The 98769-nt window shown below is 41.7% G+C and carries 95 protein-coding genes, 1 tRNA gene, 1 pseudogene and 1 riboswitch (1 of these 98 running past the window's edge); of the genes and pseudogenes, 41 read left to right on the top strand and 56 right to left on the bottom strand.

What is annotated here, in order from left to right; translation table 11 throughout:
- Position 1: 1 nt before the first annotated feature.
- Positions 2-74 (bottom strand) — tRNA-Gly (locus ACHUFI_RS13235).
- A gap of 180 nt (positions 75-254) precedes the next feature.
- Positions 255-800, bottom strand: a complete 546-nt coding sequence (gene orn / locus ACHUFI_RS13230) for an oligoribonuclease (protein ID WP_394249816.1) — start codon at positions 798-800, stop codon at positions 255-257.
- Between the two features lie 140 nt (positions 801-940).
- Between orn and rsgA the strand changes: the two genes are divergently transcribed.
- From rsgA to ACHUFI_RS13210, 4 genes are all read left to right on the top strand, one after another.
- Positions 941-1996 carry a small ribosomal subunit biogenesis GTPase RsgA gene (rsgA, locus tag ACHUFI_RS13225; protein WP_394249814.1) on the top strand — a complete coding sequence of 352 codons (1056 nt, stop codon included), beginning with the start codon at positions 941-943 and terminating at the stop codon, positions 1994-1996.
- Between the two features lie 110 nt (positions 1997-2106).
- Positions 2107-3015, top strand: coding sequence for an archaetidylserine decarboxylase (asd, locus tag ACHUFI_RS13220; RefSeq protein WP_394249812.1), 909 nt, complete (start codon positions 2107-2109; stop codon positions 3013-3015).
- Positions 3016-3232: 217 nt separating this feature from the next.
- A complete protein-coding gene (locus ACHUFI_RS13215) occupies positions 3233-4648 on the top strand; it encodes an SLC13 family permease (protein ID WP_394249810.1) in 1416 nt (471 codons plus the stop codon).
- Positions 4649-4753: 105 nt separating this feature from the next.
- Positions 4754-5641, top strand: coding sequence for a DMT family transporter (locus ACHUFI_RS13210; protein ID WP_394249808.1), 888 nt, complete (start codon positions 4754-4756; stop codon positions 5639-5641).
- Between the two features lie 25 nt (positions 5642-5666).
- Here ACHUFI_RS13210 and epmA read toward each other — a convergent pair whose 3' ends face one another.
- Positions 5667-6638 (bottom strand): elongation factor P--(R)-beta-lysine ligase, encoded by a 972-nt coding sequence (epmA, locus tag ACHUFI_RS13205; RefSeq protein ID WP_394249806.1) that lies wholly within the window; start codon positions 6636-6638, stop codon positions 5667-5669.
- A gap of 407 nt (positions 6639-7045) precedes the next feature.
- Between epmA and frdA the strand changes: the two genes are divergently transcribed.
- The 4 genes from frdA to frdD are packed head-to-tail and all read left to right on the top strand — an operon-like array spanning position 7046 to position 10441.
- A complete protein-coding gene (frdA, locus tag ACHUFI_RS13200; RefSeq protein WP_394249804.1) occupies positions 7046-8878 on the top strand; it encodes a fumarate reductase (quinol) flavoprotein subunit in 1833 nt (610 codons plus the stop codon).
- Positions 8878-9657: a succinate dehydrogenase/fumarate reductase iron-sulfur subunit gene (locus tag ACHUFI_RS13195; protein WP_105025751.1), complete on the top strand. Its 780-nt coding sequence runs from the start codon at positions 8878-8880 to the stop codon at positions 9655-9657. The genes frdA and ACHUFI_RS13195 overlap by 1 nt, the downstream gene beginning before the upstream one ends.
- Before the next feature lies 1 nt (position 9658).
- Entirely contained in the window at positions 9659-10042 is a 384-nt protein-coding gene (frdC, locus tag ACHUFI_RS13190) for a fumarate reductase subunit FrdC (RefSeq protein WP_008219063.1), read from the top strand.
- Between the two features lie 12 nt (positions 10043-10054).
- Entirely contained in the window at positions 10055-10441 is a 387-nt protein-coding gene (frdD, locus tag ACHUFI_RS13185; protein ID WP_004741337.1) for a fumarate reductase subunit FrdD, read from the top strand.
- A gap of 156 nt (positions 10442-10597) precedes the next feature.
- Here the strand turns inward: frdD and efp are convergent, their stop codons facing one another.
- The gene (gene efp / locus ACHUFI_RS13180) at positions 10598-11164 is read right to left on the bottom strand and encodes an elongation factor P (protein ID WP_137358732.1); all 567 of its coding nucleotides are present in this window, start codon (positions 11162-11164) and stop codon (positions 10598-10600) included.
- A 33-nt stretch (positions 11165-11197) separates the two neighbouring features.
- Here efp and epmB point away from each other — a divergent pair, with 33 nt between their 5' ends.
- The 3 genes from epmB to ACHUFI_RS13165 all read left to right on the top strand — a co-directional run bounded on the left by epmB (position 11198) and on the right by ACHUFI_RS13165 (position 13337).
- On the top strand, positions 11198-12220 hold the full coding sequence (gene epmB / locus ACHUFI_RS13175; RefSeq protein WP_394249801.1) for an EF-P beta-lysylation protein EpmB: 1023 nt from the start codon (positions 11198-11200) through the stop codon (positions 12218-12220).
- Between the two features lie 9 nt (positions 12221-12229).
- Positions 12230-12745 carry a type II secretion system protein gene (locus tag ACHUFI_RS13170; RefSeq protein WP_394249799.1) on the top strand — a complete coding sequence of 172 codons (516 nt, stop codon included), beginning with the start codon at positions 12230-12232 and terminating at the stop codon, positions 12743-12745.
- Positions 12746-12848: 103 nt separating this feature from the next.
- Positions 12849-13337, top strand: coding sequence for an MgtC/SapB family protein (locus ACHUFI_RS13165; RefSeq protein WP_394249797.1), 489 nt, complete (start codon positions 12849-12851; stop codon positions 13335-13337).
- A 1-nt stretch (position 13338) separates the two neighbouring features.
- Here the strand turns inward: ACHUFI_RS13165 and ACHUFI_RS13160 are convergent.
- The 4 genes and pseudogenes from ACHUFI_RS13160 to ACHUFI_RS13145 form a co-directional block, all read right to left on the bottom strand.
- Positions 13339-14860, bottom strand: a pseudogene (locus ACHUFI_RS13160) (sensor domain-containing diguanylate cyclase).
- Between the two features lie 151 nt (positions 14861-15011).
- Positions 15012-15569 (bottom strand): VC2662 family protein, encoded by a 558-nt coding sequence (locus ACHUFI_RS13155; protein WP_394249795.1) that lies wholly within the window; start codon positions 15567-15569, stop codon positions 15012-15014.
- Positions 15570-15871: 302 nt separating this feature from the next.
- A complete protein-coding gene (gene groL, locus ACHUFI_RS13150) occupies positions 15872-17518 on the bottom strand; it encodes a chaperonin GroEL (RefSeq protein WP_394249793.1) in 1647 nt (548 codons plus the stop codon).
- 54 nt (positions 17519-17572) lie between these two features.
- Positions 17573-17863: a co-chaperone GroES gene (locus ACHUFI_RS13145; protein ID WP_137358739.1), complete on the bottom strand. Its 291-nt coding sequence runs from the start codon at positions 17861-17863 to the stop codon at positions 17573-17575.
- Positions 17864-18095: 232 nt separating this feature from the next.
- Between ACHUFI_RS13145 and ACHUFI_RS13140 the strand changes: the two genes are divergently transcribed.
- On the top strand, positions 18096-19433 hold the full coding sequence (locus ACHUFI_RS13140; RefSeq protein WP_394249791.1) for an MATE family efflux transporter: 1338 nt from the start codon (positions 18096-18098) through the stop codon (positions 19431-19433).
- A gap of 69 nt (positions 19434-19502) precedes the next feature.
- On the opposite strand, the gene gpmM is transcribed toward ACHUFI_RS13140, so the two are convergent.
- The 23 genes from gpmM to ACHUFI_RS13025 form a co-directional block, all read right to left on the bottom strand.
- Entirely contained in the window at positions 19503-21035 is a 1533-nt protein-coding gene (gene gpmM, locus ACHUFI_RS13135) for a 2,3-bisphosphoglycerate-independent phosphoglycerate mutase (RefSeq protein WP_394249789.1), read from the bottom strand.
- A 225-nt stretch (positions 21036-21260) separates the two neighbouring features.
- Positions 21261-23195: a polysaccharide biosynthesis protein gene (locus ACHUFI_RS13130; protein ID WP_394249787.1), complete on the bottom strand. Its 1935-nt coding sequence runs from the start codon at positions 23193-23195 to the stop codon at positions 21261-21263.
- A 222-nt stretch (positions 23196-23417) separates the two neighbouring features.
- Positions 23418-24593 (bottom strand): DegT/DnrJ/EryC1/StrS family aminotransferase, encoded by a 1176-nt coding sequence (locus ACHUFI_RS13125; protein ID WP_394249785.1) that lies wholly within the window; start codon positions 24591-24593, stop codon positions 23418-23420.
- Between the two features lie 4 nt (positions 24594-24597).
- A complete protein-coding gene (locus tag ACHUFI_RS13120) occupies positions 24598-25182 on the bottom strand; it encodes a sugar transferase (RefSeq protein ID WP_394249783.1) in 585 nt (194 codons plus the stop codon).
- 12 nt (positions 25183-25194) lie between these two features.
- Positions 25195-26028, bottom strand: a complete 834-nt coding sequence (locus tag ACHUFI_RS13115; RefSeq protein WP_394249781.1) for a glycosyltransferase — start codon at positions 26026-26028, stop codon at positions 25195-25197.
- A complete protein-coding gene (locus ACHUFI_RS13110) occupies positions 26025-27230 on the bottom strand; it encodes a glycosyltransferase family 4 protein (protein WP_394249779.1) in 1206 nt (401 codons plus the stop codon). The genes ACHUFI_RS13115 and ACHUFI_RS13110 overlap by 4 nt, the downstream gene beginning before the upstream one ends.
- Positions 27223-27675 (bottom strand): acyltransferase, encoded by a 453-nt coding sequence (locus tag ACHUFI_RS13105; protein ID WP_394249777.1) that lies wholly within the window; start codon positions 27673-27675, stop codon positions 27223-27225. The genes ACHUFI_RS13110 and ACHUFI_RS13105 overlap by 8 nt, the downstream gene beginning before the upstream one ends.
- Positions 27668-28912, bottom strand: a complete 1245-nt coding sequence (locus ACHUFI_RS13100; RefSeq protein ID WP_394249775.1) for a hypothetical protein — start codon at positions 28910-28912, stop codon at positions 27668-27670. Before ACHUFI_RS13100 ends, ACHUFI_RS13105 begins: the two co-directional genes overlap by 8 nt.
- Positions 28899-30038 (bottom strand): glycosyltransferase, encoded by a 1140-nt coding sequence (locus tag ACHUFI_RS13095; RefSeq protein ID WP_394249773.1) that lies wholly within the window; start codon positions 30036-30038, stop codon positions 28899-28901. Before ACHUFI_RS13095 ends, ACHUFI_RS13100 begins: the two co-directional genes overlap by 14 nt.
- Positions 30016-31275: a lipopolysaccharide biosynthesis protein gene (locus ACHUFI_RS13090; RefSeq protein ID WP_394249834.1), complete on the bottom strand. Its 1260-nt coding sequence runs from the start codon at positions 31273-31275 to the stop codon at positions 30016-30018. The genes ACHUFI_RS13095 and ACHUFI_RS13090 overlap by 23 nt, the downstream gene beginning before the upstream one ends.
- A complete protein-coding gene (gene wecB, locus ACHUFI_RS13085; RefSeq protein WP_394249771.1) occupies positions 31259-32359 on the bottom strand; it encodes a non-hydrolyzing UDP-N-acetylglucosamine 2-epimerase in 1101 nt (366 codons plus the stop codon). Before wecB ends, ACHUFI_RS13090 begins: the two co-directional genes overlap by 17 nt.
- Positions 32360-32364: 5 nt before the next feature.
- Positions 32365-33432, bottom strand: a complete 1068-nt coding sequence (locus tag ACHUFI_RS13080) for a DegT/DnrJ/EryC1/StrS family aminotransferase (protein WP_394249769.1) — start codon at positions 33430-33432, stop codon at positions 32365-32367.
- A gap of 4 nt (positions 33433-33436) precedes the next feature.
- On the bottom strand, positions 33437-34018 hold the full coding sequence (locus tag ACHUFI_RS13075; RefSeq protein WP_394249767.1) for an acyltransferase: 582 nt from the start codon (positions 34016-34018) through the stop codon (positions 33437-33439).
- Between the two features lies 1 nt (position 34019).
- Positions 34020-34970 (bottom strand): Gfo/Idh/MocA family oxidoreductase, encoded by a 951-nt coding sequence (locus ACHUFI_RS13070; RefSeq protein ID WP_394249766.1) that lies wholly within the window; start codon positions 34968-34970, stop codon positions 34020-34022.
- Positions 34971-34992: 22 nt separating this feature from the next.
- On the bottom strand, positions 34993-36267 hold the full coding sequence (gene tviB, locus ACHUFI_RS13065; protein ID WP_394249764.1) for a Vi polysaccharide biosynthesis UDP-N-acetylglucosamine C-6 dehydrogenase TviB: 1275 nt from the start codon (positions 36265-36267) through the stop codon (positions 34993-34995).
- Positions 36268-36282: 15 nt separating this feature from the next.
- Positions 36283-37323: a Gfo/Idh/MocA family protein gene (locus ACHUFI_RS13060; RefSeq protein WP_394249762.1), complete on the bottom strand. Its 1041-nt coding sequence runs from the start codon at positions 37321-37323 to the stop codon at positions 36283-36285.
- 104 nt (positions 37324-37427) lie between these two features.
- Positions 37428-39596, bottom strand: coding sequence for a polysaccharide biosynthesis tyrosine autokinase (locus ACHUFI_RS13055; RefSeq protein WP_394249760.1), 2169 nt, complete (start codon positions 39594-39596; stop codon positions 37428-37430).
- Between the two features lie 85 nt (positions 39597-39681).
- Positions 39682-40122, bottom strand: a complete 441-nt coding sequence (locus ACHUFI_RS13050; RefSeq protein ID WP_394249758.1) for an arsenate reductase/protein-tyrosine-phosphatase family protein — start codon at positions 40120-40122, stop codon at positions 39682-39684.
- A gap of 66 nt (positions 40123-40188) precedes the next feature.
- Entirely contained in the window at positions 40189-41325 is a 1137-nt protein-coding gene (locus ACHUFI_RS13045; RefSeq protein WP_394249756.1) for a polysaccharide export protein, read from the bottom strand.
- A 582-nt stretch (positions 41326-41907) separates the two neighbouring features.
- Positions 41908-44172 carry a YjbH domain-containing protein gene (locus ACHUFI_RS13040; RefSeq protein ID WP_394249754.1) on the bottom strand — a complete coding sequence of 755 codons (2265 nt, stop codon included), beginning with the start codon at positions 44170-44172 and terminating at the stop codon, positions 41908-41910.
- Positions 44172-45026 (bottom strand): capsule biosynthesis GfcC family protein, encoded by an 855-nt coding sequence (locus ACHUFI_RS13035; protein WP_394249752.1) that lies wholly within the window; start codon positions 45024-45026, stop codon positions 44172-44174. Before ACHUFI_RS13035 ends, ACHUFI_RS13040 begins: the two co-directional genes overlap by 1 nt.
- An 18-nt stretch (positions 45027-45044) precedes the next feature.
- The gene (locus ACHUFI_RS13030) at positions 45045-45719 is read right to left on the bottom strand and encodes a YjbF family lipoprotein (protein ID WP_394249750.1); all 675 of its coding nucleotides are present in this window, start codon (positions 45717-45719) and stop codon (positions 45045-45047) included.
- 103 nt (positions 45720-45822) lie between these two features.
- On the bottom strand, positions 45823-46065 hold the full coding sequence (locus ACHUFI_RS13025) for a hypothetical protein (RefSeq protein ID WP_394249748.1): 243 nt from the start codon (positions 46063-46065) through the stop codon (positions 45823-45825).
- A gap of 352 nt (positions 46066-46417) precedes the next feature.
- Between ACHUFI_RS13025 and ACHUFI_RS13020 the strand changes: the two genes are divergently transcribed.
- The 5 genes from ACHUFI_RS13020 to ACHUFI_RS13000 all read left to right on the top strand — a co-directional run bounded on the left by ACHUFI_RS13020 (position 46418) and on the right by ACHUFI_RS13000 (position 50624).
- A complete protein-coding gene (locus tag ACHUFI_RS13020) occupies positions 46418-46852 on the top strand; it encodes a rhodanese-like domain-containing protein (RefSeq protein WP_137358771.1) in 435 nt (144 codons plus the stop codon).
- A gap of 102 nt (positions 46853-46954) precedes the next feature.
- Positions 46955-47422 carry a protein-export chaperone SecB gene (gene secB / locus ACHUFI_RS13015; RefSeq protein ID WP_394249746.1) on the top strand — a complete coding sequence of 156 codons (468 nt, stop codon included), beginning with the start codon at positions 46955-46957 and terminating at the stop codon, positions 47420-47422.
- 125 nt (positions 47423-47547) lie between these two features.
- On the top strand, positions 47548-48576 hold the full coding sequence (gene gpsA, locus ACHUFI_RS13010) for an NAD(P)H-dependent glycerol-3-phosphate dehydrogenase (RefSeq protein ID WP_394249744.1): 1029 nt from the start codon (positions 47548-47550) through the stop codon (positions 48574-48576).
- A 55-nt stretch (positions 48577-48631) separates the two neighbouring features.
- Positions 48632-49453, top strand: coding sequence for a serine O-acetyltransferase (gene cysE / locus ACHUFI_RS13005; protein WP_394249742.1), 822 nt, complete (start codon positions 48632-48634; stop codon positions 49451-49453).
- 43 nt (positions 49454-49496) lie between these two features.
- A complete protein-coding gene (locus tag ACHUFI_RS13000; RefSeq protein ID WP_394249740.1) occupies positions 49497-50624 on the top strand; it encodes a murein hydrolase activator EnvC family protein in 1128 nt (375 codons plus the stop codon).
- Positions 50625-50628: 4 nt separating this feature from the next.
- On the opposite strand, the gene ACHUFI_RS12995 is transcribed toward ACHUFI_RS13000, so the two are convergent.
- Together ACHUFI_RS12995 and ACHUFI_RS12990 are read right to left on the bottom strand one after the other, a co-directional pair.
- On the bottom strand, positions 50629-51273 hold the full coding sequence (locus ACHUFI_RS12995; protein ID WP_394249738.1) for a TetR/AcrR family transcriptional regulator: 645 nt from the start codon (positions 51271-51273) through the stop codon (positions 50629-50631).
- A 106-nt stretch (positions 51274-51379) separates the two neighbouring features.
- Positions 51380-52543 carry a nucleotide sugar dehydrogenase gene (locus ACHUFI_RS12990; RefSeq protein WP_394249736.1) on the bottom strand — a complete coding sequence of 388 codons (1164 nt, stop codon included), beginning with the start codon at positions 52541-52543 and terminating at the stop codon, positions 51380-51382.
- 141 nt (positions 52544-52684) lie between these two features.
- Here ACHUFI_RS12990 and rfaD point away from each other — a divergent pair, with 141 nt between their 5' ends.
- From rfaD to ACHUFI_RS12945, 9 genes are all read left to right on the top strand, one after another.
- On the top strand, positions 52685-53626 hold the full coding sequence (gene rfaD, locus ACHUFI_RS12985) for an ADP-glyceromanno-heptose 6-epimerase (RefSeq protein ID WP_394249734.1): 942 nt from the start codon (positions 52685-52687) through the stop codon (positions 53624-53626).
- Positions 53627-53695: 69 nt separating this feature from the next.
- A complete protein-coding gene (gene lpxM / locus ACHUFI_RS12980; protein ID WP_394249732.1) occupies positions 53696-54688 on the top strand; it encodes a lauroyl-Kdo(2)-lipid IV(A) myristoyltransferase in 993 nt (330 codons plus the stop codon).
- A complete protein-coding gene (gene waaF / locus ACHUFI_RS12975; protein WP_394249730.1) occupies positions 54685-55743 on the top strand; it encodes a lipopolysaccharide heptosyltransferase II in 1059 nt (352 codons plus the stop codon). The genes lpxM and waaF overlap by 4 nt, the downstream gene beginning before the upstream one ends.
- Positions 55737-56984: a lipid IV(A) 3-deoxy-D-manno-octulosonic acid transferase gene (gene waaA / locus ACHUFI_RS12970; RefSeq protein WP_394249728.1), complete on the top strand. Its 1248-nt coding sequence runs from the start codon at positions 55737-55739 to the stop codon at positions 56982-56984. The genes waaF and waaA overlap by 7 nt, the downstream gene beginning before the upstream one ends.
- Positions 56984-58720 carry an SLC13 family permease gene (locus tag ACHUFI_RS12965; RefSeq protein WP_394249726.1) on the top strand — a complete coding sequence of 579 codons (1737 nt, stop codon included), beginning with the start codon at positions 56984-56986 and terminating at the stop codon, positions 58718-58720. The genes waaA and ACHUFI_RS12965 overlap by 1 nt, the downstream gene beginning before the upstream one ends.
- Positions 58721-58748: 28 nt before the next feature.
- Positions 58749-59663: a sulfate adenylyltransferase subunit CysD gene (gene cysD, locus ACHUFI_RS12960; RefSeq protein WP_394249724.1), complete on the top strand. Its 915-nt coding sequence runs from the start codon at positions 58749-58751 to the stop codon at positions 59661-59663.
- A gap of 2 nt (positions 59664-59665) precedes the next feature.
- Positions 59666-60295 (top strand): adenylyl-sulfate kinase, encoded by a 630-nt coding sequence (gene cysC / locus ACHUFI_RS12955; RefSeq protein WP_394249722.1) that lies wholly within the window; start codon positions 59666-59668, stop codon positions 60293-60295.
- Positions 60296-60307: 12 nt separating this feature from the next.
- On the top strand, positions 60308-61723 hold the full coding sequence (gene cysN / locus ACHUFI_RS12950; protein ID WP_394249720.1) for a sulfate adenylyltransferase subunit CysN: 1416 nt from the start codon (positions 60308-60310) through the stop codon (positions 61721-61723).
- Positions 61724-61928: 205 nt separating this feature from the next.
- Positions 61929-62933: a polysialyltransferase family glycosyltransferase gene (locus ACHUFI_RS12945; RefSeq protein WP_394249718.1), complete on the top strand. Its 1005-nt coding sequence runs from the start codon at positions 61929-61931 to the stop codon at positions 62931-62933.
- Between the two features lie 49 nt (positions 62934-62982).
- Here the strand turns inward: ACHUFI_RS12945 and pseI (ACHUFI_RS12940) are convergent, their stop codons facing one another.
- Genes pseI (ACHUFI_RS12940) through pseB form a run of 5 tightly spaced genes read right to left on the bottom strand, consistent with a single transcriptional unit; the run spans position 62983 to position 68435 of the window.
- The gene (pseI, locus tag ACHUFI_RS12940) at positions 62983-64032 is read right to left on the bottom strand and encodes a pseudaminic acid synthase (protein ID WP_394249716.1); all 1050 of its coding nucleotides are present in this window, start codon (positions 64030-64032) and stop codon (positions 62983-62985) included.
- Positions 64033-64038: 6 nt separating this feature from the next.
- The gene (gene pseG, locus ACHUFI_RS12935; protein ID WP_394249714.1) at positions 64039-65541 is read right to left on the bottom strand and encodes a UDP-2,4-diacetamido-2,4,6-trideoxy-beta-L-altropyranose hydrolase; all 1503 of its coding nucleotides are present in this window, start codon (positions 65539-65541) and stop codon (positions 64039-64041) included.
- A 16-nt stretch (positions 65542-65557) separates the two neighbouring features.
- Positions 65558-66250 (bottom strand): pseudaminic acid cytidylyltransferase, encoded by a 693-nt coding sequence (pseF, locus tag ACHUFI_RS12930; protein ID WP_394249712.1) that lies wholly within the window; start codon positions 66248-66250, stop codon positions 65558-65560.
- Entirely contained in the window at positions 66250-67413 is a 1164-nt protein-coding gene (pseC, locus tag ACHUFI_RS12925; protein WP_394249710.1) for a UDP-4-amino-4,6-dideoxy-N-acetyl-beta-L-altrosamine transaminase, read from the bottom strand. The genes pseF (ACHUFI_RS12930) and pseC overlap by 1 nt, the downstream gene beginning before the upstream one ends.
- An 8-nt stretch (positions 67414-67421) precedes the next feature.
- Positions 67422-68435, bottom strand: a complete 1014-nt coding sequence (pseB, locus tag ACHUFI_RS12920) for a UDP-N-acetylglucosamine 4,6-dehydratase (inverting) (protein WP_394249708.1) — start codon at positions 68433-68435, stop codon at positions 67422-67424.
- Between the two features lie 191 nt (positions 68436-68626).
- Here pseB and ACHUFI_RS12915 point away from each other — a divergent pair, with 191 nt between their 5' ends.
- The 5 genes from ACHUFI_RS12915 to pseG (ACHUFI_RS12895) all read left to right on the top strand — a co-directional run bounded on the left by ACHUFI_RS12915 (position 68627) and on the right by pseG (ACHUFI_RS12895) (position 73752).
- A complete protein-coding gene (locus tag ACHUFI_RS12915; protein WP_394249706.1) occupies positions 68627-69619 on the top strand; it encodes a hypothetical protein in 993 nt (330 codons plus the stop codon).
- 181 nt (positions 69620-69800) lie between these two features.
- Complete coding sequence (locus ACHUFI_RS12910; RefSeq protein WP_394249704.1) at positions 69801-70580, top strand: phosphoadenylyl-sulfate reductase; 780 nt, start codon at positions 69801-69803, stop codon at positions 70578-70580.
- Between the two features lie 259 nt (positions 70581-70839).
- Positions 70840-71862 carry a pseudaminic acid synthase gene (gene pseI, locus ACHUFI_RS12905; RefSeq protein ID WP_394249702.1) on the top strand — a complete coding sequence of 341 codons (1023 nt, stop codon included), beginning with the start codon at positions 70840-70842 and terminating at the stop codon, positions 71860-71862.
- 107 nt (positions 71863-71969) lie between these two features.
- On the top strand, positions 71970-72659 hold the full coding sequence (gene pseF, locus ACHUFI_RS12900) for a pseudaminic acid cytidylyltransferase (protein ID WP_394249700.1): 690 nt from the start codon (positions 71970-71972) through the stop codon (positions 72657-72659).
- Between the two features lie 10 nt (positions 72660-72669).
- On the top strand, positions 72670-73752 hold the full coding sequence (pseG, locus tag ACHUFI_RS12895) for a UDP-2,4-diacetamido-2,4,6-trideoxy-beta-L-altropyranose hydrolase (RefSeq protein ID WP_394249698.1): 1083 nt from the start codon (positions 72670-72672) through the stop codon (positions 73750-73752).
- A gap of 88 nt (positions 73753-73840) precedes the next feature.
- Here pseG (ACHUFI_RS12895) and ACHUFI_RS12890 read toward each other — a convergent pair whose 3' ends face one another.
- From ACHUFI_RS12890 to ACHUFI_RS12860, 7 genes are all read right to left on the bottom strand, one after another.
- The gene (locus ACHUFI_RS12890) at positions 73841-74071 is read right to left on the bottom strand and encodes an acyl carrier protein (protein WP_394249696.1); all 231 of its coding nucleotides are present in this window, start codon (positions 74069-74071) and stop codon (positions 73841-73843) included.
- 15 nt (positions 74072-74086) lie between these two features.
- Entirely contained in the window at positions 74087-75010 is a 924-nt protein-coding gene (locus ACHUFI_RS12885; protein ID WP_394249694.1) for a ketoacyl-ACP synthase III, read from the bottom strand.
- On the bottom strand, positions 75010-75594 hold the full coding sequence (locus tag ACHUFI_RS12880) for a hypothetical protein (protein ID WP_394249692.1): 585 nt from the start codon (positions 75592-75594) through the stop codon (positions 75010-75012). The genes ACHUFI_RS12885 and ACHUFI_RS12880 overlap by 1 nt, the downstream gene beginning before the upstream one ends.
- A 15-nt stretch (positions 75595-75609) precedes the next feature.
- Positions 75610-76278: a NeuD/PglB/VioB family sugar acetyltransferase gene (locus ACHUFI_RS12875; RefSeq protein WP_394249690.1), complete on the bottom strand. Its 669-nt coding sequence runs from the start codon at positions 76276-76278 to the stop codon at positions 75610-75612.
- Between the two features lie 148 nt (positions 76279-76426).
- Positions 76427-78262: a DUF3413 domain-containing protein gene (locus ACHUFI_RS12870; RefSeq protein WP_394249688.1), complete on the bottom strand. Its 1836-nt coding sequence runs from the start codon at positions 78260-78262 to the stop codon at positions 76427-76429.
- Between the two features lie 30 nt (positions 78263-78292).
- Positions 78293-79009, bottom strand: coding sequence for a 3-deoxy-D-manno-octulosonic acid kinase (locus ACHUFI_RS12865; protein ID WP_394249686.1), 717 nt, complete (start codon positions 79007-79009; stop codon positions 78293-78295).
- An 8-nt stretch (positions 79010-79017) separates the two neighbouring features.
- Positions 79018-79404 (bottom strand): diacylglycerol kinase, encoded by a 387-nt coding sequence (locus ACHUFI_RS12860; protein ID WP_394249684.1) that lies wholly within the window; start codon positions 79402-79404, stop codon positions 79018-79020.
- A gap of 102 nt (positions 79405-79506) precedes the next feature.
- Here ACHUFI_RS12860 and ACHUFI_RS12855 point away from each other — a divergent pair, with 102 nt between their 5' ends.
- Positions 79507-80550, top strand: coding sequence for a glycosyltransferase family 9 protein (locus tag ACHUFI_RS12855; RefSeq protein WP_394249682.1), 1044 nt, complete (start codon positions 79507-79509; stop codon positions 80548-80550).
- A 4-nt stretch (positions 80551-80554) separates the two neighbouring features.
- Positions 80555-81343: a glycosyltransferase family 2 protein gene (locus ACHUFI_RS12850; RefSeq protein ID WP_394249680.1), complete on the top strand. Its 789-nt coding sequence runs from the start codon at positions 80555-80557 to the stop codon at positions 81341-81343.
- Here ACHUFI_RS12850 and ACHUFI_RS12845 read toward each other — a convergent pair.
- Positions 81312-82346, bottom strand: a complete 1035-nt coding sequence (locus ACHUFI_RS12845; RefSeq protein ID WP_394249678.1) for a glycosyltransferase family 9 protein — start codon at positions 82344-82346, stop codon at positions 81312-81314. The two genes, ACHUFI_RS12850 and ACHUFI_RS12845, sit on opposite strands and share 32 nt — an antisense overlap.
- Positions 82347-82452: 106 nt before the next feature.
- Between ACHUFI_RS12845 and coaD the strand changes: the two genes are divergently transcribed.
- A complete protein-coding gene (gene coaD, locus ACHUFI_RS12840; RefSeq protein ID WP_394249676.1) occupies positions 82453-82947 on the top strand; it encodes a pantetheine-phosphate adenylyltransferase in 495 nt (164 codons plus the stop codon).
- 45 nt (positions 82948-82992) lie between these two features.
- On the opposite strand, the gene ACHUFI_RS12835 is transcribed toward coaD, so the two are convergent.
- The 6 genes from ACHUFI_RS12835 to radC form a co-directional block, all read right to left on the bottom strand.
- Positions 82993-84975, bottom strand: coding sequence for an LTA synthase family protein (locus ACHUFI_RS12835; RefSeq protein WP_394249674.1), 1983 nt, complete (start codon positions 84973-84975; stop codon positions 82993-82995).
- Between the two features lie 101 nt (positions 84976-85076).
- On the bottom strand, positions 85077-85886 hold the full coding sequence (gene mutM / locus ACHUFI_RS12830) for a bifunctional DNA-formamidopyrimidine glycosylase/DNA-(apurinic or apyrimidinic site) lyase (protein WP_394249672.1): 810 nt from the start codon (positions 85884-85886) through the stop codon (positions 85077-85079).
- A 58-nt stretch (positions 85887-85944) separates the two neighbouring features.
- Positions 85945-86409, bottom strand: a complete 465-nt coding sequence (locus ACHUFI_RS12825; protein WP_394249670.1) for a hypothetical protein — start codon at positions 86407-86409, stop codon at positions 85945-85947.
- A 159-nt stretch (positions 86410-86568) separates the two neighbouring features.
- Entirely contained in the window at positions 86569-86736 is a 168-nt protein-coding gene (rpmG, locus tag ACHUFI_RS12820) for a 50S ribosomal protein L33 (RefSeq protein WP_002535344.1), read from the bottom strand.
- Between the two features lie 13 nt (positions 86737-86749).
- The gene (rpmB, locus tag ACHUFI_RS12815; protein ID WP_004728407.1) at positions 86750-86986 is read right to left on the bottom strand and encodes a 50S ribosomal protein L28; all 237 of its coding nucleotides are present in this window, start codon (positions 86984-86986) and stop codon (positions 86750-86752) included.
- 295 nt (positions 86987-87281) lie between these two features.
- Positions 87282-87956 (bottom strand): RadC family protein, encoded by a 675-nt coding sequence (gene radC, locus ACHUFI_RS12810; RefSeq protein WP_394249668.1) that lies wholly within the window; start codon positions 87954-87956, stop codon positions 87282-87284.
- A gap of 201 nt (positions 87957-88157) precedes the next feature.
- Here radC and coaBC point away from each other — a divergent pair, with 201 nt between their 5' ends.
- From coaBC to ACHUFI_RS12795, 3 genes are all read left to right on the top strand, one after another.
- Entirely contained in the window at positions 88158-89402 is a 1245-nt protein-coding gene (coaBC, locus tag ACHUFI_RS12805) for a bifunctional phosphopantothenoylcysteine decarboxylase/phosphopantothenate--cysteine ligase CoaBC (RefSeq protein WP_394249666.1), read from the top strand.
- Between the two features lie 164 nt (positions 89403-89566).
- The gene (slmA, locus tag ACHUFI_RS12800; protein ID WP_394249664.1) at positions 89567-90157 is read left to right on the top strand and encodes a nucleoid occlusion factor SlmA; all 591 of its coding nucleotides are present in this window, start codon (positions 89567-89569) and stop codon (positions 90155-90157) included.
- Between the two features lie 21 nt (positions 90158-90178).
- Positions 90179-91132 carry a Kdo(2)-lipid IV(A) acyltransferase gene (locus ACHUFI_RS12795; protein WP_394249662.1) on the top strand — a complete coding sequence of 318 codons (954 nt, stop codon included), beginning with the start codon at positions 90179-90181 and terminating at the stop codon, positions 91130-91132.
- 55 nt (positions 91133-91187) lie between these two features.
- On the opposite strand, the gene pyrE is transcribed toward ACHUFI_RS12795, so the two are convergent.
- Complete coding sequence (gene pyrE, locus ACHUFI_RS12790; RefSeq protein WP_394249660.1) at positions 91188-91829, bottom strand: orotate phosphoribosyltransferase; 642 nt, start codon at positions 91827-91829, stop codon at positions 91188-91190.
- A 215-nt stretch (positions 91830-92044) separates the two neighbouring features.
- Positions 92045-92761 (bottom strand): ribonuclease PH, encoded by a 717-nt coding sequence (rph, locus tag ACHUFI_RS12785; RefSeq protein ID WP_394249832.1) that lies wholly within the window; start codon positions 92759-92761, stop codon positions 92045-92047.
- Between the two features lie 197 nt (positions 92762-92958).
- Between rph and ACHUFI_RS12780 the strand changes: the two genes are divergently transcribed.
- Positions 92959-93825: a YicC/YloC family endoribonuclease gene (locus ACHUFI_RS12780; protein ID WP_394249658.1), complete on the top strand. Its 867-nt coding sequence runs from the start codon at positions 92959-92961 to the stop codon at positions 93823-93825.
- 53 nt (positions 93826-93878) lie between these two features.
- On the opposite strand, the gene ACHUFI_RS12775 is transcribed toward ACHUFI_RS12780, so the two are convergent.
- On the bottom strand, positions 93879-94304 hold the full coding sequence (locus tag ACHUFI_RS12775; RefSeq protein WP_394249656.1) for a phosphate-starvation-inducible protein PsiE: 426 nt from the start codon (positions 94302-94304) through the stop codon (positions 93879-93881).
- A gap of 121 nt (positions 94305-94425) precedes the next feature.
- Complete coding sequence (locus ACHUFI_RS12770; protein ID WP_394249654.1) at positions 94426-95796, bottom strand: NCS2 family permease; 1371 nt, start codon at positions 95794-95796, stop codon at positions 94426-94428.
- 57 nt (positions 95797-95853) lie between these two features.
- Positions 95854-95953, bottom strand: a riboswitch (purine riboswitch).
- Positions 95954-96247: 294 nt separating this feature from the next.
- On the opposite strand from ACHUFI_RS12770, the gene gmk reads away from it, so the two are divergent.
- From gmk to spoT, 3 genes are all read left to right on the top strand, one after another.
- Positions 96248-96871: a guanylate kinase gene (gmk, locus tag ACHUFI_RS12765; protein ID WP_394249652.1), complete on the top strand. Its 624-nt coding sequence runs from the start codon at positions 96248-96250 to the stop codon at positions 96869-96871.
- Between the two features lie 116 nt (positions 96872-96987).
- Positions 96988-97260: a DNA-directed RNA polymerase subunit omega gene (gene rpoZ, locus ACHUFI_RS12760; RefSeq protein WP_137358809.1), complete on the top strand. Its 273-nt coding sequence runs from the start codon at positions 96988-96990 to the stop codon at positions 97258-97260.
- 39 nt (positions 97261-97299) lie between these two features.
- On the top strand, positions 97300-98769 hold the 5' portion of the coding sequence (gene spoT, locus ACHUFI_RS12755) for a bifunctional GTP diphosphokinase/guanosine-3',5'-bis pyrophosphate 3'-pyrophosphohydrolase (protein WP_394249650.1). The gene runs 651 nt beyond the window's last position; only the first 1470 of its 2121 coding nucleotides appear in the window; its start codon is at positions 97300-97302; its stop codon lies off the right edge, out of view.

Here is a 98769-nt window from a genome sequence, read left to right as displayed (position 1 = left end):
GAGCGACACACGAGGTTCGAACTCGTGACCTCAACCTTGGCAAGGTTGCGCTCTACCAGCTGAGCTAGTGTCGCATTCTGAATCGTCTTTCGTCGTTCAGGGCTGCGAATTATAAGAGCATTTTTTTGTGATGCAAGTCCTTCACTCAAAAAAAAATGTTTTTTTTCTCATTTGCTGAAAAAGCACACAAAAAAATACTCAAGGCCGCTAAATTTTGGATCTATATGAGGAAAATCAGGAATTTCTATATGAAGTTAGATCGTAATAATGGTTTCACGGTAATACTTCAATTCAGCAATAGATTCACGAATATCATCTAACGCCAAGTGAGTACCTTGCTTAGAAAAACCATCTAAAATTTCAGGTTTCCAACGGCGAGTCAGCTCTTTGAGCGTACTTACATCAATACAGCGGTAATGGAAATACTCATCTAGGTGAGGCATGTGCTTCACAAGGAAACGACGGTCTTGCCCGATACTGTTCCCACAAATTGGAGACTTACCCGCTGGAACCCATTTCTTTAAGAATTCAATAGTTTGGTTAACCGCTTCTTGCTCTGAAACTGAACTTTCCTTTACACGTTTAACTAGACCACTACCGGTATGAGTTGTCGTACACCACTCATCCATTTTGTCCAACTCTGAGTCTGGTTGGTGGATAGCCAATACTGGTCCTTCAGCTAAGATATTTAACTGGCTATCAGTGACGATAGACGCAATTTCAATGATTTTATGAGTTTCAGGATTTAGACCTGTCATCTCAAGATCGACCCAAATTAGGTTCTGATCGCTAAAGGACATAAAGAGGTTGCCTATTTGTTTACGTGTAAAAGAGGTACTATACCCAAATAACTATGCTCAAACTAGTTTTACAGTCGCTGAAAAGTGCAGCGTTTGAGTTCCCAGTCACTATTAAGTTTAGATGTGTTAAGTAGAAAACCGTGGCAAAAAAGAAAAAACTGACCAAAGGTCAAGTACGACGCGTACGCAGCAACCAGAAAAAGCGACTCAAGAAAGAAGATTCCATCCAATGGGATGAAAACATGCTTGGGGCAACCAAAACCGGGCTGGTTATCACTCGCTTTGGTCAACATGCTGACATTGAAGACTTAGAGACTCAGGAAATCCATCGCTGTAACTTACGTCGTGGTATCGAAAGTTTAGTATCAGGCGACAAAGTTATTTGGCGTGCAGGCTTGGAATCAATGGCAGGTATTTCTGGTGTTGTTGAAGCCGTTGAACCAAGAAGCTCTATTCTTACTCGACCTGATTACTATGACGGCCTAAAACCGGTTGCCGCCAACGTCGACCAAATGGTGATTGTTTCTGCGGTTCTGCCAGAGCTATCACTCAATATTATCGACCGTTACCTAATTGCCTCTGAGACATTGAGTATTGCTCCGTTAGTGGTACTCAATAAAGTAGACTTATTGAGCGAACAACAGCTAGAAGAATACCAACAAACCCTCAAAGAATACGAGAAGATTGGTTATAAAGTCATGTTCGTCAGTAAAGAGTCAGGATATGGCATTAAAGAATTAGAAGCTGAACTTAAAGATCGTATCAATATCTTTGTGGGTCAGTCTGGCGTGGGTAAGTCGAGCCTAGTGAACGCATTAATGCCAACGTTAGATATTGAAGAAGGCGCGGTCTCAGAGAACTCAGGTCTTGGTCAGCATACTACGACGGCTGCTCGCCTTTACCATTTCCCATCAGGCGGTGATTTAATTGACTCCCCAGGAGTTCGTGAGTTTGGTTTATGGCACTTAGAGCCAGAAGCCATCACCGAAGCTTTTGTAGAATTTAAGCCGTTCCTTGGTGGCTGTAAGTTCCGAGATTGTAAACACAATGACGATCCAGGTTGCCTACTTCGTGAAGCGGTAGAAGACGGGAATATCAGTAAGCTACGTTTCGATAACTATCATAGAATCATCGAAAGCATGGCTGGCAACAAAGATAATCGTCAGTATTCACGCAGCAAAAAAGCCGATCTTTAGTCGCTATTTTTGTGAACAAATATGGGCATTTGCTGACAACAGGCGCGAATTTCAGTAACATCTCGCGCCCTAAACAGTGAATCAATTAGTTAGCATTGGAAAAGTAAACAATGGATAAGATTAAAGTTGGACTACAGTACTGGATCCCTCAGCACGGATTAACTCGTCTAGTCGGTAAAATTGCTTCTGCAAAGGCAGGTGGTTTAACTACAGCTATCATCAACTGGTTCATCAAGCAGTACAAAGTGAACATGGATGAAGCGCTACACAGCGATCCAAAACACTTCAAGACGTTTAACGAGTTTTTTGTTCGTGAGCTAAAAGAAGGCATGCGCCCTATCTCGGAAGGTGAATCAGTCATTGTTCATCCTGCTGATGCTCGCGTTAGCCAGTTTGGTCCAATTACTGATGGCCAACTAATCCAAGCAAAAGGCCACAACTACTCGGCTCAAGAGCTACTTGGTGGAGACGCTAACCTAGCAGAAGAATTTAAAGATGGTGAATTTGCCACTTTGTACCTTTCACCAAGTGACTACCACCGCGTACACATGCCTTGCGATGGTACATTACGTCAGATGATCTACGTTCCTGGTGATCTTTTTTCGGTAAATCCACTCACCGCAGAAAACGTGCCAAACTTATTTGCTCGTAACGAACGCGTTGTATGTATTTTTGATACTGAATTCGGCCCAATGGCACAAGTCCTTGTTGGTGCAACTATTGTTGGTAGCATCGAGCAAGTATGGGCTGGCACGGTGACTCCGCCACGCGGTAACACGGTTTACAAGTGGGACTACCCAGCAGAAGGTAACCATTCGGTTGTTCTGAAGAAAGGCGAAGAGATGGGTCGCTTTAAGCTCGGCTCTACCGTAATCAACCTATTCGCGAAAGATGCGATCAAGTTCGATGAGTCAATGATGAATGGTGAAAAAACCGTTCTAGGCACGCCTTACGCTCATACCAACGCAGCTGAGTCTGCAGAGACAACTGAAACACCAGAAAGCCAAAGCGAAGTATAGCCTTCCATTACAGTTTCGAATCTAATCAATAAGGCGAGTTAGAAATAACTCGCCTTTCCTTTTTCTGGCGTGAAATAGCGCTTTGAAATATTGACCAAAAGCAAAGCTACTGCCGAAACACTGAACAAGTTTGCGAAACTTCAACTCGCCTCCAAGTACTCAGTTATCAGATAACTTACTCTATTCGTGAATAATTTACTTATAGGACCTATCTACCATGCCAAAGTTGAATGCCAACATTTTGGTGAAGTTACTGATCTGTTTTTCCATTCCTCTAGGTGTGTTATTCATGCCTATCGATGCAATTCCTATTGATGATCTCACTCTTATTCAGCATCGATTATTAGCCATCTTCTTACTGGCCGCTTTACTTTGGGTACTAGAGCCCGTTCCCGTATTCGCCACTTCCATCCTCATCATTGCTCTGCAGCTAGTGATGATATCGGATAAAGGCTTGCACTTATTTAGAACACCACCAGCAGGACATGAGTTAGGCGAACTAATGAATTACACCGATATTTTCGGCGCCTTTTCCTCACCTATCATCATACTGTTCATGGGGGGCTTTGCCTTGGCGATTGCGGCCTCCAAGTATGAGTTGGATAACAATTTGGCTCGAGTGCTTCTTAAGCCATTCGGTACTCAACCTAGATTCATCATGTTAGGTTTAATGCTGATCACTGCCGTGTTCTCCATGTTCATGTCCAATACCGCCACGACGGTTATGATGCTCGCGTTACTTGGCCCTATCGTTGCTTCCGCACCTCGTGGAGATATAGGTATTAAGGCATTAGTGCTTTGTATTCCTATCGCCGCCAATACTGGCGGTATTGCGACACCTATCGGCACACCACCCAACGCCATAGCTCTGCAATACCTTACCGGTGAAAACAGCATCGACTTCTTATCTTGGATGATGATGGGGCTTCCATTTGTCGTCATTCAACTCACTATCGCTTGGTTCCTACTGCAAAAGTTCTTTCCGTCACAGCAAGATAATATGAAGCTAAAACTTGATGGGGAATTTAAGAAAAGCTGGCGTGCGATTGTGGTGTATGTCACCTTCGCGGCCACCATCCTGCTATGGATGACCACCAAATTGCACGGTATGAACACCTATGTGGTTTCAATCATCCCGTTAGCGGTGTTTACGCTAACCGGTATCATGGGCAAGGAAGAGCTCAAACTGATCAACTGGGATGTGCTATGGCTTGTCGCCGGGGGTATCGCGATCGGAATCGGGCTGGATAAAACAGGGCTAGCCGCAGCATTAGCACACGCGATTGATTATGAATCCCTTTCACCTGCAGCCGTCGTCATCACTCTCTCAATTGTGTGTTGGCTAATGGCGAACTTTATGTCAAATACCGCTACTGCTAACTTACTCATGCCAATCGCTGCCGCTATTGGGGCTTCGATGGAAAGTTTAGCCGCGATTGGAGGCTTGCAAGGATTACTCGTCGTGGTCGCGTTCTCAGCTTCTCTTGGCATGATTCTACCGGTATCGACCCCACCAAACTCACTGGCTTATTCAACCGGCCTTATCGAAAGTAAAGACATGGCGAAAATGGGGATTATCCTCGGCTTAATAGGATTAGGTATCGTCTACCTCGCATTATTCCTCTTCGTCTAGTGACGATTCACTTTATCCCCTCTCATTCATTACTTTGTAATTAGAGGGGATTAGTGCATATTAAATCCCTACTTCCTTAATACCTGTCTACATGGATGTTTTTCAATGGGATTTGAATGGCTTGCCTTAGCGGCGGCATTTCTTTGGGCGATAGCGAGCCTAATGTCGGTCAAACCAGCTCAGCACTTGGGATCTTTCGCGTATAGCCGTTGGCGAATGGGCTGCACTGCGGTCATGTTATCGAGCATGGCTTGGTTTACTGGTGGGTGGAGCTCCGTTGAAGCAAGCTTAGTTACGCCTATGATGCTGTCAGGCTTGATTGGCATCTTTATTGGTGATACCGCCTTATTCGCTTGCTTGAACCGTATGGGGCCGCGCCAAGCGGGCTTACTGTTCTCTTGTCACGCGGTATTCTCAGCAATTCTCGGTTACTTCCTGTTTAGCGAAAGCATGACTTCTGGCGAGCTGATTGGCTCGGCATTGGTATTTAGTGGCGTGTTAACCGCAATCTTTTTTGGTCGTAAAGGCCAATCCAAAAATCAACTTGAAGCCATTAAAGGCACGGTTTGGATTGGCGTTGCACTAGGAATCACCGCTGCTATTTGCCAAGCTCTTGGAGGCATCATTGCAAAGCCTGTGATGCAAACCAATATCGATCCAGTCGCCGCTTCTGCGATTCGAATGATCACCGCCTTTGTTGCTCATTCACTGTTTCGCTTAACCGGAGCCAAACTCTCCCGGGCTATTAAACCAATGAATGGTCAAATGTTCGCTATTACTGCGGTAAATGGCTTTCTCGCCATGGCGGTAGGAATGACGCTGATCTTATACGCACTACAGGAAGGCAATGTCGGCATGGTTGCTTTGTTATCGTCTACCACACCTATCATGTTGCTGCCTATACTTTGGTTTTACACCAAACAAAGGCCCAATGCTTACGCTTGGATTGGTGCCATTGTGGCTGTGATTGGCACCGGAATCCTAGTCAGTTAACAGAAGTAAATTAAACGCTGAAGTTTTAAGAACGCGGGAATGGAAAAGCAGTCACCTCATCGATGTGCTCATAACCTAATGCCAGCATGATCAGACGGTCGATACCTAAAGCGACACCAGCGCAATCTGGTAGCCCTGCTTTTAACGCCTCAATCAAATGATGATCAATCGGTTGAGGCGATAACCCCATCTCAATGCGTTTGGCATTGTCATCTTCAAAGCGCTTGAGCTGCTCTTGTGGGTTATCCAACTCATGAAAGCCGTTTGCCAATTCGATGCCTTTGAAGTACACCTCAAAACGGTCAGCCACTCGTGGATCATTCGGGTTAATCTTAGCTAATGCCGCCTGTGAAGCTGGGAAGTCATAAACAAATGCTGGTACTGTCTGGCCGATCTTTTCTTCGACACCCACGCTAAACAGTAATTGCAGTAAGGTATCACGGTCTTCTTCAGGGTCGGCAATATCACTAAGTCCAAGCTTCGCTGCCGCTTGTTTTAGGGTATCCATAATGTCCTCAAGCGGACACACACCCAGCACGTCAATAAAAGCTTGCTGGTAAGTCATGCGCTCGGCTTCGCCCGACTTCAAGGTTTGCTGTAGCAGCAAATCCATCTCATCCATCAAATCGTGATGATTAAACCCAACGCGATACCACTCCAGCATCGTGAATTCAGGGTTGTGGTAACGGCCGTTCTCTTCGTTACGAAACGACTTACAAATTTGATAAATACAGCCACTCCCTGCCGCCAATAAACGTTTCATGTGGAACTCAGGACTCGTCATAAAAAAGAGTGGCTGCCCACCAGCGTAACCAGGGCCAACAAATTCAGTTTTAAAAGTATGCAAATGCACATCCGTCACTGTCGCGTGACTCATTGCAGGGGTATCTACTTCAAGAACACTTCGCTCAGAAAAGAATTGACGAATTTGTTTAATAATTTCAGCACGTTGCTTTAACTGTTCGATTGTCGCAGCTGGCTGCCAGGTCGCTTGCATGATTTGATTCCACCTTACCGATTACTAAGCGAAGGAAATTACCACCTTTCTATGAATTTGTAAGCATCATATTGAGCCAAGTGAAACGAGAAAATAACGTTCTACAATACAATTTACGACATTTATTCCACAGGAATATTGATAACAAAAATCATACTCAACAAGCCGTTAACACTGGCCCGATACATAAATCTCAGCGAACAATTCATTGCCGTGATTGTAGTCACATAACCTATATTTTTTATGCCTCCATATGCATTACCGGAGCAAAAACCTAAATAAATCAATTTTTCAAATATCGACCTCTCCTACACTAAACCTACCACTTAAGGCTTATATCGACATTTATCAATACTGGCCTTTGATAATAACAAGCGGAATACTCCGCATCACACTGGAGGATAACTGTGAAGACAATTACCACAGATATCGCAGTCATCGGCGCAGGCGGCGCTGGTCTTCGTACTGCAATTGCAGCAGCTGAAGCTAATCCTGAATTAGAAGTAGCACTGATTTCTAAAGTTTACCCAATGCGTTCGCACACGGTAGCAGCAGAAGGCGGTTCAGCAGCGGTAATTAAAGACGAAGATAGCCTAGACAACCACTTCAACGATACCGTTGGCGGTGGCGACTGGCTATGTGAACAGGATGTTGTTGAATACTTTGTTGAAAACGCGACTCGCGAAATGATCCAAATGGAACAATGGGGCTGCCCATGGAGTCGTAAAGAAAACGGTGAAGTAAACGTACGCCGATTCGGCGGTATGAAGGTAGAAAGAACGTGGTTCGCAGCCGATAAAACTGGCTTCCACATGCTTCATACACTGTTCCAGACTTCGATGAAGTACGACCAAATCAAACGATTTGACGAGTACTTTGTGGTGGATTTGATCGTTGAAGAAGGCGAAGTACAAGGCCTTATCGCGATTCATATGTCTGAAGGTGAGCTTGTTACCATCAAAGCAAAATCGGTTGTTCTAGCAACGGGTGGCGCAGGTCGTGTTTACCACTGTAATACTAACGGCGGCATCGTAACGGGCGACGGTATGGCAATGGCTTATCGCCACGGTGTGCCACTACGTGACATGGAGTTCGTTCAATACCATCCAACAGGCCTACCGGGCACGGGCATCTTGATGACCGAAGGTTGTCGTGGTGAAGGCGGTATCATCGTCAACAAGAACGGCTACCGTTACCTACAAGATTACGGCATGGGCCCTGAAACGCCAGTGGGCGAGCCGAAAAACAAATACATGGAACTGGGTCCACGCGACAAAGTTTCCCAAGCATTCTGGCATGAGCAGCAGAAAGGCAACACCATCAAGCACCCTCTTGGTGATGTAGTACACCTTGACCTTCGCCACCTTGGTGAAGAGTACCTGCAAGAGCGCTTACCGTTCATCTGTGAGCTAGCAAAAGCGTACGTGAACGTAGATCCTGCAAAAGAGCCAATCCCAATCCGCCCGACTGTTCACTACACCATGGGTGGTATTGAAACTAACGGTACTTGTGAAACTCGCATCAAAGGCCTATTTGCGGTTGGTGAGTGTGCGTCAGTTGGCCTACACGGGGCAAATCGCCTAGGTTCGAACTCTCTGGCTGAGTTTGTGGTATTTGGCCGCGTTGCCGGTGAAGAAGCGGTGAAACGCGCCGCAGAGTTCAAAGGCTGGAATGAAGCGTCTATCGCTAAGCAGGTAAAAGCGGTTGAAGATCGCATCGCTGCGCTGATGAACCAAGAAGGCGACGAGAACTGGGCTGATATCCGTACTGAAATGGGTCACACCATGGAAGCGGGTTGTGGTATCTACCGTCAAGAAGACTTGATGCAGGAGACCATCAACAAGATCACGGAACTGAAAACGCGCTACAAGAAGATCAGCATTAAAGACAAAGGCAAAGTGTTCAACACTGACCTACTTTACGCTATCGAAGTCGGTTACGGCCTTGAAGTCGCAGAAGCAATGGTTCACTCAGCTATCCTTCGTAAAGAGTCTCGCGGTGCACACCAACGTCTAGACGACAACTGCACAGAACGTGATGACGTGAACTTCCTAAAACACTCACTCTCTTTCTTCAATGAAGATGCAGCACCAACCATCGATTACAGCGACGTTAAGATCACCAAGTCTCAACCTAAAGCTCGTCTATACGGTGAAGCAGCAGAGAAAGCCGCTGCCGCTGAAAAAGCTGCAGAAGCGAATGCTAAGAAAGATGAGAAGAGCGAAGAGGAGCAAGCATAATGTCAGCGAACCGTATCCAAAAAGTAGACATTCTGCGCTACGACCCAGAGAAAGATGCAGAACCTTACATGCAGACTTTCGAAGTCCCATTCGATGAAACCATGTCAGTACTTGATGCGATTGGTTACATCAAAGACCACCAAGACAAAGACCTTTCATACCGTTGGTCTTGTCGCATGGCGATCTGTGGTTCTTGCGGCATCATGGTTGATGGCGTGCCTAAACTGGCGTGTAAGAGCTTCTTACGTGACTACCCAAACGGCCTGACTATCGAGCCTTTAGCTAACTTCCCAATCGAAAAAGATTTGATTGTCGACATGACGCCGTTCATCGAGCGCCTTGAAGCGATCAAGCCTTACATCATTGGTAACGATCGTAAGCCTGAAGATGGCACTAACCTGCAAACACCAGAGCAGATGGCGAAATACAAACAGTTCGCTGGCTGCATCAACTGCGGTCTTTGTTACGCAGCGTGTCCTCAATTCGGTTTGAACCCTGAGTTCATCGGCCCTGCAGCATTGACTCTTGCTCACCGTTACAACTTAGATAGCCGTGACAACGGTAAAGATGAGCGTATGAAGCTTATCAATGGTGAAAATGGCGCTTGGGGCTGTACGTTTGTTGGTTACTGTTCTGAAGTATGTCCGAAGAAAGTAGACCCAGCAGCGGCGGTTAACCAAGGTAAAGTTGAGTCTTCAATGGACTTCGTTATCTCGATGTTCAAACCTGACGGTACATCTGTTAGCAAGAACCAAGTAAAAACTGCAGAGGAGGCATAAGATGAGCAATCGTAAGCCTTATGTTCGTGAGATGAAGAGAACGTGGTGGAGCAACCATCCGTTCTACCGCTTCTACATGCTACGTGAAGCAACTGTACTGCCTTTGATTCTGTTCACTGTATTCCTAACCTTTGGTTTGGGTGCACTAGTGAAAGGCCCTGAAGCGTGGGCTGGTTGGTTGAGCTTTATGGCTAACCCTATCATTGTCGGTATTAATATCGTGGCTCTGCTAGGCAGCTTAATGCACGCTCAAACCTTCTTCAGCATGATGCCTCAAGTGATGCCAATCCGCCTGAAAGGTAAATTGGTTGATAAAAGAATCATCGTACTGACTCAGTGGGCAGCGGTGGCTTTTATTTCTTTAATCGTTCTTGTTGTGGTGTAAGGAGCTTTCGTTATGAACACAAACTACAAAGTTAAGCCTGTTAACCACAATCCTCAACGCTCTGATGAGCCAATCTGGTGGGGTCTATTCGGCGCTGGCGGTACTTGGTTCGCGATGATCACGCCAATCACGATTCTAGTGCTAGGTATCTTAGTGCCAATGGGCATCATCGATGCTGAAGCTATGAGTTACGAACGTGTGTCTGAGTTCGCCACCAGCATTATCGGTGCGCTATTTATCATCGGTACGCTGGCACTGCCAATGTGGCACGCTATGCACCGTCTTCACCACGGCATGCACGACCTAAAATTCCACGTCGGCGTTGCAGGTAAAGTGGGCTGCTACTTCTTTGCAGGCCTAATCAGCGCATTGTCTGTTATTTTCATCTTTATGATTTAACAGCAAACCGATTTCACTAATTTAAAGGTCAGTCTCGCACTGGCCTTTTTCTTTTCTAAAACAAAATCATAGATAACAAAAAAGGCCACCGCAGTGACCTTCTCTTCATTCGAATGATATTGTTGGAATACCCATTCGATTATGTAATCGCATGGATTACTTTACACGACCAACGTATTCGCCAGTACGAGTATCAACTTTCACAACTTCACCGATAGCGATGAATAGAGGAACACGAACTACCGCGCCTGTTGCTAGAGTCGCTGGTTTACCACCAGTACCTTGAGTATCACCTTTCAGACCTGGATCTGTATCAGTAACTTCAATCTCAACAAAGTTTGGCGGAGTTACAGTGATAGGGTTATCATTCCACAACGTTAGAGTACAAACGTCATTTTCAACTAACCATTTTGAAGTTTCGCCGACTGCTTTTGCATCTGCCGCGATTTGCTCAAAAGTTTCGTTGTTCATGAAGTGGAAGAATTCACCGTCTGAGTATAGGTAACCCAGTTCAACGTCTACTACATCTGCAAGTTCTACAGTGTCGCCAGACTTGAATGTTTTCTCTAACACTTTGCCTGACAGCAGTTTACGAAGTTTTACGCGGTTGAACGCTTGGCCTTTACCTGGCTTAACGTATTCATTTTCGATAATTGAGCAAGGCTCGTTATCCATCATGAATTTTAAACCGCCTTTGAATTCATTGGTGCTTACTGACGCCATGATTTCCTCTTACACATCTTTGAGTTGATTTCAATGCCGCATATCATAACCCGAAAAGTCGAATCTGTTGAGCAAAACTGGCTCAAACAACTATCGAATGCGATCTCTGACCCGAGAACGCTACTCGAAACATTAGAAATCGACACTTCAGATTGGGTTGATGGCTTTGCCGCTCGAGACCTATTTGCTCAACGAGTGCCTCAAAGCTTTGTCGATAGAATGGAAAAAGGCAACCCGCACGACCCTCTGCTGCGCCAAGTGCTACCGATCAGTGAAGAGTTTGAAATCCATCAGGGTTACTCTTCCGATCCGCTCGAAGAACAAAATAATGCGATTCCTGGATTACTGCACAAGTATAAAAGTCGCGCATTGATGATCGTGAAAGGAGGCTGTGCAATTAACTGTCGTTACTGCTTCCGTCGTCATTTTCCCTACCAAAATAACAAAGGCTCAAAAGCGGTGTGGCAGCAAAGCCTCGACTATGTAGCCAACAACCCAGAAATTAACGAGATCATTTGGTCAGGCGGCGACCCATTAATGGCTAAAGATAGCGAGCTACAATGGTTACTCGCTGCGATTGAAGAGCTCCCTCATATCAAAACACTGCGAATTCACAGCCGATTGCCCGTCGTGATTCCAGCACGCATCACGACTGAACTTTGCCAGATGCTGCAGCAAAGCCACCTCAAAATCGTCTTTGTTAGCCACATCAATCACGCCAATGAAATCAACAACGAGCTTGCACAGGCTTTTGAAAAGTTGGTAAAAGCACGAGTTACCCTGCTCAACCAAAGTGTTTTGTTAAAAGGTGTGAATAATTCGGTTTCTGCACAAACTAAATTGAGTGAAGCCCTTTTCTCTATTGGGATTCTTCCCTACTATTTGCACGTTTTAGATAAGGTGCAAGGTGCGGCGCATTTTTACGTCAGTGATGATGAAGCACGAGCACTCATAAAAGGGCTCATTGAAAACGTTTCTGGCTACCTTGTGCCTAAGCTGACTCGTGAAATTGGTGGCCGTAACAGTAAAACACCACTCGACCTACACTTAGAATAATAATGAAAAATGACTAATTCAGTTCATCGTAACAAACAAAAAGCTCCAGGATTTACCCTGATCGAATTCGTCATTGTGATCGTTATTCTAGGGATCTTATCCGTAACGGCCTATTCCAAGTTCCTCAATTTACAAACTGACTCACGCCTCGCGGCTTTAAACGGTTTAAGAGGCGGAATGGTAAGTGCGAGTAATATGACTCATGGCAAAGCGGCCAGTTTAGGCATTGAAAATGCGGTGAGCGGCGCGATTACTATTGAGGGTGACAACATCGAAATTGCTTATGGCTACCCAGTCGCGATGAACGATCAAGCTTGGGCATTGTTACTCGAGACATCGACGCGAGATGCGGCCTCGGATGATGGAGTCGCAGATTGGTACTTTACTAATGAAGCCGACGATGACGGCATCATCATCTATGCTTCCGGCAGTAAAAGGCTTGTGTCTGACGAATGTTACTTAGAATATACGCAAGCAACCGAAACAACCCTTCCCAGCTTCATCATTACGAGCACAGGCTGTTAATTGCCCCATTCGTCATCATTACTTTTAATGGTGACGATAGTTAATTTTCGTTCGCCTTCTTACCATCCCGTACGCATACTCCCCTTTTTTGGAGATGCCTACGATGTTCATAGCCCCTTACCTCAACATTGACCCTTTCAGCTGGCCGGCATTGATGGCATGCGCGCTTAATGGCGTGTTAATTGGCGTAGAAAGGCAAACTCGAGGCAAACCCGTTGGAATTAGGACGTCCATCCTCATCATTTCAGGGACGTATCTATTTATGACAATGGCGATCAGCCTATCCCCAAATACCCTGGATCAAGCTCGTGTTCTTGGACAGATCATTACAGGGGTCGGGTTTCTTGGCGCAGGTGTGATGATGACACTCAATGGTAAGATTCATGGCGTTACCTCTGCCGCCATCATTTGGATGTTAGCCGCATTGGGGATGATGATAGGACTTGGCCACTTATCGCAGTCCGTCATTATTACGCTATTGGCTCTCGCCGTTCTTTTAGGCGTGGACCGAGTGGAAAACAGCTTTCAAAGCTTACGTCGTGGCGTACATAAAAAGTGGAAATTGAAAGCTGAGCACCATGAAAAAGGCTGAGCTACCCTCTTTCATACATCGCAATTGACACTTGGTTTTTCCCTGCGGTTTTAGCGTGGTAAAGCTGCTCGTCAGAAGCTCGGATACTTTGGTTTTTCCATAGATGTGACAAGCTGTCGAAGCGATATAGAGAGTAAAGCGTTGCCCCCCCCCGAGACCGACACTTCAATTCGGTCTCCACTGTCACAGCGATAGCTTTGTAAACTGATGTCTTTTTGAACTCGTTCAAAGATCGAAGTCAGTAACTCTGGGGAGTCACCACAAATCGCGACGACAAACTCTTCCCCACCAAAACGGGCGACGATATCTTGTTGTCGCACGCTGCTCAGCATTAGTTTTGCAATATGGCAAATGACTTCGTCTCCAATCTCATGGCCAAACTCATCATTAATATGCTTAAAGTCATCAATATCAAACACACCAATGCCAACAATAGGCGACTCATTCTGATTCAATAGTTGCGCCTCAAAGCCTCGTCGGTTAAGAAGCCCAGTCATAGGATCCATCATCGCTAAGTCGTGTAAACGTTGATTCTCTTGCTTAGCGTAATATCGCCAAAGAACGAGCGTTAAGCACAAATACATTATCAATACACTCATCAACTGCATTTGATCATGCTCTAACACATGCCAAAGGTGTTCTCGCTTAGGTTCATCCACATTTAAAAACAACCCCGTAGCGACACCGTTCAGTTTGATTGGGTAAGAATGCGTATACGCCATAATGCCGTATTTGTTCTTCCCTTTCGTTGAATCGATATGATAAGCCGTCTTCCTGTCAGAAACTAAATCGCTGACATAACCGTCAACACCCAACACCCCTTTAAAGTCGCCGTTGACATATATCCCTTTCGTTAGCGTCACGACCCGCTTCCCAGTTAAGTAATCACTGTATTCTCCGGTATACACCACTTGGTCTTGGCGCTGGGTCAATCCATAACGCACCGTATTAATCCAATACGGGCGATTCATCACCACTGAGTCAAACGTATCGCCGCGAATATACTGAGCAAAATCGGACGGTGACGAGATAATAAACTTATCTTTTGAGATGAAGTAAATTGCTGAAATTGTCTCGATAGTATTCGAAAAATAAGCCATAGAGGGTGCGATAAACAATCGCTTATTCGCTTCAATGTTTAATGTACTATCGGTATTGCACATTTCGGTCGGGCCCGAAAACATGAAATCGAATCTAGCCTCCCCTTGCTCTTTGTTAACAAAGTAACAAGTTTGCTCCTCGATGTGCCGAGAATGAGAGAATGCATAAGTTTCATTATGAAGGGGGTATAACGCAGTAATGTTGTACTCAAGCGCGTTGATAATTTGAGTCAAGTCTCCAAGCGCATTGCTCACATACTGGTGTTCTGACCAATATTCATTTTTTGACTCATCCGCTGAATCCACCAAAAGTAAGCTTAAAAAAACAAAGAAGAGGGCACTTAATCCTAAAAGTGCTTGTTTAAAATTAAAAATGTTATTTTTGGGCACTACGACATCACAGCGATTAAGTTTGCCGTACATTGTACCAGTTATTATTTTATGGTCTAGCGTTCTGATGAACCGTTATGAGGAATTAAGTGCATATTGTGAGGTTGACTAGATTTAGAAAAAGCACATAAAAAAGCCCAAGTCCTATAACTTGGGCTTCACTTTTTTCTGCACTGAACTGAAGCTATTTAGCAAAGTTAACGATTGGGAAGCAAGGGAAGAAACCGTTGTCTGCACAGTTAATCAAACCAATCTGCACACCTTCAATTTTTGCGGTTTTGTTGAAGATACCCACTTGCACCGTTGACTCAGAAGAAATGTTCGCAGCACCGACATCCACCATAGTGTCGCCTTCTGAGTAGTTTACAAAGCTCACATTCGCGCCGTTAACATCATTAGTAATGTTCACCGCACCCAAGTTAACACCCGTAGTTAAACCAGTATTCCAGTTAAAGAAACCAAGTGATGCACCTTTCATTTCTTGATTTACTTTAGATGCACCAAAAATACCAAAGTTCACACCTGTAGTACGTTGCGTTTCTGACATACCCACGATAGCTAAGTCCAAACCAGACACTTCGTCAACTTGACCATGTAAAGCCGCTACACGGACACCAGCAACTTTGCTTGCTTGCGGAGCATTGAAATCGTTGATTGAAGAGAACATGACGGGGGCACTTGCGAATACAGCAGGCGAAGCGACAGCTGCAGAAATAGCTAGAACTGAAAGAAGTTTTTTCATTGGGAGTCTCCACTGACTTTAGTTGTGCGCGCTAGCCAAATTGCGACTAATCACTCACTATTATTTTCCATTAATAATCAATTACCCGTGTTAATTCCACGTCATAACTGTCATTTGACTATAAGAGCTAAGATGGGATAGCGCAACAAGTGGACTATGCTTAATGAAAAATAACTGAACCCAATGCTGTAAAGTAATGCTTCCTTCCACTTTTCCACTCATTTCACAAACAAAAAAGCCAAGGCAATACCTTGGCTTTCTTTACAAGCGTCTAAGTGATACCACTTAGAAAGCCAATATGATTACATCATACCGCCCATGCCACCCATACCACCCATGCCGCCCATATCAGGCATTGCAGGCGCTGCTTCTTGAGGCTTGTCTGTCACCATCGCTTCTGTTGTGATCATAAGACCAGCAACTGATGCAGCGAACTGTAGTGCAGAACGAGTAACCTTAGTTGGATCTAGGATACCCATAGCAATCATGTCGCCGTATTCACCCGTTGCCGCGTTGTAACCGTAGTTACCTTCGCCAGCGCGAACGTTGTTAGCAACAACAGACTCTTCATCACCTGCGTTCTTAGTGATTTGACGAATTGGCGCTTCCATCGCACGTAGTGCAACACGGATACCAACGTTTTGCTCTTCGTTGTCGCCTTCAAGGTTAGCCACTTTAGATGCAGCGCGGATAAGTGCAACACCACCACCAGCAACCACACCTTCTTCAACTGCAGCGCGAGTTGCGTGAAGTGCGTCTTCAACGCGATCTTTCTTCTCTTTCATCTCAACTTCAGTCGCAGCACCCACTTTGATTACTGCAACACCGCCCGCTAGCTTAGCTACGCGCTCTTGAAGTTTCTCTTTGTCGTAGTCAGACGTTGCGTCTTCGATTTGCTGACGAATTTGAGCAACACGGCCTTGGATCATCACTTCTTCACCCGCACCATCGATGATGGTTGAGTTTTCTTTAGTGATAGTTACACGCTTAGCTTGACCTAGGTCTTCTAGCGTTACTTTCTCAAGGTCTAGACCGATTTCTTCAGAAATCACAGTACCGCCAGTCAGGATAGCGATGTCTTGAAGCATTGCTTTACGACGGTCACCGAAACCAGGCGCTTTAACAGCAGCCACTTTCACGATACCACGCATGTTGTTCACAACTAGAGTCGCTAGTGCTTCACCTTCTACATCTTCAGCGATGATTAGAAGTGGACGAGATGCCTTAGCAACCGCTTCTAGAGTCGGAAGAAGTTCACGGATGTTTGAAACTTTCTTGTCGATTAGAAGGATGAATGGGCTTTCTAGATCAACAGAACCGGCTTCTTGGTTGTTGATGAAGTAAGGAGATAGGTAACCGCGGTCGAACTGCATACCTTCAACTACGTCTAGCTCATCTTGTAGAGCCTGACCTTCTTCAACTGTGATAACGCCATCACGACCTACTTTTTCCATCGCTTCAGCAATGATGTTACCCACTGTTGAATCAGAGTTTGCAGAGATAGTACCTACTTGCGCAATCGCTTTAGTATCTGCACATGGAACTGAAAGACCTTTTAGCTCTTCAACTGCTGCGATAACCGCTTTGTCGATGCCGCGTTTAAGATCCATTGGGTTCATGCCAGCAGCAACCGCTTTTAGACCTTCAGTGATGATAGCTTGAGCAAGTACTGTCGCTGTCGTTGTACCGTCGCCCGCCGCGTCATTCGCTTGCGAAGCCACTTCTTTAACCATTTGTGCACCCATGTTTTGGAACTTATCTTCAAGTTCAATTTCACGTGCAACAGAAACACCATCTTTAGTGATAGTTGGTGCGCCAAATGATTTATCTAGTACTACGTTACGGCCTTTAGGACCTAACGTTACTTTTACTGCGTCAGCCAGAACGTTTACACCTTCTAGCATTTTAATACGTGCGTCGTTACCAAATTTAACGTCTTTAGCAGCCATCTTTATTTCCTTTAAAATTCTTTAATTCAAATAAGTTCAATGTATTGGCGCGGATTACTCAACGATCGCCATGATGTCGTTTTCAGACATGATTAGAACTTCTTTACCGTCGATTTTTTCAGATTTAGTGCCGTAGCCTTCTGCAAAAATAACAGTGTCGCCAACCTTAACGTCTAGCGCTTGAACGCTACCGTTTTCTAGAATGCGGCCTTTACCTACCGCTAGAACCGTACCACGAGTCGATTTCTCTGCAGCAGAGCCTGTTAGAACGATGCCACCAGCTGACTTAGATTCAACTTCTTGGCGTTCAACGATAACTCGGTCGTGTAATGGACGGATATTCATTGGTCGTCTCTCCTGATAATTTCCATTTAATTTGATATGTGCCGATATTGGCATGTGATTACTCAGTATGTTGGGGACAAGCGCCTCGATCCCAAGGGGGATAAGCCGAAAAAGTGTGATTAATTTAACGAAAAGTGACTTCAAGCTGAGTACTTAGGTTCTAGGAGCTAAGCAGTGCTTCCTGTATCCTACGTTTTTAATCTCACAGGTGACGATATGCAGGCTTCATCTTATGCGCGATAAACACGGATTGCTCTCAGCGCCTATCCCTGAGACATTGCGAACCATGACTATCCCGATGATTTTCGGCATGGTCGCGATCCTGATGTTTAATCTGATTGATACCTTCTTTATTTCTCTGCTCGGTACTCAAGCGCTCGCCGCTATCAGTTTTACGTTTCCTGTAACCTTCGCAGTCAACTGCATCACAATGGGTATCGGTATGGGGATTTCTACCTGTATTGGTCGTCTTCTTGGACAAGGCAATTCAGAGAATGCTGCAAGATTCACAAGCCATGCTCTTCTGCTAGCGGTGGCTTTGGTGACACTCGCCTCAACGGTTGGTCTTTATACCATCCCTAATCTATTCGGCCTGTTAGGTGCAAAGCCTGAGCTTATTCCTCTGATTGAGCAATACATGCAAGTGTGGTACTTAACCATCCCTTTGCTTGTGATCCCGATGGCTGGCAACAGCGCTATTCGAGCAAGTGGGGATACCAAAACCCCGGCAAAAATAATGATGCTCGCTGGTGTCATTAATGGTGTATTAGATCCTTTACTTATTTTTGGTATCGGGCCATTTCCAGAGCTCGGGATTCAGGGTGCCGCAATCGCCAGTGCATTGAGTTGGCTAGGCGCGCTATGCGGTTCACTTTATGTATTAATAAAACGAGAGAAACTTCTCGCACTGCCTCGATTTGGCGAAATCATTAATGATTGGCGAACCATCCTATCGATTGGAACGCCTGCCGCACTTTCTAATGCGATGAACCCTATTGCCGGCGCCATCATTATGATGATGCTCGCGAAACACGGAACCGAAGCCGTGGCGGCTTATGGTGCCGCTCAGCGTATAGAGTCCATCCTAATATTGGTGTTAATGGCACTTACATCAGCCTTAACTCCATTCATGGCACAAAATTTTGGGGCGAATAAGCCAGAGCGCAGCTTCCAAGGTCTGTTTTTAAGTATGCGCTTCTCTATCCTATTCCAAGCGTTGATTTTCTTAATGATGGTGCCATTAAGCATTCCACTGGCAGCCCTATTCTCCCAAGAACAAACCGTAAAAGATTTACTCTGGCATTACTTGCTAGTCGTGCCTTTTAGCTACGGCTTCCAAGGCGTTGTCATGATGTTGGTCAGTGGACTAAACGCCATGCATAAGCCGCTTCAAGCCTTTCAATGGAGCTTCATGCGCTTGTTTGTTTTCACGCTACCTTCAGCTTGGCTGGGCTCTTACCTCTATGATATTGAAGGGTTATTTTTTGGTATCGCATTAGGGAATATCGTTGGTGGGCTTTCAGGTTACCTATATGCCATTAAAACTCGTAACCGACTTATCGCAACCTAAAAAAAGCCCGCATTATTCAATGCGGGCTTTTCTAATATTGCTGTCTAGTGATTCTCCACTAGATTCACATTACTTAACAAGCACATCACCTGACATCTCTGCAGGGATCTCCATACCTGTTAGAGAAAGCATCGTTGGTGCTAGGTCTGAAAGCTTACCACCCTCTTTAAACTCTACTTCTTTGCTTCCCACGTAGATCAGTGGAACAGGTAGGTTCGTATGCGCAGTGTGGATACCACCCGTTTCTGGGTTAACCATCATTTCAGCGTTACCATGGTCAGCTGTGATCAACAGTTGGCCATCAACTTCTTTGATTGCATCCACAACTTTACCGATGCACTCGTCTAGCGCTTCACTTGCTTTAACTGCAGCTTCATAAACACCAGTGTGGCCTACCATGTCACAGTTAGGGTAGTTACAAACGATAGCGTCGTATTTGCCACCTTTAATTGCTGCGACTAACTTGTCAGTAAGCTCTGGTGCGCTCATTTCTGGTTGTAGGTCGTAAGTTGCAACTTTAGGAGAAGCCACTAGTTGACGTTCTTCGCCTTCAAACTCGTCTTCTTTACCGCCATTGAAGAAGAAAGTTACGTGCGCGTATTTTTCTGTTTCAGAAATACGTAGCTGAGTCTTACCTTCTTTCGATAACCACTCACCGTAAGTATTTTCTAGAGATGCCGGTGGGAAAGCGATTGATAGAGGGATATCTGCTGCGTATTGAGTCAGCATTACAAAGTCGATAGCTGGGAATACATTACGCTCGAAACCTGAAAAATCAGTCACGAAAGTACGAGTGATTTGACGAGCGCGGTCAGCACGGTAGTTCATGAAAATAACTGCATCGCCATCTACGATAGCTGCAGACTCTTCACCTTCAGCTTTGATCTCAGTCGCTTTAACGAACTCATCGTTTTCGTCACGGGCATAAGCCGCTTCTAGGCCAGCAACCGCAGTATCGAATGTGAATTCAGCCTTTGCTTCTGTCAGTAGCTCGTATGCTGTTTGTACACGATCCCAGTTGTTATCACGGTCCATTGCGTAGTAACGACCAACTAGTGATGCCACACGGCCTTTGCCTAGTTTAGCGAATAGATCTTGGAAACGTTGCAGCGAGTTTTCTGCACTACGTGGCGGCGTATCACGTCCGTCTAAGAAGCAGTGTAGGTAGATTTTCTCAGCACCACGTTCAGCGGCCATTTCTACAGCTGCGTAGATGTGATCTTCGTGAGAGTGCACGCCACCTGGAGACATAAGTCCCATGATGTGTACTGCTTTCTCTGCTTTTACCGCTTTATCAATTGCATTCACTAGTGCTTCAGTTTGAGAAAACTCACCATCAGCGATTGATTTAGTGATACGAGTAAGGTCTTGATATACCACTCTACCAGCACCGATATTAGTATGGCCAACTTCAGAGTTACCCATTTGACCGTCTGGTAGACCTACATCCATGCCAGAAGCAGAGATTAAAGTGTTAGGTTGGTTAGCAATTAGGCCATCTAAAACTGGCGTATTTGCGTTTGCGATAGCGTTGTCTTGGTTGTCTTCACGGTAACCGTAACCGTCAAGAATCACTAGAGCCATTGGCTTCTTAGCTGACATAGGACTGACCTCGTTCAATTCAAAATAATCGGTATAGAAACAAATTAGCGTAATTTTACTACAGTTTGTAGTCAAAACTGTAGCGGAAGATCAAGAAAGGAGGCCGGCAGGAGGATCAGAGCTGAAAAAAAGCTTCTTTTGAAGGCTAAGTATTCCCGTTTTATGTATTTATTTACAGACCAAAAGACAACGAAAAAGGCCAGCAACTAAGTTGCCGGCCTTCCATTAATTCTCTACAACTTGCAGTGCTGAGCTAGAAGCATTCCAAACTAGATCACCAATACCGTCAGTAGGCTTAAACCCTGTTGGTGCATCCAACAACAGTTGACGAATCGTTTCATGTTCTAAGTTATGGCAAGCAAAATCTAAAGATTCAAGTAGATTGTCATACTCATCAATAGGTAAAAATACTTCATGAGCTGTCATAATTCGTTCATGAGCAGTGCGCTGAACATTATCCCCTATCAACAGCTCTTCATATAGTTTCTCCCCCGGGCGAAGGCCAGAGAATTGAATTTCAATGTCACCATGAGGATTCTGTTCATTTTTAACAGACAAACCAGAAAGATTAATCAAATTCTCTGCAAGATCAGTAATTTTAACTGATTCGCCCATATCAAGAACAAATACGTCACCGCCTTTGCCCATCGCACCGGCTTGAATAACAAGTTGAGCAGCTTCAGGTATGGTCATGAAGAAACGAGTAATATCGGGATGAGTTACCGTTAAAGGGCCACCTGCTTTAATCTGTTTTTTAAAGAGTGGTATAACAGAACCAGAAGAGCCAAGAACATTGCCAAAACGAACCATGCAGAAACGGGTACCATTTTCTTTCTGATTCTCATGTTCAGCCAAGGCTTGCAAACCCAGTTCAGCCATGCGCTTAGTTGTACCCATGACATTTGTTGGACGAACAGCTTTGTCTGTCGAAATTAGCACAAAAGATTCGACGCCCGCTTCAATTGCCGCTTTCGCAGTGTAGTAAGTGCCGTAAACATTGTTTCGCACACCCTCTACAACATTATACTCAACGAGAGGGACGTGCTTATACGCTGCAGCGTGATAAACAGTCTCAACCTTAAAAGACTTCATTGCCGTAAGAAGACGATGCGAACGTTGAACTGATCCCAAAAGAGGGACAATGTCTACATCAAGATCTTTGGATTCTTTTATTAAAGAAAGTTCGCGATCAATTTGATATAAGCCAAATTCAGATAGTTCAAACAGAACAAGTTTCTTTGGTCCTTGCTTTAAGATCTGACGACATAGTTCTGAGCCAATCGAACCGCCAGCACCAGTTACCATAACAACTTTATCTTTAATGTTAGCTTCCATTAGAACTTGCTGAGGAGCGACTGCATCACGACCAAGCAAATCTTCAATTGGTACGTCGGTCAATTCATCAATTTTTGCCTTACCCGATACAATATCAGCCATATCAGGCACAGTTTGAATTTCAACGGGAAGTGGGGCTAACAAGTCTAGAATTTGTTTACGGCGAGCGCGAGATGCACTTGGTATCGCAAGCAAAATTTTAGAAACATCATGCTTCTCAATCAAAGCTTCTGCTTTAGATAAATCAACAACGGGCAACCCAAGGATCATTGTATTTGTTAGAGTTTTATCTTCATCGATAAACGCCCGAATACGATAATTTTCAGAAGCACGAAGTGCAACTGCGAGCTGACGACCACCAGAACCAGCACCATATATTAGTACTTCTTTGCAAGAGTCCTTTGATGGTGATGTTGTTGCTACGAGATTACGGACAACAAGGCGAGAACCACCACACAAAAGAGCTAGATAGGCACCATATATGATTGGCACTGTTCTAGGGATTGGTTCCTGTAGATAATAAGCAAAAACCGCTAACGCGATCGCTGACAGTACAGCCCCAGCAGTCACTACGAACAAAGCTTGAAAAGTCAGATATCTCAGGATAGCTCGATACAGTCCAATTTGGGTAAAAATCAAAACTGTAGATACTACTGTTAAGCCAATCAGTAATAAATTATCACTATCGCTAAGTAGCTTTACATCACCCAACCTTGTCCACAGAGCAATATGTAAAGCAAACAAAATAAGCAATGTGTCAATAATGACACTGATGACTCGTTTATGTAAGCGAGACAACTGCCAGATAAAGTTAAGACGTTGCATAAAATATTCTTATTTATTTAAAAGACTCAGAAATCTTGTAGAAACATCATTAATAGACAGAAAAATCAAACAATCTTTCAGGTGTACTTTTTATAATCATGATGAACAAAAGCCTCAATAGTGTCAAATTGGATCTATTAAGGCTTTTAAAAGAGCTAAATTAATGTGTTTCCTATTTATCAACTAGCTTTACAATTGCTGAATAATAATAGGAAAATTTAACTATCTTTGAGCGTCCAGCAAAACTTCACGAATAACCGTACATGTTTCGCTTAGTTCTTGTTCTGTTAAGGTTGGGTGTACAAGAAACATTAAACTTGTGTCCCCTAAAATTACAGCATTACTCAAAGGCTTCTCTGGCCTCCAAGGTGTATTGTCAAACGCTTTTTCGAGGTACACTTCAGAGCAACTGCCTTGGAAAGCAGGTACACCACGCTCTACAATAGTCTCTACTATGCGATCTCGTGTCCACCCGTCAGCAAGGTTTTGAGGTTCTATAAACAGATAATGCTTATACTCAGCATGTTCACTATATTCTGGAACTTGAACTCTACGAACAACGTTAAGATCTGCCACTGATTCATCGATTCTTACAGCATTCTCTCGACGCTTAGCTGTCCACTCTAGCATTCGATTCAATTGAATACGACCAATAGCAGCTTGCATTTCAGTCATACGCCAATTTGTACCAAAAGATTCATGTAACCAACGGAAACCTGGTGGGTGTTCACGATTGTAGATGGCATCAAAACTCTTACCATGATCTTTGTACGACCACATAGTAGACCACAATGCTTTATCATTGGTTGTCACCATGCCGCCTTCACCACCTGTTGTCATGATCTTATCTTGACAAAAAGACCATGCGCCAATGTGGCCAATAGTACCAACACTACGACCTTTGTATTTCGCGCCGTGTGCTTGAGCACAATCTTCAATCACGTAAAAACCATACTGTTCTGACAGCGCCATAATTGCATCCATCTCTGCTGGCATACCTGCAAGATGCACCACAATTACTGCTTTTGTTTTTGGTGTTAGTATTGCTTTTATCGATTCTGCCGTAATCGCTTGGCTGTTTAGGTCCACATCCGCAAATACAGGGGCAGCTCCTGATGTAACAATTGAAGAAGCGGAAGCAAGGAACGTTCTTGGAGTGGTAATTACCTCGTCACCCTCACCAACGCCTAAGGCTTTTAACGCCACGTCGAGTGCTAGAGTGCCGTTGCCAAGGGCAATCGCGTATTCACAACCAGCCCATGTCGCGAACTCTTTTTCAAACTCACGACATTCGTTACCTGTCCAGTAGTTTACTTTGTTTGACAGTAGGACATTGCTCACTGCATCAGCTTCTTCTTGAGTAAAAGAAGGCCATGGAGAAAATGGAGTACTTAACATAAAACTACCTTTTAACTGTCTTGATAATTAGTTTTAAATCATGAATGATCGAGTTATCTAAAAAATACTGATAGTTAATTTCAACCTTATCCGGCCAAATAACTTCGTCGTTATATTTTTTAGGGTTATCAACGGAGTCTAAGATCTCTTCTTCGTTAGCATATTTAATTGATGCCGGGCCGGTAATTCCTGGCCGGAGTTCCAATATTTGACGATATTTCCCTTCAAGTTTATCAGCATACCCCGGAACATCAGGGCGAGGTCCCACAAAACTCATATCGCCAATAAGGACATTGTATAATTGAGGTAGCTCATCTATCTTGTACTTCCGCAGAAAAGCTCCTATTGGAGTTATTCTTTTCTTTTGAAGGCTAGTTATTGCCATTGTTGAATCGACACCAATTTTAGTATCAACCATAGTCTTGACTTTATAAACGTTAAAAATACGGCCTTTCCGGCCAATTCTGCGTTGAGAGTAAATTCCAAAACTCTTAGTTGATAAGCTAGCAACTATAAAGGCTACCAGTAAGATAGGGAAAGCAATTAACAAAAGAAAAAATGATAGTATTAAGTCAAACGTTCTCTTCATTATACAACCCACCTATTTAATAACTGCATTTCTTACCCAATTATAAAATGGAGTAATTGTAACGACAAAACACAACATCGCCAGTGCACAATGCCGAATGCCTCCTCCTAAATCAAAAATAACTCTAAAGCGATCCAACATATCCGAGTAAGCCTTCTTTACATCAGTTCTTCTTAGCGAGGTATCTTCCGAAAAATCGAAAACATATAATGGCTTAGATATATTCCCGAATACTCTATCTCTCTTGAAAAAACTTAGCCATAACAACGTATCCTCATTCCTAAGAGAAAAAAGTGGGTAATATATACCTTCATTAAAAACATCGCGACGAATAGCAACAGTTGGATGAGACACTGAGTTTCTGTAAAGAAACATCTTTTTTATATCACTATGTTTTGTTGGGTAGCGTATTATTTCTGCGTCACAACAACGTGATAAACATGCATCCAAAGACCCGAGGCCTGTATCCAATTGATACATCGCACTACCAAAGATATCGACTTTTGGGTTAGCCAAAGAGTAGTTCACAATTTCTTGTAGTCTATTTGGCAAGGATATATCATCAGCGTCCATTCGCACAAATATATCACCAGAAAAAGTTTTAATAATGTTATTCAGTCCAAATGCTAAGCCATTATTAATATCAGAATAAACAACTCTAACCCGTTCATCAGATATTTCTTCAAAATAGTCTAATAAATCTAACTTTGACACTCCATCAGAGTATATTATAAACTCAAAATTGCCGTATGTTTGGTTTAATATTGACTCTACAGCTCTTTTCAATTGTACAGAATTTACGCCATCATATACTGACATCGCAATGGACAACGTGACTTGATTCATTCTAACAGTCCTTCATAAATGAGTTTGAGCTTTGCTTCTTCTGTCTCCCAGTTATATGCTTCCACAGCAGCCCGTCGCCCGTTAGCACCCAACTCACCTCTCAAACTAGGATTACATGCCAGCTTATTGATAGCGTGGGCATAACTATGTGGATCATTCCTATCACAAACTAAACCGCAATTGATAGCCCTAACTTTTGAACTCATTTCTGGTAATTCATTACAAACAAATGGTTTACCAGCCATGATGCTCTCAAAAAACTTATTCGGTAAGGCATCATAAGCGGGGCTGTGCAAAATATTAGGAATTGTCAATATATCACTAGACATCAGATACTCTTTTACTTTGCTAGGTTGAACAGAACTACCAAAGACAACCTTATCTGTAAGGTTTAATTCGCTGACCAATAACTCTAGTTTTTTCCATGCTTTTTCGTGACCAACACCATAAACAGCTAGGACAATATCATCGTTCCAATGCATACAAGAGTTTATAAGATCACCGAGCCCTCTATCTAAGTTTACACTCCCTAGGTATAGAACAATACACGTTGAGCTTGAAATATTATGTTCTTCTCTTATTTTATTACTATAAGATAGGTCATGTAATAGTGGAGTATTATATATGTAATTAATATTTTCAGGTAAAACATGAGACCTAAAGCTTAAATCTGACTTCAGTCGAGATGCGACTGTTATAACAGAATCCGAATACTTTGGAAGTTTTCGTTCAAGAAAACCCCATAAAGACCTAAGCTTATAATGAACCGAGTCTTTCACTTGAATCATTGAAAATATATCATGACAATCAAATATTATTTTTTTCTTTTTAAACTTAGCAACCACTCCACCAAGAAATAACGCATCGATATCATGAAGGTGATAAAGATCGCATTTTACTTTGTTAATTTCAAAAACAAACTTCATCATTCCGGAAAAAAGCCAGATGAAATTAACAACCTTATCTAGTAGCTTATTATTGACGGAATCTCTTCTCGTTAGTTTTACGCTTCTAACTTCTAGATTTCCTGAGTTATCATCAATAAGTAAATTAGAATCACTTTCATATATTGAATCTTCAGGTCTTTGAGAGCAAATGACTGTAACAGAGTATCCAAATTTCAAAAGACTAGAAACTTGTTTAAATACCCTTCTGTCATTCCAAAAATCGGTAGTAACTACCACACATATACTTTTATTCATGAATTATCGCTGCTTTGCTAATAGCTAACTTCTTACTTGGAACATCTTTAGAAACAAGAGCTCCAGCCCCTACAATAGCATTTTCCCCTATAGTAACACCTGGTAATATAATTGCATTCGCTCCAATGAAAGCTCCCTTTTTTATAATTACTGGTGCGACAGATGCAGAGCCTCTTTGAGAGTTTTCTTTATGGCCTATAATAGAAACTCGAAAAGAAATAGTAACATCACGTTCGATGCTGACCAGTTCAGGTACTGTATCGTCTATATAACATTCAACTCCAATAAAAACACCCTTGTCAATTTTTACACCACTTAACTTAAAAAATAATAATCTTACCTTGGGAAAAATAGAATTCCTTGCTATCTTAGAACATAGCTTTATATATAGTTTTTTTAGTTTTGATTTGTGGTTATTTCTAACATAGTCAAAATAATCAATCAAATTTACCCCCCCTATAATTACTTATATTGTTCGCCAAAGACAACATAACCCAAACAACAGGAAAGTTGATAATACTGCTAATACTAATACCAGTGGAAAATACGACTGGTATTACAGATGAGAATGTCAAGAACAAGACTCCGCTGTTACTTGATACGCCTTCAAACACAAATTTATTAAAAAAATAAAAACCTAAATATATATATATATATATTTGACAAATGATTGATATTGCACCGAAATTAGCCCCCAACTCAATCAACCAATTATGAGGGCTGCATATACCTCCGTTCGCATATGCTGAAGACCCAAAACAGGTGAGCTCGAATGCCATTGGACCAGAGCCTAGGTAATAACTATTAACCAGTATGTCAAAGCCCAGTCGAGCCAATTCAAACCTGATTAGATCTGCAGAATCAGCAGCAGTGATCTGATTAAAAAGAACTTCAATCATTCCATATGATACAACGAAAGAAAAACTAAGTAAGAAAACAAACATAGAATAAAACAAAATTTTTCTTAGTTTAAATGAAAATCGATTTGACAATGATAAGTTAATGAACCTGATAGAAAAAAGAAAAATTGGCAAGAAAACCATTGCTGAGTTAATTCGACTACCTGTGCTCAAAACAATATAAATAGAAGTAATGTATAATATACAATAGAAAACTTTAAATAATAGTTTATTCTCAAAAAAAGCTCGAGCAAAAAAAAGCGCCGCACCTATTGAAGTGATAGACGCATAGTTATTTTCATTATAAAATGTACCAGTTGGAATACTTGGATCCGAGTAATAAAATGAATAATCATAATGCCTAGAATTCGGCAAATGCAATCCTGTAAGGTTTTCAAACAATCCAATTAATAATGAAAAAAAGAAAAGAAAAGATAACCATCTCAACATACGAGTGTAATTAATCTCTGTCACAGAAAGAAAATAGACTGTCAAGAAGTTTGTTAAGAATATAATATAATAGCTAAGTTGGGATATATCCTTTATAGTAAAAATACTTACTAAAGAGGCCCATATTAATATAAAGAAAATTGCCCAATTTATTCCATTACCAACAACTAAATACCCTGTTCTAAGTAAGATTAGAATTGATACCGCCACGTAAATCAATAACAAAATACTAACCGGAGCTAGAAATCCTGGTAAAATTGAAGTGTTAACAAAACCAAATACTAGTAGTAGTATCGAGAAATAGTCATTTAGTTTTTTTCTATTTAAAATCATAAACTTCTTTGTACCATGAAATTAGTAACCTAGCCACCACACAATCCGAAAATTTGCTTTCAGCGTCTTGCCTAATTTCTTGAGGAATGTATTTTCTATTTAATAAATCTTTATGAATCCGAACTAATCCAGTAGCTATTGATTCTGGATTGCTTTCAACTAAAATCCCATTTTTATCATTAATTATATCCCTAACTCCCAAAGAGTCACAACTAATAATGGGGATACCGTGAGCCAATGCTTCAATGTATATCATACCAAAAGTTTCATAGTGGCTAGTGTGTAGAAGCAAATCTGACTGTTCAAATTTCTTAAATGTTTCAGTCCGACTTAACTGACCACAAAGATTCACTTGCTCTTGTAAACCTAATGCAGCTATCCTCGACTTCAATTTACCGTATAATGGTCCATCACCGATAATATCTACATTCAATGCACCCATTCCCATCATTTTTATAGCATCAAGAATAATCAATGGGTTTTTATTCGAATCTAAACTTCCCACAAAGAGAACATTTAATGACTTTCGCTCATTCAACTCTTTTAGCTTACGCCCTTCAAACTTAAATAGATTGGGAATTACTCGTGCTTTAACATTAGTTTTAAAAAAAATATCCTTCGCCAAATTATGACTAACTGCGACTACTGAATTAGCGTTACTATAAGTATTCTTAATATCCAATTTTTTCTTATGGTCGCCAGTTAGCTTTCTAATCTGGCTACTATGTTCAGTAACTACATAGCCAATACCAAACTCCTTTTTAATCCACAAGGCTAAGTCTCCGGCCAAAAAAGAGTGTAAATGAACTACATCAGGTAAACCGAACTCTTTCCTATAGCTTTCAAATAATTTTTTTCCAAAGTGTAAAATTAGTTTTTTATTAATTGGCCGAACACTAGGTAATTGAGAGTAAAAATGTGGTATTCCGTGATAATCATTATAACCATTACCGATGAGTTCGAGTTTCTTTTGAGCAAGTATCAATTTTGGTGAAATCAACGATACTGAAAGAAATGCAACCTCTAAACCAGCTTCTTTTAAGGCAACTCCTTGCTCTAGAAAAAATGAGCCAGATAAAGGTTGATATGAATTAGAAAACCAACTAGGTATAATTAAAACTTTCACAATTAGAGTAATTCCTTGAAAAGAGCAACGCTAAAGTAATATAAACCAATAAAAGCAAGCTCATGCTATATGAAAAAAAAGATAATGTTTCAACTATTTCACCTCGAGCAAAGTATATTGATGATGCAGCAGTAATAAAATAAGAACAAGAAAAGTAAAAAGAAACTTTTTGCTTATTAATAATTAAAAATACACTTGAAATAGGACTACTAACAAAGTTAAAATATAGCCATGGTGTAAGTGATATTGCTATCTCACCCGCAACCCTCCATTCAACACCAAATATTAATACAAAGAAATCCACTGCATACGAATATATTAATAGAAATGGCACTATCCCTAACAATGCTAAAAAAACAACACTTTTACAGAGTATTGGGTATACCTTTTTTCTTTCGACTCTACTTACTTCTGAGAAAAAAACTTGCCCTAAAACAGCATTAACCAATTGAATAGGGCCTTGTAGTATTCTTAATGAAAGAGAATATTGACCTAGCAATGCATTACCAAAACCATTTGCTATAAGATAATTAACGGATAAATTTCGTCCTGAGTCAATCAATGATGCGGGAGCCGTATACAGAGGTATACTCTTGTATTCAAAAAGTGCTTTTGTCATACGTTTCAATTTGGTAACTCTACAGAATTTGAAATTACCAAATTTAAATATATTAGTCTTAAAAATCAAATCAAAAACTAATATAGATAAATATGAAAAAGTCAAAGCTAGTAATAAGCCAACATCAAAATGTGAAAACAAAAACTGGAAAGATACGAGCACAATTGACAGTATTATTTTCAATTTAGCTAACGCTTTATAGTTCTTCTGTCTCATCAATGAATAATTAATGACTTGATACATTGAATAACAAAATGTGAATACTGGAAGTAAATACACTCCCTCTTTTCCAATTAACTCACTTATGTTATGGCTAAAAACAACACAAAGAAACAGTATAACAAGCAATGACAATGTCGACAGAAATAAACACAGATTCTTCACTCTATTTGACACTATATCACTTTGAGGCAGCACAATCGCAGTTTCTAAGCGCCCCATAGTTAACATAGACAAAAATGTTGCCATTGCTAGATAATTGGCAACCAAACCAAACTGTTCTGGTGTATAAATTCTAGTTAAAATTGGCATGATTAATAGAGGAACTAATTGTGAAAGCACTGTTCCTGACATTAATATACCAATTTTACTCCAAATCAACTTAATATTGCTTAGCATTCGAATCAATCAGTAGCCTATCTAAGATAATACGGCCAGTGTTACCATCTCCATACAAAGCACTCCAAACGTCAGGTTTTCTCAAATTGTGATACGCATTAACAATTTCGCTTTTATTACTACCTACCAAAGTATTCCAACCACTATCCACAGTCTCAACCCATTCAGTTTCCTCTCTCATTGTAATGCAAGGAACTTGGAATATGTATGCTTCTTTTTGTACACCTCCTGAATCAGTAATGATGCAACTAGCATTTTTTTCAAGAGCTATCATATCCAACATTGGTACAGGTGGTAATATTTTAACGTTATCTAACAAATAAACTAATCCATATTCCTCAATCTTCTTGTTAGTTCGAGGGTGTAAAGGAAGTATAACCGTGGTATCTTTAGCAAGAACTGATAACGATTCTAAAATAGACTGTAGTTTTTCTTTTGAATCAGTATTCTCTTGTCTATGACAAGTAACAAGAACAAACTCACCCTTACATAACCCTTCATCTTCAACTATGCATGATCTAATATCGGAGAGGTTACTATAAAATAAAGATGCGTCATTCATTATATCCCCACAGTTTATTACATTTGAAGTAATACCTTCCTTAGCCAAATTATCACAAGCCAATTGCGTTGGGGCAAAACAAATATCAGATACATGATCAGTAAGTACACGATTAACTTCTTCAGGCATAGCTCGATTGAAAGAACGTAGACCCGCTTCAATGTGTGCAACTCGAATGCCCAATTTACTTGCAGCGATCGCACCACTTAAAGTCGAATTAGTATCTCCGTAAAGTACAACAAAATCAGGTGACTCTTTTATCAAAATATCTTCAATACCCTTAATCATCTCCCCTGTTGCATGGCCATGGCTTTTTCCACCTACACCAAGATAATAATCAGGTTTTGGGATATTCAATTCATCAAAAAAAACCTCAGACATATTGACATCATAATGCTGTCCTGTATGAATAATTATTTCTTGTATCCTAGCACCCGAAGAGTTTAATTCTCTGATATTTCTTGATAAGACTGCTGCTTTTACAAACTGAGGTCTTGCCCCAATTACCGTTACAATTTTCATAATACCTACTTTAAATAACCATGCATTGGCAAACTACAAACTTCTTTAGATAACTTATTAGCAACTGGAAAGTCATTGGCTGAATAGTTAAGATAATGAAAAGCCGGTTGAGCATGCATGCAGGTAGCATAATAGATCATCACAGGGATATTTTTCGCTCTGAACTCTTCAATTATTTTTTCTCTTTGTTCAGCCTTAACTGTATACTGAGCCCAAGAGGATGTGTATCCATGAGGAAGTTCAGGCAATACTAAACTTTTGGGTAAAGTTTGACTATAATTAAGTGCCGCTCTATTTCTATTGTCTAATTCTATTGGAAACTCTTTCAATTTTTCCAACAAAATTGCAGCTTGAATAGTATCAAGGCGACTGTTCACACCTATTCTTATATTATTGTATTTGTCACTTCCTTGTCCATGAACCCTTAGTGACCTTAACTGTTCAGCATATTCGTCGTTGTCCGTAAATATAGCACCACCATCACCATAACACCCGAGAGGTTTAGCCGGGAAAAAGCTTGTTGTTGCTATATCTCCAAACGAGCCTGCTTTTCTACCGTTAATGGAACCACCAAAGCCTTGCGCAGCATCTTCAATAAGCTTTAAATTATATTTTTCTGCAATTCTTTCTATTTCTGGATAATTCGCTGGTAAACCAAATAAATCGACAGCTATGATGGCTTTTGGCTTCAAATCACCACGAGAAATTGTTTCTTTAATCCGAAGCTCAAGATCAATTGGGCAAATGTTAAAAGTCTTTTCATCGGAGTCAACAAAAACCGGAGTTGCGTTAGCAAACGCGATTGTTTCAGCAGTAGCAAAAAATGTAAACGTAGGACAAAATACCGCATCACCGTCTTCTATACCAAGAGCCATCATTGATAATGTAAGTGCGTCAGTACCATTTGCACAAGTGATACAGTGTTTAACGCCAACATAATCCGCAAGCCTTTCTTCCAATTCGAAAACTTCGGGGCCCATAATATACTTACCATGTTGAAGCACGGCATGGATACGAGTATCTATTCTTTCTTTTAGGTGATTATACTGTGCTTCTAAATCAATAAAATGCATTTTCTTACTCTGAAATTAAACTTAACTGCTCGCCTTGCAAGCAATACTTTTGTTGTGTATGTGGACAAGTTATTTCACCGTCACCTTTTAATGGTAAATCTAGCTTTTCTCCATAGGCACTCATCCAACCAATTTGTTTTGCAGGAACACCGACCATTAATGCAAATGGCTTGACGTCTTTATTTACGACTGTGCCGGCACCAATGAATGCATACTCACCAATAGTAATACCGCAAACAATCGTACAATTAGCACCAAGAGTAGCACCTTTCCTAATAACTGTGTCGAGGTATTCATTCTTTCGTTCAATTAAAGATCGTGGATTATACACATTGGTAAAGACCATACTTGGTCCGCAAAATACGCCTTCTTCTAAGTGTACGTTATCATACACAGATACATTATTTTGGATTTTACATTTATCACCAATGGTAACTTTATTGCCAATAAATACATTTTGACCTAAAGATACGCTCTCACCAACTTTGGCTCCGCTACAGACATGAGCCCAATGCCACACTCGGCTATCCACGCCTATTTGAGCACCTTCGTCAACGATAGCCGTATCATGTTTAAAATAACTCATATTAGAACTTTCCTAACTTCTGTAGTAATGGATGTTGATTACTAGAATCCGTTACTATTCTTTCAACTCTGATCTTTTCAACAGTCTCTATAGCGACCCTATTTTCTTCTAAACCGTAGCCATTCCCTGCAAGAATATTTTGATAGCTTTGAGTGTGTAAATCAGTAAAGCCCCCCGAAAACTCCAACTCCTCACCTTCAATGTCTATGCTTCGATAGGTCTTCTTCTCTCCTTGAATAGCATTATCAGGCAAGTTATTTTCATCTATAGAGAGAAACCATTTCACTCTAGCTTTTTCATAAACAAGATAGCCGGCAACTGTCTTTTCATCACGGTAATGGACTTCACTATCTTTAATATCACCAAAAACAAAGTGAAGCATATCAAAAAAATGAACACCTACATTGGTTGCTACACCACCTGATTTGTGGTCAAAACCTTTCCAAGATTTGAGGTACCATTTACCACGTGATGTCATGTAGGTTAAATCGACATCAAATACTTTCTCTTTTGGAGATCGAGCTACCTTTTCTTGTAAGGCAATAATTGATGGATGCAAACGAAGTTGAAGTATAGAGTTTACTTTTGCTCCATATTTATTTTCATACTCTTTAAGAATATCGATTTCTGAAGCAGTTAGAACTAGTGGCTTCTCACAAATAACATCAATGCCATTTTTCAAAGCAAACTTCATTTGTGGCGCATGAAGATAATTTGGGGTACAAATTGAAATATAATCTAACTTATTACCCTTTAATGCTTCATCTTCAACAAAAGCAGCAAAGTCTTCAAACTCCGTAAAGAATTCTGCATTGGGGAAATGCATATCCATAATACCAACAGAGTCTGCGATATCCATGGCAACAGCCAAATTATTATTCGTATCTTTAATTGCTTTTAAATGTCTAGGAGCAATGTAACCAGCGGTACCTATTAGTGCAAACTGCCTCATGATGAAATATTCCTACTATAAATTAAAGGCGGATGTCAGCTTCAGTGTGATGCAATACATGTTTAACGTCGTATACAATATGTTCCGGCTTACATAAACCTCGAATAGCATTTATTCCCATACTTTTTGTTTCACTATGATCAACTGCCAGTATTACAGCATCATATTTCCCGCTTTCTAACGTATCAGTGAGCTCAATACCATACTCATGCATGACTTCCTCTTTAGACGCCCAGCTATCATGTACGTCAACAGTCATATTGAAGTCCTTTAGCTCCTTCACAATGTCAATAATTTTAGTATTACGCACATCTGGGCAATCACCTTTAAACGTAAAGCCTAAAATAAGCACTTTTGCCTCATCAATATGAATTTTTTTACTGGCCAATTTTTTCACTAATTGTGTAGCTACATACTCACCCATCCCATCATTAATACGACGACCAGCAAGAATCACTTCTGGTCGATAGCCAACCTCTTGGGCTTTGTGGGTAAGGTAATAAGGGTCAACACTAATACAATGACCACCAACAAGACCTGGTTTGAATGGTAGAAAATTCCATTTTGTTCCAGCAGCTTTTAAAACTTCTTCGGTATCAATTCCAAGCTTATTAAAGATTTTTGCAAACTCATTAATGATTGCAATATTTAAATCTCGTTGTGTATTTTCAATAACTTTTGCTGCTTCTGCTACTTTGATAGACGAAGCTTTATGTGTACCAGCATCGACAATCGATGAATAAACAGAGTCTACATAATCTGCAATCTCAGTTGTAGAACCTGAAGTGATCTTCATAATCGTTGTTAGACGATTTACTTTATCACCTGGATTGATCCGTTCAGGGCTATAGCCAGCAAAAAAATCTTTATTGAAAATCAAGCCAGATAGTTTTTCAATAATCGGAATACATACTTCTTCTGTAGCACCTGGGTATACCGTAGACTCAAATACAACAACATCTCCTTTAGAAACCACTTTAGCTAGTGCTTCTGATGCCTTTTTCAAAGGAGTCAGATCCGGAGTATTATCATCTGTTATAGGAGTAGGAACTGTCACCACATAAAAATTGCAATTTTTTATATCACTTAATTCACACGTATAAGATAGGTGTTTTGCTGACTCTAATTCTTCATCAGTACATTCCAACGTTGAATCCGTTCCATTGGTCAGTTCTAAAACTCGTGGTGCATTAATATCAAAACCTATCGTATTGTACTTTTTCCCAAATTCTACAGCTAATGGTAGCCCTACATACCCAAGCCCAATAATACCAATATTTAGATTTTCTAACGTCATTTTATTTTCTCAATTTTATAAATTCAATGGTAAGCCAATTTCTTTATTATCACGTGCAGAGCGATAAGTGCTGATCAATAACTCAAGTGACTTAAGGCCTTCCCTACCATCAGTTTCAGGTTCAGCCTTACCACGTAAAACATCGGCAACATTTTGGAAATAAGGAGGATGACCAAAACCATAAACGGAAGTTGTTTGATAATTAGCATTTTCAATCTCAGTATCATAGTCTTTCTCTTCAGAGAAATTCCATTCTTGAATTTCATTAACCGCAACCCCACCTATGCGCGCTGTACCTTTTTCGCCTAAAATAGTAATCGAGCCTTCTAGGTTTTGAGGGTATGTACACATAGTCACAGCCATAGAGCCTAAAGCCCCATTACGCCATTTGATATTTACTACTCCAGTATCTTCCACATCAATATCTCGATGAGTTGACGTCATTGCATGAATTTTTTCAACGGGACCAATCAACCAATGCATCAAGTCTACATAATGTGTAGCTTGATTCATAAAGGCCCCTCCATCCATATCCCAAGTACCAGACCATAATGCACGATCATAGTACTCCTGAGGGCGAGTCCAAAATACATTCAAATGCACCATATGAATTTTACCAAAGCGTTTCTCTGAAACTGCTCGCTTTAAAAGCTGCAAAGTTGAGTTGCGTCTATTTTGTTTAACAACAAACAAACGTACGTTTGCCTCGTCGCAAGCTCTAACCATATCTAAACCATCTTGCCATTTAGTTGCCATTGGTTTTTCAGTAATCACGTGAATCTTAGCCTGCGCAGCTTTTATAGTCTGTGATGCATGAATACCGCTAGGAGTGCACAGTGTAACTACATCTAAATCGATACTTTGTAATAAATCATCAAGAGATGAATACCCTGGTACTTGGTACTTTGCAATGTGTTCCGATAGTACATTGGGATTATTGTCACACACTGCAACTAACTCATATTCATCAGACAATTGCTGTATAGAACCAAAGTGGTTTTTAGAAATTCGGCCACACCCGACCACAGCAATACGTATTTTTCTTTTGTTTATCATTGGAGTGCCATTCCTTTAACTTAAAAAAATATCTCAGTGCTCTTGGAGCACTGAGACATTTTTGTTGAGTTGATACAATATATTTCGTCTATTCTTTGTTAAATCTATTTTTTATCACTTGAATATGCATAGTTATAATAACCGTAACCATATGAGCTTGACGCTTTCTTTTCAATTGCATTAAAGATAACTCCTTTAACCTCAATACCAGACTGTTCAAACCTATTACGGGCTATTTCTATCTCTTTTATAGTATTTTGTCCAAAGCGCGCAACCATCAAGGTAGTGCCAGCAAATGCACCAACAATACCAGGGTCTGTAACCGCTAACACTGGCGGTGTATCAACAATCACTAAGTCATATTCTTTTGACGCCCACTCCATAAGCTCAGCAAATCGCGGATGCATCAGCAACTCTGAAGGGTTTGGGGGTACTTGACCACGAGTAATAACTTCTAAGTTTTTTACTGGAGTAGATTTAATTGATTGCGAAAACTCACACTTATTACTTAATAAATCAGAAAGGCCATTATCCCATTTGAGACCAAAGCTGTGCTGCAAATATCCTTTGCGCATATCTGCATCAATTAATAATACCTTCTGTCCTGTCTTTGCTGCCACAGCAGCAAAGTTTGTAGAAATAAAAGACTTTCCAATACCTGGTGCAGGCCCCGATATCATTAATATATTATTCTTCGCTTCAAGCATTGCGAAATGAAGACTGGTACGTAACCCACGAAGTGCCTCAATAGATAGATCTGCCGGGTTAGACTCAGCGAGCAAAGCTTGTGTTCCCTCACTCAACCTTCTCTTGGATTTAAATCTATTTGTTAACTCCATTTGCAAATCTGACTTTGGAACTGCAGCATAGACAGCTAATCCTATTTGCTCAATCTGTTCTGGAGACTCAACGCCTTTATGTAAGGTAACCCTAATTAACACATATATAACACTAAGCATAAAACCAATAACAGATGCCATTAGTACAATGATCAATTTCTTTGGCTTCACTGGTTTTGTATAGATTTGAGCATAATCTAAAATCCGAACATTACCTATTGTTCCAGCCTTTATGATACTTAGTTCTTGAACCTTGTTTAATAACTGGATGTATATTTGTTGATTAACCTCAACATCCCGAGTCATCCTCAAGACTTCTCTCTGTGTTTTAGGGAGTTTTTGAACTTGCTTATTTAGTCTTTCTTTTTCCTTTAACAAAGTTTCACGTTTATCCAATAAGGACTTATATGCTGGATGATCTTTAGTAAATCTCTGACTAATTTCACTTTCTTTAAAGGTTAAATCATTTAACTGAGCCTCTAAACCAACCATGACTTTTAGGGTAGATTGAGCTTCAAGTCCTAAATCTATGGATTCATTCTCTTGTCTAAAGTTATTTAGAACATCTTCATACTCTGTTAATTTATTTTTAACTCCTGGTAAATGACCTTGTAGAAAAACCAAACTATTTTCAGCTTCTGCAGAGTTTCTCTTTACATTTTGAAGAAAATAGTTTTGAACAACACTGTTTAATATTTCCTCGACTTCCTTACTATCTTCACCTTCATAACTGAGTTTTAGTATGCCGGTTTTTTTTCCTTGTTCAAAAACAGAAAGGAACCCTTTGAGCTTTTCAATTGCTTCGAAACGACTAATAGTATCTACGTAAAAATCAAATCCTTCACGAGCATGCAGTTCAGATACAAAGATCTTATAACCATCTACAACTAACAATTCACCGACACGACCTTCAGAAACAATAACATCGTCCCTAACAAGACCATATACTCCAGTTGACTCACTTAAAGTACGAATAGAGTGTTTATCATTGTTGTATTTTTCAGGCACCTGAAACCTGTCAATTTGTATGCTATTATTATGACCTCGAAGTCTAGCAATACCTTTACCAATAATAGGGAAGTATCCAGGTGATACAATTGTAGTTAAGTTAAACTTATCTACTGTATCACCAAGAATCATTCTTGACTTTATAATTTCAACTTCTGTTGTGGATGAGGATTCCTTAGAAAAGACCTCTCCCATATCTCCCAACATAGAAGATATCCCACCACTACTTTTTTCTTCAATTTGAATTAATGCATCAGCTTTATAAATCGGTGTAGAAATTAGGGCAAACGCAACACCACCTACAAGAGAAATTGCGGTTGAAATAACAATCAGCCATTTGGCATCAATCAATGACCCAAATAGCTTTCCTAAATCAATTTCATCTGATTTTTCAATTTGTGATGAGAAAGGTTGTTTTATTGTCATCGAGTTATTATTTCCTGAAACTAGTACTATTTTTATCGAGTGGTTTATTCTAAATAAACAGCCTTAACCCATGCCATCGGCTAACTTACAGTTTTTTCGCCCAAGCTTGCGCTGCTTCATCAATCAATATATAAGCGTGTTCAAAAGCTTCTCGGCTTTGGCGGTAAGGGTCGGGGATATCTTGTTGACCAATCCATTGTCCGAACAACATAGTCTTTCCTCTGGCTTCTGGAGAAATTTCAGTTAGCGCCTCCATATGCCCTTTTTCCATCACTAAGATCAGATCGTATTGTGCGCAAAGCTGTGAAGTGACTTGCTGTGATTGATGACCTTCCAAATCAACACTATTTTCCGCCGCAACAAGAATAGCTGTTTCATCTGCGGATTTACCAATCAAATGGCTTTTTTCAGCAGCGATACCTGCTGATGCTACTTGCTTATGTGGTATTAATTTTTGTAACACTCGCTCTCCGGTAGGGGAGCGACAAATATTACCAACACAAACTACAAGAATTTTATCAAACATAAATTACTATAAACCATATAAACTGGGCCACATAAGCATGTGGCCCTATATTCAACCTATCTTGACTTAAGGCCAGTTACGAATACGTAAAACACCTTCTGTCAACTCGTTGAAGCCAGTGATAGTAGGAACTAACTGTCCAATCACACGATTCCAACGACTGATCGGTGCAACAGTCACATAAACAATATCATAGGGTTTAAGATCAAACTCTGTTCCGATAACTAGGGCAGATGCATCATCCATATTCAATTGGTAGATATCAGCCATACGTTGAGATTTGTCATCTGAAGTACGAATGACGAATACGCCCGTAGCATCCGCAGAAAACTGGTTAATGCCACCAACATGTCCAAGAGCTTCAGTTAAACTCATACCAGCACGATCAATTTTGAGCAATCTAGGCTCATTGACTTCACCCATTACAAACACTTTTTGATTATCATTACGCGGTACATGAACAATATCTCCGGCTTGTAATAATCTGTTTTGAGTTAAATCACCGCGTTGCATTAATCCATATAAAGAAACATTCTCTTCAATACCATTGCGCGTCAACGATACGTTTCTCCAATCTGCATTCTCAGAAAGTCCACCAGATCGGTTTACGGCATCAAGCAGTGTCAGAGGAATATTGGTAATTGCTTGTTGTCCAGGACTCGACACTTCTCCCGTAATATATGTCTTTTTTGAACGAAAGGCTGCAACACTAACATCTACTTGCGGACTTTCAATATATTGTGCTAGACGTTTTGTTATATCCGTACGAATTTCACGAACACTTTTCCCTGCAACTTCTACTGTACCAATATAAGGGTAGAAAATGGTACCATCGGCATGTACCCAGTTACCCGCTTCAGAAGCACTACGATAAGAGCCTGCAGGAATAGTCAGCTCAGGATGGTCCCAAATTGTGATATTAAGGATATCACCAACACCCACCTTATACTCATATTTTGCAATTTCAATATCTAGTTCTGGGTTAGCTTGAGATATAGACTTAGTTTGACTCTTATAACTAGACACCGTTTGAGCGGTTAGAGGGTAAAGGTTAACAACATCTGAAATATCCGCAGATAGTTGTTCCTCAGATGGAAGGATCACATTCTTATCATCGGTGGTAAGGTGCGTGCCTGGAGTAGTACAGCCAACTAATAAAGCGGGCAATAACGCAAGAAGGAGACGATTTTTCTTAATCTTCATGTTAACCAAATCATTGTTGAGAAAATGTAATCACGTCCAAGTGATACAAGATAGATGACCTTACCATTGGCAATGGCTTAAACGGAGGGTGAAAGGAGTGATATTTTGATATCGGTTCCATTTTAAATCACTGTTGGGCACGCTACCGCCCGTTGATATACGCGACATCACACTGCGTAGTTGTCTGTGCACCAGAAGCGGTCCTTGAACAGTAAAAGAAAAGCCAATGGTGATTTTATAAAGCACGCATCAAAAACATGCTCAAATTTAATCCGTATGTATTATCCACAGTTTGTCTGTATTATCAACCTTGTTGAATGGTTAGGCGCTTGGAAAAATAAGAATAAAGTTGCACACCTAAGAGCAGTAGCGGGATTCGAGTAAACGAGTGGCGAAAAGACAAAAGAGTAGATTCGAGATGCGGGTGTCGAGTAAACGAAAAGATAAAAGGGCAGTGACGGGATGCGAAAAAGCACAGGCTCTTCACATCCCGCGTCTCGTATACTCTAACCTATTCTTGAACTCATCGCATCTCGAATCCCGCTTACTCGTATCTGCTCTTAAGTTATTCGTATCTTCGCTTTATTCCACCTTACTTGGCCTTTGGAACCATGGCGATCTTGCGTCGGTTTGTTCAAACAGACTGTACTGTTTGTTTAATACCTGTCCGCCGTCACGAGTTAAAGGTTGCCATGTAAATTGAGTTCGGTTTGAACTTGGTTTCACGGTTAACAGATCAAATGGAATCGATACATAAAAGCCTTTTGTGTAGCTGCCTTCACCAAAGTCTTCTTCACTTAAGTCGGTTAAGCTTACAAACGCGCCAGCAATTACGCCGCTCTTGAACTGTTTTGAGAAATCAATTCGGGTGCCTACATCGCCAGCTAAGAACTTACCGTAGCCAACTTTAAATAACGTATCGCTCAAAAACTCCCACTGAGGCATATAGTAACCAGTCACGAAACCTGTGGTGCCTTTATCAATAACTCGATATGAACGACTCGGGTCCGTTGGGTGTGCCTGCCACTCTTCATCAAAAGTATCAAACCAGCTGTCTGGGTCACGTTGGCTAATCGCTGTTACATCGGCACCAATAGCCCAGTTACTATTATATGGACGGTAAAGTACTTCACCACCGACACCAGCGAACATGCTCTCTAGGTAACCCGCATAAGCTTGGCTGTAAATACCGCTACCGTAATCTTCAAACCAAGTTAGTTGCAAACGGTCTAAACGAACTGGCTCTTCTACATATTCACGGAAAAGTGTTCTCACCCTTGCGGTTTGATCAGTACCGTCTTCTGGAACTGTGTAGTTAAACTTGTCGTAGTTGTCGATAAGGTTGATATACAGAGAACCTGACAGCTCAATATTTTTATTCGCCCAGAAAGAGGCGTTGGTATACAAACCCAAAGCATACAGGTAAAAATCTTCAGCAGAACCGAAAGATTGGGCTAGGTTTGGAGACACTGAAACATCAAAACGCTCTCGTGCATCGTGGTAATCCACAGCTGAAGTCGCTGCAACATCTCTATTCTGAATCGAGTCTTTGATATCAGCATCTAAATAAGAGTAGCTGGCAGATTTTTTAAACTGCTGTGCATTAATATCCGTTTGTGAAAGCTCGCCAGCATTGCTGGTTTCAACAATTTGGTACGTATTGATGTAATCAGGAATGTGATTAGCAATCACTGTAGAACCACGCTCAAGTGCTACTTCGCGGTCGCGGTATTTAACCTGTTCACCTTTCACCACCAGCGTATTGTCATCAACCAGAACCTGCGCTTGCTCATAGCCTGCAATGGTATCTAACTGTTCTGTTAGTTTAGCTAAATCAACCTCATCCATATTGCTCGCTTCAGTAGGGCGAAGCTCTGCGGCTTCCGTATCACGCCAAATTGAGGTTATTTCATTGAAGTTAGTGGTTAAGTCAAAGCCCATGGTTAAGGTATCCCCACGCTCATAACTCACTTTCGCTGTAGCCCAATCGTTAAAGCGATAAACCGCACCTACATTCCAAGGTGTATGCTGTGTCATAACTACCGCGCCGTTTGTAACTGGGTAGTCTTGAGAGTAATCATTGCTATCATACTCTAGCTTTAGCGTAAGAGGTCTGTATGGAGTTTGATATTCTAGTCCACCATAAATGGAAGCATTTCCCCTGAACCATCGCTCAAAGTCGACCATACCACCATTACCTTTGGTATCTGATGGTCGATCACAGAATTTATCACTAGCTTTACAGAATGGATTGGTAAAATTACCACTGGTGCCCATATAGCCCCAACCCATGCCTAAAGTAACATCCAGTGGGCCGAACCTTTTGTTAGCAGCAACGAACTCACCATCAAACAATCCCGTACCACCAAAGTCACGCACGCCTACAGATAGTTCCGGCAAGTAATAGCTCTCTTCTATCACGCGGAGTTTGAAATCAATACCTTTATCTGTATGCTTATTACAGCCGCTAAAATTATCTGCCGAACAGTTTGGATCCCCTGCATTACCACCACTGTATAGAACATCCTGTGTTTGCGTATATCGAATGGTGGTTTCCAGCCAAGGCATCAATTGTAGGCTTACAGCATAAAAATAGTATTCATTATTAAATGACGCACTTAAGTTGAATTCACCCTCAGGAGCCATACGAGCAGTTGGCATTTGCATTAATCCGACACCGCCAAAGTCCATTTGTGAATGTTTAAAAATCGGCTCATCAAAACTAGAAACATCTACTTCAGAAGGTTGTTGTTCTTGCGCCGTAGCAGAAAAGCTACTGATAGCTATTAAAACACCAGTAATAGAACCTGCAAGAAGAGTTAATGGAAATGATTGATTAGCCGACATTACAAATTAACCTTATGACGTAGAAGTTCGATAATATTTTGATTTAAACCTGAAAAATCAGACGGTAGTGAATCAAAAGCAATAAATAGAGTCGCACCGGGTGCAAAATAAGCTTGTTTACTATTCCAGTAGGCGTAACTTACTTCATCAACATGGCCATCTGGCTGAATAACAAATGCTGTGCTCTTATCTGCGATCTCTAACAGTTCACCTTTTGGTAGTGAAGATAAGTAGTTATCTAACTGGCCATGTTCAATTAACTTAAGTTTGTGTGCTTGTTTTACAGCCCCAATCAAAGTTAGATCTGTTGGTCTTTGGGTTAGATATAACTCGAAGTGCTGCGAGAAGTGCTGCGATTGGTTTGGCTTGCCTGATTCCAGCGCCTTCCCTTTTGAAAGCGGTATATCTTTTAAAAGTAAGAGCGGATTTTTCTCTGGCTGTGAGATCACTACGTTTCTGTCTAAATCAACAAAGTAACGCGCTTGATAATCAAAGGACTCTAACTGTGCAATCACAGACTTTACTTGCGGTTCTTGAAGTGCCAATTGATTCAACTGTTCAATCACTTGTACTTTTAAAGTATCAACGTGCTGTTGTGCATTGAGGTCAAACAATTGTGCTGATAGTGGAAAATAACCTAACGCACCATTAGCATTTGCATCATTCAATACCTGCTCTAAACGAATGGGCTGTGAGTAATTAAGGGTAACTCCCTGAACTGGTAGTTCCACAGTAAGTTGTAGTTCTTGAGCTTCTGGCTCTAAAGAAAGGGCTTGTGCAACGCTTGAGAAGAATAACGAAGTGAAAAGCGAAACTAAAGCTGTACGCTTACCCAATTTCAATAATGATTTCATTCTGCTTATCACCACCGATTAGTTTGCTTGATATGGTTTGAGTAAAGTTAGCTCGAGACGAGTCATATCAGGGCCAAGGTACTGGACGGTTTTCACTACCCTGCCTTGGTCATCGACCCAATATTCATTTTTAATTTCCTGACCTAATGCAGGAAAAGCCACTTGCTCGACAAACTTATATGTCTCGAACGTAGCTAATGGTGTTTGAATGGTTTCTTGATTCACGTAAGTACGGACGGTGTTAGCGCTGTAGCCAAAGCGATAATTCGGCTGCCAATCATATGTTGATTGCCATTTTTGAGTTTTAGGAGCCTCAGATACATCAAAGTTTGGTACCACAATACTCATTGGATTCATCGATAACCCAGAAAGATTTTCATATGGAAGCAGTAAAGTTTGAACTACGCGACCGTTTTCGGTTACGAACAAAGCGTTATCAGACGACATCCACTTTAATTGTTCTGCTCCAGTTTCAGGGTTTTGACCTACAAAAGCCAACACCATAAATATCTTTCCCTGATCATTTATTTCCGCATACATACTGGCATAAGGAAGTTCTTGAATGTACTCAGCCGTAGTTGCCACATCGGCATCACCAAACATAGCTTCATCGAAAGTAGTGTTAAGATCTTGAAAATTCTGAGAACAGCCCGCCATCAGCAAGCCTAAAGAGGCGATAAGAGGTTTAATCATTTTTATCTTGTGCTTCCTAGCTATATCACTTACGTACAGCAAGTATAAAAAAACCACTTTATGCTTGCACATAAAATGGTTTTTAGATTACTCAACCAACAAATTAGTTAGTTGTTGTAGTTGTTGTTGCACCGCTGTCGTTACCAGCTACTGCTACTGCACCAGCTACCGCCACTGCACCAACAGCTACAGCCGTAGTTGCAGCTGTACCCGCCGCAGCACCAGCTGCTGCACCACCGGCTGCACCGCCAGTCGAAGCTGCGCCAGCTGTTGCTGATTCTGCTGCTGCAAGTGCAGCGCCTGAGAAGCTAACAGCTAGTGCTGCCGCTAAAGCAATCTTTTTCATAGAGTTCCCTATTTATATAAACGTTTATACTAGGGCAAAAATAACTTGCCCCAACAAGTTGTTCAGCTTAAACAACTAATTATCAATGATAGAGGCTGTCATACATTAAGTAAATGCATAATTGTTAACCAGACTTAAAGATTCAACTAATTTCACATCTAAATGCTTATCTACACACCTGATATAGTATCAGCCTATTACAACAACTTATCAGCGAGTGATACTAACGTCACCCGACATTAAACTTTCTGGGGAAGTTTTGATTTATGCACAATGCCGTTTCATGAATTGCCAAACCTAGCTATACTTCGGGCTGATTATTTTTAGCCCTAAAATGGTAAGAGCGCAGGATATGCAAGAATACGTAGCATTTTTTCAAGAGAACATGATTCTCGCCGTTGTTTGGATCGGCCTTGTTGTAGCGATCATTATGAATATCGTTAAGACATCAACGGCGGCATACAAAGAAATCACAGCGGCCCAAACTACACAGTTACTAAACCGAGAAAACGGCGTAGTAGTTGATATCCGAACTAAAGATGAGTTTAAGAAAGGTCATATTACTGACGCAGTTCACATTTTACCTTCAGATATCAAGGCAAATAACTTTGGTAGCCTTGAAAGCCGTAAAGCTGACCCAATCATTGTGGTATGTAAAACTGGTCAAACAGCTCAAGCAAGTGCGAACTTACTAGCTAAAGCTGGTTTTGAAAATGTCAGTCTTCTAAAAAGCGGCCTTGTCGCTTGGAGTGAAGCAAACATGCCACTGGTCAAAGGCAAAAAGTAGAGTCGGCAATCGGCTACGCTTAAACTTGGCCCGCATAGAATATCAAGATTTGGTTGCTTTAACTTAACCAAATCTAAAGCAATAATTTTTAAGGAATAAAAAATGGCTGAAGCAGCACCACAAGAAGCACAACAAAACTTCGCAATCCAACGCATCTTCCTAAAAGACGTATCTTTTGAAGCGCCAAACTCGCCAGACATGTTCCAAAAAGAGTGGAACCCAGATGTAAAACTGGATCTAGACACTCAAAGCCGTGAGCTAGGTGAAGGTGTATATGAAGTTATCCTTCGCTTAACCGTGACAGTGAAAAACGCGGAAGAGAACGCGTTCCTTTGTGAAGTTCAACAAGGTGGTATTTTCTCTGCCACAGAAATGGAAGCGGGTCAACTTGCGCACTGTCTAGGTGCTTTCTGTCCTAACATTCTATTCCCATACGCTCGCGAAACTATCTCTAGCCTAGTAGTTAAAGGTACGTTCCCACAATTAAACCTTGCGCCAGTTAACTTTGATGCACTGTTCATGAACTACCTACAAAATCAAGCTCAAAAAGCAGAAGGCGAGCAAGCTTAATTAGGTAGCTTAAAAGTAGAACATTAAATGCACATTGCATCTTTTTATATGGATGCCATGTGCATTTTTTATTTATACTCACTTTCTTTTAAGTCGTTTATTCAATACTCCTATCAGGAAAACATATGACTAAAGCAAACAACACCTACGGTAAAGAAATTGCAATGACCGTCATCGGCGCTGGTTCTTACGGCACTTCATTAGCAATTTCACTCGCACGTAATGGCGCTAATATTGTTCTATGGGGACATGACCCAAAGCACATGGAACGCCTGCAATCAGATCGTGCAAACCATGAGTTTTTGCCAAACATCGACTTTCCAGAAAGCCTGATTATTGAAGATGACCTAGAAAAAGCGGTTCAATCCACTCGCGATATTTTGGTGGTCGTGCCGAGCCATGTTTTTGGTACGGTTCTGAGCAGCCTAAAGCCTCACTTATCTGAACACTCTCGTATTTGCTGGGCAACTAAAGGACTTGAACCAGAAACTGGTCGTTTATTAAAAGATGTCGCACACGAAACACTTGGCGAACAACATTCGCTTGCTGTGCTGTCGGGTCCCACTTTTGCTAAAGAGCTCGCAATGGGTATGCCGACGGCTATCTCTGTCGCCTCCCCTGATGAACAGTTTGTCCAAGATTTACAAGAAAAGATCCACTGTAGTAAAACGTTCCGTGTATATGCGAACTCTGATTTTACTGGCATGCAACTAGGTGGCGCAGTCAAAAATGTCATCGCTATCGGTGCCGGAATGTCAGATGGAATTGGTTTTGGAGCTAATGCTCGCACGGCTTTAATTACCCGTGGTTTAGCTGAAATGACTCGCCTAGGCGCAGCGTTAGGAGCGCAACCAGAAACCTTTATGGGTATGGCTGGACTTGGCGATCTCGTCCTAACTTGTACTGACAACCAATCTCGTAATCGACGTTTTGGCCTTGCACTCGGATCGGGTAAAGACGTTGACACTGCTCAAGAAGAAATTGGACAAGTCGTTGAAGGCTACCGTAATACCAAAGAAGTGTGGTTATTGGCAAATCGAATGGGCGTAGAGATGCCAATTGTTGACCAAATTTATCAAGTGTTGTATCAAGATAAAGATGCACATTTAGCCGCACAAGACCTCCTCGCTCGAGATAAAAAAGCAGAGCGATAAAAAGTTAGTAAATCACACTAACCAATAGCGCCCAGATCAATTTAAGGATTATTTGATGAAGCATTGTAAGAAAGTAAAAGTATGGCAAGCAATCGTCCGTGAAGCTCGTAAACAATCGGAACAAGAACCAATGCTGGCTAGCTTTTATCATGCAACCATCATTAATCATGACAGTCTTGGTGCAGCGCTTAGCTACATTCTAGCCAACAAGCTAAAAACTGCATCCATGCCAGCAATGGCAGTGCGTGAAGTTGTAGAACAAGCCTTTCAAGAAGACCCAAGCATTATTGATTCCGCGGCCTGTGACATTTGTGCAACAGTTACCCGAGATCCTGCGGTAGAAATGTATTCCATGCCGTTGCTTTACTTAAAAGGTTACCATGCACTACAGGGCTATCGCGTCGCGAACTGGCTCTGGAAACAAGGTCGAATCGCACTCGCAACTTACCTGCAAAACCAGATATCCGTTGCTTGCCAAGTTGATATCCACCCTGCTGCGAAAATTGGTAAAGCCATCATGTTGGATCACGCCACTGGTATTGTCATCGGTGAAACCGCTGTGGTGGAGAATGATGTCTCTATTCTTCAAGATGTTACCCTTGGTGGTACAGGCAAAGAAGGAGGCGATCGTCACCCTAAGATCAGAGAAGGAGTGATGATTGGAGCTGGAGCAAAAATTCTTGGTAACATTGAGGTAGGAGAAGGAGCAAAAATTGGTTCGTGCTCTGTTGTACTGCAACCTGTACCTCCTCATACTACGGTAGCCGGTGTTCCTGCTAGAATTGTTGGCCGACCGAAAACAGACAAACCTTCACTCGATATGGACCAAGCTTTCAACGGTAAGTCCCAAAACTTCATCCATGGTGATGGAATTTAATAACTCTCTAACTTCAGTCAGACCTGTGTAAGGAGCAGCTAGCGTGCTTAAGAAAAAGAACAAGGGAACCATTGTTGCGCCAGTGTTGCTCTCCGTATCTCTTGTTCTATTCAGCCCTCTTGTCACTAGTGCTTCACAGAATGAACTAAAAGGCGTGAAGAGTGAAATATCTCGTCAGAAGCAAGATCTAAGTTCGCAGCAAAAAAAGTTAGACAAACTGCAACAGTCACTAAAAAAACAAGAGTTAAACATCGCTTCGTTGGAACAAAAAATAGCACATTCCAAAAAGCAGTTAACATCTTCAAATGACAACATTGCCGATATCAATCAGAAAATCGAGTCCCTGCGCGTTCAAAATCTACAACAAACTAAAAAACTAGAACAGTTACTGCAGACTTACTATGTTACTCAACGAGCAAAAGCCCCTTCCCACATTCTGAATACCGGAATTGAAGAAGACCGGATCAGTCGGTATTACCAACATCTAGCAAAATCTCGTTCCAATACGATTTCTGAACTTGAAGTTACCCAGAAAGCCTTACAAGCTGAGCACCATCAATTGACACTAGAGCAGCAACGCATATCTGACCTACTAAAACAACAAACTGCAGACAGAAATCAACTCGCTAGCACTCAATCTAAAAGAAAGAAAACCGTTGGAAGTATTAAGAAGAACATATCTGGTGACAAAAATTACCTAGCGGAACTACAAAGAAATGAAACACGTCTAAAAGCAGAGATAGCAAAAGCCGCCAAGAGAAATGCTATTCCTATGGACGGACTTGCCAAGCGAAAAGGTCGCTTGCCGTGGCCAGTGAAAGGCAGAGTGCTTCACAATTACGGAACCAAGCAAACAGGTCAAGTCAATTGGAAAGGCATGGTGATCGATGCTAAATATGGCCAAGCCGTTAAATCCGTCTATTCGGGCACTGTTGTTTTTGCCGAATATTTAAGAGGCTACGGGCTAGTCGTGCTACTCGATCACGGCAAGGGTGACATGACGTTATATGGATTCAACCAAGCACTAGTTAAAAAAGAAGGAGATAAAGTCACCGCAGGGGAAACGATAGCCTTAGCAGGTGATACGGGAGGCCAAACCCGACCATCTCTGTATTTTGAAATTAGAAGAAACAGCCAAGCTCAGAACCCTAAAAGGTGGTTAGTGAATTAAGAAACTATACATTCGAGACGTTTAACGTTTTTACACCGTCTTCTAGCAGCAGTAACTGCTCAATACCCTGCTCTGTCGCAATTGGTTTCACAAATGCAATCATTTGTAACATCCCTTGATGCACCACTTGCTCAGTGATCTTCACCTTTGGCGACATGGCCGATTGATATGCCAACCAACTTGATGCAATTAAATGAAGAGAGGTCACCATTGACTTCATCTCAGCCTCATTCACTTTCAGTAACTTCATATCCACAAATGCTTGCATGATATTAACTAGGTTAGTTTGTAAACGCTCTTGAACCGAGATGTACTCTTCGTGAAGTTGTTCGTCTCGTGACAGAATTTCAGGTAAGTTCGCATAGAAAAAACGGTATTTCCACATCAAAGTGAAAATCGAGTCGAGGTAGTGCTTTAATAGCGTTAAGCTCTCTTGCTGCCCTCGAATAGGAGTAAAGCGTTCAAGGAGTTCTTCTGAATAAAGGGTAAATATATCACGGACAATTTCTTGCTTATTACGAAAGTGGTAATACAAATTTCCCGGACTAATCTCAATATGATCAGCTATGTGGTTGGTTGTAATACTTCTTTCTCCATGCTCATTGAAAAGTTCCAAAGCGGCATGAACGATCTTATCGCGTGTTTTCATTTTTATTGGTATCCCTATCCGTTTAGAAGCTTAGTATATCGGCTCTAAACGGATAGATCGAGTAAGTCAATGCTGGTCTGTTGAGCTTAACAAGCCACCTCCAAGATTAATCACTGCCAAATAAATCTCGCGTATACACTTTACTCTCGACATCGGAAAGCTCTTCCACCATACGATTAGAGACAATGACATCAGATAGTTTTTTAAACTCAGTCAAGTCGGTATGCACCTTAGAATTAAAGAAATGCTCTTCTTTAAGGACTGGTTCATACACAATAACTTCAACACCTTTTGCTTTTAAGCGCTTCATAATACCTTGAATCGAAGACGCTCTAAAATTATCTGAGCCCGCTTTCATGATTAAACGATAAATACCGACTACTTTAGGTTTGCGCTTTAGAATCGATTCTGCAACGAAGTCTTTTCGAGTGCGGTTCGCATCCACAATCGCACCAACAATGTTATTTGGTACATTTTGGTAATTCGCTAGTAGTTGCTTAGTATCCTTCGGTAGGCAGTAGCCACCATAACCAAATGATGGGTTATTATAATGGTTACCAATACGAGGATCTAATCCAACACCTTCAATAATTTGACGAGAATCCAACCCGTGCGTTTCAGCGTAAGAATCAAGTTCATTGAAATATGCAACACGCATAGCGAGATAAGTATTAGAGAAGAGCTTAACCGCCTCCGCTTCCGTTGAGTTAGTAAACAACACATCAATGTCCGATTTTTCTGCACCTTGTACTAATAAATCAGCGAACACTTTAGCCCGCTCAGATTGCTCGCCAACAATGATTCTTGAAGGATACAAATTATCATAGAGCGCCTTCCCTTCACGCAAAAATTCGGGCGAGAAGATAATATTGTCGCAATGAAACTGCCGCTTCACTTTCTCTGTATAACCCACAGGAACCGTTGATTTAATAATCATGGTGGTTTCAGGGTTCACGCTCAATACATCCTTAATAACGGACTCAACAGAACTCGTGTTAAAGTAATTGGTATCAGGATCATAATCTGTTGGCGTAGCGATGATGACAAAGTCCGCATCTTTGTAAGTAGACTTATCGATCGTTGCCCTGAAATTCAATGACTTATTAGATAGAAAATATTCAATTTCTTCATCGGCAATAGGAGCTATGCCTTTGTTCAAAAGTTCGACTTTTTCTTCAACAATGTCTACGGCCACAACTGTATTATGTTGTGCTAATAACATCGCGTTTGAAAGCCCAACGTAACCTATACCTGCAACCGAAATCTTCATTAGCTCGCCTCGAAAATCATAGATTTATTGAATATCTTGGCCCAAACACCACACTCTTTCCGAAAAATTATTCCACTGGCTCAGGATATCTTTTCCTTGCTATACTCTTGCCAACTATACAATCAAATGAGTTAAGAAATTATGATCATCGTAACTGGTGGTGCTGGCATGATTGGCAGCAATATTGTTAAAGCACTCAATGAAGCTGGGCATAATGATATCCTAGTCGTAGATAACCTAAAAAACGGTAAAAAATTTAAAAACCTTGTCGACTTAGATATCACCGATTACATGGATCGTGATGATTTCTTAACCCAAGTAATGGCTGGCGACGATTTCGGCCCTATTGATGCTGTTTTCCATGAAGGAGCTTGCTCTGCGACTACGGAGTGGGATGGAAAGTATATGATGCTCAATAACTATGAGTACTCTAAAGAATTACTTCATTACTGCGTTGAACGCCAGATCCCTTTCTTATACGCCTCATCCGCTGCAACTTATGGTGAGACCGACACTTTTATCGAAGAAAAAGAATACGAAGGCGCACTGAATGTCTACGGCTATTCAAAACAACAGTTCGATAACTATGTTCGCCGACTACAAGAAGATGCAGCTGCGCACAATGAAACGCTCTCTCAAATCACAGGTTTCCGTTATTTTAATGTTTATGGGCCACGTGAAGAACATAAAGGCAGCATGGCCTCGGTCGCCTTTCACCTAAACAATCAAATGAACGCGGGAGAAAACCCAAAACTGTTCGCAGGCAGCGAAACATTCAAGCGTGATTTCATCTATGTCGGTGATGTCGCGGCAGTCAACTTATGGTTTCTAGAAAATGGCGTTTCCGGCATCTACAACCTAGGTACAGGTAACGCTGAATCTTTCGAAGAAGTCGCAAAAGCTGTGATTAAACACCACGGGAAAGGCTCTATCGAAACAATCCCATTCCCGGATCATTTGAAAGGTGCGTATCAAGAATTTACTCAGGCAGACTTAACCAAGCTTCGTGCAACAGGTTGTGATTACCAGTTTAAAACCGTTGCTGAAGGTGTCGCGGAATATATGACCCATCAAAATAAATAAGTCCTGAATCAGCATAGGGTAAGAAGTTTTTCTTACCCTCACCCTTCTCATCTCTATGACTGTGACCTTATGAGCAACAAGCGCGACGATTACGACCCAAATGCATACAACCCTAGGTTTGAAGCAAGTTTTTTAGCACCGAAATATTGGGGAACTTGGTTAACCGTCTTGCTTGGCATCCCTTTTGTGTTCTTACCGCATAAACTTAAGCTTTGGTTGAGCAAAAGGCTTGTCAAACTGGCATTAAAGAAACCAAGCCGCACCATCAATAACGCTTGGATAAACTTGGGGTTATGCTTTCCACATAAGATTAACTCAGAAAGAGAAGCTCTTCTCGAAGATACGCTACTAACCGCTATCATGTTTCTTCTAAACTTTTCTTCGTTAACACTAAGAAGCCAAAGCTGGTTGTTAAACAATACGAAGATAGAAGGTTTAGAGCATATACAATCAACGCTGGATAGTGGAAGCCAAGCTATTTTGCTCGTACCTCACTCTTGGGGGATTGATATTCCCGCGGTGTATTTGGCGTCAATGGGTCTGCCAGTATCGGCAATGGCAAAAAAACAAAAGAACCCTGTAATGGATTGGCTAATGCATAGGCAGCGAGTTCAATATGGTGGCCGGGTCTACGAAAGAGATAATGGCATCAAACCATTCATTAAATCAGTGCGCGATGGTTATCTAGGCTATTACCTTCCAGACCAAGATCATGGGCGAGAGCACAGCATCTTTGTTGATTTTTTTGACAGACCAAAAGCGACATTACCCGGTCTGGGCAAGCTATCAAAAGTGAGTCGTGCAAAAATAATCCCAGTATTTTCAAGCTACGATGCTCATGAGAACAAATTTAGCATCACTGTTTATCCCGCTTGGGAACAATACCCAACCAACAGTGAAGCAGATGATACTCAACGAATGAACAATTTTATCGAATCGGCTGTAAACGAAAAACCAGAGCAATATATGTGGATCTTGAAGTTTTTCCATACCCAAAAAGACGTCACACAAAATCACCCATACAATGAGCCTAGCCTATGGCACAAGAGCTACAAAAAATGAAAAAGATTCTAATTATTGGGCCTTCTTGGGTAGGAGATATGGTGATGTCACAGTCACTCTACATCACCTTAAAACAACAACACCCTAACGCGCAGATCGACGTGATGGCGCCAGGGTGGTGTAAACCTATTCTCGATCGTATGCCAGAAGTCAATCAAGCGATTGATATGCCTATTGGTCATGGTGAGTTTAACTTACTTGGTCGTCGAGCGATCGGTAAATCCCTCCGTGAAGCACAATATGATCAAGCTTTCATTTGTCCTAACTCAGCTAAATCGGCGTTGATTCCTTGGTTTGCGAATATACCCAAGCGCACGGGCTGGAAAGGTGAGATGCGTTACGGTTTATTGAATGACCTTCGCCCAAACAAAAAATCATTCCAATACATGGTTGAGCGCTACGTTGCACTTGCTCATTCAAAAACAGAGATGGTCGATTCTAGCTCTTTAGGTGGCTTAGAGCAGCTACCGAGACCTGCTCTCACTATTCTCAAAAATGAGCAGTTAAAAACCACAGAGAAGTTTCAGCTTACTTTAGATACTGCAATCACAGGCCTTTGCCCAGGAGCTGAATTTGGGCCAGCTAAAAAATGGCCGGAAACGCATTATGCAGAAGTTGCCACTTCGATGGGTAAAGCAGGCAAGCAAGTTTGGTTATTTGGATCTCAAAAGGATCTTGAAACATGTAACAATATTAAGGCTCTTGTTCCGGAAGAATTACAATCAAAAATCCATGTACTGGCTGGACAAACTAGTCTAATTGAGGCAGTAGACCTGCTTGGCGCTTGCCAAACTGTGGTTGCGAACGATTCAGGCTTAATGCACGTTGCTGCTGCCGTTGGGTGTAACGTTGTTGCAGTGTACGGCTCAACATCACCCAAATATACACCGCCTTTAGCCGAAAGGGTTGAAATCGTCCACACTGATATCGACTGCCGCCCCTGCTTCCGACGTGAATGTGAATTTAAACACCTAAAATGTTTAACGGAGCTATCGCCGACACAAGTCATCAATAGTATCCACAAATTAGAAGCCATATCGGTGAGCACATGTTAATTCGGTTTTTCTACACGCTGATTCTTACGCTTGCTGCTCCTATACTGCTATTAGGCTTGTACAAGAGTAAGCCTAATAAGCCCAAATTTGGCAAACGTTGGAAAGAACACTTTGGTATTACACCTAAATTAACATCAAACCAACGCCCAATTTGGATTCATGCGGTTTCTGTTGGTGAAAGTATTGCTTCAATACCTTTGATTAAAAAACTCAAGAAACAATACCCAGACCAAATGATTGTGGTTACAACCACAACTAGCACGGGAGCTGAGCAAATAAACAAACTCGGTGATCTTATTGAGCATCGCTATATGCCTCTTGATTTCCCTTTTGCAGTGCGCGGCTTTTTAAAAGCGATAAACCCTAGCAAGATGCTGATTATCGAAACTGAGCTCTGGCCCAATACGCTACATAATGTTCATCGCCACAATGTTCCAATTTATGTGGTAAACGCGCGCTTGTCTGAAAAATCAATGAAAGGCTACGCCAAGGTTAAGTGGTTTTTTAGAGAAATAGAGGCATCAATTACCAAGTTTTTGTGTCAATCTGAATCTGACAGACAGCACTTTTCGCAACTTGACGTACCAGATCACAAACTGGTTGTGACCGGTTCTATCAAATTTGATATTAACATCACTCCAGCGATCATTAAAAGTGGGACAGAGCTTAGACAAAAATTAGGAACAGACAGACCAGTTTGGATCGCAGCAAGCACTCACCAAGGAGAAGATGAAAAAATTCTCGCTAGCCATCACGAAATCTTGCAGATCCTACCAAATGCTTTGCTCATTTTAGTACCACGTCATCCAGAGCGCTTCGATAGCGTAGCTAACTTATCAAAAGAGCTTGGCTTTGACACTCAACGAAGAAGTACTGTTCAAGGCCATTTGAAGAGTCCAACTCAAGTTTATATCGGCGATACGATGGGTGAAATGTTGACACTCATTGGGGCTAGCGATGTTTGTTTTATGGCCGGGAGCTTGATCGGAAATAAAGTCGGTGGACACAACGTGCTGGAACCTATTGCTTTGAACGTCCCAGTAATATCGGGTCCAAGTTACTTCAACTTTAAAGCTATTGTCGACGATATGCAGTCAAAAAACATCATCGATATTACCGAAGCATGCCAACTATCAAATACCGTTCTTAAGCGTTTTGAATCCAACAACTCAGAATTATTTAGTGATTTTATCCAGAATTACCTACATTCGACAGAAAAAACAATGAAAGCTATTCAATAATGGGACAGATGAGCACAGCCTATTTTGTCATTTCAGTTTTTGTCATTGCGATTATTGCGTTAATAGTAAAATACCAAAATAAGCCCGAAAAGGTGTTTGGTATTGTTCTTCTTGTTCTATATGCCACCCAAACTGTCTCGACAGAACAAGTAATCGATAGTATTTCAAACCCTGGAATTTTGACGTTAGTACTGCTTATAATCTGCTCCTTTTCTTTGGAAAAAACTTCTCTTCTACGAAAAGTTGCTCAGTTCGTTATCAGGCCTGGCTATAATTCTACGTGGGTTAGGCTGTTCTCAGTTACCGCTCTGTCGTCTGCATTTCTAAACAACACAGCTATCGTATCCACTTTAATCGCTCCAATACGAGCGAATACTATACATCCAGCTAGTAAGCTGTTGCTTCCTCTTTCCTACACCGCAATTCTAGGTGGAACATTAACTCTTATAGGCACCTCTACAAATTTAATCGTCAACAGTATGGTATTAGAGGCTGGACTGCCTAGCCTATCATTTTTCGATTTTTCTCTAATTGGGGGCATCGTTATTGTGGGATGTGGACTTACCTTGTTCATTCTTGGTCACTGGCTTCCGAGCAATATGGAACATACAGCCACTCAAGCTCAATATTTTATCGATGCAAAGGTAAGTACAGGCTCCTCTTTAGTTGGAAAGAGCATTCAGCGTAATGGTTTACGTAATCTACATTCGTTGTTTTTAGTCGAGATACACCGAAATGGAAGAACAATATCTCCAGTCTCACCGAATGAGTTAATACAGGAGAATGATCGCCTATTGTTCAGTGGTGACATTCGTAAGGTTACCCAACTCACCCAGTTCCCAGGCTTGGCGCTATTTACTCACAAAGAAGAAAAATTATGTCATGACTTAAAAGAAGTTGTCTTGCGTCCAGAAAGTAGTTTAGTAAGCAAGAGATTAAAAGACGTTGGCTTTCGCGCTCTCTTCAACGCGGCAGTCGTTGCAATCCGCCGAGATGGCCATACCGTATCAGGGAAACTCGGTGAAATAGCATTGAAAGCTGGAGACTATTTAGTACTAGCCGTGGGAGACGACTACGACAAGCGTAATAACATCACAAAAAACTTCATTCAACTTCAAGAACTAAAAGCAGACCGACTCCTAAAAGGGCCTCAAGAAGCCATTGCCGTTCTTGGTTTTGTTAGTGCCATCATCCTTGCCGCATTTGAGTTTAGCCCGCTACTAAATAACCTTATACTCTTGTTTGGTGCACTCTTACTAAGTGGAGCGTTAAAAACAAATGAGGTTATTCGTCGACTTCCAGTACAAATATGGTTAGTAATTTCATCTGCTCTTCTTTTATCACAAGCTTTAGCAAATACTACCGCTATCGATCTACTACGGGATGTTATTGCTGAGCAAGCTAAATTTATGACGCCACTATCTGGGCTAATCATGATTTACGTTATCACATGGCTGTTAACTGAGTCAGTGACCAATAATGCAGCAGCGGCACTAGTATTCCCTATTGCCTATGCTCTCGCTATTAGCTTGGATGGTAATTTGCATAGCTATATTCTAGCCGTTGCATTTGGTGCAAGTGCAAGCTTTATAAGCCCATATGGGTATCAAACCAATTTAATGGTTTACAATGCTGGCCAATATTGTATCAAAGACTATATAAAAATAGGGGTACCCATGAGTATCGTATATAGCAGTTTAGTACTGGCTGCAATTACGACTATTTATGGCGTTTAACCCTTCATAGGATTAAAGAGAGACCGGAATGAAACTTTCTCCACAACGAATGACTCACCTAAAGCAATTAGAAGCTGAATCAATCCATATCATGCGCGAGGTTGCAGCTGAATTTGATAACCCTGTGATGTTGTACTCGGTCGGCAAGGATTCCTCCGTGATGCTTCATCTTGCACAAAAAGCCTTTGCTCCAGGGATTCCCCCCTTTCCTCTCATGCATGTAGATACGACTTGGAAATTCAAAGAAATGATTGAATTTCGTGATTACATGGCCAAAAAACTTGGAATGAAACTAATCGTACATCAAAACCCTGAAGGGCTAGCAATGAATATCAGTCCATTTGTACATGGAAGCTCTAAACATACTGATATCATGAAAACGCAAGGTCTGAAGCAAGCTTTAGACCAGCAAGGTTTTGATGCTGCATTTGGTGGGGCTCGTCGAGACGAAGAAAAGTCTCGCGCAAAAGAACGAGTATATTCATTCCGAGATGAACACCACCGTTGGGATCCTAAAAACCAGCGTCCAGAACTGTGGAATATATACAACGGTAAAGTGAACAAAGGTGAGAGCATTCGCGTATTCCCGCTATCTAACTGGACCGAGTTAGATATTTGGCAATACATCTATCTAGAGAATATTGAAATTCCTAGTCTCTACTTTGCCAAAGAACGTCCAGTAGTAAAACGTGATGGAATGTTGATCATGAAAGACGATGACCGTATGGAACTGCGTAAAGGTGAAAAAGTGGAGCAACGTATGGTTCGCTTTCGCACATTAGGTTGTTACCCGTTAACAGGAGCCGTTGAGTCTCAGGCAACTACATTACCAGAGATCATTCAGGAAATGCTTCTTACAACAACTTCTGAACGCCAAGGTCGAGCAATTGACCATGACAGCTCCGGATCAATGGAGAAAAAGAAACGTGAGGGATACTTCTAAGCATGGCATCACCTTACAAAAATATACAGAATGAATCTGTAGGCGAAAATGTAGTTTGGCACAACACTAGCGTTACCCATGAAATGCGTATTGGACTAAAACAGCAAACACCTGTTGTACTGTGGTTTACGGGGTTGAGTGGCTCAGGAAAGTCAACCGTTGCGAATGCAGTTGAAAGGAAGCTTTTAGCTTTGAGAAAACACAGTTATCTTTTAGATGGCGATAATGTGCGACATGGCCTAAATAAAGACCTAGGGTTTAGCGATAAAGATCGCGTTGAAAACATTCGTCGCATAGGTGAAGTAGCGAAGCTTTTTGTTGACGCTGGTAACATTGTCTTAACTGCTTTTATCTCACCATTTATTTCAGATAGAGAACATGTTAGACAATTACTACAACCTAGCGAGTTCTTAGAAGTATTTGTTGACACCCCTCTCGAGACCTGTGAACAGAGAGATCCGAAAGGGCTTTATAAAAAGGCTCGCTCTGGAGAGATAAAACATTTTACTGGCATCGACTCTGACTACCAGCCACCTCGAAATCCAGACATTCATATCAAGACGGCAGAATTATCAGTAGAAGCGTGTGCAAACCAAGTCGTACAAGCTCTTGTTGAAAAAGAATACATTTAAAAGGAAGTCATTATGTCTCATAGCTCCGAGCTTATCGCAGAAGACATTGAAGCGTACCTAAACGTACATGAAAACAAAGACCTGCTCCGTTTTTTAACTTGTGGCAACGTTGACGATGGTAAATCAACATTAATTGGTCGCCTACTTTATGACAGCAAGTTGATCTATGAAGACCAAATGGCGGCAATCGAGAAAGATTCACAGAAGTTCAATACAACAGGCGAAGCGTTCGACTTGGCGCTGTTAGTCGATGGCTTACAATCTGAGCGAGAACAAGGTATTACTATTGACGTAGCTTACCGTTATTTTTCGACAGACAAGCGTAAGTTCATTATTGCGGATACTCCAGGACATGAGCAGTATACTCGTAATATGGTGACAGGTGCCTCAACTTGCGACTTAGCGATTGTAATGGTTGATGCACGCCATGGGATCCAGACGCAAACACGACGCCACAGCTACATTTGTAGCTTACTCGGCATTCAGCATATTGTCGTTGCTATCAACAAAATGGATCTGATGGACTTCAGTCAGGATGTATATCAAAAGATAGAATCTGATTATCGTGAGATGGCTAAAAGCTTTAACATCAAAGATATTCGCTTTGTACCGATTTCAGCACTCAAAGGTGACAATGTTGTAACCCCTAGTGAAAATATGGATTGGTACACAGGGTCTACACTAATGACGCTGCTAGAAACAGTGAAGATCGATCAAGATATAAACACTGAAGAAGTGCGTTTTCCAGTACAATATGTGAACCGCCCGAATCTAGACTTCCGTGGATTTTGTGGAACACTCGCCTCAGGTATTGTTCGCGTGGGTGATGAAATTACCGCACTACCATCCCAAAAAGCCTCCCGAATCAAATCGATATTTACCTTCGATGGAGAGCTGAAAGAAGCTGCGCCTGGCCAAGCCATTACAATCACACTTGAAGATGAAATAGATGTTTCGCGTGGAGATATGCTTGTAAACTCTACTCATATCCCTGACGTTGTTGACAACTATCAAGCATATATAGTCTGGATGGGTGAGTCTTCGATGCAAACACATCAAGAGTATTTATTCAAGTTCGCGACCAAAACCAGCACAGGTAAAGTCTCGACAGTTGAACACAAAGTAGATGTTAACTCTCTGGCACAGCATGCTTCAAATAGTACTAGCCTAGAGTTAAATGAGATCGCATTAGCATCCATAAAACTGACTGATAAAATAGCGATGGACGAGTACCAACACTTACCTCAAACTGGCTCATTTATCGTAATTGATCGTATTAGCAACGTGACTGTAGGAGCTGGTATGGTGTCTTCAGTGAACCAAGAAAACACCGAAGAAAATCACCGCGTATACAGTGATGCTGAGAAAGAGCTGAACGCCTATATACGTAAACATTTCCCTGAATGGGGATGTGCTCTGATTAACTGAACGCAAGGTTAATCTTAAAAAAGTTCACATGCGATCCTCATGTATATTAAAGACATTGCACGTACATAAAAAAGTAAAGTTGTGTGCTATTTATTGGTAGTCACAACTTTATCTACTAGCGATTCTCCGATGCATCATTACTTCCAAAACTCTGAAACCGGATCATCGCAGTCACGAATTAGACCTGCCAAGTAAAGGATAAATAATGAACCTGTTTTTAGTAACCTCACCATTTCAATACATTTGTGCAGAAGAAGCTCTCAATACGTACAAAACAGAAGATAATGTCTTACTATTAGTAAACCAAGCCTCTGAACCTGGCATTACTCAAGAGAAAAAACTAGTCACTCGCGAAAAGTGGCAACATATCATTGAAATACCAAGAACAAATAGAAGTGAGCATGTTCCAAAATCCATAAAGAAAATAAAATCCATTTTACAAAAAAATACTCTAGAACATTTCTTCCATGCAGAATATAGCGCTTGGAGAACAAAGTTAATCACCAAAAACTTACCCATAAATAAAGAGGTATATTTTGATGATGGCACCCTTACTATTAATGAGTATGAGGAGTTAATTAGGCCAAGAACTCCATATTTCCGCCCTCGATTTTTACAAGATATTAAAGTAAGATTTTACGGTTGCCAACCAATTGGTAAGTTAGAGCAAAGCTCTAATTTAGAGCTATTTACGATTTTCAACATCAAAGACAGCGAACATAAAGTGGTAAAGAATGATCTTTCCATATTAAAAGAAAGATTCACAATAAGAAATCTATACAATGAGTCCTCGCCAATAGGTTTTATTGGGCAAGGTGCTATTGGACATAAAAGAAGAAAAACGATTGAACAATATATTTCTGAACTTGAATTTTTCATTAATAAACATGGAAAGGAAATAATTTATTTCCCTCACCGTACTGAATCTGAAGAGTTAAAAGTTAGAATTAGCCAATTAAAGGGAGTTAAATACCACTATAGCTCACTTCCACTAGAGGCTGAGCTGCTCGCGGAAAACATTCAACTATCCGGCTTAGTTGGTATTACATCTACCGTACAATTTACTTCGAAAATTCTTTTCCCAGAGATGCCTATCTATAACTTGAACTCAAAAAATAAAGTTCAAGACCTAACTGAACAAAATCAGCTCAGACGAGAAAGAATTCGTGAATGCTTTTTAGCTTTGGGAATTTCAGATATCACAATATAAACACTTCAAGCCCTGAACATCGTTCAGGGCTTATTAACTTATTAACTTATTAAAGAAACATATTCAGAGTCACTGGCGTGCCACGTGAAATGTTTTCTTTGACTTCTTTACCCATTATTTCATCGTAAAGTTTAGGCGCTAACCCGAAACCAGGACGAATACTACGGACATTTTCTGGGGTTATCTTTTCCCCTGCTTTGATATCTTTCACTACGTAAAGCGAGCGACGGAACTTTACATTTCCTTTTTCCGCTTCTGTTCGCTCATAGTTAACTTGACCAAGCGCTTGCCATGCCGTCTTAGTGTCTTTACATAGAGCTTCTAACTCCTGCGGTTCCAAAGAGAAGCTATCGTCTGGCCCACCACCATTTCGATCAAGTGTCACGTGCTTTTCAATCAAACATGCACCTAAAGCAACTGAGGCAACTGCCGTCGCATTATCAATGGTGTGATCAGACAAACCTGACAGAACATCAAATCGTGTCTGCATGTCTTTAATAGTTCTCAAATTGTATTGTTCTGCAGGAGCTGGATATCCACTCACGCAATGAAGAACAACTAACTCTTTACAGCCATTTTCTTTTGCAACAGTTATCGCTTCATGAATCTCTTCGTCATTCGCCATACCAGTTGACATAATCATCGGTTTACCGGTCTTAGCTACTCTCGCAATCAAAGCATGATCTACTAACTCGAACGAGGCAATCTTATATGCAGGTGCATTCAACTCTTCAAGTAGATCAACAGCTGTAAAATCAAACGGTGAACTAAAGATCGTAATACCGAGCTCTTTTGCCTTTTTAAATAATGGCTCATGCCACTCCCAAGGCATATGAGCTCCTTTATACAACTCATATAACGTCTGGCCATCCCATAGGCCTCCATGAATTTGAAACTCTTCAGAGTTACAATCCATGGTAATCGTATCATGCGTATACGTTTGAAGCTTAATTGCATCTGCACCGGATTTCTTCGCTTCTTCCATAATTTGAAAGGCACGATTAATATCACCGTTATGATTAGCTGATAATTCGGCAATAATGTATGGTGGAAAATTCGGACCTATTTGGCGTCCTTCGATAGTAATAGATGAAGTCATTTTGCCTCACTCAACAGGTTGTCTGATGTAAGTTTGTTCTGCAACTTTCTGGTAGCCTACTTTCTGAAAAAGCCTTTGGGAAGCTAGGTTCTCTCTTAGGATCGTTGCATGTATCGTAATGTCAGGGTGTATAGCATCAATAATAGCTAGTGCTCTTGACGCAATGCCTTGCCCATGACGAGTAGGGTCGACAAAAATCGAAATTAAGTAGTGATTAGTACGCACTCTATCTAACCGAACTGCTCCAATCTTCATTCCACTAAGTCGATCAGTTACCAAGTAAAAGTAGTCAGTGACTGAACTCAGTTTCTCAGCCATCCATACCCGATGCTCATTACGTGTGGGAACGGCTGGTCTAAGTGCATACTTTCTGGTTTCAGGATGACACTGCCACTCATAAACTAAAGAAATATCATCGTGAGAGGCATATACTAGTGAAACATGATCTGTCTTGTTACTAAATAGATAATCAAGTTCCAATACGACCCTCTTCACTCCACGACCGTCACATAAAGCAAGGTTACTCGACTTAAACGAGTCCCATTGAGTGAGGATCTCCTGATATGCTTCAAGTATTCGACTTGGAATGTCCTCAAGGTTAACCTGAATGGTCGCATTATTATTGACTAATTGCTCACATATCATTTTTTGATTGTCCGCTAAAGGTACAACGATGTTGGGTAAACCAAGACATGCCCGTTCCCAGCTTGTCGTACCTGGAGCTCCAATAGCAACATCATGCTTTAACATTAAGCTAGCCATAGCACGAATAAATTCAATATGTTCAACCCTCTCCCTTCTAGAACACCACTCTTTTACCTTCTCGAAATGAGGGGAACTTGGGGGTAAGAGGACTGTAAAGTCAGCATCTACATTAGCATATAATGCTTTTAGGACCTTTAGTGTCGCATTAGGTGAGTCAACACCACCCATTGAGATCAGTATCTTAGGTATACCAGTTGTTAGCTCTCTAGATACTGCAGCCTCTCTTTTATTTGCAAAGTCTCGCTTCAATAACGCATATTCACAACCCACTAACACTCGCCCACTTGATTCTACATAATCTGATTCGGAACGGCCGAGTGTTTGGTCTAAAATTAAGTCAGCCTGATGGCACCTAGCTAAGTCATCAATAGCAACTAAACGGCATTGAAGAGCTTTAATAATTTGACTTTGCCACTCTTTGCCAATTGCATAATGATCCGTTATAACCAAATCAGCAGACACTACATTAAGAATAAAATCTTTTGCATCCTCATCCACACTCTTTTGAAGCCATGCAGTATAGTCTGTGTCATGAGTCGGAGTAAGTTCACTTTGTGGTGGTGAAAGACTAATAACGTCGAAGCCACGCTCTGTAATAAATGGGCGCATATCGCCATATAATGTCAAACAAGCAAAAAGGACCTGATGTCCGTTCCGTTTAAGCTCATCCGCTAGAACTAAGCAACGCATAACGTGGCCGCTGCCAATTAAACGTGAAGCATCAACTCGAAATACAATCTTCATAGCTAACCTTGTGCTGCTAACTAGTGAGTTTCAAAAAGGTAAATAGCAGTTCAGCCAGATCCCAGTCTTCTTGTGTATCAATATCCTGAACGCGGCTGCGAGGCAAAATTACAGCCTTAGAGTGAGGAGAAAAGATAGATAACTTGTCTAAGAATGCTGCTGTTTGTCCCCAATAAAACTGCCCAGCATCATGATAACCTTCCTCAAGTTCTTGTGATCTAACCAGTTCATTTTCAGGTGAAAACATCGACACCGAGCCTTGTTCATCAAGCTTTATTGCGCGCTGAATTGGAAACGGAAATGACGTAGCACTAAATGCAAATTGCACTGAAGTATCACAAATTAGCTCGTAACCTTTCTGAAGGTCTGCAGGTAAAACAAACGGCGCAGTTGCATATAAGCAACAGACGGCTTCTACGTGCCAACCTTCACTTTTACACCAACGAATAGCATGCTCCATCACATCCATCGTGGTCGCATAATCATCAGAAATATCTGTAGGGCGCAAAAATGGCACTTCCGCACCATATTTTTTAGCGACTTCTGCAATCTCTGAATCGTCCGTAGAAACTATGACTTTGTCAAAGCACCCTGATGCTTTAGCAGCTTCTATCGAATAAGCGATCATCGGCTTACCGTGAAATGGTTTAATATTCTTTCTCGGTATACGTTTACTGCCACCACGAGCGGGGATGATTGCAATTTTCATTAGTGCCTCTGCAGAATATCAATCAAGGTGTTAACTACTGTATCTTGCTGTACCTCAGTCATTCCATGGAACATAGGAAGTGAGATAGCTTCACGGTAGTAACGTTCAGATTCGGGAAAATCTCCTTCGGCAAAGCCCATATCTTGATAGTAAGGCTGGGTATGAACCGGGATATAGTGAAGGTTAACACCGATACCGTGCTCACGTAGTGTATCAAATATCTGTTTATGACTTAGTTCAACCTTGTCTAAGCTCAAGCGAATGACGAACAAATGCAAACCAGAGTATGTCTCAGGTAACTGATACGGCAACACTAACGGTAAGTCAGCCAGCTTTTCATTATAACGTTTAGAAAGTTTATGGCGCGCAGAAACAAATTCATCAAGGCGCTTCATTTGACTAACACCAAGTGCTGCTTGTAACTCGGTCATCCTATAATTAAAACCTAAATCAACTTGCTGATAGTACCAGCCGCCATGAGAGCCACCACGCATTAACTCAGGATCACGAGTAATGCCATGGCTCCGTAGCAATGCCATCTTATCAGCTAGGTCCTTGTTATTGGTCAGTGCTGCACCACCTTCAGCTGTCGTAACAATTTTGACAGGATGAAAGCTAAACACGGTTATATCCGAGTGTTCGCAATTCCCGATCGGCTGGTCTTGATATCGGCCGCCAATAGCATGTGAAGCATCTTCAATAAGTTTAAAGCCATATTCCTTAGCCAATTTACCAATTGCAACCATGTCACATGGTTGGCCACACAAATGTACTGGCACAACCACTTTTGGAAGCCTACCTTCAGCTTTTGCTTTAACCAGCTTTTCTTCTAGACGTTTAGGGCACATATTGTAGGTATCTGGATCGATATCAACGAAGTCGACCTTAGAGCCACAATATAAACCACAATTTGCAGATGCTACAAAGGTGATAGGGGAAGTCCAAAGCCAATCATCCTTACCTAAACCTAAAGCAAGACAAGCAATGTGTAATGCCGATGTCGCGCTGTTCACTGCCAACGCATAATTAGCACCAGTATGATCCATAAGGGCTTGCTCAAACGCAGGCACCTGAGGACCCTGAGTCAAAAAATCCGACTTCAAAACCTCAAGAACACTATCAACATCTTGTTGATTAATATCTTGTTTACCGTAAGGAATCATTGTTTATCTCACACTGTAAAAGTAGGATCTACGTGTTCTTTGATTAATTCACGCAAGCCTTCAACTGTTTCCCATTCAGTGTTGGTACCTGAATTGTACTTGAACCCAAATGGAACTTTCTCAGCTTTGTGGTGTTCAATATACTCACTCTCTAAATAAGTAAATGATACCGAAGGTAAAATTGCGTAATACTTACCTAAATCGATAGTATTCAGTGAGTCAGTATCAGTAATCATCTCTTCGTGCAGTTTCTCACCAGGGCGAATACCAACAACTTTTGTAGCCACGCCAGGTGCAATCGCTTCTGCAATATCTAGAATCTTATAAGATGGGATTTTTGGAACAAAAATTTCACCGCCTAAGTGATTCTCCAAGGCATACATGACCATATTAACGCCATCTTGAAGCGAAATGTTAAAGCGAGTCATCTCTTCGTGAGTAATCGGTAAAACACCTTCTTCCTTTTTCTTCATGAAAAATGGAATTACAGATCCTCGAGAGCCCATTACATTACCGTAACGGACAACACTAAAACGAATGTCTTTTGAACCTTTAATGTTATTTGCTGCCGCGAAAAGTTTGTCCGATGCTAACTTAGTAGCACCATACAAGTTTATAGGAGCACATGCTTTATCTGTTGAAAGCGCAACCACATCTTTAACACCACATTGCAATGCGGCATGGATGACATTCTCAGCGCCATCTACGTTAGTTCGAATACATTCGGTTGGGTTATATTCTGCAGTATCCACCTGTTTGATTGCAGCAGCATGAATGATGACATCTACTCCTTCACAGGCTTGCACCATACGTTGTTGGTCACGAACATCACCAATAAAAAAGCGTAGCTGAGGGTAATCTTTCGCAGGGTATGTCTGCTTAATTTCAAACTGTTTCAATTCGTCACGAGAAAAGATAATGATCTTTTTAACATTCTGATAACGCTCTAAAATTGTTTTAATAAATTGCTTACCAAATGAACCTGTGCCACCAGTAATTAAGACGGTTTTGTTGTTTAACATGCTTTCACCGTTTGTATATGATTGTGGTTTGTCATCGATTATCGTAAGGCAACCGATGACGGCAGTAATGCCTTTGTAGTACCCTAATTATACCTATACTGTAACAGTTTGGTAATGCTTTGTTTTAAAGCTAGATTGCATTCATTCTTCTAAGCCATTCTGGCATCTCAAAAACTTACTATGGTTATAATATGAACTTATACTTGGTGACATCCCCTTTCCAACTATTGTGCGCGATTGAGGCAAAACAAGAGTATAAAACGAAAGAAAATATTTTACTCCTTCGAGAAGAACGAGCTGATAGCGCGGCAGCACAAATGCGCCTACTTCTAAACAGAGATGAGTGGGATCACATTATTTTTCTTGGTCGTAGGAGTAAAATTTGGGAAGCTAGAAAGTTACAAAGCAAACTCAAGAGAATCAATCCTTCTCTCAGCTTTAACTATATGTTTTATGCAGACTACTCAGCTTGGCGCACCAATGTTCTTCTAAACAACGTTTCCGTTAAGCGTGAGGTCATGTTTGATGATGGTATCGGTACTGTTCGAGAGTTCAATGACAAAATACAGCCTAGAGCTGTTGTATCGAGAAACAAAGCCAGTCGAGACTTTCTTCTTAAACTGGTCGGTCTCAAACCAGCTAGAAAAATTTACCCACGTGATAACTTTTCATTCTTTACCTTCTTTGAGCTACCAAATTCAGAATTTCCCTTGAGAATCAACAGACTAAGACAAATAAGAAATCGCCTGAGTACTTCAAACTGCTTCTCCTCAACAGCTCCTATTGGTTTTATTGGTCAAGGCATGGTTGCAACCAAGGGCATAAAGTTGGACTACTATGTTAATATGCTAAAGGAGCTAATCGCAGAAAACGGCAAACCTCTAATTTACTTCCCTCACCGCACAGAAGAAAACTTTGTCAAAGAGAAGCTAGAAACTATTGAAGGTTTGACTTATCACCAATCGAAGCTCCCACTAGAGCTAGAAATATCCCAAGAAAGTCTTAAAATTTCAAAGATCTATGGAATATCATCAACAGCCAGCGTTAGCTTAGGGGTACTGTACCCAGAAATCGAGATTATCGACCTTTCTATTCCTATTAAACACTATGAGCTGGAAGCCTATGGTAAGAATTTCCATTTCGTCGCCAAACAACTCAGATTACAAAGCATTGAATTAGAGTAAGTTAGCGATATAAAGTGAACAGTTTGCAATCGACGTCAAAGTCCTTTTTTCACAAGTTAATTTAGGTTAATTATTCACGAATAAAGCTAGAGAAGGCTTACCGTCACGCAGAGAGATTGGTGACTTTATAACCCGAATTACAGTATTATATAAACGGTCAAAATATCTATGAAGGATTTACATGCCAAGTTCCGTCGACTCCAAACTTAAGCTATCTGAGCTGCTCTCTTTAACCAAGACTATGCAAGCGCTCCGCCTTGCCGAAATCAATGAGCGTTTAGAAAAGCTAACAGCTCAACAACGAATCGCTTGGGCTTTGGAAAACCTCGAGGGGCAACATGTGGTTTCATCTAGCTTTGGTATTCAATCTTCGGTCATGTTGCATCTAGTAATCCAACAAAGCCCGAATATTCCCGTCATATTGACGGATACTGGATACCTGTTTCCAGAAACCTATCGTTTTATCGAAAAGCTAACGCAGCAACTCTCATTAAACTTAAAGGTTTATCGCGCTCAAGAGAGCAGTGCCAATCAAGAAGCTCGATATGGTAAATTGTGGGAACAAGGTATTGAAGGTATTCAAAAGTATAACAAGATAAACAAAGTGGAGCCCATGCGCCGCGCTCTCCACGAATTAAATGTTAGAACATGGTTCTCGGGGTTGCGCCGCGACCAGTCAAAGTCACGAACTAACTTACCTATATTGTCTATTCAAAATGGCGTATTTAAGTTCTTACCAATCATTGAGTGGACCAATGATGACGTCCACAACTATCTGGAAGAGAATCAATTATCTTATCACCCCTTATATAAAGAAGGTTACTTATCTGTGGGTGATACCCATACCACTAAGAAATGGGAGCCAGGAATGAGCGAAGAAGAAACACGTTTCTTTGGTTTAAAGAGAGAGTGTGGACTGCACGAAAATGATACCACTGAGTATAATGAACTAACGATATAACCACTTCATTCAATAGTATTGCGCACTCATATTAATCAACCTGATATTTCTAAATTAATTAGCTGAAAAGTTGTAAGAGTAGGTGGGAATTTCATCACCCTTTCATTCTCAACTATTCCTCTTAATGTAGACATACATGGGCAGCACTGCTTAAATATTTTTTACACTTTCAAGGTAGAGCTCTCACAGAAGGTCACAACAAAATCGGTTACTTTTTGTGAATGAGGCTCTCTTTATTTATTTTGTATGAGCGAATTTCATGAAACCTTGGCTTCTAAATAAAACTTACATCATTGCTGAATTATCGGCCAATCATAACAACGACTTAGAGCGAGCAAAGCAAACTATTGTCGCAATGGCACAAGCCGGTGCTGACGCAGTAAAAGTCCAGACGTACCGTCCGGAATCTCTTTGTCTCAATATTGACAATGAGTATTTTGGTGAACGAAAAGCAGGGTTGTGGAAAGGCCAACGCTTATGGGATATTTACAAAGGTGCATCACTTCCATATGAATGGCACAAGCCTTTGCAGGAAGTCGCCGAACAACATAACTTAGACTTTTTTTCTAGCCCTTTCGATCTAGAAGGTGTGGATTTTCTAGAAACATTAAATGTGCCTTATTATAAAATTGCCTCATTCGAAATCACTCATATCCCACTTATTGAAAAAGTAGCTAAAACGGGAAAACCGATTATTATATCGACTGGTGTTGCAGATGATGATGATATTCAACTAGCGCTAAATACATGCCGAAATGCAGGAAATGAAAACGTGGCGCTTTTAAAGTGTACTTCACAATACCCAGCAACTATCGAGCAAGCTAATTTGAGCATGATTCCTGAAATGAGAGCTCGCTTCAGTGTACCTATTGGCTTATCAGATCATACCATGGGTTCATTAGTACCAACTGTGGCAGTAAGTCTTGGAGCTCAAATAGTAGAGAAGCACTTTATTCTAGACAGAAATGACGGTGGTGCAGATTCTGCTTTCTCAATGGAGCCCCATGAGTTCTCACAGATGGTAACGAACATCCGTCAAGCTGAAGCAAGCCTTGGTGGTATCAACTACCAAGTCTCAGATAGCGATAAACTGCGCCGTCGTTCAATTTTCTTTACCACCGATATTCCAAAGGGAACAACTATCACTACTCAACATATACGTGTTTTACGTAATGGTAGTGGTGCACACCCAAAAATTTATGATGATCTCATCGGTAAAACATTGACCGCAGATGTCGATATAGGCCAGCCTGTCAAACCCGAACTGTTTCAAGATAGCTAATTTAATCGGTTTTATTGGTAACACATCAAATATTGGTGTTGGATTTTATAGTGATGTAAGCCAACACCAGAATTTTCCCATAATCAGAAGTAATAAGGTAATTTTTGATGAAGCTCGCAATCATCCCCGCCAGAGGGGGAAGTGTTCGCATCCCCAACAAAAATATACGAGAGTTTTGTGGAAAACCTATGATTGCATGGTCAATCGAAGCAGCTATCCAATCAAACCTGTTCGATAAGGTTATCGTATCTACAGATTCAGATCAGATTGCCAAAATCGCGGAAGAATATGGAGCGATAGTACCTTTTCGCAGACCCAAAGAACTCTCAGATGAATATGCTACCACTCGACAAGTAGTCCAGCATGCCATTCATTGGATGTCTGAGCATAACTCAACTCCCGAATATGTTTGCTGCCTCTATGCTACAGCCCCTTTCGTAACTCCCAGTAATCTGTCTTTGGCATATCAACAACTAATTGATAGCAGAAGAAACTTTTGTTTTAGTGTCGCCAACTTTCCATATCCTATTCAAAGGGCAATGCTCACAAATAAAAATGGTGATATAGAAATGATACATCCAGAGCACCGCTACACTCGGTCCCAAGATCTTATAGAAACATTCCATGATGCTGGCCAATTTTACTGGGGGAAAACACAGGCTTTCGTAGATAACCTTCCAACATTTTCCGAACACTCAACACCGTTTCCTTTAGAAAGGCACCAGGTTCAAGATATAGACACTGAAGAAGATTGGAAGTTTGCAGAACTCTTGTTCATTGCACATACAACAAAATGACGGATAAAGAATGAAATTAGCGATACGTGTTGATACAGGAACTCATATTGGTAGCGGACACTTAATGCGCTGCTTCACGTTAGCGAAAGTGTGTTTAAAAATGAATATTGACGTTGTTTTTATTTCAAGACAACATCCTGGGCACCAACTCAACCTACTCCCTCATGACTTACCATTACTACCATTAAAGGAGCTACCTTTATCCGAAAGCTCTGACGGACCACTCCCACATAGCCACTGGCTTGGATGTTCAGAGCTAGTCGATGCAGAAGCCACAATTCAAGCTCTATTACAAATTGACTTTATCCCAGATATATTTTTAGTAGATCATTACGCGCTATCTGGCGAGTGGGAAAGCCAAGTGCAAGATCAGTTTCAGTGCCAGATAATTGCCATTGATGGGCTACTCGATCGCCCTCATCAGTGTCAGTATTTAATTAACCCAACTCTCACAAAACATGATTATGTCCCTGGAGTAAAACACTTATTAGAAGGACCTAAATATTTACCTTTGCGGGATGAATTTCGAATGAAGTCGTCGCCTAAAATACGACAAAGCTTAAACAACTATCTAATTTGCTTTGGTGGAGTCGACAAAGACAACTGGACACTTCAAACATACTTAGTATTACAAAAACAGCTAAAACAGGCACAAAACACCCAGATCAACATTGTTGTTGGAGGGGGTTATCTATACCTAGACAGCCTCAAAGATCACTGTAGTAAGCACTCTACAACAAACTTATATATACAGACCACCGAAATGGCGAGCTTAATGGAAAGTGCAGATATTATGATAGGTGCAGGGGGCACTATCGCTTGGGAGCGCTGTGCTTTGGGCTTACCCGCTATTTGCTGGGCAACAGCTGATAACCAAATAGTTCAAAATAAGAGACTTGAACAAGAGGGAGCTATTGTTTATCTAGGCGAATCTCAAGACACATTAAACAAAGATCTAACTATAACGTTAGACGCTCTTACCAAAGATAAAAGCTTAATAAAAAAGATGTCTATTAATTCAGCAAAGCTAATGCACAATTGGCCAGAGCAAAGTCTATGGTTAAGAGACCTGAAAAATCGTCTCAGCTCATAAGTAATTAAAAATAGTTAACAAAAATGTAGAATAGCTCATTGCATACTAAGCCCTGTGCAATGAGCATACTCAGCTTAGTAGATGCCTATTATTGTTTAGCAAAATACTCAACAATAGCAGCTGGGGTGTTGAGCTCTTCTACCAGTTCGTCTGGTACCTGATGTCCTGTCTTTTGCTCTAACTCTACAAATAGGTTGAACATATCCAAACTATCAAAGCCAGCTTCTTTAAAGGTTACATCTAAAGATAAGCCACCAACATCTGACATAGCACCTGATTCACCAAGTGCTACTTTAATCATTTCTAAATCTACCATCATTACTTCCAATATAGTTTACTTATATATTATCGCGCTAGACCAAGATAAGCCTACGCCAAAGCCACTTAACACAATTTTATTCCAATCACTATTCATTGCATATCGTTCAATCAATAATGGAATAGAAGAAGATACGGTGTTCCCAGTTGATCCAATATCTTTGATAAAACGTTCAGGTTGCGAGAAACGTTTTGCTATAGCGTCAATAATTGCTGCACTACCTTGATGTAGAATATATGCATCAATATCTGATTCATCATATTCACATTTTGTTAGTAGCTCTTTAATCTGTTTAGGAACATTAATTGATGCAAAATTGAACACCTGACGCCCATTCATGGAGAATATGCCATCTTTTACTCGTAAGGCATCAGCGCCATGACCATCTGTACCAAATAGAGCCATTCCTATTTTGAACTTTGGCTGTGGCCCTATCCATGTAACTGTCGCTGCATCACCAAACAACATAGCTGTCGTTCGATCATTTGGATTAATTATTTTTGAGTAGGGGTCAGAGGTAATTAATAGTGCATTCTCAAATCCAGCTGCCTGCATAAAACCTTTAACTGCATACAAGCCGTTTACATAGCCAGAACATCCTAAAGAAAGATCAAACGCTGCCACTGACTTAGGTAACCCTGCTTTTTTCTGAACCAATGCAGCGGTATGAGGCAGCTTCTCTTCATCACCATTTTGTGTGACAACCACAACTAGCTGAACATTGTTTTTGTCAAAATTCTCATTTTGAGATTCTAAATTCTCTATTGCTGCTGCACAAAGGTCTGAACAGTCTTGGTCAGAAGATTTCCTCGGTAGAAAATATGGCCCAAGTTTTGATTCAACGAACTCGCGGGATTCACCAAAATTGTGCCCTTGCTCAATATTATCAATCCCCTCACTAGGGATATAACTCGCTACATCTTTTATTCCGATTTCCACTATGTTCTCCCAACTATGAATCTTATTTGGCCAAAATGATCGCCATCCAGCCAAATATCTGAAACTGAGAATTTATCATGCAACATAACGTTTAATTTAATCTCAATCTTTTTGTAGACCATCGGAAGCTTTTTACTCAGTTGAAGTTGACCAAATAGCCACTTTCCATTTCCTGGCTTCTTCACGGTGTTGTTTAATTTTTTGTTAAGTGCTACAACCTCTTCAATACAGGTATAGTTGTCAGAAATATGGTTCATTAAAATAGACTCTGCTTCAGCATCGATTGTCGCTGTTGCCACCAACCCGTCTTCATCAAATTCATAGCGTTCACCTACTGGCTTCTCTGTTTCAACCCACCAGAATGGCTGCGTCTCGCCATTAGGCAACATAAATTTGCCCGTCGAAACTATATTTCCTGAAGATGGTTTGCTTTGTGTGATCTCACACTGACATCTGGCAATTTGACGGAAACTCAGCTGATTGACATACACACTTGATGAAAAAGCCTTTTCGCCATACTCGACAGAAAACTTATAGAAATCCGTTCCATGCAGATAGTTACGGTCGCCTTTATATTCAAACATATTTCTACCTAAATGTTATTTGACTCGTCTAGCAGGGTTACCAAGCCAAGTAGTGCTTTCATCGACATCCTTTAAAATAACAGAGCCAGCACCAACAACAGCATATTCACCAACAGAAATACTATCGCGAATCACTGAATTCGCCGCGACATGCGCCCCATTTTTCACAGAAGAAAAGCCACAGAGTGTCACATTAGGTCCAATGTCAATACAATCACTAAGTATGACATCGTGTCCGACATTAGCACCCGCTCTTACAATAGTGTTATCACCTATACTAGCTCCTGGCTGAACCGAAGCATGCGAGCAGATTACACTGCCTTTTCCTATATGAGTATCAAATCCAATCATTGCACTTGGGTGGACAAGCGTTGCCATACGGTTTTGAGGGATCGCCAAAGAGTGCAGCAATTCAGCTCGTTCTTGCATTTTTCCTACAGTAAGCAACGCAAAAACAAAGTGAACATCATCGTCCAGTTCCTTCCAGTCTGCAGGTTTACCTAAAACTGGCCACTTTCCTAACATCTCCCCGCAATCATGATGATCATTAAGGAAACCCTCTAGGATTAATGGTTGCCCTGATTTCTGCATATCTAATATTACTTGGGCAAAAACCATACCATTACCCGCACCACCAATAATGACGATACGCTGCTTATTCAAAGTGCTTTTTTCTGCATTCAATGCGGCAATCTCTCAAGCTATTTATTACGACTGTTAATATCAAAACGATACTTAAAAAAATATAGAGAAGATAACATACAAGCTGTGTGTATACACCTCTTTAAGAGCTATAAAACTTCCGCATTTAATGCTCTTCTGAAATGCTCTTTTAACGGCTAAATCGACTTATCTGCTCTAAAGCGCCTTGAAGGTGAGCAAAGTTGGGTTGCTCTCCTTTAACTTGACGATTTGTTTTGTCCATAAATTGATACTGACCACCAGCACCGACTTCTAGAATATTGTCATCCGAAATCACGGCATATCCACTGTAGCTCGACGAAATCATCCAATCTCTTTCCACTTTTTCACCTAGTAAATCTTCCCCTACTGAGTAGTCTTTGATGTCACTGGTTACTCCCAAGTAATGCTTCATAACCGTTGGCACAACGTCTTGGTGACTAGTGAGGCTTTGTGAAGACCATTTTGCTTCTCGTTTGTTGATGCCAGGGCCAAAGATCGCGAAAGGTACTTTCACTTGAGCGTCGGTAAAGTTGCTATTGTGTCCCCAGAAATTAAGCTTGTTATCATTCATTTCCTGACCGTGGTCACCCGTAATGATTACCACCGTATTCTCAAGGTCACCCGTTTCTTTAAGCTTATCTAAAACCTGCGCAGCCACAGTATCAACATAACGCACGCTTGTCTTATAACGATTGAAGAAGGGTTGAGGATCGGTCTCATTATTCAGCTTCAAGTAGTTGACTACTTGGAGTATTGGTTCATAGCGAGGTTCGAACCCCTTAGGGAAGTCATAACCATGTGGCGCATCATAAAATAGGAATGAAAACGCAGGTTTTGACTGGTCACGATTTTCGTACCAATTCAGCCAATCTTTAGTCAAATCCGCATCTAAATCTGAAGGACGTCGGCCCTTAGAACCATTACGAAGATTATCGACTTTCGTAAAGACTGTTTGATTAAATTCTGGTTTTTGTAGTTGTGCAGCTGTGAAAATACCTAAGTCGTAATCCAATTCTTGCAAACGGTCAACAAATACCGGGCTCTGCTGGTTCGCTAGAAAGCCATGCCAGTAGGTGCCTGGAATGCCATAAAACAAGCCAAAAATACCAGTACGAGTTGAGTTACCAGTCGCGATATGGTTGTTAAATATTAAACCTGATTGTGCGTAGTCCCACATTACCGGCGTATTATCAGCATTGAACGTATCGTACCTCCATGAGTCAACTACAAGGAACATGATATTGACCGGCTTTTCAACACTTTCAACCTTCATTTCTGATAAAGGATAATTAAGGTCACTTTTGCGATTCAGTGTCAGTGACTTTTGACGAGCAATGGCTTCTTCATCGATCCAACCATATTTTTTCATCATGCTGTTTGATGTAGCAGGATAAAACAGAGGCAAGTAACGCTTCACCATGGTGACTGGCTGGTACGCATGCGCAGCTGCCCAAATATGAATACCATGAGTTGCTAAAAGCATTAAGAAGGTAATAAAAGCAAACTTACGACCTAGTTTTTGCGAACGTACTGGGGCATCGTTTTCTAACCAACGGATTAACACCCACTGCAGTCCAAGCAGTAAAGCGATACCCCCGACAACCATAACCCAAGTGATCAGTGGGAAGCTGACAATTTGCCCAGAGAGTACCAGTTCAAGGACAACGGCATTGATATGGAAGCGATACTGCGCAAAAACAATCGTATCGATAAACAGTGTCGCTACACCAATTGAAGCGATTATCGCTTGTAATAGGTTTCTTGGATTCTTTGGTAGAAATAAACTAGGTAAAGCGACTAAACCGATTAATGCCGCAATCAGGGTCATCTGCCCAAAAATGGACACAATAATAAAAACTACTGCTAGTGGTTCTGAAGGAAACTCAGGCAAAAATGAAAAATAACGGCACGCAATCAACATGGCAACGAGAGCATTCACCAGAATAAACCACCCGTGCGCGTGTAGCCTCTGTTTCAAAGACATATTTACTATCCTAACTAGTTTTATAAGCGATTATTTCGCTGAGTAATTATTGTATCCAGCAAGAAGAACATCGAAATCCTCTTCTTGCCAATGTATTTGACGTTTCTTCAACTCTTTGAAAAAAGAGCGCTTCAGACGATCGAGATTGGATTGCTTCCAAGAGCTTCCTTTACCATAACCACACTTATCGAAATCGATAACCCAAATTCGATCACGCTTATCGATGAGAATATTATGAATATTTAAATCGGTATGATTAACACCCACACTGTGCATCTTCGCTATTTGGTGCCCAATTTCTCGATACAGGTCTGCCGAGACTGAGGTTGTTGTCAGGATATTGACAAGATCTGTGGCACCTGCAATCTTCTCACTCAACAAATCCGCTCGATATGTGAAACCAGCTTTGGTCGCTCTCGCAGCAATAGGTTTCGGAACATTCACACCAGCTTCGATCAAATCATTAAGCAGCAGCATTTCCATATAGCTGCGTGTCTTATCCCAGCCACTAAACCAATAACTATCTTGAACCAATTTGCCAAATAGACCACCGCGACGGTAGTGTCGAAGAGCTGCTGGCAACTTCCCCGTATCCACAAACCATGTTGTGCCTCGACCAGTTGCACTGCCTATCACACTCTCTCGGCCTTGCCAGTATTCAATATCAAACACTAACTCTGGTGAATGATCCAATAGCTGATCGTCAAACCATATTACAGAGTTGCTCGAATGGATCTTTTTGATCATGATTTAGATTACCAATAATGATTGATAAGAATAAAAGCCCAAGTAAAACCAGCAAATAGAAGAGCAACGAGTACCGCTGCGGAGCCTATATCTTTGGCTCTGCCACTAAGTTCATGGCGCTCAACACCAACTCGATCAACAACCGCCTCAATAGCAGAATTCACCAATTCGACAATTAACACCAGAACCACAACGCCCAACATTAGAACGGTTTCTATAGGACTGACATCTAACCAAATTAACGCAATGATCGCGGCGCACAGTAAAACCAGCTCTTGTCGAATAGCAGCTTCATATTTGAATGCGGCTTTTAGGCCCTGAATTGAGTACCCTGTTGCTTTGATGATCCGTTTCAGACCAGTATTTCCTGGTTTTCCTTGGGTTTCTATTGTCATATGTGAGTCATCTGCTATTTGATTGGTGTAAAACGAGCGCCATTTTACATTTATCGGCACTCTCTGCATAATCTTAGGCAATTAAATTTGCGAGCGATTTTTATGCCCCTTTTTACTCAAGCACCTGAATCTGTTTGTTTTTTGCGTTTGTCTGCCATCGGTGACGTTTGTCACGCAGTCTCAGCAGTACAAGCCCTACAAAAACAATGGCCTACAACCAAGGTCACTTGGATCATTGGCAAGGTTGAAGCCCAACTACTGGAAGGGCTAGAAGGTGTAGAGCTTATCGTCTTTGACAAGAAAGCTGGCTTTACTGGCATGAAAGACGTATGGAAAAAGTTATCTGACCGCAAGTTCGATGCTTTAGTTCATATGCAGTTAGCTTTGAGAGCGAGCTTGCTCACTTTAGGCATCAAGACCAATCATAAAGTAGGCTTTAACTTCAAGCGAGCTAAAGAGGCTCAATGGCTTTTTACAAATAAAAAAATCGAGGATGTTCAATCGCAGCATGTTCTCGACAGTTTCTACTCTTTTGTCGAATATTTAGGTGTATCTCGTTCTATACCCGAATGGAACTTACCTATTGGTGCCGAAGATACTCTGTTTGCTAAAGAATCATTGAGCTCAACCCCCACAGTTGTCATTAGCCCAGCAGCAAGTAAAGATGAGCGTAACTGGTTGCCTGAGCGCTACGCCGAATTCGCCGATTATGTTGTATCCCAAGGTTATCAGGTGGCAATCTGTGGTTCTCCAGCTGAACGGGAAGTCGCTCTCGCAAAAGCGATCACGGAAAAGATGACTCATCCCGTTTTAAACTTGGTTGGAAAAACCTCCCTAAAACAGCTCGCAGCAGTTCTCAAAGAAGCCACTGTTGTTGTTGCTCCTGACTCAGGTCCAGCTCACATAGCCACAACTCAAGGAACCCCAGTTATTGGCTTATATGGTCACAGTAACCCTTTGAGAACAGGCCCTTATAATGACCTATCTTCTGTTATCAGTGTTTATGAAAAACACGCTGAACTGCAACATAAAAAGCCTATATCAGAGTTACCCTGGAGTACTCGGGTTAAAGGCAACCATGTTATGGCTGATATTTCCGTAGCATCTGTTGTGCAATCTTTCGAACAAATTACACAAGGTAAATAACATCATGCCAAGCTCAGCAAAACCAACATTAGCAGTTGCTTTGATCGTTAAAAATGAAGCAAAAAATCTTGAGGCTTGTTTAAAGACGGTTGTCGATTGGGTTGATGAAATTGTCGTGCTCGACTCCGGTAGCACAGATGAAACTGAGCAAGTTGCTCGTAAATACACAGAAAAGTTCCATGTAAATAAGAATTGGCCTGGTTTCGGACCGCAGCGACGCATTGCTCAAGAGTATGTTGAATCAGATTTTGTACTTTGGCTAGATGCAGATGAACGTGTGACCGATAAACTAAAGGTAAGCATTCAACAAGCCGTTGAAAAGAATGAGCCGAACACTCTCTACAGCATTTGTCGCTTAAGCTGGGTATTTGGCCGTTATATTCGTCACTGTGGTTGGTACCCAGATAGAGTCGTAAGATTGTACCCGACTCAACTAACTCAATATGATGACTCACTAGTCCACGAAAAAGTGGAAATTTCTACAGATATGAATGTAAAAGAATTGTCTGGAGATGCTATCCACTATACCTACAACGACCTACATCACTATTTGGTAAAATCTGCAGGCTATGCTCAAGCTTGGGCGGAGCAACGAGAAAAACGTGGCAAAAAGAGTAGCATTTTAGAAGGCATGCTTCATGCTATTGCATGCTTTCTAAAAATGTATGTATTCAAGGCAGGTTTTTTGGATGGCAAGCAAGGTTTCCTGCTTTCGGTATTATCTGCGCACTCTACCCTTGTGAAATACGCAGACCTGTGGATTAGGACAAGTACTGAGCAACCCAAGGATTAAGTTGTTCTAGAGTCGTATTGATATCAATGCGGCTCATATCTGCTTCTATCTTCTCACCTCCACCTTTTGGCGGAGAAAACGCAAGATGGCGTTTATCAGAGTTTAGAGGGCGCCAACGAAGAGGAGTTGAAGAACGCTTACTCGGAAAGAAGCCTACTGTTGGCACATCCAACGTAGCAGCAATATGCAATGGTCCAGTAGAACCGGCAATGAAGACACTTGCACACGCAATCGAGCGAGTAAAATCAATCAAACCATCGTTCTTTGAATAAACGACACCTTTACCACCTTTTTCGACGACTAACTCGAGAAGTTGCCGTGCTTTTTCCTCTTCCCCAGGCCCTGCGGTAACCACAAGCTCGTGCGTATGCTCCAATCCAGTTAACATCGTTGCATATTGCTCTAATGTTAGATTATTCGCTGACCCACCCGTTCCCGCGTGCACAAGCAACCATGGTTTACTAGCGTCGATGTTGAGCGCTTTTGTCAATTTCTCTTTTTGCTCATCTAATGTTTCTTTTGGAAAAGAGAAGTAAGGCGCTTGAGGCTCTACCACCGAAACGGACTGCTCATTTAAGAAGGCTCTAATAAGATCGAGGTTGTATTGGTACTCTGGCTTCGCAGACTGGGAACGTCTTTGCTTAATACGACGATTATAAAATATCTGCGCAAGCTTGGTTGCTGGTGCCAATCGATACTTTATTCCCGACTTCCATACAAGCAATGCATTGTAAGTGGTTGAAAAAAGATTAATAGACGCATCAAACTTTCTAGATTTAATGTCAGCAACAAGTGCTTTTTGCTCCGTTTTATCTGCATTTGTGGTGCAATCCACGATAACATCGTCAATCCACGGACAAAGTTCTGCTAATTGCACAGTATATTTAGGCACTAGAGCGGTGATATGAGCCTGAGGCATCGATAACTTCAGCATCGCAAAACTTGGCCACGCGAGCATAAAGTCACCAATTTTATCGTTACGAATAACTAGAATTTTTTTCATTTCGGAGCTTACCATCTATTTTTCTTTCCTAATCATACCGACTAAGTTAGTGAAATAGGAGTGTATTTGTTAGCATTAATACAGATTAATCAATTGAGAAAAGATTGTGTCAAATAAAACTCTATCACGTGTCGTTTACCCAGGAACCTTTGATCCATTGACCAATGGACACCTTGATCTTATTGAGCGAGCATCAAAGATGTTTGATGAAGTGATCATTGCTGTTGCTGCAAGCCCGAGTAAAAACACCATGTTCACATTGGAAGAACGTGTAGAGTTTTGTATAGAAGTCACTAAGCACCTAGATAACGTGACTGCACAAGGGTTCAGTGGACTTATGGTCGATTTCGCGAAAGAAGTTGAAGCGAATGTACTAATCAGGGGCCTACGTACAACGGTCGACTTTGAGTACGAATTTGGACTAACTAACATGTACCGAAGACTAATGCCTGGCCTGGAGAGCGTATTCCTAACGCCCGCAGAAGAATACGCCTTTATCTCTTCAACTATCGTCAGAGAGGTCGCCATTCATGGTGGGGACGTGACTCAGTTTGTACCGGAAGTGATCGCCGAAGCACTTCACAATAAAAAGCATGTTTAAGAACCAAGCAGCCCTCTGTTCTTGAGGGCTATTCCATATTTTCTGTTAAGGCTGTGCTGTCACTTGATAGCGTAGGTAATAGTTCTGTAATTTGCGATATTCCTGAGCCCAAGTGGGATTTGGATTTTGGATTGAACTGACTCCATTTTTCCCTTCATTATCACCCCAAGGGTACAATTGAGCTGGATTAGAGTTTGAAAATGCTCCCATCTTCGTAATCGTACGAGAAATGTTATACCCAATATTGACTACACCGTCTTTAGACAACAGGTTTTCGCCACCTAGAGAAGTGTATTCTTGGTCAGATAAGCTGAAATGATACAGAGTTGGATAGACATCTCGATGTGAGCCAATCCTATTCCCATCATATTCATAGTCTGTATGCTCTAAAATTTCATCTGGTACATACATATAAAATGGCACACCAAACGTAAGACCAAACTCCTCTTTAGAATCCGTGGCTAAATAACGCATACGGTGATCGCCTGATGCGGCTATCACGGTTTGTTTCCCTAGCGGCGATGCTTTCACACCAGTAATGAATTGCCCCAAAGAGTCGTTCGCATATTGGTAAACCTGAAGTAGATCGTTCGCTTCCTCCTCCATTGAACCGAGTAACTGTTTTAGGCGCTCGCTTTCTCGTACTGGCTTAGCCTGATAATCTGAAGGCGCTCTAAATGGAGAATGATTGGTTACAGTCATGATGTATATCATCTTCGGCTTGTCTGCTTCATCAAGCAATTTACGAGCAAACTTAAAGGTAAATTCGTCTGGAACTCCCCAGGTATCCGCTTCCTTTTTAGCTTCTGGGAATGCTTTAATGATGCTATTTTCGTCATAAACAGTATCAAAGCCTTGGCGAGGTAAATAATTAGCTAGATTACGCCACATACTATTGCCACCGTATATAAACACGACATCATAACCAGCCTGTTTATAGGGTAAGACAGCAGAGCTTGGTAACTCCACGCGTTGGGCATTCGAGTGACTGATCGTCGGTATATCACTATGGAACAGCATCATAACAATGCTGTCTATCGTTGCAGATGTGCCCGCCATGAAACGTTCAAAGACAAAATCTTCATCAAAGTGTTTTCTTAAAGAGCCCAACAGATCATTGTTTTCTGGATCATCTTCTACAAGCACATTGTTTCCAAGCCCCTCCATCAAAGCCATCACAACATGAGGTTGGTGAGCTTCTAGATAATCATTTTTAGGCGTCTTATAAATCGGATTAGGTTGACCTAACACTTTGAGCATTTGCTGCTCTAGAGCTTGCTTAGAAATGGGCTCAAATTTGGATTGTTTTTTATAGTCACTCTTGGCCCAATCAAGTGCCATAAATGCATTAGGAGTAATATTATTAAGCGGAGCATATTGAGATACATTGGCGTGATAGCGCTTTAAAGGCAGCGTACCGACAGAACCTCGAGCAATAACCACTGTCACAGCAACCATAGCGACAACAGACACAGAAACTTGCCACCAACGACGAGCACCCCAGTGTTTATTCTCGAGATAGGCAATTAACTTACTTGAGCCAACATAACCTAATACTCCAACGAAGGTGGCCGTCACAAAAGAGCGCAGGATTGGGTAGTCTACCCAAGCATTTTCTAGTACCGCTTCAGTATCATCATCTACTAATCCAAAAACAAAGACATCAATATAGGTCCCGTAAGTGACGTAATAGTAATAATTGGCAATCGACATTCCCGACAATAAGAAGAATATCAAGGCGCTATAGCTAGGGATAACTCGAGTGAACTTTTGATAAATAGAAGAGAAGCTAGAAAGAATCAGCCCAACCAATAACAAAGGAGCAAATCCAATTGCGACCACTTTGGCGTCAAAACGAAGTCCAACCCAGAAAGCCCGCCAAACATCTGTTTCGATACCAATTAATTCTGAAGGGTTCACAACCTGAAAATAGAACAATGCACGAGATAGAGACAGGAGTGCAATACCGGCAATAAAGAGCACGATAAGTGTGCGAGTTAACTTACGATAGTTTTGGTCAAAATCCATGTTTCACGCTTCTGGATGGGATGGTCTAATCAAACGCAGCATGATATCACAGCTCAATACCATGCTCGGATCATATTGGAAAAATGGGAGTTCGAAAGGTATTAGATTTGGCAAGAATCACAGAAAAACGTATTCCTCTGACCTATTTTTTGCTCCTGCAATTCTTCACCACAATTTGGACACGGCTCACCCGCTTTGCCATACACCTGTAACTCTTGCGCAAAATAGCCAGGCTTACCATCCGCCTGCGCGAAGTCTTTCAGCGTCGTTCCACCTTGTTCAATCGCTGTGGCTAAAACATTTTTGATGTTGCTTGTTAACAAGCGCCATTCGTTTGAATTGAGCTTATTAGCTGGGCGTAAAGGATGGATTCTAGAACTAAACAAAGCCTCATTCGCATAAATATTACCGACGCCTACAACAACTTTGTTATCCATTATGAACTGCTTAACCGCGACTTTGCGTACCTTGGCCTTTTCTTCAATATATTCTGCATTAAAATCATCCGTCAGAGGCTCAGGCCCAGAGCCTTCAAGTACAACATGGGATTCTCCTACCGGGCAATAAAGCCACGCTCCAAAGCGCCTAGGGTCGTTATAACGCAAGACTTTGCCATTCGTCAGCTTAAGATCGACATGATCATGCTTGTCGGCAGGAAATTCAGCATCAAGTACTCTCAACGATCCAGACATTCCAAGGTGCACGATGGCCGTCCCCTTGTCTGTTTCAATCAGTAAATACTTGGCTCGCCTTGAAATAGAACGAATTACTTCACCTTCTAAGCGCTTTAATTCCAATGGGATATCCCAACGTAATTTGGGCGCACGAAACGTTAATGTTTGAATAGTTTGTCCAACCAAGTAAGGGCTAATACCCATTCGGCTCACTTCTACTTCTGGTAACTCTGGCATTTATTATTGTTCCTGGATAAATCGCTCAATTCATAAATATGGAGAAAAGGTAGGCCAGTTAAGGCAACAAATACCCCGGCTCAACAGACACAGCAATCCAATGATTCTGCCAATTTTTCAGTAACCAAAATTGAGGGGTTTGATAATAAGTTAGCCGCTGGGGCTCTTCTTGATCCACATACCAGACTTCTATCGTCTGAGGGTTACGTAAATTCGCACTAAGGCTATCATAAGTCCGCTCATCAACAGCCGTTCCAACTACCTCCACCCAACGCTGAATATACTCTTCTGCAGCTACTGTACCCTCTGGAGTCGACACCCAGGTTGATTCCTGAAGTTCGAGAGACCATTGAGATGTATATAAGGCTTGAATTTCACGACTTGGGTTCAGTAAGTAAGGGTAAGGGCTTTCTGACGGCTCAATAAGGAAGTGTTTGATCAAAGTTGGTAGGTTTAATACTGCGATGAAGAGAATCACGCTGAGCATTAAAATATTATTCCATTTACGACCACGATATCTCATGGGGCTTCCTTTTTGCTTAGGCTTGTATCTGTTTATTTTTAGTATATCCCTTTCTTGTAAAACAATGATATCGAGTTTGCTATCGTTGCCAAATTTCAGACATAAAAAAACCTAGCTCGAGAGCTAGGTTTTTCACACTGTCTACAAAGTAGCAATCAATTACTTGATTTTAGCTTCTTTGTACATAACGTGCTGGCGAACTACTGGATCAAACTTTTTGATCTCAAATTTACCTGGCATGTTACGCTTGTTCTTGTCAGTTGTGTAGAAGTGACCAGTACCTGCAGAAGATACTAGACGAATTTTCTCACGAATGCCTTTAGCCATTGCTTAATTCCTCTTAAACGTTTTCGCCACGTGCACGAATATCAACAAGAACAGCATCGATGCCTTTCTTATCAATGATACGCATGCCTTTAGCAGTTAGACGTAGTTTAACAAAACGTTTTTCGCTCTCTACCCAGAAACGATGAGTTTGTAGGTTCGGCAGAAAACGACGCTTAGTAGCATTGCGTGCGTGTGAACGGTTGTTACCCGTTACTGGACGCTTACCAGTTACTTGGCATACTCGGGACATGAATGTCTTCTCCAATCGTTTCAGCTCGATATCAACCTTGGTGGCCGAACCTCTCTATCTATTAAGAAAATAGAGGTTAAAAACCGTTATGGAAAATCCATACAAGGCTATCAAAGGTCGCGCATTATACTAACTTGACGTGCATTGCTCAAGACCCGAACAGATCCTTTTTAAGGATTTCGTGATCTTTTTTTGTGCAGAGCAGCTTGCTTGAGTAATCAGAGCTGATTTTAAGGTTCTAAAATGTGGCCGGAATCATAGCAGATTTCTAGCAACTAACAAGCCAAAATGTGATTCAAATCCATCCACGTTCTGCAAAAGAGACCACTTCACCGTCTCCAACCACAAAATGGTCGAGTACTCGGATGTCAACCAGTGCCAATGCATCACTCAACCGGCGAGTAATTCTGCGGTCAGCCTGACTCGGTTCTGCGATACCTGAAGGGTGATTGTGGGCAAGAATTAAAGCAGCCGCATTGTGATGAAGCGCCCGTTTCACCACTTCTCGCGGGTAAACTGAAGCAGAGTCTATTGTTCCTTCAAATAATACTTCGTCTTGTATGACTCGATGCTGATTGTCCAAAAACAGTATATAGAAGGCTTCTCGCTGTCGATCGCGTAATACGCTCGATAAATAAAGCTTAGTATGCTCAGGACTTGTCAGTGCATCGCCTCTCGATAAGGTTTCCGCTAGATAGCGCTGCGTCATCTCAATGACCGCTTGAAGTTGAACGAACTTGGCTTGCCCCATGCCTTTATGACGGCAGAATTCGATTTCAGACGCTGAGAACAATTTTCGCAACGAGCCAAAGTCTTTAATAAGCGAGTCAGCAAGCTCGATAACATTCATGCCCGGTGTCCCCGTTCTCAAAAAAATGGCTAATAGCTCCGCATCACTTAAGGATTGCGGCCCTCTACTTAATAGTTTTTCTCTCGGCATCGACTCTTGAGGCAGTAGTTTCAATGTCATAAAACTTCTCGTTGAAAGGAAATACACCAGAGTAAGGTCTCATCAACACGAATTAATCAAATTATCCCCTGCCTCCAAGCGGCTTAACAAAAATATGTAAATGAGTTATTTGATGAGCATCAATTGCATCGCGACTCCACTTCTAGGCACTCCACCTTCTATCTGATATCGTAAGTCGCAGAATTTTTAAGGAACAAAATCATGCAAACACCGGTGAATGAACGAAATACTGCAGCGACACAAAGTCTAGCAGGGAAAAAAATCCTTCTTGGCATAAGTGGCGGTATTGCTGCTTATAAATGTGCAGAGCTGACACGCAGGCTAATCGAGCGTGGGGCACAAGTACAAGTTGTCATGACTAATGCAGCAAAAGAATTCATTACTCCTTTAACCATGCAAGCTGTATCAGGCCGTCCTGTGTCTGATAGCTTACTCGATCCTGCTGCTGAAGCCTCCATGGGCCATATTGAATTGGCAAAGTGGGCCGATTTGGTATTGCTTGCCCCTGCGACCGCCGACCTCATCGCTCGCATTAGCGCAGGCATGGGCAATGATTTGTTAACGACCTTAGTTCTTGCCACCGATTCCCCAATTGCCGTTTCACCCGCTATGAATCAGCAGATGTACAAGAACATCGCAACTCAAGAAAACCTTGCGACATTAAAACGCCGTGGTTTTGAGGTGTGGGGCCCAGCGGCTGGCGAGCAAGCGTGTGGCGATGTAGGCATGGGCAGAATGCTAGAGCCAATGCAGCTGGTTGAGTTATGTGAACACTTTTTTCAACCAAAGCCTCTAGCGGATAAATCTCTTCTTATTACTGCAGGACCAACTCGTGAAGCGATAGATCCTGTACGTTATATTACCAATCACAGCTCAGGCAAAATGGGGTATGCAATAGCAGAAGCCGCCGCTAAGCTTGGTGCTACCGTCACTCTAGTCAGTGGTCCTGTATCGCTTGCGACACCAACACATGTCACTCGTATTGATGTAGACAGCGCTCAAGACATGTTTGATGCCGTAACGGAGAATGCGCCTAAACACGATATTTTCATTAGCTGTGCAGCCGTGGCGGACTACCGCCCTGACACCATTGCAACACAAAAGATAAAAAAGACAGATGATCACGATGAAATGTCGATCACTATGGTGAAGAACCCAGACATTGTTGCATCTGTCGCAGCTATGACGGAGCAACGCCCATTTACAGTTGGCTTTGCCGCAGAAACTCAAGATGTAGAAAAGTACGCGCGCGGGAAGTTAGCGAAAAAGAACCTAGATATGATCTGCGCTAACGATGTGTCGGTGGCCGGACAGGGCTTTAACAGTAACGACAATGCGCTGCAGCTGTATTGGGAAGATGGCCATAAGTCCCTCCCTCTTGAAAGCAAAGAGTCACTAGGCTTTCAGATCTTAGAGCAGATCAAACAGTTACTTGATCGCAAGTAACCTCTTTTCATAAGCCTGACTCGGCGATGACGACCAACAATGGTCATTCGCCACAAATTGCTTATCGAACACTCGATTCCGTTTCTACTTGCTAGGAACGGAATCAATTGATGTTTATAATCATCCCGCGTTTATTCATCATCTATAGCAAAGGAAGTACACAGATGGCTGGTACAAGAAAATCAAACCGTCGTGAAGAAATTCTTCAAGCGTTAGCACAAATGCTAGAGTCGACGGAAGGCGCTTCGCGTATTACGACCGCTAAACTGGCTAAGCAAGTCGGAGTTTCAGAAGCCGCTCTTTACCGTCACTTTCCTAGCAAAGCTCGAATGTTTGAAGGCTTAATTGAATTCATTGAAGAGGCATTGATGTCTCGCATCAATCGAATTTTAGATGAAGAAAAAGACACTCTTGAGCGCATTCGATTAGTGCTTCAGTTGATCTTAGCCTTTTCAGAGCGCAATCCAGGTCTAACCCGTATTCTTTCTGGTCACGCTCTGATGTTTGAAAATGAGCGTTTAAGAGACCGCATCAACCAGTTATTTGAACGTATTGAAACTCAGCTTCGCCAGATCTTGAGAGAAAGAAAACTGCGCGAAGGAAAATCTTTCCCTGTCGATGAGAAAATCTTAGCCGCGCAATTACTCGGCCAAGTAGAAGGCAGCTTAAATCGATTTGTTCGTTCTGATTTCAAATATCAGCCAACAGAAAACTTCGACGCTTATTGGGCGCTACTCAGTGCTCAGATTCAATAACCTACGAATAAAGTAAACGTTATGACTAGCAAACACGTAATAGAGAAACCGCCCTTTACGCTTTCCTTACTCCACCCTAAATATTGGGGGGTATGGGCTGGTTTCGGCTTACTCGCGCTTATTGTCAACCTGCTTCCCTATTCACTTCTTTATGTACTAGGTAGAAGTATTGGCAAGCTTGGCATGCGTGTTGGGAAAAAGCGTGTTCATGTCGCCACTCGTAACTTAGAGTTGGCGTTTCCAGACAAGTCAGCAGATGAAGTAGCGGCAATTGTCGAAGAAAACTTCAAAAATACCGGCATGGCGCTGATTGAAACAGGCATTACTTGGTTCTGGCCAACGTGGCGCTTTAAACGCATTCTTATCGACAAAGACACCAAAGCGCTTCGCGACAAGCACGAAAACGGGAAAGGAGTTCTGCTATGTTGCGTGCACGCATTGAACCTAGAAATCACAGCGCGCGCCGCTGGTGTATTGGGTTTTCCTGGATACGGCGTATATCGCCCTCACAGCAACCCTGCTTATGAATTCATTCAATATCGTGGACGTGCTCGTAACGGCAATATTTTAATTGAACGACGTGATTTAAAAAGGATGATCAAAATATTGCGCCAAGGCGAGATCCTTTTTTATCTTCCAGATCACGACTATGGAGCCAACAAATCCGTTTTTGTTCCCTTCTTCGCCATTCAAGACGCCTGCACCACAACCGGTACGAGTATTCTTGCTTACACTAGTAAGTGCGCGATTATTCCTGGTTCTGGATTTAGAAATGCAGATGGGAAATATGAAATCATTGCAGATGAGTGCATTGAGGGTAACTATCCGCAAAAAGATGAAAAGTCAGCAGCAGCTTACATGAATACTTACGTAGAAAAGATCATTCTACGTGCGCCAGAGCAATGGATGTGGCTACATAAACGTTACAAAACGATGGAAGACCCTAGCCAGCCCAAAGGCATCCGTTATAAATAAACCAGTCATAAAAAAGGCTTACCACTTGGTAAGCCTTTTTATTTACTTCACAAGATTAGATGCCGTATTGAGCGCGGTAGGCTTTTACTGCTTCAAGGTGAGCGGCATCAGTGCCTTTCTCTTCAAGGAAAGTAACAAGGTCTGTTAGGCTTACAATTGAGATAATTGCACAGCCAAAGTCACGCTCAACTTCTTGAATCGCAGATAACTCGCCTTTACCTTTCTCTTGACGATCAATCGCAACCAATACACCTGCTAGGTCTGCACCATTCGCTTGGATGATTTCCATCGACTCACGAATCGCAGTACCTGCAGTGATCACATCATCCACCAGCATGATACGACCTTCAAGCGCGCTACCTACTAGGTTGCCACCTTCACCGTGATCTTTCGCTTCTTTACGATTAAAGCAGTAAGGCGTGTCTACTTCGTGGTGATCAGCTAAAGCAACTGCGGTTGTGGTTGCGATTGGGATACCTTTGTACGCAGGGCCAAACAGTACATCAAATTCAATACCAGAATCCGCCAAAGCTGCAGCGTAAAAACGGCCTAGGCGGGCTAGATCACGACCTGTGTTAAACAATCCAGCATTGAAGAAGTAAGGGCTCTTACGGCCAGACTTTAAAGTAAACTCACCAAACTTAAGTACTTCTTTCTCTAGTGCAAATTCAATAAATTCACGTTGATATGCTTTCATGCTCATCCTCTATGTTTACTCAATAAAACTTAATTAACTTAAACTCTTTTCGGTATCTTCTAAGTAGTCGTGTTTTCCGCTAGGCAACAAGCTTGCGAAAACCGTGAGCTTACGAGTAGTAAGTGATTCGGGTTAGTAAGCGTAGTTAACAACGCGGAAAGCGCGAATACGACGAAGATAAAAAAATAGCCCCCAAATTGGGAGCTATTTAAAAACTATTCTGCTAACGCTGTTTTTTGCGCTTCAATAATATCGGCAATGCCCTTATTCGCTAGAGCCAATAACTGCATTAGCTCATCGTGGCTGAACGGTTCGCCTTCGGCTGTACCTTGAATCTCAATCATCTTACCGCCTTCCGTCATCACAACGTTCATGTCGGTATCCGCATTTGAGTCTTCTGTGTACTCTAAGTCACACAGTGCATTTTCACCCACGATACCAACTGAAACAGCGGCCACGTGGCCTTTCATCGGGTTCTTCTTCAACTTACCGTTGTCTAGTAAGTGTTGAATTGCGTCAGCCATTGCGACGCTAGCACCCGAAATAGCCGCTGTACGCGTTCCGCCATCCGCTTGAATCACATCACAGTCAACCGTAATCATGATTTCGCCAAGTTGCTTCAAATCCACAACGGCACGCAAACTACGTGCGATCAGACGCTGAATTTCCATCGTACGGCCGCCTTGCTTACCACTTGCAGCTTCACGACGGTTACGAGTATGAGTTGCTCGTGGCAGCATGCCATATTCAGCCGTCACCCAACCTTTACCTTGGCCTTTCAACCAACGAGGTACATTTTCTTCCACAGACGCGTTACACAATACTTTGGTATTACCAAACTCAACAAGAACAGAACCTTCAGCATACGCTGTGTAATTACGAGTAATTTTAATTGGACGAACTTGATCTACAGCGCGGTCATTCGGACGCATGGCATCTACCTTAGTTAGCGTTCCATAGGTCATTATTGACCTTGTGGAAGGGGGTGAGACGGATTTTATTGGGGCGAGATTATATAGGAATTACCAACGTAAAGCTATGGGGATCAAAGGCTCTGGCACGCCAAGTTTGAATCTATGCTACTATTGCGGCGCGTTATTTTCAGAATGATAAAAGACAGGAAAATTCGATGATTTATAGTATGACGGCGTACGCGCGCAAAGAAGTAAAAGGCGATTGGGGCAGTGCTGTGTGGGAAATCCGCAGCGTAAACCAACGCTACCTAGAAACTTACTTCCGTATGCCAGAGCAGTTCCGTGGTTTAGAACCAATTCTACGTGAGCGTTTCCGCAAGCGCCTAGCGCGCGGCAAGGTTGAATGTAACCTACGTTTCGAAGCAAACCCAGCAGCTAAGGGCGAGCTAAGCATTAACGAAGGTTTAGCGCAGCAAGTGATTAATGCAGCTAACCAAGTAATGTCCATGACAGGTGAAGAGAGCCGTCTGAATCCATTCCAAGTCATGAATTGGCCTGGCGTGATGGAAACGCCTGAGCAAGACATGGATGCCATCAACAAAGATCTACTCAATGCATTTAATGATGCTATTGGTGAGTTCATTGATGCGCGTGCCCGTGAAGGCGAAAACATGAAAGCGTTAATCGTACAGCGCTTAGATGCGATCACCGAAGAGGTGGTAAAAGTTCGTGCACGCATGCCTGAAATCCTAGAATGGCAACGTGAACGTCTACTTAACAAGTTTGAAGAAGCGAAAATTGAACTGGAAGGTTCTCGTGTTGAACAAGAGCTTATCCTACTGGCACAGAAGTCAGACGTAGCCGAAGAGCTAGACCGCCTAGACTCTCACGTGAAAGAAGCCAATGCAGTATTGAAGAAAGGCGGAGCATGTGGCCGTAAACTGGACTTTATGATGCAAGAATTCAACCGTGAATCAAACACTCTCGCATCTAAGTCTATCAGCACAGACATCACTGCGTCTGGTGTAGAGCTTAAAGTACTGATTGAACAGATGCGTGAGCAGATCCAAAATATCGAATAATCGACCGTCGGTTAACCGAATGAAAAAGCCCAGTCACTTGACTGGGCTTTTGTTTATTCATCCGGCTGGTTGGTTTTTCTATCCACATAAGGCCAGTAATGGTGCCCTACCCGTATTAATAAAGTGGCCGCTGCCAAAATAAACGCAGCCACCGACAACCAAACCACCAAGGTCGCATCTAACTCTTTCATTCCCAGTGTAATGTAGCGGGCAATCGCCATCATCGCAATATAGATAGGGTATCGAACGGGTATCTTACCATTCACCACAAACTGCTGAACCATGGCTAGCACTTCTAAGTAAATAAACATCAGTAAGATATCAGTCAGCTGTACCCGCTTTTCTGCGAAGACGTGCATGAACTCTTCAACCATAGCAAACAAAGTTGCGAGCGTAATTGCCACTAAAAGCACCGCTTCTAACGCGTAGAAGATCTTTAAAAAGGGCTTACTAAAAGATTGGGGTAAATGAGACGGCATTATCTATCTGTTTATGTAAGAGAAAAAATCAGTGTATCGCTCTATTGATTGAATACAATAAAAAATGGCTCAACCTGTTAGGCGAGCCACTTCAACTAAGACCAAAGAATAACGGTTTGCCCTATAGCAGCACTAAGTACGCCAAGAAGATAACCGACAACGCGTAAATCAACGGGTGAACTTGTTTGCCCTTACCGGCAACCACCATAGTGAACGCGTAGCTAATAAAGCCCATTGCCATACCGTTCGCAGGTGAGAAGCTCAAAACCGTAAACATGATAGTAAAAAACGCAGCAATGCGAGACTCTTTCTGTTCCCAGTTAATTTGACCTAGGCGTCCAATCATATAGATGCCTACAACCACCATCGCTGGCGCAACCATTGCCGCCGAGAAGATAGAAAAAATTGGGTATAGGAAAAGTGAAATAAGGAACAAACCCGCAACCATGACAGCTGCTAGACCTGTTTTTGCGCCTTGAGAAGAAGCAATGCCCGACTCAGAGAAGGCAGTAATAGAAGTCGTCCCCAAAACAGAACCAATCACGGTACCGCCAGCATCCGCCACTAATGCCGATTTCGCGTTAGGTACCTTACCGTCTTTATCAATAATCCCTGCGTCACGTCCAACCCCGACAATGGTGCTTAAGCCATCAAAGAAATCGACAATCAGAAAAATCAGAACAATGAATAGCAAGTCAAACATCTTGTCTGGCGTGAATGCAGAGAAATCAAAAATAGCGCCGAAGCTGCCAGCCATGCTTGGCGGCATAGCTACTAACTGTTCTGGGATTGGCGCGTTTGATGTACCCATAAATACGTCAGCAAGAATAGTTAGTGCAATTGCCGACACAAATGAAATGAATGTAGCGAGCTTGATATCACGAACCATACAGCCTAGTGCGATGAAGATACTTACATAAGCGATGATCACTTTTGGATCTGAGATATCACCTAGGCCCACCAACACGAATGGGTTAGAAACGATAATGCCTGCATTCTTCAGACCTAAAAAAGCAATAAACAGTCCGAGAGATACGGTAATTGCCAGTTTCAAGTCTTCAGGGATCGATTCAATCATCGACTTACGAATATTGGTCAATGAAAAGGCAAGATAAAGAATACCCGATAGGAAAATACCGAATAAGGCTTCATTCCACAGCACTGCAACCGATCCGCTTAATAGCATGCCTTTGAAAAAGCCATTCATGCTCATACCCGGTGCAAGCATTACTGGATAATTACCCCAGATCCCCATAATCAGAGTCGCGATAGCAGCAGACAACGCCGTTGCCGTAAATACCGCGCCTTTATCCATTCCAGGAATGCCACCTAAAATGGCTGGATTCACTGCGAGAATGTAGCTCATCGCCAAGAAAGTAATAAAACCGGCGTATAGCTCTGTGCTAATTGTGGTCTTTCTTTCAGTGATTTTAAACATCGAATCAAGCGAGCCAGAGGTGTTCTGGGCTTTCAGGGTGGAATCGGTATTCACAACAAAACCTTTGCAATAAATTAAGAATTAAAGATTCAAATGCTGTGAGAAAAGAGGGTTCTCTACACTAAAAACTGTAGTCACCAAGGTAGGCTCGGTAGTAGAAACATCTAATCCATCTCATTAGACATATACAGCATTTAATCGTTTGCGCGGATTGTAAGGATTTAGATTAAAAACTCAACGTATTTCGTTCTGGATCACAAAAATAGCAAACGTTTACTTTCTTACACCGTCATCACCGGTTTTACTCTGTCTTATATAGAGTACAAATAAGCAGGATCTCAGTTGTTCTCAACAAACGAAATATGCTACTCTTCGCCTCCATTTTTCTGACCTAATTTTCACCAATTTCAATGTTATCACTCGGTGAAAACCATTAAGTCAGTGCTATCTTTAATATTGACGGCTAACCACCTTCATCAATCCAACCAAAAGTGGAAACAAACAGATGGGCAAAGGTACTCTTTACATCGTTTCTGCACCTAGCGGCGCAGGTAAATCGAGCTTGATCTCAGCATTGCTGGAAACTAACCCGACCTACGCAATGAAGGTGTCTGTTTCTCACACAACTCGCGGCATGCGCCCAGGTGAAGAAAATGGCGTTCACTACCACTTTGTAGAAAAGCACCATTTTGAAGACCTAATCAAGAAAGAAGAGTTTCTTGAGTACGCTGAAGTTTTTGGCAACTACTACGGCACGTCGCGCGTTTGGATTGAAGAAAACCTAGAGCGAGGCATTGATGTCTTCCTAGATATCGATTGGCAAGGCGCTCGTCAAATCCGTAAACAGATGCCACTGGCGAAGAGTGTATTCATTCTTCCACCTTCAAACGGTGAGCTAGAGCGTCGCTTAAATGTACGCGGACAAGATAGCGAAGAAGTTATTGCGAAACGCATGGCTGAAGCCAAATCTGAAATTTCTCATTACAACGAATATGACTACGTCATCGTAAATGATGATTTTGATGCGGCGTTGATGGATTTCAGAGCAATTATCCGTGCGGAACGCTTAAAAGAAGATAAGCAAGCGGCTAAATACAGCGGCATGCTTACTGCACTACTGGCGGAGTAATCTAGATTCTCTAGATTTTCCTAAGAGATATGTATACCGTGATCTAGAAAGTCACTAACTAAGCTTGTATACTTTCTCGTCATTTAAAATTTATTAGTTAACTATTTGGAGTCCTTATGGCACGCGTAACTGTTCAAGACGCTGTTGAAAAAGTTGGCAACCGTTTCGACCTAGTTCTTATTGCGGCTCGCCGCGCTCGTCAAATGCAAACTGGCGGCAAAGATTCACTAGTGCCAGAAGAGAACGATAAGCCAACGGTTATCGCTCTTCGCGAAATCGAAGAAGGTCTTATCACTAAAGACGTACTAGACGCACGTGAACGTCAAGAGCAGCAAGAGCAAGAAGCTGCTGAGCTAGCAGCGGTAAGCAGCATCGCTCACAACCGTTAATAACGTTATTCGAACTAATTAACCTTCCGGGCCTTTAATTTGTATCTATTCGATAGCCTCAAAGACGTTGCCCAAGAATACCTAACAGAGCCTCAAATTGAGGCTCTGCGTCAATCTTATGTGGTAGCGAGAGATGCCCATGAAGGGCAAACCCGCTCAAGCGGTGAACCATACATTATCCACCCTGTAGCGGTTTCTCGTATTTTGGCCGAAATGCGCCTTGATATTGAAACTCTACAAGCAGCCCTACTCCACGATGTAATTGAAGATACTGAAGTTACAAAAGATGAGTTAGAGGCACAATTTGGCAATACCGTTGCTGAATTGGTTGATGGTGTTTCTAAGCTGGATAAGCTTAAATTTCGTGATCGCAAAGAAGCGCAAGCAGAGAACTTCCGTAAAATGGTTCTCGCCATGGTGCAAGACATCCGCGTTATCTTGATCAAATTAGCTGACCGAACTCATAACATGCGTACGCTTGGGGCACTTCGCCCAGACAAAAAGCGTCGTATTGCACGTGAAACTTTAGAGATTTACTCTCCACTGGCACATCGTCTTGGTATTCATAACATCAAGACCGAGCTAGAAGAGCTAGGCTTTGAAGCACTGTATCCAAACCGTTATCGCGTACTGAAAAACGTAGTGAAAGCTGCGCGTGGTAACCGTAAGGAAATGATCCAACGTATCCATAGCGAAATCGAAGGCCGTCTTGAAGAAGTCGGGCTAACGGCTCGCGTTGTCGGTCGTGAGAAAAACCTGTTCTCCATCTATAACAAGATGAAAACCAAAGAGCAGCGCTTCCATACCATCATGGATATCTATGCGTTCCGTGTTGTCGTCGACAATGCCGACACTTGTTACCGTGCTCTTGGCCAAGTCCATAGCCTGTACAAGCCACGTCCGGGCCGCATGAAAGACTACATTGCCGTACCTAAAGCCAATGGCTACCAGTCACTGCACACTTCGATGGTCGGCCCTCATGGCGTTCCTGTTGAAGTTCAGATCCGTACGGAAGACATGGAGCAAATGGCAGACAAAGGTGTTGCGGCACACTGGTCTTACAAAGGCAGCGGCGATCGCACAGGCACGACGGCACAAGTCAAAGCTCAACGTTGGATGCAAAGCTTACTCGAACTTCAGCAAAGCGCCGGTAACTCTTTCGAATTTATCGAGAACGTTAAGTCCGATCTGTTCCCAGATGAGATTTACGTATTCTCACCGAAAGGTCGCATTGTTGAATTGCCAGTAGGGGCGACAGCGGTAGACTTCGCTTACGCAGTGCATACTGATGTCGGTAATATGTGTGTGGGCGCTCGCGTCGACATGAACCCTTACCCACTTAGTAAATCACTGAAAAATGGCCAGACGATTGAGATCATCAGTGCACCAGGCGCACGTCCAAATGCAGCATGGCTCAACTACGTCGTAACTTCACGAGCACGCACGAAGATCCGTCAAGTTCTGAAAACCATGCGCCGTGAAGAGTCGATTACGTTAGGTCGTCGACTG

Origin of the sequence: Vibrio profundi (assembly GCF_043642225.1) — a bacterium.
GTDB classification, from domain to species: Bacteria; Pseudomonadota; Gammaproteobacteria; order Enterobacterales; family Vibrionaceae; genus Vibrio; species Vibrio profundi_A.
Note: the sequence above shows the minus strand (reverse complement) of the source record. Positions and strands in the feature narration are given on the sequence as shown.

Coding starts and splice junctions, on each gene's coding strand:
- rfaD (WP_394249734.1), top strand. CDS start 52,685: ATGATCATCGTAACTGGTGGTGCTGGCATGATTGGCAGCAATATTGTT.
- ACHUFI_RS12945 (WP_394249718.1), top strand. CDS start 61,929: ATGAACCTGTTTTTAGTAACCTCACCATTTCAATACATTTGTGCAGAA.
- ACHUFI_RS13035 (WP_394249752.1), bottom strand. CDS start 45,026: ATGAAATCATTATTGAAATTGGGTAAGCGTACAGCTTTAGTTTCGCTT.
- pseC (WP_394249710.1), bottom strand. CDS start 67,413: ATGATTCCTTACGGTAAACAAGATATTAATCAACAAGATGTTGATAGT.
- epmA (WP_394249806.1), bottom strand. CDS start 6,638: ATGCAAGCGACCTGGCAGCCAGCTGCGACAATCGAACAGTTAAAGCAA.
- orn (WP_394249816.1), bottom strand. CDS start 800: ATGTCCTTTAGCGATCAGAACCTAATTTGGGTCGATCTTGAGATGACA.
- ACHUFI_RS13195 (WP_105025751.1), top strand. CDS start 8,878: ATGTCAGCGAACCGTATCCAAAAAGTAGACATTCTGCGCTACGACCCA.
- ACHUFI_RS13165 (WP_394249797.1), top strand. CDS start 12,849: ATGTTCATAGCCCCTTACCTCAACATTGACCCTTTCAGCTGGCCGGCA.
- rph (WP_394249832.1), bottom strand. CDS start 92,761: ATGCGTCCGAATGACCGCGCTGTAGATCAAGTTCGTCCAATTAAAATT.
- gmk (WP_394249652.1), top strand. CDS start 96,248: ATGGGCAAAGGTACTCTTTACATCGTTTCTGCACCTAGCGGCGCAGGT.
- ACHUFI_RS13020 (WP_137358771.1), top strand. CDS start 46,418: ATGCAAGAATACGTAGCATTTTTTCAAGAGAACATGATTCTCGCCGTT.
- ACHUFI_RS12855 (WP_394249682.1), top strand. CDS start 79,507: ATGCCCCTTTTTACTCAAGCACCTGAATCTGTTTGTTTTTTGCGTTTG.
- ACHUFI_RS13090 (WP_394249834.1), bottom strand. CDS start 31,275: ATGCTAAGCAATATTAAGTTGATTTGGAGTAAAATTGGTATATTAATG.
- ACHUFI_RS12795 (WP_394249662.1), top strand. CDS start 90,179: ATGACTAGCAAACACGTAATAGAGAAACCGCCCTTTACGCTTTCCTTA.
- frdD (WP_004741337.1), top strand. CDS start 10,055: ATGAACACAAACTACAAAGTTAAGCCTGTTAACCACAATCCTCAACGC.
- epmB (WP_394249801.1), top strand. CDS start 11,198: ATGCCGCATATCATAACCCGAAAAGTCGAATCTGTTGAGCAAAACTGG.
- ACHUFI_RS12915 (WP_394249706.1), top strand. CDS start 68,627: ATGAACTTATACTTGGTGACATCCCCTTTCCAACTATTGTGCGCGATT.
- ACHUFI_RS12775 (WP_394249656.1), bottom strand. CDS start 94,304: ATGCCGTCTCATTTACCCCAATCTTTTAGTAAGCCCTTTTTAAAGATC.
- ACHUFI_RS12990 (WP_394249736.1), bottom strand. CDS start 52,543: ATGAAGATTTCGGTTGCAGGTATAGGTTACGTTGGGCTTTCAAACGCG.
- ACHUFI_RS13140 (WP_394249791.1), top strand. CDS start 18,096: ATGCGCGATAAACACGGATTGCTCTCAGCGCCTATCCCTGAGACATTG.
- ACHUFI_RS12910 (WP_394249704.1), top strand. CDS start 69,801: ATGCCAAGTTCCGTCGACTCCAAACTTAAGCTATCTGAGCTGCTCTCT.
- ACHUFI_RS12860 (WP_394249684.1), bottom strand. CDS start 79,404: ATGACAATAGAAACCCAAGGAAAACCAGGAAATACTGGTCTGAAACGG.
- waaA (WP_394249728.1), top strand. CDS start 55,737: ATGTTAATTCGGTTTTTCTACACGCTGATTCTTACGCTTGCTGCTCCT.
- cysN (WP_394249720.1), top strand. CDS start 60,308: ATGTCTCATAGCTCCGAGCTTATCGCAGAAGACATTGAAGCGTACCTA.
- ACHUFI_RS13040 (WP_394249754.1), bottom strand. CDS start 44,172: ATGTCGGCTAATCAATCATTTCCATTAACTCTTCTTGCAGGTTCTATT.
- pseG (WP_394249714.1), bottom strand. CDS start 65,541: ATGAAGATTGTATTTCGAGTTGATGCTTCACGTTTAATTGGCAGCGGC.
- ACHUFI_RS13130 (WP_394249787.1), bottom strand. CDS start 23,195: ATGCAACGTCTTAACTTTATCTGGCAGTTGTCTCGCTTACATAAACGA.
- cysD (WP_394249724.1), top strand. CDS start 58,749: ATGAAACTTTCTCCACAACGAATGACTCACCTAAAGCAATTAGAAGCT.
- ACHUFI_RS13055 (WP_394249760.1), bottom strand. CDS start 39,596: ATGACAATAAAACAACCTTTCTCATCACAAATTGAAAAATCAGATGAA.
- ACHUFI_RS13070 (WP_394249766.1), bottom strand. CDS start 34,970: ATGAGGCAGTTTGCACTAATAGGTACCGCTGGTTACATTGCTCCTAGA.
- rpmB (WP_004728407.1), bottom strand. CDS start 86,986: ATGTCCCGAGTATGCCAAGTAACTGGTAAGCGTCCAGTAACGGGTAAC.
- ACHUFI_RS12965 (WP_394249726.1), top strand. CDS start 56,984: ATGGGACAGATGAGCACAGCCTATTTTGTCATTTCAGTTTTTGTCATT.
- ACHUFI_RS12890 (WP_394249696.1), bottom strand. CDS start 74,071: ATGATGGTAGATTTAGAAATGATTAAAGTAGCACTTGGTGAATCAGGT.
- ACHUFI_RS12780 (WP_394249658.1), top strand. CDS start 92,959: ATGATTTATAGTATGACGGCGTACGCGCGCAAAGAAGTAAAAGGCGAT.
- mutM (WP_394249672.1), bottom strand. CDS start 85,886: ATGCCAGAGTTACCAGAAGTAGAAGTGAGCCGAATGGGTATTAGCCCT.
- ACHUFI_RS13210 (WP_394249808.1), top strand. CDS start 4,754: ATGGGATTTGAATGGCTTGCCTTAGCGGCGGCATTTCTTTGGGCGATA.
- ACHUFI_RS12850 (WP_394249680.1), top strand. CDS start 80,555: ATGCCAAGCTCAGCAAAACCAACATTAGCAGTTGCTTTGATCGTTAAA.
- pseB (WP_394249708.1), bottom strand. CDS start 68,435: ATGTTAAACAACAAAACCGTCTTAATTACTGGTGGCACAGGTTCATTT.
- cysE (WP_394249742.1), top strand. CDS start 48,632: ATGAAGCATTGTAAGAAAGTAAAAGTATGGCAAGCAATCGTCCGTGAA.
- pseF (WP_394249712.1), bottom strand. CDS start 66,250: ATGAAAATTGCAATCATCCCCGCTCGTGGTGGCAGTAAACGTATACCG.
- rpmG (WP_002535344.1), bottom strand. CDS start 86,736: ATGGCTAAAGGCATTCGTGAGAAAATTCGTCTAGTATCTTCTGCAGGT.
- ACHUFI_RS13155 (WP_394249795.1), bottom strand. CDS start 15,569: ATGAAAAAACTTCTTTCAGTTCTAGCTATTTCTGCAGCTGTCGCTTCG.
- groL (WP_394249793.1), bottom strand. CDS start 17,518: ATGGCTGCTAAAGACGTTAAATTTGGTAACGACGCACGTATTAAAATG.
- ACHUFI_RS13050 (WP_394249758.1), bottom strand. CDS start 40,122: ATGTTTGATAAAATTCTTGTAGTTTGTGTTGGTAATATTTGTCGCTCC.
- ACHUFI_RS13170 (WP_394249799.1), top strand. CDS start 12,230: ATGACTAATTCAGTTCATCGTAACAAACAAAAAGCTCCAGGATTTACC.
- ACHUFI_RS13030 (WP_394249750.1), bottom strand. CDS start 45,719: ATGATTAAACCTCTTATCGCCTCTTTAGGCTTGCTGATGGCGGGCTGT.
- ACHUFI_RS13115 (WP_394249781.1), bottom strand. CDS start 26,028: ATGAATCAAGTCACGTTGTCCATTGCGATGTCAGTATATGATGGCGTA.
- pseI (WP_394249702.1), top strand. CDS start 70,840: ATGAAACCTTGGCTTCTAAATAAAACTTACATCATTGCTGAATTATCG.
- gpmM (WP_394249789.1), bottom strand. CDS start 21,035: ATGTCAGCTAAGAAGCCAATGGCTCTAGTGATTCTTGACGGTTACGGT.
- ACHUFI_RS13025 (WP_394249748.1), bottom strand. CDS start 46,065: ATGAAAAAGATTGCTTTAGCGGCAGCACTAGCTGTTAGCTTCTCAGGC.
- ACHUFI_RS12865 (WP_394249686.1), bottom strand. CDS start 79,009: ATGATCAAAAAGATCCATTCGAGCAACTCTGTAATATGGTTTGACGAT.
- ACHUFI_RS12870 (WP_394249688.1), bottom strand. CDS start 78,262: ATGTCTTTGAAACAGAGGCTACACGCGCACGGGTGGTTTATTCTGGTG.
- lpxM (WP_394249732.1), top strand. CDS start 53,696: ATGAGCAACAAGCGCGACGATTACGACCCAAATGCATACAACCCTAGG.
- coaBC (WP_394249666.1), top strand. CDS start 88,158: ATGCAAACACCGGTGAATGAACGAAATACTGCAGCGACACAAAGTCTA.
- ACHUFI_RS13110 (WP_394249779.1), bottom strand. CDS start 27,230: ATGAATAAAAGTATATGTGTGGTAGTTACTACCGATTTTTGGAATGAC.
- ACHUFI_RS12845 (WP_394249678.1), bottom strand. CDS start 82,346: ATGAAAAAAATTCTAGTTATTCGTAACGATAAAATTGGTGACTTTATG.
- waaF (WP_394249730.1), top strand. CDS start 54,685: ATGAAAAAGATTCTAATTATTGGGCCTTCTTGGGTAGGAGATATGGTG.
- ACHUFI_RS12995 (WP_394249738.1), bottom strand. CDS start 51,273: ATGAAAACACGCGATAAGATCGTTCATGCCGCTTTGGAACTTTTCAAT.
- gpsA (WP_394249744.1), top strand. CDS start 47,548: ATGACTAAAGCAAACAACACCTACGGTAAAGAAATTGCAATGACCGTC.
- wecB (WP_394249771.1), bottom strand. CDS start 32,359: ATGAAAATTGTAACGGTAATTGGGGCAAGACCTCAGTTTGTAAAAGCA.
- pseG (WP_394249698.1), top strand. CDS start 72,670: ATGAAATTAGCGATACGTGTTGATACAGGAACTCATATTGGTAGCGGA.
- pseF (WP_394249700.1), top strand. CDS start 71,970: ATGAAGCTCGCAATCATCCCCGCCAGAGGGGGAAGTGTTCGCATCCCC.
- ACHUFI_RS13080 (WP_394249769.1), bottom strand. CDS start 33,432: ATGCATTTTATTGATTTAGAAGCACAGTATAATCACCTAAAAGAAAGA.
- ACHUFI_RS13215 (WP_394249810.1), top strand. CDS start 3,233: ATGCCAAAGTTGAATGCCAACATTTTGGTGAAGTTACTGATCTGTTTT.
- ACHUFI_RS12835 (WP_394249674.1), bottom strand. CDS start 84,975: ATGGATTTTGACCAAAACTATCGTAAGTTAACTCGCACACTTATCGTG.
- ACHUFI_RS12825 (WP_394249670.1), bottom strand. CDS start 86,409: ATGAGATATCGTGGTCGTAAATGGAATAATATTTTAATGCTCAGCGTG.
- ACHUFI_RS13145 (WP_137358739.1), bottom strand. CDS start 17,863: ATGAATATCCGTCCATTACACGACCGAGTTATCGTTGAACGCCAAGAA.
- cysC (WP_394249722.1), top strand. CDS start 59,666: ATGGCATCACCTTACAAAAATATACAGAATGAATCTGTAGGCGAAAAT.
- slmA (WP_394249664.1), top strand. CDS start 89,567: ATGGCTGGTACAAGAAAATCAAACCGTCGTGAAGAAATTCTTCAAGCG.
- radC (WP_394249668.1), bottom strand. CDS start 87,956: ATGACATTGAAACTACTGCCTCAAGAGTCGATGCCGAGAGAAAAACTA.
- rpoZ (WP_137358809.1), top strand. CDS start 96,988: ATGGCACGCGTAACTGTTCAAGACGCTGTTGAAAAAGTTGGCAACCGT.
- frdC (WP_008219063.1), top strand. CDS start 9,659: ATGAGCAATCGTAAGCCTTATGTTCGTGAGATGAAGAGAACGTGGTGG.
- ACHUFI_RS13075 (WP_394249767.1), bottom strand. CDS start 34,018: ATGAGTTATTTTAAACATGATACGGCTATCGTTGACGAAGGTGCTCAA.
- ACHUFI_RS13120 (WP_394249783.1), bottom strand. CDS start 25,182: ATGAAGAGAACGTTTGACTTAATACTATCATTTTTTCTTTTGTTAATT.
- ACHUFI_RS13060 (WP_394249762.1), bottom strand. CDS start 37,323: ATGATAAACAAAAGAAAAATACGTATTGCTGTGGTCGGGTGTGGCCGA.
- ACHUFI_RS13045 (WP_394249756.1), bottom strand. CDS start 41,325: ATGAAGATTAAGAAAAATCGTCTCCTTCTTGCGTTATTGCCCGCTTTA.
- asd (WP_394249812.1), top strand. CDS start 2,107: ATGGATAAGATTAAAGTTGGACTACAGTACTGGATCCCTCAGCACGGA.
- ACHUFI_RS13100 (WP_394249775.1), bottom strand. CDS start 28,912: ATGATTTTAAATAGAAAAAAACTAAATGACTATTTCTCGATACTACTA.
- ACHUFI_RS12880 (WP_394249692.1), bottom strand. CDS start 75,594: ATGTTTGAATATAAAGGCGACCGTAACTATCTGCATGGAACGGATTTC.
- tviB (WP_394249764.1), bottom strand. CDS start 36,267: ATGACGTTAGAAAATCTAAATATTGGTATTATTGGGCTTGGGTATGTA.
- pyrE (WP_394249660.1), bottom strand. CDS start 91,829: ATGAAAGCATATCAACGTGAATTTATTGAATTTGCACTAGAGAAAGAA.
- pseI (WP_394249716.1), bottom strand. CDS start 64,032: ATGACTTCATCTATTACTATCGAAGGACGCCAAATAGGTCCGAATTTT.
- ACHUFI_RS13125 (WP_394249785.1), bottom strand. CDS start 24,593: ATGTTAAGTACTCCATTTTCTCCATGGCCTTCTTTTACTCAAGAAGAA.
- efp (WP_137358732.1), bottom strand. CDS start 11,164: ATGGCGTCAGTAAGCACCAATGAATTCAAAGGCGGTTTAAAATTCATG.
- secB (WP_394249746.1), top strand. CDS start 46,955: ATGGCTGAAGCAGCACCACAAGAAGCACAACAAAACTTCGCAATCCAA.